The 110,422-nt window shown below is 44.2% G+C and carries 121 protein-coding genes and 3 tRNA genes (1 of these 124 cut by a window edge); 66 read left to right on the forward strand and 58 right to left on the reverse strand.

Annotation, left to right across the window (positions count from 1 at the left end):
• Positions 1–2,631 (forward strand): HYR-like domain-containing protein (locus ABHV44_RS06130; protein WP_459073787.1); only part of this gene is annotated, 2,631 nt, incomplete at its 5' end.
• A 365-nt stretch (positions 2,632–2,996) separates the two neighbouring features.
• Here ABHV44_RS06130 and ABHV44_RS06135 read toward each other — a convergent pair.
• Positions 2,997–3,539: a CopD family protein gene (locus tag ABHV44_RS06135; protein WP_459073788.1), complete on the reverse strand. Its 543-nt coding sequence runs from the start codon at positions 3,537–3,539 to the stop codon at positions 2,997–2,999.
• Between the two features lie 79 nt (positions 3,540–3,618).
• On the opposite strand from ABHV44_RS06135, the gene ABHV44_RS06140 reads away from it, so the two are divergent.
• Positions 3,619–4,134: an acyl-CoA thioesterase gene (locus ABHV44_RS06140; protein WP_459073789.1), complete on the forward strand. Its 516-nt coding sequence runs from the start codon at positions 3,619–3,621 to the stop codon at positions 4,132–4,134.
• Here ABHV44_RS06140 and ABHV44_RS06145 read toward each other — a convergent pair.
• Positions 4,103–5,128: a glycosyltransferase family 9 protein gene (locus tag ABHV44_RS06145; RefSeq protein ID WP_459073790.1), complete on the reverse strand. Its 1,026-nt coding sequence runs from the start codon at positions 5,126–5,128 to the stop codon at positions 4,103–4,105. The two genes, ABHV44_RS06140 and ABHV44_RS06145, sit on opposite strands and share 32 nt — an antisense overlap.
• A gap of 52 nt (positions 5,129–5,180) precedes the next feature.
• Here ABHV44_RS06145 and ABHV44_RS06150 point away from each other — a divergent pair, with 52 nt between their 5' ends.
• The 7 genes from ABHV44_RS06150 (at position 5,181) to ABHV44_RS06180 (ending at position 10,010) form a co-directional block, all read left to right on the forward strand.
• On the forward strand, positions 5,181–5,951 hold the full coding sequence (locus ABHV44_RS06150) for a TatD family hydrolase (protein WP_459073791.1): 771 nt from the start codon (positions 5,181–5,183) through the stop codon (positions 5,949–5,951).
• A 14-nt stretch (positions 5,952–5,965) separates the two neighbouring features.
• On the forward strand, positions 5,966–7,012 hold the full coding sequence (locus ABHV44_RS06155) for an asparaginase (RefSeq protein ID WP_459074021.1): 1,047 nt from the start codon (positions 5,966–5,968) through the stop codon (positions 7,010–7,012).
• A gap of 193 nt (positions 7,013–7,205) precedes the next feature.
• Positions 7,206–7,293: transfer RNA gene (locus tag ABHV44_RS06160), tRNA-Ser, on the forward strand.
• A gap of 85 nt (positions 7,294–7,378) precedes the next feature.
• Positions 7,379–8,290: a MotA/TolQ/ExbB proton channel family protein gene (locus tag ABHV44_RS06165; RefSeq protein WP_459073792.1), complete on the forward strand. Its 912-nt coding sequence runs from the start codon at positions 7,379–7,381 to the stop codon at positions 8,288–8,290.
• Between the two features lie 12 nt (positions 8,291–8,302).
• Complete coding sequence (locus ABHV44_RS06170) at positions 8,303–8,761, forward strand: hypothetical protein (RefSeq protein WP_459073793.1); 459 nt, start codon at positions 8,303–8,305, stop codon at positions 8,759–8,761.
• Between the two features lie 14 nt (positions 8,762–8,775).
• On the forward strand, positions 8,776–9,528 hold the full coding sequence (locus tag ABHV44_RS06175) for an ExbD/TolR family protein (RefSeq protein WP_459073794.1): 753 nt from the start codon (positions 8,776–8,778) through the stop codon (positions 9,526–9,528).
• Between the two features lie 14 nt (positions 9,529–9,542).
• Entirely contained in the window at positions 9,543–10,010 is a 468-nt protein-coding gene (locus ABHV44_RS06180; protein WP_459073795.1) for an ExbD/TolR family protein, read from the forward strand.
• Between the two features lie 68 nt (positions 10,011–10,078).
• Here the strand turns inward: ABHV44_RS06180 and ABHV44_RS06185 are convergent, their stop codons facing one another.
• The gene (locus tag ABHV44_RS06185; protein WP_459073796.1) at positions 10,079–11,026 is read right to left on the reverse strand and encodes an NAD(P)-dependent oxidoreductase; all 948 of its coding nucleotides are present in this window, start codon (positions 11,024–11,026) and stop codon (positions 10,079–10,081) included.
• A 12-nt stretch (positions 11,027–11,038) separates the two neighbouring features.
• A complete protein-coding gene (gene rfaD / locus ABHV44_RS06190) occupies positions 11,039–12,088 on the reverse strand; it encodes an ADP-glyceromanno-heptose 6-epimerase (protein ID WP_459073797.1) in 1,050 nt (349 codons plus the stop codon).
• A gap of 49 nt (positions 12,089–12,137) precedes the next feature.
• Between rfaD and ABHV44_RS06195 the strand changes: the two genes are divergently transcribed.
• From ABHV44_RS06195 to ABHV44_RS06205, 3 genes are read left to right on the forward strand one after another with little or no spacing between them, the layout of a single operon-like run.
• Positions 12,138–12,563, forward strand: a complete 426-nt coding sequence (locus tag ABHV44_RS06195; protein WP_459073798.1) for a 6-pyruvoyl trahydropterin synthase family protein — start codon at positions 12,138–12,140, stop codon at positions 12,561–12,563.
• Between the two features lie 10 nt (positions 12,564–12,573).
• Positions 12,574–13,179: a GTP cyclohydrolase I FolE gene (gene folE / locus ABHV44_RS06200; protein WP_459073799.1), complete on the forward strand. Its 606-nt coding sequence runs from the start codon at positions 12,574–12,576 to the stop codon at positions 13,177–13,179.
• Between the two features lie 13 nt (positions 13,180–13,192).
• Positions 13,193–13,909, forward strand: a complete 717-nt coding sequence (locus ABHV44_RS06205) for a Bax inhibitor-1/YccA family protein (RefSeq protein WP_459073800.1) — start codon at positions 13,193–13,195, stop codon at positions 13,907–13,909.
• 76 nt (positions 13,910–13,985) lie between these two features.
• On the opposite strand, the gene rocD is transcribed toward ABHV44_RS06205, so the two are convergent.
• Positions 13,986–15,275 (reverse strand): ornithine--oxo-acid transaminase, encoded by a 1,290-nt coding sequence (rocD, locus tag ABHV44_RS06210; RefSeq protein ID WP_459073801.1) that lies wholly within the window; start codon positions 15,273–15,275, stop codon positions 13,986–13,988.
• 268 nt (positions 15,276–15,543) lie between these two features.
• On the opposite strand from rocD, the gene ABHV44_RS06215 reads away from it, so the two are divergent.
• The 3 genes from ABHV44_RS06215 to ABHV44_RS06225 all read left to right on the forward strand — a co-directional run bounded on the left by ABHV44_RS06215 (position 15,544) and on the right by ABHV44_RS06225 (position 18,735).
• Positions 15,544–15,963, forward strand: coding sequence for a nucleoside-diphosphate kinase (locus tag ABHV44_RS06215; protein ID WP_459073802.1), 420 nt, complete (start codon positions 15,544–15,546; stop codon positions 15,961–15,963).
• Positions 15,964–16,110: 147 nt separating this feature from the next.
• The gene (locus ABHV44_RS06220) at positions 16,111–17,337 is read left to right on the forward strand and encodes an isocitrate dehydrogenase (NADP(+)) (protein ID WP_459073803.1); all 1,227 of its coding nucleotides are present in this window, start codon (positions 16,111–16,113) and stop codon (positions 17,335–17,337) included.
• Positions 17,338–17,409: 72 nt separating this feature from the next.
• Positions 17,410–18,735 (forward strand): MATE family efflux transporter, encoded by a 1,326-nt coding sequence (locus ABHV44_RS06225; protein WP_459073804.1) that lies wholly within the window; start codon positions 17,410–17,412, stop codon positions 18,733–18,735.
• Between the two features lie 205 nt (positions 18,736–18,940).
• On the opposite strand, the gene ABHV44_RS06230 is transcribed toward ABHV44_RS06225, so the two are convergent.
• Positions 18,941–19,093, reverse strand: a complete 153-nt coding sequence (locus ABHV44_RS06230) for a hypothetical protein (protein ID WP_459073805.1) — start codon at positions 19,091–19,093, stop codon at positions 18,941–18,943.
• A 14-nt stretch (positions 19,094–19,107) separates the two neighbouring features.
• Complete coding sequence (locus ABHV44_RS06235; protein WP_459073806.1) at positions 19,108–20,544, reverse strand: ATP-dependent DNA helicase; 1,437 nt, start codon at positions 20,542–20,544, stop codon at positions 19,108–19,110.
• 185 nt (positions 20,545–20,729) lie between these two features.
• Between ABHV44_RS06235 and ABHV44_RS06240 the strand changes: the two genes are divergently transcribed.
• From ABHV44_RS06240 to ABHV44_RS06260, 5 genes are read left to right on the forward strand one after another with little or no spacing between them, the layout of a single operon-like run.
• Entirely contained in the window at positions 20,730–21,602 is an 873-nt protein-coding gene (locus ABHV44_RS06240) for a hypothetical protein (RefSeq protein WP_459073807.1), read from the forward strand.
• Positions 21,565–22,449: a DUF3822 family protein gene (locus tag ABHV44_RS06245; RefSeq protein ID WP_459073808.1), complete on the forward strand. Its 885-nt coding sequence runs from the start codon at positions 21,565–21,567 to the stop codon at positions 22,447–22,449. Before ABHV44_RS06240 ends, ABHV44_RS06245 begins: the two co-directional genes overlap by 38 nt.
• A complete protein-coding gene (locus tag ABHV44_RS06250; RefSeq protein ID WP_459073809.1) occupies positions 22,437–22,982 on the forward strand; it encodes an RsmD family RNA methyltransferase in 546 nt (181 codons plus the stop codon). Before ABHV44_RS06245 ends, ABHV44_RS06250 begins: the two co-directional genes overlap by 13 nt.
• Positions 22,983–23,027: 45 nt before the next feature.
• Positions 23,028–23,492, forward strand: a complete 465-nt coding sequence (gene coaD / locus ABHV44_RS06255) for a pantetheine-phosphate adenylyltransferase (protein ID WP_459073810.1) — start codon at positions 23,028–23,030, stop codon at positions 23,490–23,492.
• Positions 23,485–25,014, forward strand: coding sequence for a TlpA family protein disulfide reductase (locus tag ABHV44_RS06260; protein ID WP_459073811.1), 1,530 nt, complete (start codon positions 23,485–23,487; stop codon positions 25,012–25,014). The genes coaD and ABHV44_RS06260 overlap by 8 nt, the downstream gene beginning before the upstream one ends.
• On the opposite strand, the gene ABHV44_RS06265 is transcribed toward ABHV44_RS06260, so the two are convergent.
• Positions 25,011–25,622: an NUDIX hydrolase gene (locus ABHV44_RS06265; protein ID WP_459073812.1), complete on the reverse strand. Its 612-nt coding sequence runs from the start codon at positions 25,620–25,622 to the stop codon at positions 25,011–25,013. The genes ABHV44_RS06260 and ABHV44_RS06265 overlap by 4 nt on opposite strands.
• A gap of 7 nt (positions 25,623–25,629) precedes the next feature.
• Here ABHV44_RS06265 and pyrE point away from each other — a divergent pair, with 7 nt between their 5' ends.
• Both pyrE and ABHV44_RS06275 read left to right on the forward strand, forming a co-directional pair.
• The gene (pyrE, locus tag ABHV44_RS06270) at positions 25,630–26,286 is read left to right on the forward strand and encodes an orotate phosphoribosyltransferase (protein ID WP_459073813.1); all 657 of its coding nucleotides are present in this window, start codon (positions 25,630–25,632) and stop codon (positions 26,284–26,286) included.
• A gap of 17 nt (positions 26,287–26,303) precedes the next feature.
• Entirely contained in the window at positions 26,304–26,705 is a 402-nt protein-coding gene (locus ABHV44_RS06275) for a hypothetical protein (RefSeq protein ID WP_459073814.1), read from the forward strand.
• Here ABHV44_RS06275 and ABHV44_RS06280 read toward each other — a convergent pair.
• The gene (locus tag ABHV44_RS06280) at positions 26,702–27,451 is read right to left on the reverse strand and encodes a biotin--[acetyl-CoA-carboxylase] ligase (RefSeq protein WP_459073815.1); all 750 of its coding nucleotides are present in this window, start codon (positions 27,449–27,451) and stop codon (positions 26,702–26,704) included. The two genes, ABHV44_RS06275 and ABHV44_RS06280, sit on opposite strands and share 4 nt — an antisense overlap.
• A gap of 86 nt (positions 27,452–27,537) precedes the next feature.
• On the opposite strand from ABHV44_RS06280, the gene rsfS reads away from it, so the two are divergent.
• From rsfS to ABHV44_RS06310, 6 genes are all read left to right on the forward strand, one after another.
• Positions 27,538–27,915, forward strand: a complete 378-nt coding sequence (rsfS, locus tag ABHV44_RS06285; RefSeq protein WP_459073816.1) for a ribosome silencing factor — start codon at positions 27,538–27,540, stop codon at positions 27,913–27,915.
• A gap of 49 nt (positions 27,916–27,964) precedes the next feature.
• Positions 27,965–30,124 carry an ATP-dependent zinc metalloprotease FtsH gene (gene ftsH / locus ABHV44_RS06290; protein WP_459073817.1) on the forward strand — a complete coding sequence of 720 codons (2,160 nt, stop codon included), beginning with the start codon at positions 27,965–27,967 and terminating at the stop codon, positions 30,122–30,124.
• Between the two features lie 15 nt (positions 30,125–30,139).
• A complete protein-coding gene (locus tag ABHV44_RS06295) occupies positions 30,140–30,349 on the forward strand; it encodes a hypothetical protein (protein ID WP_459073818.1) in 210 nt (69 codons plus the stop codon).
• The gene (locus tag ABHV44_RS06300) at positions 30,346–31,155 is read left to right on the forward strand and encodes a phosphatidate cytidylyltransferase (RefSeq protein WP_459073819.1); all 810 of its coding nucleotides are present in this window, start codon (positions 30,346–30,348) and stop codon (positions 31,153–31,155) included. Before ABHV44_RS06295 ends, ABHV44_RS06300 begins: the two co-directional genes overlap by 4 nt.
• A 66-nt stretch (positions 31,156–31,221) precedes the next feature.
• Positions 31,222–31,881 carry a phosphatidylserine decarboxylase family protein gene (locus ABHV44_RS06305; RefSeq protein WP_459073820.1) on the forward strand — a complete coding sequence of 220 codons (660 nt, stop codon included), beginning with the start codon at positions 31,222–31,224 and terminating at the stop codon, positions 31,879–31,881.
• 55 nt (positions 31,882–31,936) lie between these two features.
• Positions 31,937–32,470: a hypothetical protein gene (locus tag ABHV44_RS06310; RefSeq protein ID WP_459073821.1), complete on the forward strand. Its 534-nt coding sequence runs from the start codon at positions 31,937–31,939 to the stop codon at positions 32,468–32,470.
• Positions 32,471–32,546: 76 nt separating this feature from the next.
• Here the strand turns inward: ABHV44_RS06310 and ABHV44_RS06315 are convergent, their stop codons facing one another.
• From ABHV44_RS06315 to ABHV44_RS06355, 9 genes are all read right to left on the reverse strand, one after another.
• Entirely contained in the window at positions 32,547–34,328 is a 1,782-nt protein-coding gene (locus tag ABHV44_RS06315; protein WP_459073822.1) for an agmatine deiminase family protein, read from the reverse strand.
• An 88-nt stretch (positions 34,329–34,416) separates the two neighbouring features.
• On the reverse strand, positions 34,417–35,226 hold the full coding sequence (locus ABHV44_RS06320) for a hypothetical protein (protein ID WP_459073823.1): 810 nt from the start codon (positions 35,224–35,226) through the stop codon (positions 34,417–34,419).
• A gap of 75 nt (positions 35,227–35,301) precedes the next feature.
• Positions 35,302–35,946: an alpha/beta hydrolase gene (locus ABHV44_RS06325; RefSeq protein WP_459073824.1), complete on the reverse strand. Its 645-nt coding sequence runs from the start codon at positions 35,944–35,946 to the stop codon at positions 35,302–35,304.
• Entirely contained in the window at positions 35,947–36,612 is a 666-nt protein-coding gene (locus tag ABHV44_RS06330) for a hypothetical protein (RefSeq protein WP_459073825.1), read from the reverse strand.
• 9 nt (positions 36,613–36,621) lie between these two features.
• A complete protein-coding gene (locus ABHV44_RS06335; RefSeq protein ID WP_459073826.1) occupies positions 36,622–38,082 on the reverse strand; it encodes an MltF family protein in 1,461 nt (486 codons plus the stop codon).
• 87 nt (positions 38,083–38,169) lie between these two features.
• Positions 38,170–38,958: a hypothetical protein gene (locus ABHV44_RS06340; protein WP_459073827.1), complete on the reverse strand. Its 789-nt coding sequence runs from the start codon at positions 38,956–38,958 to the stop codon at positions 38,170–38,172.
• 80 nt (positions 38,959–39,038) lie between these two features.
• Positions 39,039–39,623 (reverse strand): acyl carrier protein phosphodiesterase, encoded by a 585-nt coding sequence (locus ABHV44_RS06345; protein WP_459073828.1) that lies wholly within the window; start codon positions 39,621–39,623, stop codon positions 39,039–39,041.
• 310 nt (positions 39,624–39,933) lie between these two features.
• Positions 39,934–40,224, reverse strand: coding sequence for a T9SS type A sorting domain-containing protein (locus ABHV44_RS06350; RefSeq protein WP_459073829.1), 291 nt, complete (start codon positions 40,222–40,224; stop codon positions 39,934–39,936).
• A 9-nt stretch (positions 40,225–40,233) separates the two neighbouring features.
• On the reverse strand, positions 40,234–41,556 hold the full coding sequence (locus ABHV44_RS06355) for a hypothetical protein (protein ID WP_459073830.1): 1,323 nt from the start codon (positions 41,554–41,556) through the stop codon (positions 40,234–40,236).
• Between the two features lie 235 nt (positions 41,557–41,791).
• Here ABHV44_RS06355 and ABHV44_RS06360 point away from each other — a divergent pair, with 235 nt between their 5' ends.
• The 5 genes from ABHV44_RS06360 (at position 41,792) to ABHV44_RS06380 (ending at position 46,199) form a co-directional block, all read left to right on the forward strand.
• Positions 41,792–42,859: a sensor histidine kinase gene (locus ABHV44_RS06360; protein WP_459073831.1), complete on the forward strand. Its 1,068-nt coding sequence runs from the start codon at positions 41,792–41,794 to the stop codon at positions 42,857–42,859.
• Positions 42,840–43,568: a LytR/AlgR family response regulator transcription factor gene (locus ABHV44_RS06365; RefSeq protein ID WP_459073832.1), complete on the forward strand. Its 729-nt coding sequence runs from the start codon at positions 42,840–42,842 to the stop codon at positions 43,566–43,568. The genes ABHV44_RS06360 and ABHV44_RS06365 overlap by 20 nt, the downstream gene beginning before the upstream one ends.
• A gap of 69 nt (positions 43,569–43,637) precedes the next feature.
• Complete coding sequence (locus ABHV44_RS06370; protein ID WP_459073833.1) at positions 43,638–44,924, forward strand: sensor histidine kinase; 1,287 nt, start codon at positions 43,638–43,640, stop codon at positions 44,922–44,924.
• Between the two features lies 1 nt (position 44,925).
• On the forward strand, positions 44,926–45,633 hold the full coding sequence (locus ABHV44_RS06375; protein ID WP_459073834.1) for a response regulator transcription factor: 708 nt from the start codon (positions 44,926–44,928) through the stop codon (positions 45,631–45,633).
• A 77-nt stretch (positions 45,634–45,710) separates the two neighbouring features.
• Positions 45,711–46,199: a Dps family protein gene (locus tag ABHV44_RS06380; RefSeq protein ID WP_459073835.1), complete on the forward strand. Its 489-nt coding sequence runs from the start codon at positions 45,711–45,713 to the stop codon at positions 46,197–46,199.
• 66 nt (positions 46,200–46,265) lie between these two features.
• Here ABHV44_RS06380 and ABHV44_RS06385 read toward each other — a convergent pair whose 3' ends face one another.
• Positions 46,266–46,532, reverse strand: coding sequence for a hypothetical protein (locus ABHV44_RS06385; RefSeq protein ID WP_459073836.1), 267 nt, complete (start codon positions 46,530–46,532; stop codon positions 46,266–46,268).
• A 208-nt stretch (positions 46,533–46,740) separates the two neighbouring features.
• A complete protein-coding gene (locus tag ABHV44_RS06390; RefSeq protein WP_459073837.1) occupies positions 46,741–47,211 on the reverse strand; it encodes a ferritin-like domain-containing protein in 471 nt (156 codons plus the stop codon).
• Positions 47,212–47,616: 405 nt separating this feature from the next.
• Between ABHV44_RS06390 and ABHV44_RS06395 the strand changes: the two genes are divergently transcribed.
• Both ABHV44_RS06395 and ABHV44_RS06400 read left to right on the forward strand, forming a co-directional pair.
• The gene (locus tag ABHV44_RS06395) at positions 47,617–47,937 is read left to right on the forward strand and encodes a hypothetical protein (RefSeq protein WP_459073838.1); all 321 of its coding nucleotides are present in this window, start codon (positions 47,617–47,619) and stop codon (positions 47,935–47,937) included.
• 61 nt (positions 47,938–47,998) lie between these two features.
• Positions 47,999–48,232 carry a hypothetical protein gene (locus ABHV44_RS06400; protein ID WP_459073839.1) on the forward strand — a complete coding sequence of 78 codons (234 nt, stop codon included), beginning with the start codon at positions 47,999–48,001 and terminating at the stop codon, positions 48,230–48,232.
• Positions 48,233–48,609: 377 nt separating this feature from the next.
• On the opposite strand, the gene ABHV44_RS06405 is transcribed toward ABHV44_RS06400, so the two are convergent.
• Genes ABHV44_RS06405 through ABHV44_RS06425 form a run of 5 tightly spaced genes read right to left on the reverse strand, consistent with a single transcriptional unit; the run spans position 48,610 to position 51,130 of the window.
• Positions 48,610–49,665 (reverse strand): AI-2E family transporter, encoded by a 1,056-nt coding sequence (locus tag ABHV44_RS06405; protein WP_459073840.1) that lies wholly within the window; start codon positions 49,663–49,665, stop codon positions 48,610–48,612.
• Positions 49,631–50,026, reverse strand: a complete 396-nt coding sequence (locus tag ABHV44_RS06410; protein WP_459073841.1) for a hypothetical protein — start codon at positions 50,024–50,026, stop codon at positions 49,631–49,633. The genes ABHV44_RS06405 and ABHV44_RS06410 overlap by 35 nt, the downstream gene beginning before the upstream one ends.
• A 12-nt stretch (positions 50,027–50,038) precedes the next feature.
• Positions 50,039–50,398, reverse strand: a complete 360-nt coding sequence (locus ABHV44_RS06415; protein WP_459073842.1) for a phage holin family protein — start codon at positions 50,396–50,398, stop codon at positions 50,039–50,041.
• Positions 50,395–50,754, reverse strand: coding sequence for an arsenate reductase family protein (locus ABHV44_RS06420; RefSeq protein WP_459073843.1), 360 nt, complete (start codon positions 50,752–50,754; stop codon positions 50,395–50,397). Before ABHV44_RS06420 ends, ABHV44_RS06415 begins: the two co-directional genes overlap by 4 nt.
• A 58-nt stretch (positions 50,755–50,812) precedes the next feature.
• The gene (locus tag ABHV44_RS06425) at positions 50,813–51,130 is read right to left on the reverse strand and encodes a hypothetical protein (protein ID WP_459073844.1); all 318 of its coding nucleotides are present in this window, start codon (positions 51,128–51,130) and stop codon (positions 50,813–50,815) included.
• 336 nt (positions 51,131–51,466) lie between these two features.
• On the opposite strand from ABHV44_RS06425, the gene ABHV44_RS06430 reads away from it, so the two are divergent.
• Positions 51,467–51,841: a response regulator transcription factor gene (locus tag ABHV44_RS06430; protein WP_459073845.1), complete on the forward strand. Its 375-nt coding sequence runs from the start codon at positions 51,467–51,469 to the stop codon at positions 51,839–51,841.
• A gap of 154 nt (positions 51,842–51,995) precedes the next feature.
• Here ABHV44_RS06430 and ABHV44_RS06435 read toward each other — a convergent pair whose 3' ends face one another.
• Positions 51,996–53,132, reverse strand: a complete 1,137-nt coding sequence (locus ABHV44_RS06435) for a baeRF7 domain-containing protein (RefSeq protein ID WP_459073846.1) — start codon at positions 53,130–53,132, stop codon at positions 51,996–51,998.
• A 512-nt stretch (positions 53,133–53,644) separates the two neighbouring features.
• On the opposite strand from ABHV44_RS06435, the gene ABHV44_RS06440 reads away from it, so the two are divergent.
• Entirely contained in the window at positions 53,645–55,075 is a 1,431-nt protein-coding gene (locus ABHV44_RS06440) for a sigma-54-dependent transcriptional regulator (RefSeq protein WP_459073847.1), read from the forward strand.
• On the opposite strand, the gene ABHV44_RS06445 is transcribed toward ABHV44_RS06440, so the two are convergent.
• From ABHV44_RS06445 to ABHV44_RS06455, 3 genes are all read right to left on the reverse strand, one after another.
• Positions 55,072–56,388, reverse strand: coding sequence for a DUF2254 domain-containing protein (locus ABHV44_RS06445; protein WP_459073848.1), 1,317 nt, complete (start codon positions 56,386–56,388; stop codon positions 55,072–55,074). The two genes, ABHV44_RS06440 and ABHV44_RS06445, sit on opposite strands and share 4 nt — an antisense overlap.
• Before the next feature lie 160 nt (positions 56,389–56,548).
• Positions 56,549–57,022: a hypothetical protein gene (locus tag ABHV44_RS06450; RefSeq protein ID WP_459073849.1), complete on the reverse strand. Its 474-nt coding sequence runs from the start codon at positions 57,020–57,022 to the stop codon at positions 56,549–56,551.
• Positions 57,023–57,044: 22 nt separating this feature from the next.
• A complete protein-coding gene (locus ABHV44_RS06455) occupies positions 57,045–57,206 on the reverse strand; it encodes a YqaE/Pmp3 family membrane protein (protein WP_459073850.1) in 162 nt (53 codons plus the stop codon).
• A 552-nt stretch (positions 57,207–57,758) separates the two neighbouring features.
• Between ABHV44_RS06455 and ABHV44_RS06460 the strand changes: the two genes are divergently transcribed.
• Both ABHV44_RS06460 and ABHV44_RS06465 read left to right on the forward strand, forming a co-directional pair.
• Positions 57,759–58,214, forward strand: a complete 456-nt coding sequence (locus tag ABHV44_RS06460; RefSeq protein ID WP_459073851.1) for a hypothetical protein — start codon at positions 57,759–57,761, stop codon at positions 58,212–58,214.
• A gap of 186 nt (positions 58,215–58,400) precedes the next feature.
• A complete protein-coding gene (locus ABHV44_RS06465; RefSeq protein ID WP_459073852.1) occupies positions 58,401–58,790 on the forward strand; it encodes a hypothetical protein in 390 nt (129 codons plus the stop codon).
• Between the two features lie 72 nt (positions 58,791–58,862).
• On the opposite strand, the gene ABHV44_RS06470 is transcribed toward ABHV44_RS06465, so the two are convergent.
• Positions 58,863–59,375 (reverse strand): DJ-1/PfpI family protein, encoded by a 513-nt coding sequence (locus ABHV44_RS06470; protein WP_459073853.1) that lies wholly within the window; start codon positions 59,373–59,375, stop codon positions 58,863–58,865.
• Positions 59,376–59,641: 266 nt separating this feature from the next.
• On the opposite strand from ABHV44_RS06470, the gene ABHV44_RS06475 reads away from it, so the two are divergent.
• The 3 genes from ABHV44_RS06475 to ABHV44_RS06485 are packed head-to-tail and all read left to right on the forward strand — an operon-like array spanning position 59,642 to position 60,769.
• On the forward strand, positions 59,642–60,073 hold the full coding sequence (locus tag ABHV44_RS06475; RefSeq protein ID WP_459073854.1) for a hypothetical protein: 432 nt from the start codon (positions 59,642–59,644) through the stop codon (positions 60,071–60,073).
• A gap of 19 nt (positions 60,074–60,092) precedes the next feature.
• A complete protein-coding gene (locus ABHV44_RS06480; protein ID WP_459073855.1) occupies positions 60,093–60,560 on the forward strand; it encodes a hypothetical protein in 468 nt (155 codons plus the stop codon).
• Between the two features lie 50 nt (positions 60,561–60,610).
• The gene (locus ABHV44_RS06485) at positions 60,611–60,769 is read left to right on the forward strand and encodes a lmo0937 family membrane protein (protein WP_459073856.1); all 159 of its coding nucleotides are present in this window, start codon (positions 60,611–60,613) and stop codon (positions 60,767–60,769) included.
• Here the strand turns inward: ABHV44_RS06485 and ABHV44_RS06490 are convergent.
• The 5 genes from ABHV44_RS06490 to ABHV44_RS06510 all read right to left on the reverse strand — a co-directional run bounded on the left by ABHV44_RS06490 (position 60,766) and on the right by ABHV44_RS06510 (position 66,252).
• On the reverse strand, positions 60,766–62,223 hold the full coding sequence (locus ABHV44_RS06490; RefSeq protein WP_459073857.1) for a two-component system sensor histidine kinase NtrB: 1,458 nt from the start codon (positions 62,221–62,223) through the stop codon (positions 60,766–60,768). The two genes, ABHV44_RS06485 and ABHV44_RS06490, sit on opposite strands and share 4 nt — an antisense overlap.
• A gap of 6 nt (positions 62,224–62,229) precedes the next feature.
• The gene (locus ABHV44_RS06495; protein WP_459073858.1) at positions 62,230–62,679 is read right to left on the reverse strand and encodes a response regulator; all 450 of its coding nucleotides are present in this window, start codon (positions 62,677–62,679) and stop codon (positions 62,230–62,232) included.
• On the reverse strand, positions 62,672–65,251 hold the full coding sequence (locus ABHV44_RS06500) for a PAS domain-containing protein (RefSeq protein WP_459073859.1): 2,580 nt from the start codon (positions 65,249–65,251) through the stop codon (positions 62,672–62,674). Before ABHV44_RS06500 ends, ABHV44_RS06495 begins: the two co-directional genes overlap by 8 nt.
• Before the next feature lie 113 nt (positions 65,252–65,364).
• Positions 65,365–65,790, reverse strand: coding sequence for a hypothetical protein (locus ABHV44_RS06505; RefSeq protein WP_459073860.1), 426 nt, complete (start codon positions 65,788–65,790; stop codon positions 65,365–65,367).
• Between the two features lie 33 nt (positions 65,791–65,823).
• The gene (locus ABHV44_RS06510; RefSeq protein WP_459073861.1) at positions 65,824–66,252 is read right to left on the reverse strand and encodes a lipocalin family protein; all 429 of its coding nucleotides are present in this window, start codon (positions 66,250–66,252) and stop codon (positions 65,824–65,826) included.
• Positions 66,253–66,806: 554 nt separating this feature from the next.
• Here ABHV44_RS06510 and ABHV44_RS06515 point away from each other — a divergent pair.
• The 4 genes from ABHV44_RS06515 to ABHV44_RS06530 are packed head-to-tail and all read left to right on the forward strand — an operon-like array spanning position 66,807 to position 69,075.
• Positions 66,807–67,331, forward strand: a complete 525-nt coding sequence (locus ABHV44_RS06515) for a Dps family protein (RefSeq protein ID WP_459073862.1) — start codon at positions 66,807–66,809, stop codon at positions 67,329–67,331.
• 37 nt (positions 67,332–67,368) lie between these two features.
• Entirely contained in the window at positions 67,369–68,316 is a 948-nt protein-coding gene (locus ABHV44_RS06520) for a mechanosensitive ion channel family protein (protein ID WP_459073863.1), read from the forward strand.
• A gap of 7 nt (positions 68,317–68,323) precedes the next feature.
• Positions 68,324–68,779, forward strand: a complete 456-nt coding sequence (locus ABHV44_RS06525; protein WP_459073864.1) for a hypothetical protein — start codon at positions 68,324–68,326, stop codon at positions 68,777–68,779.
• A 56-nt stretch (positions 68,780–68,835) separates the two neighbouring features.
• On the forward strand, positions 68,836–69,075 hold the full coding sequence (locus ABHV44_RS06530; protein WP_459073865.1) for a YtxH domain-containing protein: 240 nt from the start codon (positions 68,836–68,838) through the stop codon (positions 69,073–69,075).
• 345 nt (positions 69,076–69,420) lie between these two features.
• Here ABHV44_RS06530 and ABHV44_RS06535 read toward each other — a convergent pair.
• The 4 genes from ABHV44_RS06535 to ABHV44_RS06550 form a co-directional block, all read right to left on the reverse strand.
• Positions 69,421–69,506: transfer RNA gene (locus ABHV44_RS06535), tRNA-Leu, on the reverse strand.
• A gap of 66 nt (positions 69,507–69,572) precedes the next feature.
• Positions 69,573–69,645: transfer RNA gene (locus tag ABHV44_RS06540), tRNA-Gly, on the reverse strand.
• Positions 69,646–69,741: 96 nt separating this feature from the next.
• Complete coding sequence (locus tag ABHV44_RS06545) at positions 69,742–70,998, reverse strand: 3-deoxy-D-manno-octulosonic acid transferase (RefSeq protein WP_459073866.1); 1,257 nt, start codon at positions 70,996–70,998, stop codon at positions 69,742–69,744.
• A complete protein-coding gene (locus ABHV44_RS06550; protein ID WP_459073867.1) occupies positions 70,999–71,745 on the reverse strand; it encodes a hypothetical protein in 747 nt (248 codons plus the stop codon).
• A gap of 170 nt (positions 71,746–71,915) precedes the next feature.
• Here ABHV44_RS06550 and ABHV44_RS06555 point away from each other — a divergent pair, with 170 nt between their 5' ends.
• From ABHV44_RS06555 to ABHV44_RS06585, 7 genes are read left to right on the forward strand one after another with little or no spacing between them, the layout of a single operon-like run.
• The gene (locus ABHV44_RS06555) at positions 71,916–73,046 is read left to right on the forward strand and encodes a DegT/DnrJ/EryC1/StrS family aminotransferase (protein ID WP_459073868.1); all 1,131 of its coding nucleotides are present in this window, start codon (positions 71,916–71,918) and stop codon (positions 73,044–73,046) included.
• 7 nt (positions 73,047–73,053) lie between these two features.
• Positions 73,054–74,400, forward strand: a complete 1,347-nt coding sequence (locus ABHV44_RS06560; protein WP_459073869.1) for a UDP-glucose dehydrogenase family protein — start codon at positions 73,054–73,056, stop codon at positions 74,398–74,400.
• Positions 74,397–75,383: a UDP-glucuronic acid decarboxylase family protein gene (locus ABHV44_RS06565; protein ID WP_459073870.1), complete on the forward strand. Its 987-nt coding sequence runs from the start codon at positions 74,397–74,399 to the stop codon at positions 75,381–75,383. Before ABHV44_RS06560 ends, ABHV44_RS06565 begins: the two co-directional genes overlap by 4 nt.
• Positions 75,383–75,961: an acyltransferase gene (locus ABHV44_RS06570; protein ID WP_459073871.1), complete on the forward strand. Its 579-nt coding sequence runs from the start codon at positions 75,383–75,385 to the stop codon at positions 75,959–75,961. The genes ABHV44_RS06565 and ABHV44_RS06570 overlap by 1 nt, the downstream gene beginning before the upstream one ends.
• 13 nt (positions 75,962–75,974) lie before the next feature.
• Positions 75,975–77,273, forward strand: a complete 1,299-nt coding sequence (locus tag ABHV44_RS06575) for a nucleotide sugar dehydrogenase (protein ID WP_459073872.1) — start codon at positions 75,975–75,977, stop codon at positions 77,271–77,273.
• Between the two features lie 26 nt (positions 77,274–77,299).
• Positions 77,300–78,361 carry a dTDP-glucose 4,6-dehydratase gene (gene rfbB / locus ABHV44_RS06580; RefSeq protein WP_459073873.1) on the forward strand — a complete coding sequence of 354 codons (1,062 nt, stop codon included), beginning with the start codon at positions 77,300–77,302 and terminating at the stop codon, positions 78,359–78,361.
• Positions 78,362–78,391: 30 nt separating this feature from the next.
• Positions 78,392–79,138 carry a tyrosine-protein phosphatase gene (locus tag ABHV44_RS06585; RefSeq protein ID WP_459073874.1) on the forward strand — a complete coding sequence of 249 codons (747 nt, stop codon included), beginning with the start codon at positions 78,392–78,394 and terminating at the stop codon, positions 79,136–79,138.
• Positions 79,139–79,185: 47 nt separating this feature from the next.
• Here ABHV44_RS06585 and ABHV44_RS06590 read toward each other — a convergent pair whose 3' ends face one another.
• Both ABHV44_RS06590 and ABHV44_RS06595 read right to left on the reverse strand, forming a co-directional pair.
• On the reverse strand, positions 79,186–79,506 hold the full coding sequence (locus ABHV44_RS06590; protein ID WP_459073875.1) for a 2Fe-2S iron-sulfur cluster-binding protein: 321 nt from the start codon (positions 79,504–79,506) through the stop codon (positions 79,186–79,188).
• A gap of 10 nt (positions 79,507–79,516) precedes the next feature.
• On the reverse strand, positions 79,517–80,530 hold the full coding sequence (locus ABHV44_RS06595; RefSeq protein ID WP_459073876.1) for an NAD(P)/FAD-dependent oxidoreductase: 1,014 nt from the start codon (positions 80,528–80,530) through the stop codon (positions 79,517–79,519).
• A gap of 145 nt (positions 80,531–80,675) precedes the next feature.
• On the opposite strand from ABHV44_RS06595, the gene ABHV44_RS06600 reads away from it, so the two are divergent.
• Positions 80,676–81,947, forward strand: coding sequence for a T9SS type A sorting domain-containing protein (locus ABHV44_RS06600; protein ID WP_459073877.1), 1,272 nt, complete (start codon positions 80,676–80,678; stop codon positions 81,945–81,947).
• Positions 81,948–81,959: 12 nt separating this feature from the next.
• A complete protein-coding gene (locus ABHV44_RS06605; RefSeq protein ID WP_459073878.1) occupies positions 81,960–83,843 on the forward strand; it encodes a T9SS type A sorting domain-containing protein in 1,884 nt (627 codons plus the stop codon).
• Between the two features lie 56 nt (positions 83,844–83,899).
• Here ABHV44_RS06605 and ABHV44_RS06610 read toward each other — a convergent pair whose 3' ends face one another.
• The 4 genes from ABHV44_RS06610 to trmB all read right to left on the reverse strand — a co-directional run bounded on the left by ABHV44_RS06610 (position 83,900) and on the right by trmB (position 86,419).
• Complete coding sequence (locus ABHV44_RS06610; RefSeq protein ID WP_459073879.1) at positions 83,900–84,175, reverse strand: NifU family protein; 276 nt, start codon at positions 84,173–84,175, stop codon at positions 83,900–83,902.
• Position 84,176: 1 nt separating this feature from the next.
• Entirely contained in the window at positions 84,177–85,292 is a 1,116-nt protein-coding gene (locus tag ABHV44_RS06615; RefSeq protein WP_459073880.1) for an Mrp/NBP35 family ATP-binding protein, read from the reverse strand.
• Positions 85,293–85,370: 78 nt separating this feature from the next.
• Positions 85,371–85,718, reverse strand: coding sequence for an MGMT family protein (locus ABHV44_RS06620; protein ID WP_459073881.1), 348 nt, complete (start codon positions 85,716–85,718; stop codon positions 85,371–85,373).
• A complete protein-coding gene (trmB, locus tag ABHV44_RS06625; protein ID WP_459073882.1) occupies positions 85,718–86,419 on the reverse strand; it encodes a tRNA (guanosine(46)-N7)-methyltransferase TrmB in 702 nt (233 codons plus the stop codon). Before trmB ends, ABHV44_RS06620 begins: the two co-directional genes overlap by 1 nt.
• Positions 86,420–86,477: 58 nt before the next feature.
• On the opposite strand from trmB, the gene ABHV44_RS06630 reads away from it, so the two are divergent.
• A complete protein-coding gene (locus ABHV44_RS06630; RefSeq protein WP_459073883.1) occupies positions 86,478–87,542 on the forward strand; it encodes a glycosyltransferase in 1,065 nt (354 codons plus the stop codon).
• A gap of 22 nt (positions 87,543–87,564) precedes the next feature.
• Complete coding sequence (locus ABHV44_RS06635; protein ID WP_459073884.1) at positions 87,565–88,020, forward strand: nucleoside deaminase; 456 nt, start codon at positions 87,565–87,567, stop codon at positions 88,018–88,020.
• On the opposite strand, the gene ABHV44_RS06640 is transcribed toward ABHV44_RS06635, so the two are convergent.
• Complete coding sequence (locus ABHV44_RS06640) at positions 88,015–88,350, reverse strand: MerR family transcriptional regulator (RefSeq protein ID WP_459073885.1); 336 nt, start codon at positions 88,348–88,350, stop codon at positions 88,015–88,017. The two genes, ABHV44_RS06635 and ABHV44_RS06640, sit on opposite strands and share 6 nt — an antisense overlap.
• Positions 88,351–88,463: 113 nt before the next feature.
• On the reverse strand, positions 88,464–89,435 hold the full coding sequence (locus tag ABHV44_RS06645; protein ID WP_459073886.1) for a M23 family metallopeptidase: 972 nt from the start codon (positions 89,433–89,435) through the stop codon (positions 88,464–88,466).
• Between the two features lie 142 nt (positions 89,436–89,577).
• Here ABHV44_RS06645 and alaS point away from each other — a divergent pair, with 142 nt between their 5' ends.
• Positions 89,578–92,190 (forward strand): alanine--tRNA ligase, encoded by a 2,613-nt coding sequence (alaS, locus tag ABHV44_RS06650; RefSeq protein WP_459073887.1) that lies wholly within the window; start codon positions 89,578–89,580, stop codon positions 92,188–92,190.
• On the opposite strand, the gene ABHV44_RS06655 is transcribed toward alaS, so the two are convergent.
• From ABHV44_RS06655 to ABHV44_RS06705, 11 genes are all read right to left on the reverse strand, one after another.
• Positions 92,182–92,616 (reverse strand): DUF5684 domain-containing protein, encoded by a 435-nt coding sequence (locus tag ABHV44_RS06655; protein ID WP_459073888.1) that lies wholly within the window; start codon positions 92,614–92,616, stop codon positions 92,182–92,184. The genes alaS and ABHV44_RS06655 overlap by 9 nt on opposite strands.
• 152 nt (positions 92,617–92,768) lie before the next feature.
• Positions 92,769–93,941: a sigma-54-dependent transcriptional regulator gene (locus ABHV44_RS06660; protein WP_459073889.1), complete on the reverse strand. Its 1,173-nt coding sequence runs from the start codon at positions 93,939–93,941 to the stop codon at positions 92,769–92,771.
• Positions 93,942–94,000: 59 nt separating this feature from the next.
• Positions 94,001–94,927: a Ppx/GppA phosphatase family protein gene (locus ABHV44_RS06665; protein ID WP_459073890.1), complete on the reverse strand. Its 927-nt coding sequence runs from the start codon at positions 94,925–94,927 to the stop codon at positions 94,001–94,003.
• A 3-nt stretch (positions 94,928–94,930) separates the two neighbouring features.
• Entirely contained in the window at positions 94,931–96,298 is a 1,368-nt protein-coding gene (locus tag ABHV44_RS06670; protein ID WP_459073891.1) for an ABC transporter permease, read from the reverse strand.
• On the reverse strand, positions 96,291–97,223 hold the full coding sequence (locus tag ABHV44_RS06675; protein ID WP_459073892.1) for an ABC transporter ATP-binding protein: 933 nt from the start codon (positions 97,221–97,223) through the stop codon (positions 96,291–96,293). Before ABHV44_RS06675 ends, ABHV44_RS06670 begins: the two co-directional genes overlap by 8 nt.
• 379 nt (positions 97,224–97,602) lie before the next feature.
• Positions 97,603–98,733 (reverse strand): molecular chaperone DnaJ, encoded by a 1,131-nt coding sequence (gene dnaJ / locus ABHV44_RS06680; RefSeq protein WP_459073893.1) that lies wholly within the window; start codon positions 98,731–98,733, stop codon positions 97,603–97,605.
• 27 nt (positions 98,734–98,760) lie between these two features.
• Positions 98,761–99,351 (reverse strand): nucleotide exchange factor GrpE, encoded by a 591-nt coding sequence (gene grpE, locus ABHV44_RS06685; RefSeq protein ID WP_459073894.1) that lies wholly within the window; start codon positions 99,349–99,351, stop codon positions 98,761–98,763.
• Between the two features lie 138 nt (positions 99,352–99,489).
• A complete protein-coding gene (locus tag ABHV44_RS06690) occupies positions 99,490–100,038 on the reverse strand; it encodes a peroxiredoxin family protein (RefSeq protein ID WP_459073895.1) in 549 nt (182 codons plus the stop codon).
• A 77-nt stretch (positions 100,039–100,115) separates the two neighbouring features.
• Positions 100,116–101,423, reverse strand: coding sequence for a UDP-N-acetylglucosamine 1-carboxyvinyltransferase (gene murA, locus ABHV44_RS06695; protein ID WP_459073896.1), 1,308 nt, complete (start codon positions 101,421–101,423; stop codon positions 100,116–100,118).
• 289 nt (positions 101,424–101,712) lie between these two features.
• Positions 101,713–102,366: a DUF4290 domain-containing protein gene (locus tag ABHV44_RS06700; protein WP_459073897.1), complete on the reverse strand. Its 654-nt coding sequence runs from the start codon at positions 102,364–102,366 to the stop codon at positions 101,713–101,715.
• 166 nt (positions 102,367–102,532) lie between these two features.
• Complete coding sequence (locus ABHV44_RS06705) at positions 102,533–104,833, reverse strand: ATP-dependent helicase (protein ID WP_459073898.1); 2,301 nt, start codon at positions 104,831–104,833, stop codon at positions 102,533–102,535.
• 334 nt (positions 104,834–105,167) lie between these two features.
• On the opposite strand from ABHV44_RS06705, the gene rpsL reads away from it, so the two are divergent.
• The 8 genes in view from rpsL to rplB are tightly spaced (at most 30 nt apart) and all read left to right on the forward strand, a layout consistent with a single transcriptional unit that may run on beyond the window.
• Complete coding sequence (gene rpsL, locus ABHV44_RS06710; RefSeq protein ID WP_459073899.1) at positions 105,168–105,542, forward strand: 30S ribosomal protein S12; 375 nt, start codon at positions 105,168–105,170, stop codon at positions 105,540–105,542.
• Positions 105,543–105,562: 20 nt separating this feature from the next.
• Positions 105,563–106,030 (forward strand): 30S ribosomal protein S7, encoded by a 468-nt coding sequence (gene rpsG, locus ABHV44_RS06715; RefSeq protein ID WP_459073900.1) that lies wholly within the window; start codon positions 105,563–105,565, stop codon positions 106,028–106,030.
• 25 nt (positions 106,031–106,055) lie between these two features.
• The gene (fusA, locus tag ABHV44_RS06720; protein ID WP_459073901.1) at positions 106,056–108,164 is read left to right on the forward strand and encodes an elongation factor G; all 2,109 of its coding nucleotides are present in this window, start codon (positions 106,056–106,058) and stop codon (positions 108,162–108,164) included.
• Positions 108,165–108,176: 12 nt separating this feature from the next.
• The gene (gene rpsJ / locus ABHV44_RS06725) at positions 108,177–108,482 is read left to right on the forward strand and encodes a 30S ribosomal protein S10 (RefSeq protein ID WP_459073902.1); all 306 of its coding nucleotides are present in this window, start codon (positions 108,177–108,179) and stop codon (positions 108,480–108,482) included.
• Between the two features lie 30 nt (positions 108,483–108,512).
• Entirely contained in the window at positions 108,513–109,133 is a 621-nt protein-coding gene (gene rplC, locus ABHV44_RS06730; protein ID WP_459073903.1) for a 50S ribosomal protein L3, read from the forward strand.
• Position 109,134: 1 nt separating this feature from the next.
• Positions 109,135–109,764, forward strand: coding sequence for a 50S ribosomal protein L4 (rplD, locus tag ABHV44_RS06735; protein ID WP_459073904.1), 630 nt, complete (start codon positions 109,135–109,137; stop codon positions 109,762–109,764).
• A gap of 4 nt (positions 109,765–109,768) precedes the next feature.
• Positions 109,769–110,062 carry a 50S ribosomal protein L23 gene (gene rplW / locus ABHV44_RS06740; protein ID WP_459073905.1) on the forward strand — a complete coding sequence of 98 codons (294 nt, stop codon included), beginning with the start codon at positions 109,769–109,771 and terminating at the stop codon, positions 110,060–110,062.
• Positions 110,063–110,074: 12 nt separating this feature from the next.
• A protein-coding gene (gene rplB, locus ABHV44_RS06745; protein WP_459073906.1) for a 50S ribosomal protein L2 crosses the window boundary here: on the forward strand, positions 110,075–110,422 show its beginning. 477 nt of this gene lie beyond the right edge of the window; the window shows 348 of its 825 coding nt (coding positions 1–348); it begins with the start codon at positions 110,075–110,077; its stop codon lies off the right edge, out of view.

Below are 110,422 nucleotides of genomic sequence, written 5' to 3' on the forward strand. Positions count from 1 at the left end.
CCACAAGAATATGTGGTAACACGTACCTTCACAGCAACAGATGACTGTGGAAATGCAAGTACAGCAGTACAGGTAATCACAGTAGTTGACACAACTGCACCAGAGTTCACTTCAATACCTGAAGATGTAACTATCGAGTGCGATGCTGAAGTACCATCAATGATGGCTGAAGCTACTGACAACTGCGGTGAAGTAACTGTAACTTCTTCGGACGTTTCAGACGGTGATAACTGCGAAACAGTAATTATTCGCACATTCACTGCTACTGACGAATGCGGAAACGTAGCTACTGCTGAGCAAGTGATTACTATTGTTGACACAACTGCCCCAGTGGTAGAAGGTATCATCGAAATCGATATGCCATGTGACAACGTGGATACCACTCCTCAGATTACTGCTACAGACAACTGCAACGAAGTAAATATCACATTCGAAGATACTCCAGTATCAGGAGGATGCGCAGGACGTATCATTCGTGACTACGTAGTATCTGACGCATGTGGTAACATTACTGAGTTCCAGCAAATCATCACTCTCATTGACGAGACAGCGCCTGAGTTCACTCAGTTCCCAGAAGATGTAACTGTTAACTGCGATGAAATTCCATCGCTAGATAACATCGAAGTTGCATTCGAAGACAACTGTGCTGATTCTCTAGACCTCGTTTATGTTGGTGAAGAGATCGTAGGAGAAGGATGTGAATATCAGATTGTTCGCACCTGGACTCTTACAGATCCTTGCGAGAACGTAACAACTGCAGTTTGGACTATAACAGTAGTAGATGATGAAGCTCCAGTTATTGGTGGAGAAGACTTCGAAGAAACAGTGTCTTGCGATGCTGTAATCGAACTTCCACAGTACGATGCTTCTGACAACTGCGATGAAGATGTAGAACTCGAAATGAGCATGGAAACAATCGAAGGTGATTGCCCACAAAACTACACTGAGGTGTACACTTGGACGGCCACTGACGATTGCGGAAACTCTTCTCAACGTGTTGTAACTATCAACTACGTAGATGAGGAGGCTCCAGTGTTCGATTCAGTTCCTGGATCTAACGAAATCAGCTGTGAAGATGACTTGCCATCTGATATGGCAACAGCATCTGACAACTGTGGTGAAGTGACAGTGACTTTCAATGATGTAATCGTAGATGGTGACTGCCCTAACAACTACACTGTAGTTAGAACATGGACTGCAACTGACGAGTGTGGTAACTCATCAACAGCAACAACAGAGTACTACGTATACGACTTTACTGCACCGGTATTTGACGGTGAAGTAGAAGACGTTGAAGTACAATGCGCTGACGATGTGCCAGCTGTAGCGGATATTTCTGCGACAGACAACTGCGGAACTGCAACTGTAACTTCTTCTATCGAAGTGATCGAAGAAGATGAGTGCGGAAACGGAGTAAGCATAGTAACGCTTGTGGCTTCTGACGAATGTGGAAACACTTCTGAAATTAGCTACTCAGTAACAGTAAATGATACGACTGCACCAGAAATTGTTGGAGCTCCTGAGGATCTCGTTCTCGACTGTGAGGATGATGTGCCAGCAGCACCAGAGGTGACAGCTGTAGACAACTGTGATGGAGACGTAGAAGTAACTTACACTGAAGAGTTCATCGGAGAAGATGAGCCAGCAGAAGGTTCTACTAGCGATTGCATCGGTACTAACCCACAAGATGCTTCACCAGCTTGGTCACTGTGGTTGCAAGACCTTGAAAACGGTCTTGATTACTACACGCTCCAGGGCGGTGCGACAGCTAACTGGGTAACCTACCCTGATGGAAGTGCTCACTTGACAGGAACTGTACGTTCTACTCAGTTCCCAGCAAGAGCGTTTGTAATTGATGTATGGTTCGAAAATGGAATGGACTGGGATAGCTGGTCTACTCAACCGTTCCCAACTTCATACAAAGATGACGAAGGCTTCGCTGAAGATGACATGCTGTACGAAGATTGGACTTACTACATCATGAACTCTGATTCAGCTACGTTGACAGGTATCGATGCATACGCAGGTTCATTCTTGAACTTGTCTCACGCACCATCGAGCTTCTACTTCGGATTCCAGGAAGGTCAGGGAGCGAACAACCGCTCTGAGGCTTACGGAATCGGTGGATGGTTCTACTATGAAGGTACACTCGTTGGACCTGATTACCAAGGACCAGTAGACGGTGCAGGTGACTTTGCATTCGAGCTCGATTGCTGCCCACAATACGAAATCGTTCGTACCTGGACTGCAGTTGACTGCTCTGGAAACGTAACTACTGTTAGTCAAACTATCACATTCGAAGATCTTCCAGACGATCCTGGACAGAATCCAGAATTGGAAGACTCTGTGTACGATGCACAGAAAGGTGATATCGTGATTAACGGTCTTGCGCCAAACCCATCTAAGAACGTTTCATACCTAGAGTTTACATCCAAGTCAAATCAGCAAGTAACAATTGCGATTTCTGACATGGCAGGTAATCAGGTAGATGTTGTATTCGAAGGTAATGTTGAAGCTGGAGTGAAATACAGACAGCAACTCAACACTACTTACCTCGAAAGCGGCCTCTATCTCGTAAGACTTGTAGGCTCTACTGACGCAACGTATACTAAGTTGGTAGTAGGTAAATAAATGAGAGCAAGTCTCTATAAATAGTAAAAGCCCTCTCGGATTTCCGAGGGGGCTTTTTGTTTAAGTCTGCTTTAGTAGAGAACCTTTTCGGTTTCTTACTAAAGCAGACTTTTCATTTGTAGTGGTCGCCAAACAATCATTTTATCAGAGCGAGTAACTTTAATCCAAATAGAAGTTATGAATTGGAGTTAATGAGCAGTAGTGTTGGAAATATGGATATTTTCGATTGGGAAACCCTTAAAAGCTCAACCTTGAATAGGTTTAGAGCGACTCAGGATTTTTGGATAAGTAAAATAAAGGAGACTGGCGTTCTGAGCCAGGTTATTCTAAAAGTGAGCTGTTCGCACCCAAATAAATTTAACGCTTTAATCGCCTTGCCGTGTGCGGAACCGTTTGTACCACTTGATTGCTATGGTAAGGGCAATAGCTACACCGAGAATTCCAAAAACTCCATAGAGCCAGTCGAGAGCATCTCTTTTGACAATGATGAACACAATTGCGATCAAAATCACGGTAGAAACTTCGTTCATAAAACGCATTCTCATAGCACTCACAGATTCTGAGTTCTTGTGAAGTTTTACGAGTAGTTTTTGTCCGTAGAGTTGATAAATAACTAGAAGTACCACAAAGCCCAACTTCACCTGCATATATGGTTGTAAAATGAGAGAGGTGTTGATAAAGAGCATCCAAATACCGAATGTAAGTGTGAGGATTGCAGATGGCCACGTAATAATATACCACAAGCGCCTCTCCATGATCTTATATTGATCAATCAATATTTTTTTGACTTCAGCTGGCTTCGAATTGGCCTCAGCGTGATAGACGAATAACCTGAAGATATAGAACAACCCAGCAAACCAGGTGACTACAAAGATGATGTGAAGCGCTTTGACAGTGGTGTAATCCATGCGGGCAAAATTAGAAATAATAGTGCTGCAGACTCTTTTCTCTATAAGCCTGCCTATCTTTGCCACAAATTATTTTACCATGAAGAAAGTTCGCAAGCCGAGTGAAACCTATGCCATTACTTCAAAACTTGTGTTGCCTAACGACACGAACACATTGAATAACCTAATGGGTGGTCAACTGCTGAACTGGATGGACGTAACTGCAGCTATCTCTGCCCATCGCCATTGCCGCAGGGTTGTAGTCACCGCTTCAGTGAATCACGTTTCTTTCGATTCGCCCATAAGACTTGGGGACATTGTGACGATTGAAGCAAAAGTTTCTCGCGCATTCACTTCTTCTATGGAAATCTATCTGGATGTTTTTGTAGAAAACCATGTGACAGGGAAACAGAAAAAGTGCAACGAAGCCATCTACACATTTGTAGCAGTGGATCAAATGGGAGCTCCCATCTTTGTTCCACAGCTTGAGCCGGAAACTGACCTGGAGAAAGAGCGTTACGATGGAGCTCTTCGAAGAAAACAACTCGCACTCATTCTTGCTGGTAAAATGAAACCCGATGAAGCTACTGAGCTGAGGGCACTTTTCGAGCAGTAAACAATTTTTTTACTGCACCGATTATTTCAGTGTTTGGGATTTGAGTGATACAGCGGGTATCTACTCCGTACTTACAGCGATTCCCCAATTTGGAGCAAGGCCTTTTTGTGAGGTGCTTTGGCTCGAGTAAAATGGATTGAGGGTCTGGCAGGTAAGGATACATACCAAATTCTGGAACGGTGCACCCCCAAATAGATACGATCTTTCTCTTGAATGCTGCTCCGATATGCATCAACCCTGTGTCGCCAGCCACCAATACCTCAGACCTGGAGACGATGAAGGCAGATTGGTTGATTGAGTATTTTCCGCAAGCATTGATTACATCTGATCTTTTTACAGACTCCACGATCTGGTTGCCCATTTCCTCATCTTCCTTTCCTCCGAGTAACACTACCGGCATTTCTAATTTAGCCAGGATTTCGCTGATCTTTTCAGCAGGCATTTTTTTGCCAATGTGAGCAGCGCCAATGGCAAATGCAACAAACCCTTCTTTTACGTCAACTTCCCAGCCGCCAAAATCTACGTGGTCTTTCTGTTTGTCTAAAAAATAGTCCAGCCCTTCGAGATCATTCTCTATGCCGAAAGCCTTCACTGTGTCGAGGTAGCGATCGACAATGTGCTTTTTAGGAAGTTTATTGACGCCCCAGTTCACCAGCATCCATTTTTTAAAATTTAGCTTGTCGATGGTGAAGCTTAAAGCAGGCAGCTGTTTCTTGATCAGAGCAGTTCTTATGTTTTTGTGCAGGTCGATTACATAGTCAAAAGCTTCTTCCTTTAATCTGGGCATCACCTCTGTTATGTCTTTTTCCATTGTGTGAAGATGATCTATGTACGGATTGTGAGCGAGTACCGACTGAAACCTGCTTTTGGTCAGATAGTGAAGTTCAACTTCACCATCGAGCTGGGTTTTTACCATTCTAACAACCGGAGTTGTCAGCACGATATCGCCAATCGAGCTAAAGCGAATGATCAAGACCTTTGTTGGATGTGCCATGCGGATGCAAATTAAACGAAATCGATCGATATTGAATCCTTACTTTTGCTTCATGAAAATTACGGATACGCACGCGCATCTTTATCTTAAAGACTTTGAAGAGGATCTCAGCGAAGTGATGAATCGAGCAGTTGAAGCCGAGGTCGATCGTGTTTATTTACCCAACATCGACAGCAGCACTATTCCACTGATGAAAAAGGCCGTGAATGAGTTTCCCGATGCTCTTTATCCAATGATGGGCCTACACCCGGGATCTGTTGATGAGAACTACGAGTCTGAACTTGAGGTGATCGAGAAGGAGTTGCGAGCTGGGAAATATTATGCAGTTGGTGAAATTGGTATTGACCTCTACTGGGAGAAAAAGTTTATCAATGAACAGCAGGATGCATTTAAGCGTCAGATAGACTGGGCTAAAGAGCTCGGTTTGCCTATCGTTATCCACTGCCGTGAAGCGTTTGATGTGATTTTCGAAGTGCTTGATGAAAAGAATGACGACAAGCTTTTCGGTATTTTTCACTGCTTTACAGGAACTGAAGAGCAGGCCAGGAGAATAATCGATTACGGAGGCTTCGTGCTGGGGATTGGCGGCATCGTAACTTTCAAAAATGCCGGTCTTGACAAAGTAGTAGAAAAGCTCAGTCTTGACGATCTTGTTGTTGAAACCGATGCGCCTTACCTGGCACCGGCTCCCAATCGTGGGAAAAGAAATGAATCAGCTTACACGCGATTCGTAGCTCAAAAAATTGCCGATTTACATCAAGTGTCTTTGGAGAAAGTTGCGGAAGTCACATCCAGAAATGCACAAAGAATTTTTCATTCATAAATTGAACAATCGTGATTGAACATCCCGGATCGAGCGTACTCATTATCTACACAGGTGGAACCATTGGAATGATGGAAAACCCGGCCACCGGTGCGTTGGCACCTTTCGACTTTCCCCATTTGTTGGATTATATGCCCGAGCTGAGGAGGTTCCAAATGGAAATTGATGTTCGATCTTTCGAAAACCCTATTGACTCGTCAGATGTCAATCCGGAGACCTGGGTAAGCATCGCTGAGATTATTGAAAAAACCTACCATCACTACGATGGATTCGTTGTGCTACACGGCACAGATACTATAGCTTATACAGCATCTGCACTTTCCTACATGCTCTGTAACTTGGCGAAGCCGGTAGTTGTCACAGGTTCGCAACTGCCAATCGGTAAGCTGCGCACTGATGGAAAAGAAAACCTCATTACCGCAATAGAAATTGCTGCGGCAGTTCGTGAAGGTGAGCCCGTCCTTCAGGAGGTTGGTATCTTTTTCGAAGGACAACTCTTTAGAGGGAATCGCTCCAGAAAGTATAGCACCGAGGATTTTGATGCGATAGAGTCGCCCAATTATCCAAAGCTAGCCGAAGTGGGGATCCACATATTTTACAACTTTAATGAGTTGTTTCGTCCCAAAGACATTCCCTTTGAGATCAAAAAGCGATTCGATGACTCAGTAGCAATCTTGAAGTTATTCCCGGGAATCCACGAAAAAGTGATTCGGAGCATGGTTGAAATACCGGGTTTGAAAGGTATAATTTTAGAAACTTTTGGATCGGGGAACGCACCCTCATCACCGCTATTTTTGTCGCTTATTAAAGAAGCAGTGGAGAAAGGAGTTATCGTAGTAAACGTTACTCAGTGCAACAATGGTTTTGTGGAACAGGGCAGGTACGAAACTAGCCACGGGCTTAGAGATGCGGGAGTTACGCCAGGAGCGGATATGACTACAGAAGCAGCCATCACAAAGTTGATGTTTTTGTTAGGGCAGGATCTTTCTACAGAACAGGTGAAAGAGCAGATGATGCTTTCCGTTGCAGGAGAGCTCACTGCCTATTCTTCGCTCGATTAAACCGGTTAACAATTTGCTAAAGGTGATTTTTTAGGTCTCCACTATTTTTTAGTAATTTGCCCGGCATTATTAAAATTGGCGCGCTTTGAAGCGTTACTTTTACGCATTAATTTTGGCCCCGCGGATGTGAAATATCTTCACATTTGTATCGTCAATGTTAACAACAAAAGAGAGAGCCTTTAGAGAAGGAACTGGAGAGATGGCCGAGTGGCTTAAGGCGCACGCCTGGAAAGCGTGTTTCCCGCAAGGGATCGAGGGTTCGAATCCCTCTCTCTCCGCCATAGACACAAATAAAAAAGAGTCTGTAAATAGTAAGTATAATTAATTAAAGACCGAATTCGTAAGTAAAACCAACTCAGTAAAATCATGAAAAAACTATTTGCTTTTGTTGCTATTTTTAGCATGATCAACCTCGGAGCAGTCAACTTTGCATCTGCTCAAGCCGAGACAGAAACACAGCAAGAGGCTCAAGCTGGAGGTGAGGAGTCAATGGAGGAAGGTATGTCTGGTGAGGCAAATGCCAATGATTCAGCAGCCACCGAAATGGATAACACTCAACAGCCACAAGTAGAAGGAGAAGAAACAGTAGAAAACGCTGAAGAAGGCGCTGAAATGGAAACTGAAACTCAGGTAACTGGTTTTAGCCAAACAGTGAAGCGTTACTTCATTGAAGGTGATCCAACCTTCATGTCATTCGTATTAATCTGTTTGATTCTTGGTCTCGCACTTTGTATCGAGAGAATCATCTACCTCAACATGGCCACAACCAACACTCGTAAGCTCCTCGGGAAAATCGAAGAAGCTCTTGATCGCGGAGGATTGGACGCTGCCAAAGAAGTATGCAGAAACACTCCTGGACCAGTTGCTTCAATTTTCTATCAGGGACTTGAGCACTCAGATGAAGATCTCAATCAGGTAGAAAAATCAATCGAAGCGTACGGTGGTGTTCAAATGGGACTTCTCGAAAAGGGACTTTCATGGATTTCACTTTTCATCGCAATTGCGCCAATGCTCGGGTTCATGGGTACAGTATTCGGTATGATCGTGGCCTTTGACCAAATTGCAGAAGCAAACACCGTAAACGCTGCACTTGTGGCCGGAGGTATTAAGCTCGCCTTGATTACAACCGTTTCTGGTTTGATCGTGGCCATTATCCTCCAAATCTTCTACAACTACATTCTTGCAAAAATCGACAGTATCGTGCTCGATATGGAGGATGCATCAATCGAATTGATCGATATGTTGTACAGAAGAAATGTTCAGAATAAGAACGCATAAACCAAAAGCATTATGCAGAATAAAGGACTCAAAATAGCACTCACCGTGCTGAGACTGCTGATTGCAGTTTTGGGAATCATCTTTTGCGCCATCATTGTCGCAAACTCAGATTCTGAAGACAGTGTGGTGCAGGCAATGGATAACTTCGGATCAGCGCTCGATGGAGCATTCTGGCTGGTGCTGATTGTAGGAATACTTGGTGCGGGAGCTGCCATTTTATTTGGACTCTTTCACTTTCTTGCAGACATCAAACATAAAATAGGTTCGCTCGTTGGTATTGTACTTTTCGCTGCAATACTTCTCTTGAGCTACTATGTTTTTGCTTCTGACGAAGTAAGCCCAGTTTTCCCGGAAGGGACTACATCTGATGTTTCGCAATTTACTGGTGGAGGGCTAATCGCTCTTTACATCACAGGCGGACTGGCAGTGCTGGCAATCATTTTTGCCGAAGTTAGCAGGTTGTTTAAATAATAAAAGAGCAAATTATGTCAAGAAGGAAATTACCAGAGGTTGATGCAGGCTCCATGGCAGATATTGCCTTCCTCCTGCTGATCTTCTTCCTGGTTACCACCACAATGGACTCTGACGAAGGTATTTTGCGTCAGCTTCCGCCACCGGTGCCAGAAGATCAGGAGCCACCTGATGTGAAACAAAGAAACGTTTACGTTGTACTTGTGAATGCTCAGGATAGACTTCTTGTGGAAGACGAGCCGATGGATATCGCAAATCTGAAAGACGGTGCGAAAGAATTTTTGATTGCCAATGGCGTGTTTCGCGACCTTGGGGGTAAAGAAAACTTTCCAATTCGCACCTGGGTGAGACGAGGTGACGTTCAGGCGAAAATTGACGAGTACGAAGCGTACATTGCTAGTGCCGAAGACGAAACGCAAAAGGACAACTACAGAAAGGCCCTTGAGAAATGGCAGGATAAAATGACAGCCATCGAAATTGCCGGAGAGTACAAAGAGCTCCCTGGATCAGCCCTTATCTCGATGCAAAATGACAAGGGAACGACTTACGATACCTACATTCAGGTGCAGAATGAGCTCGAGTCTGCTGTCAATGAGCTTAGAGATGAGCTTTCGATGAGACTGTTTGGAATTACCTACAGCCAACTCGAAGAAAAGGCCAAAAGCACCGAGTCTGGATCTGAATGGGAAAAGAGACTTTACGCTGTGCGTACGGTTCACCCTCAAAGGATTTCAGAAGCTGAACCTCGTAATGTTGGATCATACTAAACGAATTTTCAGACATGGCTAAATTCAAGAATAAAGAAAAGAAAGAAGTAGGTGCCGTATCAACGGCCTCACTTCCTGACATCGTTTTCATGCTGCTTTTCTTCTTCATGGTTGTAACTGTGATGAGGGAGCAGGAGCTGAAAGTGAAAATTGAAAGACCATACGCTTCTGAGCTTACTCGTCTTGAGAAAAAGCACCTTGTGGATTACATAAACATTGGTCCCCCAATGAACCCAGAGGTGTACGGTTCTGAGCCGAGAATGCAGTTGGATGATGACTTTGCGACTGTAGAGGACATCCCAGCCTGGATCGAGCAAAACAGAGAAAAAGTTTTGGAGCAAGAGGTTCCTAAAATGACCACTTCTCTGAAAGTTGATGAAGGCACAAAGATGGGAATTATCTCTGCGGTAAAACAGAAGCTAAGAGAGTCGAATGCGTTGAAGATTAACTATTCGACCCGTAAAAGAGATCGGACCGAATAAGTCTTACTTACGAATAATTAAAAAGCCGGTAGTCATGCTGAACATGTTTCAGTATCTATCCGGCTTTTTTATTGCCCAAATTCCGAGAGTATTTTTTCTGCAAGAACGGTAGAAAGCCTCTTGTGCGACTCATGAGTCCAGCCTGCTACATGCGGAGAAAGAACTACTTTGTCTGATTCGATCAGCTCACGAAAAGCGTCAGGCAGGTCTTTAGATTGCAATCGCTCGAATGAGAACTTTTCATATTCCAAAACATCAAGACACGCGCCTAGCACCTTGCCTGACTTTAGGCCGTCCACCAGGGTATCGGTCTTCACACATTTGCCCCTGGCCATGTTTAAAAGGTAAATAGGTCTATGACAATTTTCTAGAAAATCCTCATCGAAGTAGTAGTGCGTTTCCTCCGTGAGCGGTACGTGAAAACTTATGACCTCAGCTTGTTCCCAAATCTGTTCCAGGCTCACGGGGCTGGCAATTGAAGACTCTTGCGGAGGGGCGTATTTGTCGTAAGCCAGCACCGTGCAGCCAAAGCCCGAAAGCTTTTGGGCAAAGGCCTTTCCGTTGTTTCCAAAGCCGATAATCCCAACGGTCTTGCCGCCAAGTTCAACTCCGCGATTTTCTTCTCTTTTCCAGATACCCTGTCTTACTTCCTCATCGCCCTTTTTGAGATTGTTGAAGAGAGACAAGATCATCCCAATAGCGTGTTCCCCAACTGCATCGCGATTTCCTTCGGGAGCATTGAAACAGGTAATTCCTCTTTTTTCTGCAAAGCTGATATCGATATTTTCCATGCCCGCACCGCTGCGCGCGATGAACTTTAGATTCGTTGCTCTGGAGAGTAAATGTTCATCCATTCGAATCCGACTCCGGATCACAACTCCAAAGTACTGATCAATGCAGTCGAGAACTTCTTGTCTGCTGAGCGAGTAGGCCAGGTGGCATTCGAATCCGTTTTCCTCTAGCCGCTCCTGCAATGCGGGATGGACGCTGTCGATGAAGAGTACTTTTTTAGCCAAAATCAATTCGGTTTAGTAGTACTTGTGCGGAGCAAGATAATTTTGAACGTAGTCTTTCACGCCTTCTTCAAGTGAGTAAAAGTCTTTATTGTAGCCAATGGATCGCAACTTGCTCATGTCGGCCTCCGTGAAGTATTGATACTTGTCGCGGATGTCTTCAGGAGTGTCTACAAACTGAATGTTCGGCTCTTTTTCCAGAGCCTCGAAAGTTGAAAGTGCGAGGTCCTTAAAAGTTCTTGCTGTTCCTGTCCCGAGGTTGTAGAGTCCCGAGTTCTTTCTGTGATGCATCAGGAAGTAGCACACTTCCACCACGTCTTTCACATAAACGAAATCTCGCTTCTGCTCTCCATCGCGATAGTCTTCACGGTGAGATCGAAAGAGCTTCATCTTTCCGGTTTCTTTGATCTGATTGAAGGCATGGAAAATGACAGAAGCCATTCTGCCCTTGTGATACTCGTTAGGCCCGTAAACGTTGAAAAACTTCAATCCAGCCCAAAAGTAGGGCTGCTTTTCCTGAGCCAGTGCCCATTTGTCAAAATCGTTTTTGGATCTGCCGTAAGGGTTTAGTGGTTCGAGCTTTTCTACCAGGTCGTGATCGTCTTTGTAGCCGTGCTCTCCCAAACCGTAGGTCGCTCCGGAGCTCGCATAAACCAGTGGCAGGCCAAATTCAATACACAGGTTCCAGATTTGTTTACTATAGTTTAGGTTGAGTTCGTCAAAAATGGACTCGTCAAATTCCGTGGTGTCGGTGCGCGCCCCAAGGTGAAATATGAACTGCACCTGATCCTCGTTTTCGCGAAGCCATTTAAAAAAATCTTTCCGATCGACTTTCTGAGTGAACTTTTTGCCTTCAAAATTTTTGTTCTTCTCAGGTGAGGAAAAATCATCGACCAAAACGATGTCATTGAAGTTTTCTTCGTTGAGTTTTCCAACCAAACAACTGGGAATAAACCCGGCAGCACCTGTAACTACTATCATAAGGATGTGTGTTTTGATCAGCTCGTTTTCTTTGTAAAAAGGCTGATTTACTAGTGGCTGACAAAGATAGTCAAATCGCGCCATGCACATGAATTGGTTATATTTGCCGGCCCCAAAAGACATTTAAAAAAGCATGAGCAAAATAGTATATATCACACGGAGAGAGCGATTTAATGCAGCTCATAAACTCTGGAACGACAAGTGGTCGAAGGAGGAGAATTTGAAGGTTTTTGGCAAGTGTGCCAATCCAAACTGGCATGGTCACAACTACGAGCTTTTTGTGACGGTCAAAGGAACCCCTGGCAAAGACACGGGCTACTGTGCGGACCTGAAAGACTTGAGTGACGTAATTAACGAGAAAGTAGTTGATAAGCTCGATCACAAGAATCTCAATCTGGATGTGCCTTTTATGAAGGACACAATGACTTCTACAGAAAATCTGGTGATTGCCATCTGGGAGGAGCTCGAAGTATCGATAAATAGATTAGGGTGCACCTTGCATTCGGTGAAACTCTACGAAACAGAAAATAATTCTGCCGAATACTTTGGTGGAGAATAATCAACCTGACATGAGTGAATTTGAAAAACTAGAGGCTTACGACCAAAAAGTTACGGACAAATTGGCGGAGGCTTATTCGGAGATAATTTCAGACCTTGGAGAAGACGTCAACCGCGAGGGACTGGCTAAAACTCCTGAGCGCGTTGCTAAAGCAATGCAATTTCTTACAAAAGGCTACGCTGAAGACCCATCTGATATTCTGCGTTCTGCAATGTTTAAGGAAGAGTATCAGCAAATGGTGCTGGTAAAAGATATAGAGCTGTACTCACTTTGCGAACATCACATGTTGCCATTTTTTGGAAAAGCGCACATAGCTTACATCCCAAATGGACATATTGTCGGATTGAGCAAATTGCCACGACTTGTTGATGCTTTTGCACGTAGATTGCAGGTGCAGGAGCGAATGACAGTACAGATCCGAGATGCTATTGACGAAGTTCTTAAACCCGCTGGAGTGGCTGTTGTGATTGAAGCACAGCACATGTGCATGCAAATGAGAGGAGTGGAAAAACAAAACTCCATTACCACAACATCGGCCTTCAAAGGTGAGTTTACAGAGCAGCGAACTAGAGAAGAATTTATTAGCTTAGTGTTCGGATCTAGAATTAAAGTTTAAATAAGAAAACAAAATGAGAGATATTATAGACAGAGATCAGGAAGTAACCATTGAAGAAGGATCGATGGCGAAGGCTTTTATGGCCAACGTTTTTTCTTACATGGTTTTGGCGCTCGCCATTTCTGGAGTGATGGCCTGGTGGTTTGGAACCACTGAGATGATCGAATACATCATTGGCCCGCAAGGAGGTTTCACAGCTTTGGGATGGGTGACTTTGTTATCGCCTTTTGCCTTTATCCTGGCGATGAATTTTGGCCTTCAGAAATTTTCAGTTCCAGTTTTGATGTTGATTTTTATCGCATTTGCTACCATGCTGGGAATCAGTTTGAGCACAATCTTTTTGAGATATGATTTGGGTGTGATCTACCTCACTTTTGGAATTACGGCCGGAACTTTCGGAACTATGGCAGTGCTGGGTTACACGACTAGTACTGACCTCACCAAGTTTGGCTCTATTCTTTACATGGCACTCATCGGACTAATCATTGCCATGGTAGTAAACTGGTTTGTAGGGAGTGATGCAATTGATTACTTAATTTCTTGCATCGGAGTGTTGATCTTCACAGGTCTCACTGCTTACGATACACAGAAACTCAAAAGAATTGGAGCGGGAGTGGAGTACGGCTCGGACATGTCGTCAAAGCTGGCGATTATGGGAGCTACAACGCTCTACCTCGATTTTGTGAACCTCTTTCTTTTCTTGCTAAGAATAATTGGCGGAAGAGATTAATTAGAAGACGACAAAATAAAAAGGCGGATTTCCCTCGGGAAATCCGCCTTTTTTGTTTTTGTAAGTATTCGACAAGTTATTTCTTCTCGAATTCCAAAATTGTTTTTCTGATAATCGAAATGCAGTCCATCAATTGCTCTTTGTTCATCACCAATGGTGGAGCAAAACGGATGATATTTCCGTGGGTTGGTTTTGCCAAGAGTCCATTGTCGCGGAGCTTAATGCAAATGTCCCAGGCCGTTGAGCTTTCTTCATCATCGTTGATGAGGATCGCATTCAGAAGACCTTTTCCTCGAACGCCATTTACCAAATCGCTTTCGTCTACGATTTTCTGCACTTCGCTTCTGAAGAGCTCTCCAAGTTCGCGGGCATTTTGAGCAAGACGTTCATCCTTTATCACCTCCAGTGCTGCAATAGCAACTCTTCCTGCAAGTGGGTTTCCTCCAAATGTAGATCCGTGAGTTCCGGGAGTAATAACCTCCATCACCCAGTCGTCACCAAGGACAGCGGATACTGGATAAACTCCGCCAGAAAGTGCTTTTCCGAGGATTAGTAGGTCGGGACGAGTGTAAGTCTCTTGTTGCTCGCAATCACCCTGGCAAGTGCAGTTTCCACAGCAAGCCAAAAGGCTACCTGTACGGGCAATTCCTGTCTGAACCTCGTCTGCAATAAAAAGCACCTCTTTCTCTTTGCAAAGCGCTGCTGCTTTTTTGATGTAATCGTCATCCGGAGTGTTTACACCAGCCTCACCCTGAATTGGCTCAACCATAAAGCCTGCAACTTTTTCGTCCTCAAGTGCTACTCGCAAAGCTTCGATGTCGTTGTAAGGGATGCGAATAAATCCTGGCGTGTAAGGACCAAAGTTTTTCTTGGCCGTTGGGTCGCTACTGAAAGAAATGATGGTCGTTGTTCTCCCGTGGAAGTTGTCCTCGCAAACAACAATTTTGCTTTCGTTCTCTTCAATTCCTTTTTTCTCGTGGGCCCATTTGCGGCAGATTTTGAGAGCGGTTTCTACCGCCTCAGCACCCGAGTTCATCGGGAGTACCTTGTCAAAATCAAAGTATTTTGTGATGAACTGTTCGAACTGACCGAGCACACTGCTGTAAAAAGCACGGCTGGTAAGTGTCAGTTTTTCACCTTGCTCTTTGAGAGCTCCAATAATGTGTGGATGGCAATGGCCCTGATTGACGGCTGAGTAGGCTGAAAGAAAATCGTAGTATTTTTTCCCTTCTAGGTCCCACACATACACGCCATCACCGCGGTCGAGCACTACCGGAAGCGGGTGATAGTTGTGCGCTCCGTATTTGTTTTCCAGTTCCATGGCCTCTTTCGAGGTGAGCTTTTGCTCTGCTGATACTTCAGACATGTCAATTTCGTTTTTTCGAGATTTCTAATAAGTCCATTGCTGTCGGAGTTTCCGGCTATTTGCAATGAGAGCAGACGAATATACGCCTTTAGGATAAAAGCTAAAAGGTCGGAATAATGTTGACGGCAGGCAAGTTTGAAAGCCAGTATTTTAGCCTCAGGTTAATCTAATGTGAAATGTGCAGAGGTGCTTTTCTCACTCGCACTTTTCTGAAAGAAATCACTACTTTCGCAGCCCATTTGAAATATTCTTAAAAAAACAAACAGAAATGGCTGGAAATAGAACATTCACAATGATTAAGCCTGACGCGACAGATGCCGGGCACACAGGAAAAATCATCGACAAAATCATCGATGGTGGGTTCACCATCAAAGCAATGAAATGGACGAAATTGAGCAAAGCAGAAGCCGAGCAGTTTTATGCAGTTCACAAAGAGCGTCCTTTCTTCAACGACCTGACAACTTACATGTCTTCAGGGCCAATCGTTGCAGCCATTTTGGAAAAAGATAACGCAGTGGAAGACTTCCGTACGTTGATCGGAAGCACAGATCCAAAAGACGCGGCTGAAGGAACTATCCGAAAAATGTTTGCAACCTCTATCGAAGCAAATGCAGTGCACGGATCAGACAGCGATGAAAATGCCGATATCGAAGGCGGCTTTTTCTTCTCTCAGCGCGAACGCGTTTAAAGAATTTGAAAATTGAAGAGCACCACAAAAGGTGCTTTTCTTTTTTTATCCCGGCACCCTCTGACTGCCGGTTGCTTTCTCGCAGTCGATCAGTTATTTTTGCGTGCCTTTTCAATAGTTAGTTATTAATCGATATAAACATCAGCAATGAGCAAGATCAAAGTTGAAAACCCAGTAGTAGAGCTGGATGGTGACGAGATGACAAGAATCATCTGGAAGTTTATCAAAGACAAACTGATCCACCCTTATCTCGAATTGGATATAAAATATTACGACCTCAGCATTCAAAAGCGCGATGAAACTGAGGATCAAATTACTGTAGATGCCGCAAAGGCTATTCAGAAATACAATGTGGGAATTAAATGTGCTACCATCACTCCAGATGAAGCACGCGTAGAAGAATTCGACCTCAAGAAAATGTGGCTTTCGCCAAACGGTACTATTCGTAACATCGTTGGTGGAACAGTTTTCAGAGAGCCAATTCTTTGCAAAAATGTTCCTCGTTTGGTGCCCAACTGGACTGCTCCAATTTGCATTGGACGTCACGCACATGCCGACCAGTATAAAGCGACAGACAAGGTAATCAAAGGAAAAGGAACACTCAAAATGACTTTCACTCCAGAAGATGGTGGTGAAACTGAAGAGTGGACGGTTTACAATTTCCAGGGAGATGGAGTTGCAATGAGCATGTACAATACCGATGAAAGTATCTACGGTTTTGCTCGCTCTTGCTTCAACCAGGCACTCGCCAAAGGATGGCCACTTTACCTTTCAACAAAAAATACCATCCTCAAAAAGTACGATGGTCGCTTCAAGGATATCTTCGAAGAAGTTTATGTGAACGAATTTAAAGATCGTATGGATGAAGCCGGTCTCACTTATGAGCACCGCCTAATCGATGACATGGTAGCAGCTGCCTTGAAATGGCACGGTGAGTTCGTTTGGGCTTGCAAAAACTACGATGGTGACGTACAGTCAGACACTGTAGCTCAAGGATTCGGTTCACTCGGATTGATGACTTCAACCCTCGTTACTCCCGATGGAAAAACCATGGAGGCCGAAGCTGCTCACGGAACTGTGACCCGCCACTACCGCAGACATCAGGCCGGAGAGAAAACTTCTACCAACCCAATTGCATCCATCTTTGCGTGGACTCGTGGATTGGATTTTAGAGGGAAACTCGATGACAACGAAGAGTTGCGCAAATTTGCCAAAACACTTGAAGATGTTTGTGTAGACACCGTGGAAAGCGGCAAAATGACTAAAGATTTGGCACTTTGCATTCACGGAAAAGACATGACACCAGAGCACTACCTCACCACTGAGGAGTTCCTCGATGCACTAGATTCAGAACTCAAGCGCAGAATGGCGTAGAGAATCTATAAAATGATTGAATAAATTGCGGCTCTCCTGATCGTTTTGGGAGAGCCGCTTTTTTTTTATGGCATGAAACGAGTATCTCTCAAGGAAATAAATCGACTGGCTTTCCCTGCAATTATTGCTGGTATTGCAGAACCGGTGATCGGACTGGCAGATACAGCCATCATTGGGAACTTTCCGCAAGACACTGAAGCTTCGCTCGCAGCTGTCGGTCTGGGATCTTCTTTCTTCCTCACCATGCTTTGGATCATGGCGCAAACCAAAAGCGCCATCTCAGCGATTATCTCAAAGTATTTTGGATCCGATCGAATTGGCGAAGTGAAAACACTCGTGCCGCAGTCGATTGCCTTGAACATCCTAATCGGCCTGATCACCTTCGGGGTGACGAGCTTCTTCGCATTTGAGATTTTTAGTCTCTACAATGCCGAAGGAAAAGTGCTGGAGTACAGCGTTTCGTACTACTCAATCCGGTCGATTGGCTTTCCTTTCACGCTAGCCACATTTGCCATCTTCGGAATTTTTCGGGGTATACAAAATACACTCTGGGCCATGTGGATCAGCATTTCCGGAGCAGCGCTAAACATTGTTTTGGACATCCTGCTCGTGTACGGAGTGGAGGGCTACATTGAACCGCTGGGAGTGGACGGAGCCGCTTATGCCACACTTTGTGCTCAGATGCTGATGTTCGTACTGGCCCTGGTCACGATGTACTGGAAAACCTCTTTTCGCCTTTCGCCCTGGCTGCCAAAGCATCCCGAACTTGGTAATTTGTTTGGAATGAGCGCCAACCTGGCTGTGAGAACCATCAGTCTCAATGTGGCTTTCTTCGCGGCAAATGCTTTTGCTACGCTCTACGGAAACCAATTTATCGCAGCACATTCCATCGCCATTCAGATTTGGCTTTTTTCTTCCTTCCTGCTCGATGGTTACGCCAATGCAGGAAATGCAATTTCGGGGCGTTTGCTTGGTGGAAAGCGCTGGCACGCACTAAAGAACTTGTCAAAGGATTTGGTAAAAATCAGTCTTTTCATTTCCGTTGGGCTGTCACTCTGCTACCTGGCGCTTTATCCTTTTATGGGAGATTTTTTCACGGTCGACAAGTCTGTGTCTTCCATCTTTGACGAAATCTTTTGGCTTGTCATCATCATGCAGCCGATAAACGCCATTGCCTTCACTTTTGACGGAATTTTTAAAGGGCTCGGAGAAACAAATTTTCTCAGAAATGTACTTATGATCAGTACTTTTTTGGCTTTTCTCCCGCTGGTCACACTTTTTCATTTTTTCGACTGGAAGCTTTACGGAATCTGGGCAGCATTTGGCGGATGGATGATCGTCAGATCGGCTCTGCCCATTCGCTACTTTGCTCAAAAGTACGGATCGAGAGTGCCGTAGGTACGACCGTCATTTTTCTTTAACACAAATTCTTCGCGTTGTTGTAGAGAGGAACCCAGCGGGTTCCAATGTTTGTAGCCATGAGAATGTGAAATGAAACCCGACCCCGGAGTGGGTCGAATTTTTTACTTGGCGAACGCATCCCGTGAAGGGAAGAGGTGCGACCCCTCTGGAGTCGAATAATCATTATTGACCAACCTTAGAGCTATAAATATTCGATGCCTCTGGCATCGTAGTCGAGCGTTGCTGAATCATCATCCAACACTTCAATCACAGCTCCAGAGGAGCGACAAATTGGTAGCGGTGTGAGCCGGTATTCCAGGAAAGTCCCAGCGGGACGACATTGTGGTTTCTGCATTTCATGCTGAGCATTTATTCCCCAAAAAAAGCCTTGTCAAAATTCAAGAGATAAAGTTTTTCTGAAGCTCTGGTCACGGCAGTGTAAAGCCAGCGGAGGTATTCCTTTCCCATCATCTCCTCGTTTACAAAACCCTGGTCTACAAAAACCACTGGCCATTGCCCACCCTGTGCTTTGTGGCAGGTGATGGCATAAGAGAATTTAACCTGAAGTGCGTTGTAAAAAGGATCTTCCATTACCGCTTTGTGGATTTTTTCGCGTGCCCCGAGCTCCACGTAATCCTCTGCTACATCGTGGTAAAAAGCTTTCATTCTCTCTTGAGGCATGTGAGCACCCTCAGTTGATATGGTGTCGATTAGAATCTTGGCTTCTAGCGGTGGCATGTCGGGATAATCGATGAGTTCGATCTCTACTTCGGCAAACTGAAAGTCGTAGAGCTCTTCGAATTTTATGATCTTCTTGATCTCTGCAATGTCGCCATTGGCGATAAAACTGGCCATTTTCGATTGCTCATCGTCCAGCCAGAAATAGTTGTTTCGAACCACCATCAACATGTCGCCAACGGCTAGGTCTTCTTCTCGCCAAAGTAGTCGGTTTCTGATTTGCTGATTGAACAAGTTGGCTCTTTTATTGGATCTGGTGATAACCATCGTGCCCCGATCGCCAAACTCGTTGTAGGCGGTTTGCAATTCTTCTTCAAGTTCGTCTCCCGCTAGCCGGACTATATCTGAAAACCCACCGACTTTTAGGTGAGGAAACTCATTGGGATTGTTTCTGATTGCATCGCGCAGGTAGGTGGCGTTTTCCAAAATTCCAGAGTCGTGCGATTGACGCAAAACTTCGGTGAGTTCGATTTGCGCAGCGGTTACCGAGAAGCTGTTCTTAAGGTACTCAAGATTGAGTGCCGGACTTTCATCAATTCCCACTGGAGGCAACTGAGCCGTGTCGCCAATAAGAATCAGACGGCAGTTTTTTCCTGAAAAAACGTAGCTCATCAAATCGTCCAGCAAATCGCGATAAGTTAGCGAGGAACCATCGGCCAGGCCACCAGAAGAGCTAATCATCGAAGCCTCGTCAACAAAGAAGACAGTGTTGGTGTGCAGGTTAGGAGCTTTTTCGAAACTCACAACTCCGCCTCGCCCAGTTTTTTTACGGTAGATCTTTTTGTGGATGGTGAGAGCCAGGTGTCCTGAGTAGTTGGCCATTACTTTAGCAGCCCTTCCTGTGGGAGCGAGCAACACAGATTTGTATTTGATGTTTTCGAGTGCTTTGGTGATGGCGCCCACAACGGTCGTCTTACCTGTTCCCGCATAGCCCCTTACCAGAAGCAGGCAATTTGGCCGTTGGGAGAAAGTAAATTTGCTCACTGCTCTCAACAGCCTTTCCTGATCGGCTGTGGGTGTGTAGGGGAAATTCTCAAGGAGATCTTTATGAAATGAATTCTCGCTCATAATCGGCCTCGAAGTTAGACAGGATATTTTTTGATCAAATTAACGGAATCGTAACACACGGAGCACAGTCGGAATTCCGTTCTTTGCAGACCTTATTGGGCGCTACTTTCCTCGCATTTTTTCGTTTGAAAAAAATTGTAGATTTGTAGCCATTGTAAAAATAAAAGTCACGTAACCTCAACAGCATGCAGAATTTCTTTAAAGTCTCTGGAAAGTACGTCATCTCTGTACTTCTTCTGGTTTTAGGATCAACTTTTTTGTACAAATATGCCTCAGCAGGAGAGATAGATTCTCAGCCTGTAGACATGCTTTTTGGAGCGCTGTTTTTGCTCTTTGCCGGAATCCTTTCTCTGCCTTTTGTAATGTCGAAATTACCATTAGCATTGACCAAGGTTTTGCTGGTAGTGTGCATCGTGGGTGCTGGTTACCTCGCTTATAGAAATGTTTTCGTAATCGAAGAAGAAATTGAATTCAGAGCGAAAAAAGAACAAATCGAATCGCGCACCATTCAGAGAATGAAAGACATTCGTACAGCTCAGGAAGAGTTCGAAAAAAACTACGGTACGTACACAGACAACTTCGATACGCTGATTTCTTTTATCAAAAACCCAATTATCCCAATCGTCTACAGAAATGGAGATGTTAGTGCCAACGATTCACTGATGGATTTGGACAAAAGAGAGCGACTCAAGTTTATCATAGGCATGAGCAAACTTGAAGAAATGGGAATGACCGAAGAAGAAGCTGTTGCCAAAGGTTACGAAGTGCGCGATACAACTTACGCTTCGCTCTACGAAAAGCAATTTGCTAAAGGACCTCGTTCGGAAAAAGGATTGCCTCCAGTATCGCTGGACAGCTTGCCTTACAGCCCGGCCTCAGGTGAAAGATTTATTATGCTCACTGACAAGATCATGGATGGTGGAGTTGAGCGTTCAACAATCCTGGTGAAAGATCCTAAGCCATACGGCAAGCCAGGCACCGAAAAAATCCCAAAGGATACGCTCATGTTTGGAGATCTTGATGATGCAAACACAAGTGGTAACTGGGGAAGCAGATAATCAACTGGAATATCAAGACGATCTGATCGATTCTGTCGCTACGAGCGATTGCCATCTGGCTATGCGGCTGGATACTGACGGGTTTCAGTATGCTGTATTCGACTCGCACAGCGATCAATGTGTATTTCTCAAAAAAGTACCTAGAGACAGTGAGCAGGAAATTGACTTGCTTGTATTCTTCGAGGCTCAACTTGCAGATGAGGCTCTGCTGAGTAAAGACTACGGAAGTGTTTCGTTGGCTTTTGCTGGAGGTCCGGCATTGGCAGTACCTGCAGGGTTCACCGAAGAGCAAAACGCTCAAAAATTACTTGAGCTTCACTTAGGACATGCACCGTCAGAAGTTGCAGAAGAAAAAGTCGAAGTTGCCGGATTGAGCTGGCTCTACGAATTCCCTGGTGAGATAGTGAAAGCAGCAAAGAGCAGTTTTCCCAATGTGAAAGTCTCACACAATAGCGCCTGGATGGTGCAAAGCATGTTGAGAAAAAGTAAGTGGGCCAAAGGGAGACAGGTGTTTGTGGATCTTTCAGATACCTTTTTCGATCTGTATATCTTGAGCGATGGCAAACTGGAGTTTTACAACGCGTTCTCTGCCCACAGCGAAACGGATGTTTTCTACCACCTGGCCAACACCTTGCAAAAACTGGGACTGAAAGCCGAAGAGGAGAAAATTCTGATTTCGGGTCCTGTGGACGTGGGTGGCGACACGATGAAACTATTCAGGAAGTATCTCAAAAACACTGATCTCAACTTTGGAATGGACTTCTACAAGCTGGCCAAAGGATTGGGAGGTGCTAAAAAGCAGTATTTTGTAAGTCTCCTAAATCAATACGTAGTATGCGCGTCATAGCCGGAAAATTTCGTGGCCACCGTATAACGCCACCGAGCAGAATTGATGCCCGGCCTACAACCGACTACGCGCGGGAAGGACTTTTCAATGTGCTCAATAACAGAGTGTATTTTCAAGAAATAAAGGTGCTTGATCTTTTTGCCGGTACCGGAGCCGTGTCCTACGAGTTTTACTCTAGAGGAGTGGAAGATATTCTGTCGGTAGACAAGGCTCCTTTGAGCTACACGTTTATCAGCAAAATGGTTGCTAAACTAGAGATGAAGGGTCTCAAGCCCCTCAGAGCTGATGTGTTCGAATTCTTGAAAAAGCATCGGGAGAAGTACGATATCATTTTTGCCGATCCTCCTTACACGCTGGAGAATATTGAAGAAATACACCAGCTTGTAATGGAAAATAATTTACTCGAACCAGATGGTGATTTCATTCTGGAGCACAGCGAACACAAGGACTTTTCACACCTCTCTGGTTTCACTGAAAGGCGCAGGTACGGAAACGTGAATTTTAGCTTCTTTTCTCCCGGGGACGAAAAATAGCAAGCTCACTTTATTAACTTCGTTGCAAACCAAAAGGAAACGGTCATGAAAAGGATTGCAGTTTTTCCAGGGTCTTTTGATCCCATTACTAAAGGTCACGAAGATGTGGTGCTCAGAGCGAAAGATCTTTTTGATGAAATCGTAGTGGCCGTTGGTCAGAACTCATCCAAGAGTTCTATGTTTCCGCTCGAAAAGCGCACCCAATGGATCGAGGATACTTTTAAAGACTATGCTCACATCCGCACCGAAACCTACACTGGATTGACGATCGAATACTGCAAATCCATCGGAGCACAGTTTTTACTCCGGGGAATTCGAAACACAAACGATTTTAACTACGAGCAGTCAATCGCACAAATGAACCGCTCACTAAATCGCGATGTTGAAACCATTCTCCTCTTCACGGCACCAGAGCTTTCTGCAATAAATTCCACCATCGTTCGTGATATTGTGAAAAATAATGGGGATGTGGCTCAATTTCTGCCAGAGGGAATCAATGTTTATGAATAAGCTCAGTTTACTCTTTCTTTCGCTTTTGCTGTCTGTTGGTGTCACTGCCCAGCAAACCATTATCTCTGGATCGGTGCCCTCTGACCCCGAAGGAGAGGTCACCTTGTTTAAGGTAGAAGACATCGTTAGCAACCACAAAACAGTGGTGAAAACTGAATACGTTGACGCCAAGGGCAACTTCCAATTCCGCATCTTTCCAGAAGAAATAGAGCAGTACATTTTGCGAGTTGGCGAGCGTAATGCTCAAATTTTCGCAGAGCCTGAAAGAGTTTATCAAATCACAATACCAGCTTTTCCAGAGGACAAGCCGAGGAGATTTTATGTAGCACACAACACAGTAGATCCAATTTTCGAAAAGCTTCCGGCTAATGATATCAATGCGCTGATCGCCAACTTCAATCTGAGATACGAGAAGTTCTACAGTGATCACTATCCGGAAATTGCCAGGTCGAGTGGAGGAGGCCATTCGGCTTACAAAAATGCTCAGCGAAAAAAGCTGAAGGATACTTCGATGATTACCGAGGACGACACGTTGAAGCAAGGGGCAACAGCGGAGGAGTACTACAAGTTGGTGTTGAACTTTGAAAGTGAACTTGACTCCGTTTACTCCTCAGTGGACAATGATTTTTTCGAATCTTATGTTGATTACGCGGTTGGGAAGATGAAGCTGAGCGCAGGATTGCAAAAGGATCCTGCTTACGAAGAATACCTTCAGGGAAAAGATGTTTTGCTGGATCATCCGGAGTACCTCAATTTTTTCAACGCTTTTCACGGTGATGCCTTCCGCGACATCACCAGCCGAAAAGAGGGATTGGCTCTCAAATCAGCACTTAATAATGCCGATGGAAGAGAAGCTGTATTTAGTGCTCTTGACAGTGTTTATCCTTATGCGCCAACTTCGGCAGAGAAAGACTTGCTCATAATTACGCAGGTTCAGCGCGTTTTTGAAGAGGGCTTTTACTCCAAGAACGCACTGTTGACATTGCTTGGGGAAGTGAGCGAAAATGTGGAGGATGAGCAGCTTTCGGAAATCGCGACTAACCTGAAAAGTCAACTTGCACGGAATATGGCAGGTTACCAGTTGGAGAGCTTCAAACTCCTCAACGCCAACAATGAAATGGTAACACTCGATGATTTCGAAGGTCAGTTTGTGTATATCAGCTTTTTTGCGACCTGGAACAAAAGTAGTTTGCGGGAGCTCTCGATGATTAAAAACCTGGAGAAGGAATACGGCAGGGAAGTGGCTTTTCTGAGTATTTCAATGGACCGCAATTACCCAGACTACAAAAAGTTTATGCAAAGCCATATGGACTACGACTGGCAGTTTCTCTACGGATCCGGTGACAAATTGCTTCAGGAAAAAATGGGTGTGTACTCACTGCCGCATTTCATCATGGTCGACCCCAATGGCAAGCGAATGTTTAGCTACACAAAAATGCCAAGTGAGGGAATTGAAAAAATCTTTTACAGGATTAAGCACGAGGCGAACAAAGGAGAACAGATTCAGTTTTGGGACGACTAAATCACTTTTTCAACCACATCCAGAATATTCGGGAAAACGTTTTTTCGCACTTCGCTCAGATCTTTGGGGTCAATCCAGCGAATGTCTGTGATGTCTTCTTCGGTCTGAGGAACCAGATTTTCGGAACTGCTGCTGTGCATCAAATACCAATGTGATGGCTTAATTGCTTTTTTGCCCTTGTACTTATAAACGTGATAGGTAGTTGTGATTTTTTCAATCAACTTCACATCCTCCAGGCCACACTCTTCTTTTACTTCTCTAAGCGCACCATCGCGAATAGTTTCTTTTCTTTCGAGTTTTCCTTTTGGCAAATCCCAGGAGCCTCTTCTAAAAATGAAAAGAATTTCACCTTTTTCATTTTTGACCAATCCACCAGCTGCTTCGATGACCTTAAAATAGCTTTTAAAGTCCTTCCACAAGTGATCTAGATCAGGGTGGTAAAGATTGAATTTTTTGATGTCTGGGAAATTTTTTAAAAGCTTAAACAAAAGCTTTATGTCGCTCTTATCGAAGTATTTAAAGGTCATTTCCCGATCAGCTTCCAGTCCCGATTTAATCGGAGCCGAAGAGAGAAAGACGGGGCGGTTTTGAATAAAAACTTTATACATTTGCAGTATGCAAGCCAATGAAGAAATCGGCCTCAAAGTAGCAGAATTTCTGCTTCAAATCAAAGCGATTGAGCTAAAGCCGAACAATCCGTACACCTGGGCTTCCGGCTGGAAGTCACCGATCTACTGCGATAACAGAAAAACGCTATCGTATCCTCAGATCCGAACGTACATTCGTCAGCAGTTCACTGAGACAATTATCGATGAATTTGGTAAACCTGATGTAATTGCCGGTGTGGCAACAGGCGGGATTGCCATGGGCGCACTGGTGGCTCAGGAACTCGGAGTTCCATTTGCCTACGTGCGTGCAGCAGCCAAAGATCATGGGCTTGGAAATCGCATTGAAGGATTGATTGAGTCAGGTCAATCTGTAGTGGTTGTAGAAGATCTTGTTTCAACTGGCAAAAGCAGTCTGAGTGCTGTTGAAGCTCTCGAAGAAGCCGGTGCCAAAATCAAGGGCATGGTAGCCATTTTCACTTACGGCTTCCGTGTATCTGAAGACAACTTTGAAAAGGCCAATTGCCGATTGATCACTTTGACGGACTACAACAATCTGATCAAGCAAGCTTTGAAACTCGACTACATTACTGACGAACAAGTGGAGACACTACAGGAATGGCGAAAAGAGCCTTCAAAATGGCAGCCAGCACTTATCGATAAATAAAATTACACCAGAGATTAATGGCCAGGATAGAAAGTAAGAAAGTGGAGGTGAATGCTTCTGCTTCAGAGGTATTCGAGTTTTTGAAAGACCTAAACAACTTAGAGGAGCTTTTGCCCGAGGGCAAGATTTCCGATTGGCAATCGACTTCTGAGAAGTGCTCTTTTAAAGTCCAAAACGCTTACAAAATAACTCTTGAGCAGGACAAAGAAGAAAAGCCACATTTTCTTCAGCTCAAATCCGGTGAAGACGGACCACTGCCATTTGTGTTAGAAATTTATCTGAAAGGAGAAGGCGACAAAATCGAAGCGCAGCAAATCTGCGATGCCAAAATGAATCCGTTCCTGAAAATGATGGCAGAAAAACCATTGAAGAACCTCTTCGATCACATTGCAGATAAGCTTTCCGAAAAATTCAGCTAAGGTAAATAAACTACCTCACCATTGTTGCAGAGTATTTCCTCGCCCTCGAGCGACTCTAAGATCAATTTTCCTTCTGGAGCAACTCCGCGAATGATTGCCTGTATCTCGCTTCCTCGATAGCTAAATTTTCTGGTTTTGTTGAGTCCGAAGAGATGTTCTCTGTAATCCGATCTCAGTCTTTTGAAATTTCCATTCCTCAGGAGATCGTAGCGAAGCTCAACGTGTTTGAGCAAAGAATCACAGACAACATCCACAGGTATGAGTCTGTTCGACTCTAAAGCCAATGAGGTGGCACCCCTCTCTTCAAAACCAGTCTGAAGAACGTTGATGCCCACACCGACAATCGAAGATTCAATAATTCTGTTGTTGAGTGTGTTTTCGATGAGGATGCCGGCTATTTTTTTGCCATTCACCAGAATGTCGTTGGGCCACTTGATGTGTACTTCCGCTGTTTCACAAAACGATTTCACGGTATCGAAGACGCCAAGGGCAACTGCTTTGTTGAGCAGTGCATTTCTGTCTAGCTCCAAAAAATCTGGTTTAAGAATGATTGAGAGCAGAAGGTTTTTTCCGCTTTCAGCTTCCCAGCTTTTACCGCGTTGTCCGCGGCCCGAAGTCTGAAATTCGGACAATATTACAGTGCCCTCTCCCGGATTGGCATCTCTAAGCAATTTGGCAGCAAAGTTGTTCGTAGAGTCTATCGACTGAAAGGTGTATTTTTCACGTTTTTTAAAGTGTCTGCCCATCGGTTGAAACTTAGTAAACACGGGGATTTGCCACCCTCAAATTTTGGCTAAAAATATTACTTTTGTACGGAACATAAATACAGCGAATGCCCAACAAAAACGAAGAAATCCAAAGAAATAAATTATTACATACAATCATTGATGGAATTCAGGAAGTCAAAGGCCACGAAATCGTGTGTCTCAACCTGACAGAAGTTCCACACGCAGCAGCCGACTACTTTGTAATTTGTCACGGTAACTCAGATACGCAAGTAGACGCAATCGCAAGAGCAGTGGAGCGCGAAACGATGGATGAACTTCGCGAAAGACCGTGGCACAAAGAAGGTCAGAACAACTCAGAGTGGGTTTTGCTGGACTATTTTAATGTAGTAGTTCATATCTTTCACAAAGAAGCTCGCAAGTTTTACGAGCTCGAAGATATGTGGGCAGATGCAGAAGTGCAGAGGATCGAAAACCGCGCGTGAACACGTCCCGGCCGGGACGGTTATCAAATCAACTTAGAAAACAGGATAGATGTCAGAAAACAATAATAAGAGAGACCAAAAGGGACCTCAGGGTTCGGGTAAAAAGCCCAACAAAAACCCTAAAGGAAAGTTTAATTTCTACTGGATTTACGCAATCATCGGAATTGTGCTGATCGCTCTTAACCTCTTTAGCTTTAGCGGAGGAAATGTAGAAATTACATACCGCGACTTCAAAGATATGGTGGAGCAGGGCTACGTGAAAAAAGTCGTGATTCAGGATGGAGAGCGAGTCGCAGTAACCCTCAACCAGGCCGGTCTGGATGCCAAAACAAAAGAACTCGAAGACAAGTCGCTGATCAACAGCGTAGATAAAAATGGACCACACTACTATTTCATCACTCCTTACGGAAAAGACTCTTTTTCCGATTACATGGAGAAAATTGCCGAAGAAAAGAATGTAGAGGTGAAGCGCGCTCAGAGCAACGAATGGGGTGCGCAACTTTTGCAGTGGCTAATTTTTATAGGAATCATGATTGCCATTTGGGTGCTCATCATGAGACGCCTCGGTGGCGGTGGAGGTGGCGGAGGCCAGCTCTTCAACATCGGGAAATCAAAAGCTCAACTATTTGAAAAAGGAAAGGGAACAGATGTCAACTTCAAAGACGTAGCTGGTCTCGAAGGAGCTAAAGAAGAAGTTCAGGAAATTGTAGACTTCCTCAAGAACCCTAAGAAATACACCGACCTTGGTGCGAAAATTCCTAAAGGAGCACTGCTGGTAGGACCTCCGGGAACAGGTAAAACCCTTTTGGCAAAAGCCGTTGCCGGTGAAGCTCAGGTTCCATTCTTTAGTCTCTCAGGTTCCGACTTTGTGGAGATGTTTGTAGGTGTGGGTGCCTCTCGTGTGAGAGACCTTTTCCGCCAGGCCAAAGAAAAAGCTCCTTCGATCGTCTTCATTGACGAGATTGATGCCATTGGTAGAGCGCGTGGAAAGAACGTGAACATGGGATCTAATGATGAGCGTGAAAACACACTCAACCAGCTCCTCACAGAGATGGACGGTTTTGGAACCAACAGCGGTGTAATTATTCTGGCAGCAACTAACCGCGCAGATATTCTCGATAAGGCACTGATGCGTGCTGGTCGTTTCGACAGGCAGATTTATGTGGACATGCCGGACCTCAACGAGCGTAAGCAAATCTTCCAGGTGCACCTGAAGCCAATTAAAGTTGACGAGTCGATCGACATTGAGTTTTTGGCAAAGCAAACACCAGGATTTAGTGGTGCGGATATCGCAAACATTTGTAACGAAGCTGCGCTGATTGCCGCAAGAAAAAATAAAGAAAAGGTCGATAGAAACGATTTCCTCGATGCAGTTGACAGGATCATCGGAGGTTTGGAGAAGAAAAACAAAATCATTTCTAAGAAGGAGAAAGAAGCCATCGCCTACCACGAGTCGGGTCACGCTACTGTGAGTTGGCTCCTTGAGCACGCTTCGCCTTTGGTGAAAGTGACCATTGTTCCGCGTGGACAATCGCTGGGTGCCGCGTGGTATTTGCCGGAAGAGCGCCAGATCACAACCACAGAGCAAATTTTTGACGAAATGTGCGCTGCCCTCGGTGGTCGTGCGGCTGAAGAAATAATCTTCGGGAAAATTTCTACTGGTGCGCTGAGCGACCTCGAAAAAGTCACCAAGCAGGCTTATGCCATGGTTTCCATTTACGGAATGAACAAGAAAATCGGTAACAGAAGCTACTACGACTCCCGGGGAGAGAATCAATTCACGAAGCCGTACAGTGACGAGACTGCGAAAATCATTGATGAAGAGGTAAGCCGAATTATCGAAACAGCTTACGAAAGAGCCAAAGAACTTCTCGAAGACAACAGAGATAAGCTCACTCTGTTGGCCAAAAAGCTTCTCGAAAAAGAGGTGATCTTTAAAGACGACCTTGAAGAGATCTTTGGAAAGAGAAAGTGGAAAGGCAGCGATGATCAGGATAATTCTATCAGCAGCGATGCTCTTAGACCGGATGACAAGCAGGTTCTTCGCCATAAGCAAGAGGAGGATGCCGATAAGTCTGGCGAGGAAAAAACAGATGACAGTGAGAGTGAAAAGCCGAAGTCGCAGAAGAGTAGCGAAAACGGTAAGTCAGGTGAAGACAGCTCAAAGGAAGAACCTTCTGAAGCTAGTTCTGACACAAGCAAGAATTAACCGATTTTTGGAGTCGTGGATAAGGATTGGATGAAAATCTACAGCGATGCTTTAGAGCATACAGTAATGCTCGTGAAGCTGAAACTTGAGGAGAACAACATCCCTACAATTATCCTTAACAAGCGCGACTCCTCTTACAATGCATTTGGCGAAGTAGAGCTTTACATCCGCAGAGAAGATTCTGTAAAAGCACGTCATCTCATAAATGATAACTTCGAAGAGTGAGTGAACTGCAGAAACGTACGGTCACAGGATTGTTTTTCGTTCTCATTCTGATCTTTTCAATAATTGGGTCGGAATGGACGCTCAGTGGTGTCTTCTATATTTTTACCATCATTGGGCTCGGTGAGTTTTTCACGATGTTCGGCAAGAAGTCAAAAAGAAAACCTTTCTCAGGAGTCGGCCTTTTGCTGGGAACGGTTGTTTACTGGTTTCTGGTGATCAACGCAATGGGCCAGCAGTTCGAAAATTGGTGGATATGGCTTATTCCAATTCTAGTTGCAGCCGGATTAACAGCTCTTTTCTCAAAAAATGAAATGCCCGGAATCGACCTTGGTCTCACGCTCCTGGGAGTTGCATTTGTCTCTTTGCCTTATGCGCTGCTGAGCAATATTTCTCTTATAGAAGGTTACTACAACTACGAAGTGGTTCTCGGGTTTTTTATCATGCTTTGGACCAACGACACTGGGGCCTATCTGGTCGGCAGAAAGCTTGGAAGGCACAAGTTGTTCGAGCGCATTTCACCGAAAAAATCCTGGGAAGGCTTTTTTGGAGGTGTCGCATTTTGCTTTATTGCAGCAGGTGTTATCGCTCAGTTTTTTGAGTCACTCGCACTTTCCGAATGGCTGATTGTAGCGGCTATCGTTTCAGTTTTTTCTAACCTTGGAGACCTCTTTGAGTCAATGCTCAAGCGGAATTGTGGGGTGAAAGATTCGGGCAAGATATTTCCAGGTCATGGTGGAGTTCTCGACAGATTAGACGGATTGATTTTTGCCATTCCGATGGTTTATTTTTATCTGATGATAAAATAGGATATTCGTATAACTTTGCCGCCAACTTCATCGGTAGCAGAATTCCGGTGAGTGAACCTGATCGTTATGAAAATTCACAAAGAAGGATCGAAAATCATCCTTTTCACATTTATACTTTTAGCAGCAATAAACTTGCTTGTGTTTTGGCTCACAGATGGAAGTAAAATCTGGTTGAGTACAGCTTTGGTAGCGACCTTCATTATGTTTTTGTTGGTCGTTCAGTTTTTTAGAGTCCCCAAAAGAAGACCTGGCGGAGAAGAAACCGATGTCCTTGCACCAGCCGATGGAAAGGTTGTAGCTATTGAAGAAGTCTACGAAAATGAGTGCCTGAAGGACAAAAGAATTCAGGTTTCCATTTTCATGTCTCCACTGAATGTGCACGTGAACTACAATCCCATTTCAGGAACAGTGAAGTACGTGAAGTATCATCCCGGGCTTTTCCTGGTAGCCTGGCACCCAAAGTCGTCTACCGACAACGAGAGGACAACAATCGTAGTGGAAAACTCCAAAGGACAACAAGTGCTTTTCAGGCAAATTGCCGGAGCTGTGGCCCGCAGAATTGTGCATTACATGAAAGAAGGAATGCAGGTGAAACGAGCCAACGAATTTGGGTTTATCAAATTTGGAAGTCGTGTGGATGTTTTGCTCCCGGTAGATTCAGAAATCGTAGCTAAAATTGGTGACAAAACCCGCGGTTCTGAAACCATTATAGCTCGTTTGAAGTAAACACATTCTCCTTAGAAACTCGAAAAAAAACAACCACCTTAATAACCTCTACTCGATGAAAAGAATATTCCTCCCATTGTTTCTGGCTCTTTTGTTTTTGAGCTCTTGCGAATCTGAACAAGAAAAGAAAGACAGAGAGCTAGCCCAAAAAATTGACGATAACATTGAACTTTCCGGAAATCAGTTTGGAGAGTTTAAAGTGATATTGAAAGGTTCACTTATCGACACGATCATTACTGTAGAAGGAAATGAAAGCTTTGATGTGAAGTACGACAACAAGACTGGACAGATTGATGGGAAAATGGCAAGTGCCGATGGAGCCATTGCCGTGGAATTCGGCTTCAAGGGCACAGATCTCGGTTATCGCTCTGTGAACAACAAAGAAAATTATGCTCGCATCGATTTCGATGTGGCAGGACACAGCCTTTCAGATACTCCCATAGACAAGGCGAAAGTGGCCGTTAGGAGAGCACAACCTGGAAACTTTGCCGTTGGTTCTTACACGGGACTAGTTAATTTGGATGGCAAATCTCACACTTTGAGAATCGAATTTGAAACAGCTCTTGAAGCAATTCCTGAAGAGAGCTAGGCAAAGAAACTTTAATGAAAAGCCCGGACATGCTTCTGCATCGTCCGGGCTTTTCATTTGCAATCTTTTTTGGTGATTACTTCACCATAATTCGTTGAGTGATTTTTGTGTTGCCAGCTTCAAGTACGAGCAGGTAGGCTCCAGATCTCAGCTCAGCAGCATTGAAAAAGTACTTGCTTTCACCTACCGGAAATTCTCCCTGGTGAATGTCCATTACCTTCTTGCCAACAACATCGTATAGCGCGAGAGTTCCCTTAGAGCCTTTCTCAAAATTCACAGGAATGCACGTGATAGCTCCGGCAGGGTTTGGAAAGGCCGGGGCAAACTCCGCGATATTTGTTTCGTGAACGTTGATCGTTTCACCAGTCACCTCGAAGCTCCAATAGCCTTCAGGCGCAGTCATTGGTCGGGTCAAAACCTTTCCTGAGTTCGATTCACCTTCGATGTAGTAGTAAACAGTGGTTCCCTGAGCCTGAGCCGGAATTGCTGCAGACCAATTGTTTTCATCAACAATGGCATTCATCTGAACCTCGGTGTAATCACCTTCGAGATCCGTTTTGTAAAAAAGTCTTGCGTCTGCAACACCACTTCTGTGGTCAACATAGGCATTCACCTCATAGTCGTTCTCATCGTCATCCGTGTCATCTAGCGGTTGGTGGCTAATGAGCAGTGGATCAGCAACTCCAATTTCTTTGGTGATGCAATGAATGGCTCCACTCAGCGCGATGATCGCCTCTGGCTGGTCGTCACAATCGATTCCAACGATATTGTAACCGGGCATTTGTTCTTCCCAAATTCTGAGGGCCGTTGTGTCGTATTCGGTGCGGTAGGTAGGTACTATAACTGTTTCGTTTACGAAAACAGCGTTTGTGTAAGTTCTATAGTAGCCAGATGGATTATCATCGGGATAGAGTCCGCTAGGGCTGTCGGGCATTGGGATGCGCACAACCTCGTAAGGAGTTCCATACACCGAATTGAAGTTGTTTAGAACGTACTCAATGTTGGCGTTGATCTGTGGTCCATCAGCTACACCCTCAGGATACTCACCGACAAGCAAGGTTTCTTCATCCAGCAGTTTCATATGCATGTCGATGTGGTGAATGTTATCGTAAAGGAGCTTTTCCATTTTCACGTAGCGCTCAACTCCCATAAAATCCATCATGAGGTTGTCAATGTCTTCCTCATCTTTTGGAGTCACGTTGTACGGATTGTCAGGTTCATTTTCCTCCAGAACCAACTCAGATGAGAAGGAGGTTCCAAATCCATCACTCATAAAGTTTCCTCCAGTGCTCACAAAATCAGTTGGAGCAGCGGTGGTCGTGTAGAGTGGAATGCCTTTGAAAGCGGCCACTGCAGCGGGCGAAGCATCGTCAAGCGGACGAGGCCGGTTGTAAATCCAATCCACCAGTAACAGGCTATCGACTCCATTGGCATAAACGGTATTAGCACCGTAGTCTCTGATCCAGATACTGTTGAAGCCCGGATTGATCATGGAAATGTTGTCCATGTTGTCGAGAGGTCCACCTGCAGCGCTTCCCATTAAAAAGGACTCTGTTTCTGCGGCATTGTCGGTGATTATCAGAACTTCACATTCAGGCTGGGTGGCTCTTGTGATTTGCTTCAAAATTCCCGGGAAACCAGTCCATGTGATAGTAAGCGTCTGGATTTCTTCCCATTCGGCCATTGTTCTGAGAGATGAAAAATCCGGAGGGGTTTCAATTCCCGCTGAGCCACCGCGTTCGAAATTTCCTGATTCGAGGATGTGTCTTTCCTCATCAGTAAGAGTCCTTGGCAAAATTTCCTGTGCCGACATCTGCAGAGAAAAGCAGACTAGCAAGAGTGCGTAGAGTTGTTTCATTTCAAAATTTTAGGTTTGGCCCGAAAATACTCTAAAATCGTGTTCAGAGCAACTCACTGGCTTCTAAAACGGAGTTCGTTTTGGAAAGCTATATCTGATATGAGAAGCCAACAGAGTAATGATTTACAAAAAGATTAAAGTCGAAAATAAAATATGGCGAGAAAGAGGTGTTCAAATTGCCGAAGACAGTGTATCGTCCACGTGAGAAATGAGCTCCCACTCCATAATTGTGAAGAATCACGCTATTTTCAGAAGATGGATCGATTGAAAAGCCATAAGAACCATTTAGGCCAAGGTCGAAGTTATCGTGTTTGAAAACAAGTTCTGAAGTGAGTGATAAGTTGGTCAGAAAATTATTGGGTGCTTCATCTGAAATCGTGGCGTAACCGTCACTGCCTTCGAGTTCTTTTCCGCGAATTTCGTTTTTAAATCTCGCGAATTCTCCACCTTCGCCCCAGGCTGTAGCACGGATTCCGAGAACTCTCCAGTCGAATAGATCGAAAAGAGGAATGTTCAAGTTTGCCTCTCCAGATAAACCGCCTCCGAAGAAGGACTTTTCACCCTGTAGATCTCTTACTAGTTGCACGTTATAACTTCCGGCATAGCCAAAAGCACCATAGGCCAGATTGAAATTCTTAAAGGTGTGTGCACGATGAAATCGAGCTCCTCCAAAAATGATGTCTTCATTTGTGAAATAACCGTAACCATCGTTGTGCGAAAGATAAGCGGAAACGTAGCTTGCTGATGTGTCTTTGTCGTGATAGGCGGGTTTCGGCTGATACCTGGTTGCTTCAGCAGTGTTGGCAATTCCGTAACTCAACGTGCAGCTATTTAAAGAGGCCATTAGAAAAGGTGCGGCAGATATGATCCATAGCCAGTGAAATACTGTCTTTTTCATAAAGAGTACGTTTTAGTTAATCCCTAAAAATAGCCAAAATACAGGAACAGCCCAGATAGCTCTTGCAAGTGCTTTTCAGCGACCTAGAGAAATTGTAGTCAACGCGTCCCGATCAATTTCGTGTTTGCCATCAAATCGTTTCAGGTCGTACCGTATTCCTCCTTCATCCAATAATTGCTGCACCTGACGAATGTCTTTTTCCTCAATAAACGGATCTCGAGTGCCCATCACCAACAACAAATTGAGCTCATTGAGTTTGTCACCGTGAACACCGAGGTCGAGGTCTGGAGGAAATGAGGCAGCCCAAAGCACGAGCTGCTCAATTTGCACATCACTTTTTACGGCCCAACGGCAGGCAGTTGCACCACCCTGAGAAAAGGCCAGCACTTTGATTTTCGCATCTGGATGCTTTTCAGATAGCTTTGTGATCAATCGATTGAGGTAGTTGATGTTATCCTCGATGTCAGCTTCACGATCGTCTTTTGTCATCCAGGATGCTACGACTCTTCCCGAAAAACCTTCCTGATAAAAACGATGCATGCCCTCAGCGGCCACAACTAGAGTGTCTTCAGAGTCGAGTGGTTCAAATTTTCTGATAAAGTAGCCCGGGTGCTGGGCGTAGCCGTGCAAAATGATCCAAATAGTCTTCACTTCACTTTTTGGCTCGGACAGCGAAAAGTAACGGGCTGTTTTCTCAACAGTGAGATGATGTTGATTCATTTAATAACTGATGTTTACCTGGGTCGTGTCAAATGCCGGGCAAAATACAGAATCTATTCTGGATGAATCGTAGCTCAGTTTGCTGATTTGATAGCTGTAGTAGATCGTCCTGTCGCCCAAAAGCTGGCAGGTGAAAGACGTGTCTACTGTCTGTCCGGTGAGGGTTACAGTTTGGTTGTTGCAGCAGGCACAGGTCGGGAAACTCGCATTCAGGTTGCTGTAGGAAATCTCGTCTTCGAACGTCTCTGGGGCAGTATTTTGAATACTGACCTGCAGCCATGCGCGCGAATCAAGGTTGACCGTCAGATTGTAGGGATTGTCTGGGTTAAAGTCATCCGGGTTGATAGTGAAGTCCCTTGAAAAATAATTTGGTTGATCAACTTCCAGCAAAAACTCTACAGTGTTTTTTCTCTGAAAAGTGAAACTGAAAGTCCCGTTCTGTCCGGTTACAATTTCACCGATTTGATCGAAAGCTCCCGAAACCACACCGCCATCCAGTGTTTGCTGACTCAATTGCACGGTGGCTCCCTGCACTGGTGATTGAGTAGAAGCGCGAACAACTTGTCCTTCCACAGTGAGTTCAACCTCGTTAGCCTGTTCTTTGCAAGACATAAAAAAGAGGAGAAGTAAGGAGGGAATGATGAACTTAAGTCGTGATAAAATCATGACCTAAAATTAATCCAAACTTTTGTAATGATTGTAATTGGCGAGGATGTGTTTTACGTAATCGTAAGGTTCTTTCCCCCGGCAATAGCCGTATTTTACGTAGTCCTTTTTGTAAACCAGCGGATCAGACTTGAGTAGGATACACTCCGCTACATTGCCAAACCACACTTTGTCGTTGAGTCCACGCTGACGGGCAATCGCCTGAGCATCCAGGACGTGACCGGGTCCTACATTGTACGATGCCAAAATGAACTTAATTCGCTCGTCCTTGTCTGTTATCCGATCTTCCCAAAAGGCATCGAGGTATTGAATATACTTCACCCCAGCTTCAATATTACTGAAACCGGTGTGGGTAGTGTCGATTCCGAATCTTCTTGCTGTTGCCGGCATCAGCTGCATTAACCCAAAGGCTCCAACCCAGCTCCTTGCCTGTGGGTTAAATCTCGATTCACGGTAAATCATGGCAGCCAACAAACGCCAGTCCCAGCCTATCTTTTTACTCTCTAACTTGAGCTTTTCATCGTAATGAGAAATCTGTTTTCCGCTCAGTGATGAGAATTCACTCGTAGCACGAAGCTTTTGAGATTTCGTCATCTTGAAATACTTGCGATAAGTGTAGGCCAGTTGGCGTTGATTTTCCGGAGCGTCAATCCATTTATTCAAAGTTTTGAGAAGGTCTGGCGCATTTGGTCTCACTGCCCATGCTATTTCCTGAGGAAAACTGATTGCCGTTTTGATGTGCAGATTGTCAAAGTAAGTTTGATTCAATTCTGCAATATTTTCATCAGAAACAGTGCGGGGCACTTCGCCATCAGAAACAAGTCGGATGAGCTGCTCAGGGTAAATTGCTCCGCTCACTTCTACGATGTCGATGTCTTTTCCGATTTCATTTTCGAGACTCTGTAGTCGTGAGTAATAAGATGAAAATTTGTGAACGTAAACTTCTTTCCCGCCCAGATCGATTGGGTTTTTGACAATTACGCTGTCTTGCGCTTCGTCACTCATGCTCAGATAGTCGTGAGGAACGTGCTGAACGAGCACCTGTCTTGTTTGAGTGAGTGGAGATGTAAATGAGATAAATTCTTTTCGGGGAGCGGTCACGGTGAGGTTGCATGCGATGAGGTCACCCTCTCCTTCATTGAGCATGCGAAACATGTCGTTGAGGTCTTCAATCACTTTAACTTCTAGGTCCACTCCGAGATGTTTGGCAAACGAACGAATCAGTTCGTAGTCGTAGCCCATCGGCTGGCCGCGATACACGTAGTAGCTCGTGGAACTGTTTTCGGTAAGCAAAACAATTTTTCCGCGTTCGAGGATACGCTCCAGATCGATGTCGGCCAGCTCTTCAGCCTTAGCCACTTCGGTAGAGGTGTTTGAGTTGTCGGCTTTTGGGTCTTTATTTTCACAAGCTACAGCAAAAATGAAAAGTGTGACCAGCGCCAACGCGATATGCCAGTTTTTAATCTTCAAGCCAAATATTGTCTCAGATTACCTTAAGTAAACGAAAAAAATGGAAATGGGTTCAGTTTTCTTTTTAACAACCTCCTGATGAACGCCCTATTTGTGGACGAATTTGTCGGTTGAACTGTCGTAACTCATGTAGTACTCACCTTCAGGAAAGGCGCTCATGTCAACAGTTTTGGACTTTCCTCTCTTCACGATTTGCCCGTAGGCATTGTAAAGTTCAAAACTTGTTTCTTCTGAAAAAGATACTTCGCTGTTTTTCTTGTCGTAGCTAAAACTAACGGCCTTTCTGGTAGAGTTGAACTCTTCAACAGGGGAGGTTCTTACGTCTCCATCGCTGGATTTTTGCACCACACGAACTTTGTTTTTCCCGGAAACAGGTGTGAACTGAAATGAATATTCGTTGGTTCCCGATTTTCCTTCGCCCATAACTTCGCCAATGTCTACCCATTTGTTCCATTTAAATTGCTGAATCACAAAAGGAAGTCGGCCTTTTTCGTTTTTAGTTGTCCATTCGAGCGATCCGTCACGGCTTGCTTCAATGTTCACTGTCTCGAAAGAAGGTTTAGGAATCAGCGCGTCTTCGTTGAGCACTTTTGGCTCACAACCATCTTTATATTTAATGGTGACCACCAGATCCTGACCGATTTTGAAATTGTAGATGGAAAGATCGATTTCGAATGCCTGGGAATTAACTTCATCTGAAGTAACTTCTCCGTTCACCAAAACTTCGTAAACACAAAATCCCACGCCAGACTCGGCAATACTGTTGACTACGTAAAGATTCTCCTTCTGATAAGTACCTTCTAAAACGATGGTGCCAGCCCATGCGCTAAAAGTCGTAAAGAGAGCGAGAACCAGGGATGTGAGAAGTTTTTTCATCGGTGTTTCGTATTTCCTAATCTTCAAAGATAGATTTTTTTCAGGATTGATTTCAAGTTCGGTAGTTGTGAAAATGCGAATTATTTCTCCCTCAGGTCTTCTGCTACAGCCTGTTGGATCTTCGGAAAGAACTCCAAAAAGTCGGATTCGTAGAGGTCGTAGTTTTGGCGCAGCTCCTCACCGGCAAGGTGAAGATTGTTTTCAGCTTCTATTCGCGATGACATTCCATTTAGGCTGCGCTCAATGCCTTCGATTTTGCTGTAGTTCAGCAGCCAGTTGGATTTTGACATGTAATGAAGTAGCATTTTCATGTTCTCTGGGAAGAACTTCTTGTAGCTGTTCAAGACCGAGTAGGTCTTTTCGGTGTAAGCCTCGAGTTTTTCATTTGAAAAGTCGCTCCAGTTTGCAGCCAAAAAATGGTCGTAGAACATGTCGGTGATTACCGGGCTCCAAAGGCCAAAGTCGGAGCGGAGTCGTTTTCGTGTCTTCAAAGCAGAAGGGTGATGATCCGAAAAATCATCTATAAAGCGATGGAGCAAAACCCCGCGGGCAATGGCAGGAGGAAAGTCTTCGAACTTGTTTCCCTTCACGGCATCGCCAATAAAGTTGCCAACCAAAAGATCCGGGTCATCACCAGAGAGAAACAAATGCGCGAGGTAATTCATGGGGTAAAGGTACGGACTCAATGATCAATTAAGAATGGCTCAATTATGAATTGGTGCCTGATTTTTTCTCACAGAGCGTGGGAGGATTCGCGGAGCCCACGGAGAAATTCTGCTTAAATGAAAAAGTCCCGGAGGGCCGACACTATGGTGGCAACGTGTTGTATTGCCACTGCGCAAGTCAGTCCCAGCGGGACGACATTATGGTTCCATTGATCAAAAAAGCAAACCTAATTCTTGACAACCCTCACCGAGTCAAACCACTTTTTCTTTCTCGACTTCGCTCGATAACCGGCCAACACACAGGTCATCATCAATTTTTCACTACCCTCACCGAATCAAACCACTTCTTCCCATCCGTCCAGTGCAAAATGTAAACTCCGCTTTGCAAGCTGGAAACATCCAGTTGCATGGAAGAAGAGAAGGTGCTTGCATCGACTTCTTTTCTCAGCACTTCTCTGCCGTCTGTGCTCATCAGCCTAAATTCACCTGAGTTTGGTGGAGAGTAGTTTTTTGGAAAATCAAATTCTACTGTTACCCGATCTCTTGCGGGGTTAGGATAAACCGACATCACGTTTTCAAGTCCGACAGTGATTTCTTCCACATTCACATCCTAGCATCCGGGCTCCAGGCAGCCGTATTCGTCTGTGCGGAAAAGCCAAAGTTGTTCGATACCGGGAAATGGATCCTCAAAGGCATTTTCAACAAAACCACAGCCGATGTAACCACCGTCTGGTGCGGGCTTTAGGTAACGAATAAAATGATCTGCTTCCTGAGAGTCATAGTAAATGTATTTGCGACTCCAAAGGCTGTCCATTTCATAGCTTAAGTTTAATAGGTAACCTTGTTGGTAAGGTGTGGTTGATGTACGATAGTAGCCATACATCATGTATGTGCTATCTTCATCAACCGGAAAAAAACCATTAACCTGTTGGTAATTGTAATTCACTCCATATCTTTTGAGCTGTACCTCTTCAAAACCGTTCTCTGTTTCCTCGTAAATGATGGTGGTGTAGGTTCCACGATCACCACCAATATCTTCAATATATGGATCGTTGGATATCAATCCTCCGACAAGAATTCTGTCCTCCTCTTTTATTAAATGCACTGTGCGGAACTCGCCTTCTCCGCCAACGCCACCAAACTCCTCTATTTTTAGAAGGTTGCCTTCATCATCTAACTTCATTAAATAGTACTGAAGGTCTCCACCTGGAACGTCAGCATTAGGAAACCTTTGAGACCCCAGAGCCCAGATAAACCCATCGTTAAAATTGTACACCTTGTGAATGTCAAAAAGATCAGGGTATTCTTTGTACCAAAGAGAATCACCTGTTTCGGGGTCGATGGCAGTTATGAACCCTCTGTCATCTTCAATAGTGGTTGAAGAATCGGGCTGCGTGTAACCTGCCAATATGTAATGCTCATTAAATTGAATTCCTTTTTGAAATATATAATGTTGACCGTTGGAATTTCCACCGCTAAATTCGGTAAGTTGTATGTTACCTAGGATGTCTAAGTCTTGATTGAAGTGGTATAAACTATAATTCGAATTTTGTCCGATGTCACTTCCAGAAACTCTATGGTAAATAAGAGAAACAATCTCGTTGTTCGTGTTCTTGAAAGTGCCATAAAAATGGTCCCATCCATTGACGGCAAAGATTCCATCATCGGAAGTTGGATAAAGTGTTGAATCGAGTAGGTTCCCCCCGTAGTCATATCTCAAAAACATTAAGCGCCACGGATTATCACAAGTGAAGCAAAAAGCTCCTTCAGCAAGAATGGAAATGTGATTGTCCTCAAGATACATGGCAGAAGGAGCCAATGGCCCAACACCTTCAACATCTATTGATGGATTAACAAACACTTGATTCCAGGTTTCTTGCGCATACAGGAAGTAAGGCAAACAAGTCATTAATATTGTAAGGAGTTGTTTCATAGTAATCGATGTTCGAAGTGGCATGCTAAGTTAAAAATTGAAGTCGAACTAATTTGTTTTGACGGTCAAATGAAGAAAGCGGTTTGATTGGTGGAAATCTAGGGTTTAACCGAGATGATCGTACAAACAGTTTCATCAAGTCTGTTTTATTTCTTTCATCTCTACCACCACTCATCAAATTTCCATCGCCCAAAATCTCAGGACATCCTATCTTAGACCCATGCGAGAAAAGCGGATGAAAAGGAGGAAGTATCTCTACTGGCCGGCCCAAGTGTTTGGCTGGTTGCTGTTTGTGCTGGTGGTATTGTTTAGGGCGTTTCTCACCCCCGGTGAGCTCAACCGCGAAGCTGTGATCTCCGCTGGCCTAATCTTCGTTTTCGGGATTCTGATTTCACACACCTTTAGACTCGTGCTTCACAAACTGCAGTGGGAGCGCAAAGGAGTGCTTTTCCTGTTTCCCCGAGTCATCCTCAGTGCGGTGCTGATGGGAACAATTTTGATCTTGCTCTACGGCAGCATCTCCGATCTGTTTTTGCCTACCATTGCTCCGATTCTGGATTTTGACGACCTTGAGTTGCTGGTCTACATCTCCAACTTCTCGTTTCCGTTTTTGATGTGGCTAACTATTTATTTTACGGTAAAGGCATTTGAGAATTTTAAGCGCGAGGAAATTGAAAAGCTCGAATTGAAAGCCGCCAATTCGGAAATGGAACTCAATAGTTTTAAAGCGCAAATGAATCCCCACTTTATGTTTAACAGCATGAACAGTATTCGCGCGCTGATTGACGACCAACCGGCAGATGCCAAAGAAGCGATAACCTTGCTGAGCAGTATGCTTCGCAACACACTGCTGCTGGGGCGAAAGAGCACTGTGGCTTTGAGTGAAGAACTCGATGTCGTCCAGAAATATTTGTCTATCGAGCAAATTCGTTTCGAAGAGAGGTTGAAGGTGGAAGTGGAAGTGGAGCCGGGAGTTCTTGAGCTTCAGGTGCCTCCGCTGATGATTCAGACGATTGTAGAAAATGCGGTGAAGCACGGTATTTCGAGACAAAAATTTGGCGGTGTGGTTTCTATAAAGGCCTGGCGAAAAAATGGTGAACTGAAGATCGAGGTGGCCAACAGCGGCAAATTGAAAAAGCAAAAAGGTGAAAGTGGCTTTGGGATAGCAAATACTAAAAAACGTCTGGAGTTGTTATTTGGCGACAAAGCGACTTTTGAACTCAACGAGGTGGAGGACAAAGTAGTGGCCCTATTGACGATTCCTATTCAAACATCTAAGCATCATGAAGACAGTAATAGTTGACGATGAAAGGCTGGCTCGCAGAGAGCTGACCAGCCAGCTAAAGGCTTTTGCGGAAGTGGAGATTGCCGGAGAGGCTAGCAATGGCGAAGAGGCCATTGAGCTGATCGATAAGGTGAAGCCGGACCTGATTTTCCTCGATATTCAGATGCCAGACATGACGGGCTTTGAAGTGCTGGAAAGACTTCCGGAAGTTCCGCAAGTCATTTTTGTGACGGCATTTGACGAGTACGCACTCAAAGCTTTTGAGGTGAATGCGCTCGATTACGTGCTGAAGCCCGTGGAGGAAGAACGGCTCGAAGAATCTCTGGAAAAAGTGAAGTCGCGGATGACTAGCCAAAAACCGGATGCTCAGCAACCTGAGAATCGGGAAGTGCTCCAACTTGAGAACCAGATTTTTTTGAAAGACGGTGAAAAGTGTTGGTTTGTCACTTTGAAGGACATCCGAAAGTTTGAGTCAGAAGGAAACTACGTCCGCGTGTTTTTTGGGGACAACAAGCCACTTGTGCTCAAGTCGCTCAACGCCCTTGAAGAGCGCCTCGATCCGAAAGTCTTTTTCCGGGCCAATCGCAAGTTTATCATCAACCTGCGCTGGGTAGAAGATATCGAAAACTGGTTCAACGGTGGGTTGCGCGTTCAACTTCGCGATGGCACACACGTGGAAGTTTCTCGCAGGCAGTCGTCAAAATTCAAAGATTTACTCAGTTTGTAAGGTTCTGGCTGTTAATGATCTGTTAACCGCGAATTCTCACAGCCTACGCTTTGCTATTTTTGATGTGAAATGAGCAGAAGAACAATTTACATTGTCATTGTCCTGGCCGTGATTTCGCTAATCGGAATTGTAGTCACCCAAATTTATTGGGTCAACAAAGCCTACAACCTTCAGCAAAAGCAGTTCAACGACCGAGTGGTCATCGCCATGACTTCGGTGGTGGATCAGATCATGACGATCAATAAGGACTCGGCAGGGGTGGAGCCGGTGCAGCAGGTGAGCAACAACTACTACGTTGCCAACATCAATGATACGCTTCATCCTTATCTCCTCGAATCGCTACTTAAGCAGAGCTTTGCCAGCAGCAACCTCAAGCAAGATTTTGAATACGGGATTTATGATTGCTTCACCGACTCCATAGTTTTTGGCAGCAAGGTCAATTTTGATTCTCCCGACAACGAAGTAAAACCCGAAGATGTAAGCTTTAAAAAACGCTTTGACAAGGACGGACACTACTTTGGTGTCTACTTTCCCGGCAAGTCGGCCTTCATTTTGTCACAGCTCGACTTCTGGGTTTTTTCGAGCGTAATGATTTTGATGGTAGTGATTTTCTTTTCCTACGCCATCGTGATTATGCTACGGCAAAAGCGACTTAGTGAGGTGAAAACTGATTTCATCAACAACATGACCCACGAGCTGAAAACACCCATCTCCACAATTTCGTTGAGCAGCGAGGTACTGATGAAGAAAGACATCGTGAACGATCCCGATCGGCTGAATCAGTATGCACGGATCATCCACAGTGAAAACAACAGGCTAAAAACGCAAGTCGATAAAGTCTTGCAAATTGCCACTCTCAGCCCTGAGAAAGTCAACATCAAATCCGAAGAGCTCGATTTGCACGAAATCCTTCAATCGGCAGTAGAAACTTTTCGCGTGTCGCTACAGGATGGACAGGGCAAAATCACAACTGAGCTGAACGCGCAAAACAGCACCATCCTTGGCGATCGGGTTCACATCACCAACATCATTTACAACCTGCTCGACAATGCCCAAAAGTACACCGAGCAAACTCCAGAAATAGAGGTGAGGACCGAAAATGAAAACGGCTTTGTCAAAATTGCCATTTCAGACAACGGAGTGGGAATCGACAAGAATCAGCAGCCTTTGATTTTTGATAAATTTTACCGCGTTCCTAAAGGAAATCTGCACGATGTGAAAGGCTTTGGTCTGGGATTGTTTTATGTGAAGACGATCGTGACAGCACACAAGGGAAAAATCCGTGTGGAAAGTGAACCTGGGAAGGGAAGTACATTCACAGTATTACTAAAGAACAAGCAAAAATCAAGCGATTGACATGACGAAAAAAGACCCTTTGAAAATCTTGCTCGTGGAAGACGACTTTAACCTGGGGTTTGTGATTCAGGACAACCTGAAGTCTGAAGGTTATGTGGTTCACCTGATGAAAGACGGCAAAGAAGGGCTTCAGCAATTCAATCGCGAAAACTACGATCTGTGTCTTCTCGATGTGATGCTTCCCAAGAAGGATGGTTTCAGCCTGGCTGAAGACATTCGCAAAATCGATGACGAAGTTCCTATCGTTTTTCTCACTGCGAAATCCATGACAGAGGACAAGGTGACGGGGTTCAAAACCGGTGCAGACGACTACATCACCAAGCCATTTAGCAACGAGGAGTTTTTGCTTAGAATAAAGGCCATCTTGAAGCGCACAGGCAAGTTGACTTCAGCGAATGGCAATGGAAACGTTTTTCAAATTGGCAGTTTCACTTTCGACTACGATGACTTTAAACTCCGGAATGAAGAGAGTGTAACTAAACTCACCAAAAAGGAAGCAGATATCCTTAAATTGCTATGCGAACACAAAGGAAAAACCCTGGAACGTGAGCTCGTTGCCAACCTGGTGTGGGGAGACGACAGCTATTTTGTCGGCCGAAGCATGGATGTGTTTATCACTCGCTTGCGCAAGTATTTGAGCGCTGATGAAAATGTGTCGATCAACAATGTTCACGGTGTGGGGTTTAAACTAGTAATCGAGGGGGAATAGCCCCTCTCGCTTAAACAAAATCCAATTCTTTTCCCCGGGAAAGAATCAATAACAAATAGCTTAAAAACATTAGCAAAATGGCAAAGGAAAAAGCATTCACAAAACTTGGTTTCACCAGCGAAGAAGTAGAGTCACTTGTGTCCAGATTGAACGAGTTACTGGCGAATTACGGTGTGTTCTATCAGAAAGTGAGAAATTTTCACTGGAACATAACTGGCCCCGATTTTTTTGAACTTCACGAAAAATTTGAAGAAGAGTATCTGGAGTCTGCAACAATTGTAGATAGTCTTGCAGAGCGCATTCGCGTTTTCGGATCGTTCCCCTACAGTACTTACGCACAATTCCTGCAACACGCAGAAATCAAAGAAATTGAAGAAAGAATTTCTAGTGATGAAATGGTGAAAGCGTTGATCAAAGATTATGAGATTTTACTCTCCTGCATGGTTGATGCTATGGACGAGGCTCTGGAAATTGGAGACATTGGAACTCAAAAAATGATGCAGGACCTCACAGAAACTTTGGAGAAAAAGCATTGGATGTACTCAGCCTGGGTGCAAAAAGATTAGCCCAGAAAGAAAAATCGAATCTCCCGAAAACCCAGATGAGCAGTTGCCGTCTGGGTTTTTCTTCTTTTACCACTTTTCGGGAATGATGTCTTCTGCGGCTATTTGGTCGTCCGACAGTTCTTCTACCTGATCGATTCGCTCGAGCATGTCGTGATTTACTTTCACAAGATAAATCGCCTCCTTGGTTTTAACTTCGAGTGCGTCAAAGTAGTCGCCTTGTGCGGTCTTTAATGCGATGAGATCGCTATCGCCAAACCCCGCAGGATACTGGCGCTTAATCATCGAAAAGTGACGATCGCTCAGCGAGTTGAAATCCTTGATAATCCGTTTCATAACCCTCGTGTTTTTGAGATTCTACATTTGGGTCAATCATTCACATTGGTTTATCAGGTCGAGAAGGACAGAAAGGTAATGAAAAATTAGTGAGTTTCGCAGTTCAATTGATTGATTAACAATCAAAAAAAAGAGCCCTGCTGTCGCAGAGCTCTCACTCATAAATTAGTCTTGCCGGACCATTCAGTCCAAATGGGAGGATTTAGGTTTATGAGTTTTCTTCAGCTGATTTTTTCTGATAGGTTAGCATCAACTCTTCGAGCGAGTTGATAGCCTCTTTTATTTTAAAAATATGATCATCTAAAATTTTGTTAGTGCTAAGAGGGAATTCGATTTTTTCTCTAGCTTCCTGATAATCCTTGAGCGCGTTCTCCTCACCGCGAATACACTCATGAGCCAAGGATCTGTCTACGTTGTCGCTCAGTGGAACCTTCATATTGATCCACATTCTGTGAGCTCCGGACGCTAAGCTAGATCCCTTGTCGATTTCGCCATCTAGCGCCTTAATTTCGCCTTTCAAATCGTGGCCAAATTGATAGCGCTGCGCCACATGATTTTCCATGAATCGTTTCAGATTTGGATCATATGCTTTTTCCGCGGCTTCTTTGTATCCTTTTTCCGCATCGTAATTCTTTGTGATCAATTCGTTTAACAGAGAAATTCTTTCTTTATCGTCCATAGTAATTTCATTTTTCAGATTCGTATGAGAAAGAGACAAAATCGTTCCAGATCGGCCTGAATGCTCTTGATTCCTGCTGCTGGCGTATTTTGGAGCGTTGTCATAAAGTTGAGTATTTTCAATTTGTAGAGAATGGCTGGAGGAATGGGGAAAAAATTCTATCCTCTTCCACTGGATTAATTTCTGAATGGAGGGCAATGGACCTAATTCACCAGGTGGATTTCAGGTTGATCTGTTGCCAGTCTCTGATGGCACGAAATTGTTAGGTAAAACTGTCCATTCAAACTTACTGAGAGAACTTGAAGCAGTGCTGGAGTTTTCCGAGAGGAAGATCAACTGGTTTTAGTTTTCTTAATTCAAGACTTGAATGCACTATTTTTTAACTTAGACCTTTTTGAAATCCAAATGAATCAATCAGCAAAAGAATTAAAGTCTTATTTGTCGAAGCTTTCGGTACCCGAAGACGGGGAAATGGTTTTAGCTGCACTTTATTATGTTCACAACGAAATGGGGCGTGAAACCATTGCCGCATCGGAGCTCAACAAACTACTGGGTGAAGCGAATCTTGCATTTAAAGACATACATCGAATTTTGCATGAGCTCAAAGAAGCAACTCCCTCACTGGCCGAAGAAGTGAGTCAAAGTGGAGAATTTCCTCCAGAGGATGTACGTTACCGAATTACCGATGAAGGTTCGATTAGAGCCCGGCAAACTATAAAGAATTAATTGAAGTCGAATTGAAACACTGGCCCGAAAGGCCGTAGAATAGAATAAAACCTAGAAGATAATGGCAACTAGTTTTAAAAAGAATTTAATCGCATTTTTCAAAGAGCACGACCCAAACGCAATCACAGTAGTTCCCAAAATTGTGAAGTCGTTTTCTCACCGACAAAAGGAAGTTTATGACTACCTGAGCGATCGCTATGGCGTGGAGATCGATTATGATATAGACGAACCTAAAGTGATTGATAACACTGGAGGACCAGTTCCAGAGGCCGATCAGGGAGCAGAGCCCGTTTAGCCATTTGGCCTCGATAGAAAAAATCTTATAATAAAAAAGCCCTGACAATGCTGTGCATGTCAGGGCTTTAGTTTTTATAGGTAGAGTGGGTTTCAATCAATAAACAAGTTACTCATTGAGGGCAAGCCAAGATGGCTGCTTGTGAGTGAGTAAATCAGAACAAGGATCAAGAATATCACGATTACCGGAATAAGCTTGATCAGGTAATTTGTGTTTTTCTTATTTCTATCGTTCATCACTTTGACTTTTAATCATTTGAGGATTCTATTGAAAAAGTCAGGCCAAGACTGAAAATTGGTGTGTTGCAGAGCTTATTGGAGGTGTACCTGTCGAATGAATTTCTGGAAAAAGGGATTTTTTTCCCCAATTCTTAAATGTCACTCTTTTTCTCCCAGAAGTGTAGCCACGCTGCTAAAAGTTCTGCTGTGTTCGAAAGCAATTTTAATTATTGCCAAAACAGGCACGGCAATGATCATACCTGGTATGCCAGCTAAATAACCTGCCATCACAAGGCCCAGGATGATGATCAATGGGTTTAGATGTACCGTGTTTCCAAGTATTCGAGGCGTGATGAGGTTGCCCTCGAGAAATTGCACAAGAGAGTAGAGCCCGACCACCGCTACTGGGTAAATCAAAGAGTCTTTTGTGATGAACGCCACAAATATTGGAATTAATGCACCTATCACTACTCCGACATATGGGATGACAGTTAGCAGCGCTGAAAAAACACCCAGTAGAATGGCATAATCGATACCGATGATTAATAAGCCAGTAGTGTTCAATGCGGCAATGATTAGAATTACGATACTCATTCCTTTCAGGTAATCGCGCACTGAGTCTTTAATATCGTCAACCAGACCGAGGTAATCACGCTTGCGACCTTTTCGGTTTTGGTGTTCAATAAAAACTCTCAACCTGTTGCGGCTGTAGAGAATAAAGAAAGTGTAAACCGGAACCATCACCAAAAAGGTGAAGAACTGAGACACTGTGCTAAAAGTGCCTTGCAAGATTCCACTACTTGTCTGCAAAATTCCTGAAAGATTGTCCTGGATTTGGGTCATCGGGTCATCCAGTGAAATTCCAAGTGAATTTTCAATGCTTTGAAGCCATTCGCTAATTAGCTGGGTAGATTTCACACTGAGTTTGGGCAAGTCGCTAGCAAAGTTTTTAAACTGCCAGTAGAAGAAAGTACCAAATCCCAGAACTATTACCGAAAGTACGATGAGCACAGTGAAAATGCTAAAGAACCTGTTGAATCCAATACCTTCGAGACGCTGACAACTGGGGAGCAAGGCCAACGACAGGATTAGAGCAAACAAGAAAGGCATGAAAATCTGACCAAAAAAATAGGCGCCTGTAAATAGCAGTGCCGTGATGACCAGAATTTTATAGGTCAGGTCAATCGGTTCTTGAATCGTTCTTTTCGTTGTCATCAGGGGAAACTTTTGAAGAGACTTTTTTGATTAAGGACCAAATTTCATCCTTTATCTTAGGGCTGATCATGAGTAAAAGGCGATCGGCCAGGGAGTAAAAAATACTTTTGAAAAACCCGGGGCTTTTGTGCATGCCTAGTAAACGAAACGCTAAAGCGCGCAAACCTCCAGATATCATCTGAGTGAATGGATTGGCCGACATCGATGGACTGGAAATCATGTTTCCAACCGTATCGCTCGACATCATGTCTTTTACTGTCTCGCTCATCCGCATGCGCACTCTCAAGGACTCATTCTTCAATTCTTCCTTCCTCCTGTAGAGGGTCGTGATGCTTGTGACTTTGGTTTTGTTTTCAAACATGGTCATCGAAGTTTAAGGATGGATAAGCGTTTTGATAACGTGGTTGATAAACGGAACTCGCAATAATGGTTTTCTGAAAACAAAAAGAATCAACAACAAAACAGCGTATCCACCGGTCACCCAGGCAAAGCCAATCCATAGACTGTTATAAATTGAACCGAGATAAAAGGCAAGCCCGAAACTAGCGAACATCACAACGAGATAAGTCAGGAGCGATAGAACTGAGCCAGCCAAAATTCTTCCGGCATACTTGGCTGCTCTCTCGGTGGCTTCGAGTTGAATCAATTCTTTTTGAATGTCAACGTACTCTTTGCCCTGATTCAGCAAGTCTTCAGTGAAAGCTTTAAACTCTTCTCTTTCCGCTTTTTTCATAACTTCAAAATATCGGTAGGCGTATTAATGACTATGGCCTTGTCCCCTCTTATGGCGATTGGCACATTCATAATCTCAGGATGGCTTTTAATCATTTTAATCACGTCTTCCTCATCTTCCGGAAAGCCATTATAATTATCCTTAAAGTCTGGGTGTTCAGTGTTAATCAGCTTCTTGAGGTCGGTTTTTAACTTTCTTGCGAGAGTCAGCAACTCTGTTCCGGTCACTTTGTCGCCTCTTATGTCGATATCATTGACAGCTATGCCTTTACCCTTGGCGTAGGCAAGTGTCTGAGTGCCATCTCTTGAGCTGGCGTCATAAAATAGCGTAATTTCTTTATCTGATGTGTTCAACATGAATGGTTTTTCTGTGGGGTTAAATTACAAATTGTTTATAGGTTGAGTATGCTTCGGACTAATTGTCTTCTGCATCGATCTCTACAGCTCGCATAAAATTAGTCAACTCACTATCACCGTAAGTCCCGAAGGGCACAGTAACAAGACCTTTCGTGTCTTCTCCACACTCTACCACATAGAGGATAGACATGTCATCCGGATTTGACGTTCCCTCAAATCTGTGAAATGCTTCGATTTCCACGTTGTTCTTATCGAACTTTTCCTGTGTTTCGAGACACATCAGCTTGCCGTCAGACATTTTGAAATTCTTGTCAAAGCCTTGTTCCGAGAGAGCTTTGGTTGCTTCGCTCAGTGTTTTAAATTTATTCAGTTCCATTTGATATTTTGTTTAATTCCAGAATTATCGAGTTAAAAAGTAACAATCAAAACCGAAAAGTTTGCCATCGTCAGAAACCAAAACCTTGGTTCCAATTCCGCTGTGTTTAAATCTTCAACTTTTCTTTACGATTTTCACAGTATTTGCTCAGTAGGAGTTGAAACTTTTGTTCCACTACTGGTTCCAAATGCATTTCAATTTCTAAGCGCCTGAGGAATTGAAGGTTTAGAGAAAAATACAAATTACACTTTTGAAATTTGAAATGCCAAGTGAACATGGGACGGGAAGTGAATCCATTAAAGTGTGTAAAAAAATCTACGAAAGGTGATGGGCTCAATGATGACAGCAACACGTAAGGCATTAATAATAGATGACGAGCAGGATATCTGTTTACTTCTGGCAGCGGTGCTCAAGAAGAATGGATTTATTACTGATTTTTCGAATACTCTGGAAGAGGCCTCAGATAAAATAGTTCCCTTCGACCCTCAGCTCATTATTCTGGACCTCAATCTACCCGATGGAAATGGTTTTAGCCTTATTCCTGAAATAAAAGAAAAGCTACCGAATGTGAAGATTGTTGTTTGTAGCGCTTATGACGGACCTAAAGAAAAAAATCGCGCCAGGCGAGAAGGAGCTGATGCATTCGTAGGTAAGCCACTGGAGAGATCGGTTTTGCAAGATACTATTGAGAATCTCAGTAGCCGTGCCTAAACCAATTATTCCATATCCAAAGCTGCTGACCAACTACCTATCAATTTTCCACATTCCTCGCTAAAGTCATTCAAGAAGATTTACGCCTCAAAAAGAAAAAAGGCCACTCCATCCGGAGTAGCCTTTACGAAGCTTGTTATGTTTGTTTTTGAGATTAATATCTCAGCACTGCCAGAGCTGGATTGTCAGTTCCCAGTAATTTTAGGTATTGCTCGTCAATTAGCTGAACCTTTCCGCTGTTCTCTACAGTTGAAATGGCCGCCAGATTTAACAGGTCAGTTGAGCCTTCTTCAAAGTTATCGCTGAGGGCCACTTCTCCGGTTTTTGCGTCAAAGTTTCCCCACTGTTCCTGACCGTTTTTGATGTAGAGTTTTTCTATGTTTCCATCCTGTGCATTAAAGAAGATGGACTTGATATCATCAGTAACTCGATCTTTCGATCGCAACTCGCCAATTTCTTCGCGCGCTTTTTCGTAACTGGATTCATATCGATCCTTCACCACGTCCCAGGCTTCTTCGTGCAACTCGAATAAATCTTTGTGCTCGTAGTTTCCTGAAAGATGGTCGTCAATTAGATGCTGATAATTGTTTTTCTCTTTAAAAATCGGGTAGAGGTAATCTACACACGCTACCATGAGAGGAGCATCAGAATATTTTAAGATTTTATCCAGCTCATCCGAGAGTTTTCGGAAATAGCGTTCAATGTCCTGACGATCTTGATCATCAGGCGCACCATGGCCGTGGTAAATTGTTTGACCAGATGAATGGTGCTGCAGTGAGCTTGTGTCTTTCAACTCTTCTTGAAAAACAATGGACTCTGCATCCAAATCGGTCGTGTCGATCTCGGCAATACTATATTTTGTAGCCTCATAGAGTTTTACATTGTCCTTCGTGAGGTTCAGGATGAAAAACTCACCATTTCCTGAAAGCATTGGGCTGAGCGATCGAAGGTAAAAATGATCAGAGATGTACTCAAAAGCTTCAAATTTTATGGGAAGTTCAAAGTATTTCATGAAGTCGGCTGTTGCAAACACAGCTAATCCTTCAGACTGGTTCTCCCAGAATTCTTTGTTATCCTGTAGGCTTGCTAGTTGTTCGAGAATTTTTTCGACAATTTCGCGATCCGTGCCTCTTTTCTCTAGTCTCTCTTCTACGTTTTTAACGGCATTTTTATAACCTATGCGGTTCTTCTCGTAATTGCCTGCTACTTCCATCGGCACGAAAATGCTAACCGAAGTTTCTGCTTTATTTTTATGTAGGTTTTTGAAATCGTGTTCACTAAATAGATACATAATGCTTTTCGGTTTTAGGGATTCTGAGTCTATAATCGAAAAAACTGTGCCTCTGTAGTTCGAAGTTCCTTGCGTCAATGCTAAGTCGCAGTTATTCAGCGCGATGAGACGAGTTGTTACCGCTTTTGTACTTATTTAAACTTCATGGTTTGGGGACTATTTTGCACTTTATTCTGTGCTCATTACCCAATAATTCTCAGTTGGGGTAGGGCATGTCACCATGCAGAATGTAGCTAATTGATCTGGTGCACAACGCAGCAGGACGAACTACAGTTTCTCTTGCAATTGATTGTGGTAAAACTCTGTAAAATGTAGAACATTATTCCCGTTTGATGGTTTGAAAAGGTAAATCGTCTGTTTGATGAAAGCGGGAATAAAAGAAGTTTACCGTATTTAAAGAACAGTAAATCAAAGAACTACAGACTCGTTCCGGGTTGAGGTAAATTTGAGTGGGTTCGGGGTTTGTAGAGAATGAGCAACAATAAATTGCTTAAAACTTATCTCTTAAGGAAATGAAGAAAGTACTGATCATAGATGATGACGTAGATATCTGCATGCTGCTCAATAGATACTTGAGCAAAAATGGCTTTCATGTCGAAGAAGCCTTTCGCGGTGAAAATGGCCTGAAAATGTTGGTCAAAGAGAAGTTTGATGTGGTGTTATGTGACTTTAGACTTCCTGATTTCAATGGCCTCGATCTCATCAAAGAAATCCGCAAACACCGTCCCGAAACACAGGTAATTGTGATCACAGGCTACTCAGATGTGAAGGTTGCTGTGAAAACGCTAAAGTCAGGAGCTTTTGATTACGTGACAAAACCCATTCAACCGGAAGAAATTCTGCTCACCATCAAAAGTGCCATGGAGATGTCTCCTGGTGCAACCGCAGCACCCGCAGCCTCGGGCAAATCTGGTGCGTCCAAGAAAAAATCGGGTAAGTCGGGTGGCAAAGGTCAGACAGACTCGAAGCGTCAGAAGTATGGCGAATACTACTACGTGAAAGGTACTAGTTCGAAAGCCACGCAAATCCACCAGTCTATTGAGCTGATCGCCCCTACAGATATGTCGGTGATTATTCTCGGTGAGACTGGTACGGGTAAGGAAGTGGCTGCGAGAACTATCCACGCCAAAAGCAAAAGATCTGATAAGCCATTTGTAGCTATCGACTGTGGCGCCCTTCCAAAAGAATTGGCCGGAAGCGAGCTATTTGGTCACGTGAAAGGTGCTTTTACAGGCGCTGTTCAGGATAAGCCGGGTAGCTTTGAACTGGCCAATGGTGGAACACTCTTCCTCGATGAGATAGGAAACCTCTCTTACGAAAATCAAATAAAATTGCTCCGAGTACTTCAGGAGCGAGTGATCAAGAAAGTTGGAGGAACCAAGGACATTGAAATCGATGTTCGTGTCCTGGTGGCAACCAATGAAAACCTGAAAAATGCAGTCTCTGGAGGAACATTTAGAGAAGATCTTTTCTACAGGCTCAACGAGTTTAGAATTGAACTACCTCCGCTCAGAGAGCGCAAGAGTGACCTGATGGATTTTGCGCACTACTTTTTGGAGCTAGCCAATGCAGCTTTAGATAAGGAAGTGGAAGGTTTTGACGACAAAGTGGTAGAGAAAATGCAAAACTACTACTGGCATGGTAACCTCAGAGAACTCAAAAATGTGGTGAAACGCGCTACACTCTTGAGTTCAGGAGATGAAATTGATTTGACCTGCCTTCCTGATGAAATTATTCACCCTTCTTTTATCGCTTTCAAGAATGACGAGTCGGAGGATGAGATTACCGATTTGAAATCGGTAGCGGAAAGAGCTGAAAAACGAGCAATTTTGGAAGTGTTGAAGAAAACCGGCTACAATAAAACCAAGACTGCTGAGATTTTGAAGGTCGACAGGAAAACGCTTTACAATAAAATCAATGCCTACGATATCGACCTGGGCTAAATCTTTTCAAGCTTTCTTTCATCAAGCAGTTCGTTGAGTCGACCGATCATTCTGTTGATTCGCTCTCTGCTTTGATCTGTGCTGATGGTTTTCTTCATCTCAACGATTAGGCTTTCAGAAAACCGCGTTAAGGTAGCTGTGTATGCCTTTGAGTGCTGGTCGGTGTAGGCGAGATTTTTAAGACCTTCCAGTAAATTCAGCATGACCAAAGAATCAGACTGACCATATTGCCTAATTGGAGTGAGGTTCAGAAAGAGCAGTTCGTCCAGGGTTAGCGATCTGTACATCACTCTGAGTTTGCCATTCTCGTCAACTTCAAACTCCCGTTCGGGAATCGACAATTTTTCGAGCAGAAGCATAAAAAGTAAGTCGGTGCACTTCACTGCGGTGCCCGGGTCGTTTATCCCCGGGCTGAGCGCTTTCACAGCCACCTCCGAAATTTGTTTCATGCCGAAAGTGTAGTGTGATCCCACGTATTCCTCAATGTAAAAAGTGAAACAGTTTTTTATGCGTTCGCAAAGTTCCTGCTCGTTTGATAGATCTCTGTTGACTCTCAAAAACGGATAATTCTTCACGGTGAAAAATCCGATGTCTACTGTGATCTCTGCAACCAGGTCGTGTTCTTGCAGAATGCTTATGAGCTGCTTCTTGTCTATGTTTTTGAAGTACCCCGGCAAGTTTGCCCTTAATGTAAACCAACCATCGGTTTCAGGAAAAGAGGGCTGACTTTTTAACGCGCTGTATTTCTTTTGCCGGGCATGCATTCCTTTCCGAGTTTCTTTAAAAATGCTCTCTACAATTTTATCTACCTGAATTGAAACCGAAATTGAGTGGATGAAATAGACAAAAAAAGCAAAGCTGAGGAGCATAAAAAGCATGGCGAAGAAAACTCCCCAGGAAGGCACGCTCTGTTCACTAAGCTTGATGACCAAAAGAATGGAGTAGGTAAGAGACCCAACGTAAAAACCGAGAACAACCTGATGGTTTTTTCTCGTGATCAGGCCGGGTAGAACCCGGGGCGAAAGGGTAGAAGAAGCTGTGTTGAGCACAAGCATGACCATCGTAAAGCTAAAAACGATTAGCGAAATGAGTCCACCGATAATGGACCCTAGAATCAGACGGGAATCTGCGATGTTTGAAACGAGGAGTGGTTTTGCAATATTCGCCAGTTGATGACTGAGCTCAGTGTCCTCAAAAGCCCTGATGGTAAAGAAAAAGACGAAGAACAGGAATGAAATCATCGTTGGCAAAAAGGCGATGCTTTTCACCGTTTTCTGATATACCCGCTTAATCGAGCTTCTGAGTTTTTTCATTTTAGCCAATTAATTGTAGTCCGTACCAGCAAAAACCTGCCTGGCGGTGAAAATTAGTGATTTTCGATAACTGAGAGCGCCTTTGGAATTTGGCGCAAAAAAAAGACCCCGAACTCAAATGTCCGGAGTCTTTCCGCTTTTCAGTTTGAGATTATCATGTTTAGACTTCCGTCATAAACAAAAGTTTCTTTGGCTTTTTCAGCTCTTCGCCTTCTGTGTCGATAAACAAGTAGCGAACCTCTCCCTGACGGAGAAGCTTAATAGAGAAAAACTCCTCTGTGAGCGTTTCCACAAAAAATACTTCCTGAATATCGGAGTGAGAAAAATTGCTTGCCATAAAAGCTGTTTTTACACCTTTGGGAAGTGCAGTAAAACTCGCTTTGGTGATGGTTTCTTCAAATTCTCCAACAGGAGTGAAAAAGGTTCTTTTAATTACTTCTCCATCCGTAGCTTCAACCATGATGTAAGTTTCTTCAAAATTGACATCCGTAATTTCGTAATTGTCATCCAGTCGGGTTTCTACATCTGCTCTCACCTTTTTATCCAGCATCTTCCGGTTCTCAGGTTTTTCAGACTGGGCAAAGGTGATGGAAGTAATAATCAGGGCAAATAATATTGTAGTTAATTTTTTCATTTCAATTTTAGATTTTTGATTTTCAATTTTTCTTAGTCAGCACCCAGATAGAATAAATAACTCCTGGAATCCAACCCAAAAGGGTTAAGATTATGCTGATTAGTAATTTTCCACTCACTCCAAACCTCAGAGCAACGGGCACTGGAGGAAGGAGAATTACCAAAATAATTTCAATTAGATTCATTCATGGTTGGTTGGAATATCTGTGCCATGGCACTGAATTGCTCCCTCTTTTTTGTCAGTAAATGGATGTATGCCGCTTTGGGCTAGGCAGTAAGCAGGTTTTGTGAAGAGTTCTTCTATTAAAGATTTTCCTGGCTAGCATAACATGAAGTGTGGGGAAAAGTGCCCAATACTATCGCAGAATCTCAACGTCAATAAACGATGTCTTTTTTCAGGGTTGTTTTCATTGATTTGTAGATCAGTGATTTACCTTGCGTGTGCGTTTTGGATTGTCGATTGTGAAAGGGGATCTCAAACAAATGAAATCGTTGAATCACTAATTGCACTCTATGGAAAATATCTATACAGGAAACGAAAACGGAAGAATTGAACGACCTATTGAAAGAAGAAAATTTGAAAATCAATCGGCTTCGCGGGATGAAATGATCAGTGTTCTGCCTAAATGTCTAAATTTGTTTTCTTCAAAATTTGGGCAGTAATAAATGTTGAATTTCTTTGCTGCTCAAGTCGATTTGAACTAATTGAATTTCATCAACCAATCTCGTAAATAAGCATGTTCGTAAAAGAATTGAAAAACCTTTCAGAAGAAGATCAGAAAAAGGTTTTAGACGCTCCAATTTGGATTTCGCTTCACGCAGCTGTAAGCAAGGATGGAGAAATAGATCCGGCTGAAAAAAGTGAGGCCATTAAACAAGCGCACTTTCGCACGTATTCATCTCCTATCGACCTGCACACTTATTATAAAGCAGTTGACGAAAATTTCGCAGACCGCTTTGAAGAGTACAGCAAAATGTTGCCAGCAGATGAAGAGGAGGCAGAGAAATTTATCAGTGAAAAAGTTGAAGAGATCACTCAGATTATTTCGCATCTAGATAAAGGCGAGTTTGCTGAGCAGTTGCTCAAGGACTTGCAGGAATTTTATCGCTACGTGTTTAGATCGAACAGCAACGTGTTTCAGTACTTTGCATTCCCGCTGATCACTAATGCACTGAATAACAGAAAGAGCTAAAATCATTTAAGTATAATTTGAAGCCTCGGTGATACCGGGGCTTTTTTTGTGGTACAAGTTGCTCCGTTATGTAGATTTTCTGAAACGAAATGTCTCTTGTGAAAAGTGAAGGTCGTTGTGCGCCCTGACTTTTGATCCGATGGCGCGATTTTTCTATCGGTAGGGTGAACCAAAAGATAGAAGAAAATGATGACAGATGAAGAAAAGCAAGTGCATTTGAATAATGTGATAAAGCTATTAAGCGGCACGCAAAGACAGGTTCAGGGAATGGACTACAATCAATTTGCCCGGGAAGAGCAGGTTTATCAGGAAGTTTACGAAAACTTGCAGAATGCCGGACAGGCAGCACATATGCTCGAGCAGGAATCTGATGATCGTATCAGAGCAATTGGGCTCGAAGCTTTGGCGAATATGAGAAACGCCCGTTACAATAGCGAAGCAGAAATGGATCACAGTGTAGTATGGGGCTTTTTGCGCAGCGAGGATGTCGAGAACATGCTCGATGAGCTGGAAAAAGCTTCAGCAGAAATTGGTCGCTCTCAGGAACACATAGAGGACGACAAAAACAGAATTTAGTAAGAAAAGATATTTTAAAGGAAAAAATTCAGGCGGGAAACTCCCGCCTGTTTTATTTTTTGTGGTTTGTTTCTAGGACTTAGAAAGAAAGTCGACAAACTCATCGGAAAATGCTTTTTTGTCTTCCATGTCTTTGGCGAACATCACGCTCTGGCCTCTGACAAAACTCTTTGTGCTCTCGCTTTTCCCTGGTGAGTCCACAGATTCAAACACTCCAGCATCTTCCAAAATCTTTTCTCCACTTCCTATTGCAACAATGGGAGTGTGCGCCTCAAATTCCCGATTGATAAAAGCCTTGATTTCTTCATTCTCTGCCATTTGGCTGTGGTCAATAACTCCAGACACAATGACTACTCCATCATAGGTGGACTTGTCGGTGTGGCTGCTATCTACCTGTACTGGCTTGTTTCTCTTGGCATTTGATTCCGCATAGGGCTTAACCTCTAGGTTGCCACTCGAAACTACATCTACTCTCGCCCCTTCGTTTTTGGCGATGTCTCTTGTCAGTTCAAATTCGTCATTGTTGAATCCGTCTTCCAGTAGTATGGCCAACCTTTTCTTGGAGAGTTTTCCTTCTTTATTCATGGTTTAAAAATTTTTTGGGTTTTCGATTTTCACTTTAACCAAGAAAAACCCTGCCACCTTGTTCAGTTATTTGAAGGCCACTTTCGATCCGGCCCAGTAGCTCCTCTAACTCGTGACCATTGCTGGGCTTTTGTAGAAAACTGTCTACAATTCCTCCATCAACTTCATCATTCTCTCATTGGAGGATTCTCCCTTTTGCGGGAGATAAGCGGGTTTTAGAATTATGGAAAAGCTTTTGAAACAGAGTGGGAAAAAGAAAAGAGATTATGACAGTTGAAGAAAAGAAAGAAACCATTCGCCAACTTGATAAAATGATGTTGGACAGTGTAAATCTGATTTCAGAAGCAAAAGACCGCGCAGACGGTCAAATCGCAACTCGCTTTTTGTCAGACATGCTTGAGGACAGAAGTAAAATGCTCAAGAAACTGGATCAGATGGAAGTGAAGTTGAGATCTGAGATGCCTGACAATGAACAAGTGGGAGGTAGCGTGCAGGCGATGCTTTTGGATGACGAACTTAATGACAAAGAAATTCTAAGAGAAGTCCTCAATGGAAGTCGCGACTTACTTGAAGCGATGGAACAAGAAATGACTAAGCCGGTTGGTGACGAAATGAAATCAGTGCTACGAGAAAGTTCTCGCGAACTAATAAAGGACACTGAAAGAATGAAAAATATGATTGAGAAAAATGAAGTGTAAGAATAAAGACCAAAATGTTATGAAATTTTCAATGATTACCGTTTTTATCATGCTAGCCATTCCAGGCTTTCTCCAGGCTCAAAATCTGGATAATACCGAGGAAACGCTTGTTATAAATTATTTGCGCGATGCTAATCCCGGAGCCGAAGATGTAGATTGGATGAGGGTAGAAGGCACAGATAGAGTTCGAATAACATTTTCTGAAGACGGTGTAAAGCAATATGCGCTGGTGAATCAGGAAGCGGTTGAGTACGAGACAGGCTATTTGATTGACGAAGATGATTTGCCCGACCCTACTGATGGAGCTTTCAGAGACTCAAAGTATTCGGATTGGGACATTCATGGAATTTATGTCGCATCAACCCCTCGTCAAGGTGAGCTCTATCGCTTTGATGTTTCATCTGGCGAAGACACCCTTGTTACCCTTTACTACAACCAGCTTGGAGAGCGCATTTCTATAACTCACAATGTGAACCCTGCCCGATAGTAAAATCCTAAAGGACAGCTTTATAACTATTAATAAACAAAATCGCAATCATGAGAAATTTACTATGGTTAATTGCCATTATTCTGATAATAGGATGGCTAGTTGGATACGTTGGCTTTGCCGATGCAGTTGGATCATTTATCCACATTCTATTAGTGTTAGCTGTGATAGCTATTCTAATCCGATTGATCACCGGAAGAAAGGTCTAGATTTTTCCAGAGAAAGGAAGAGAGATGGTGAAAGCGGTTCCGTTTCCGGGATCGCTTTCAACATTTATTTGGGCATGGTGACTTTGAACAATGTTTTGAGTTGAGGTCATTCCCAGGCCCATTCCACTGTTCTTGCCCGTATAAAAAGGATCAAATAACTTTTCGACTTCTTCTTTTTTCATGCCGTGTCCATTGTCGGCAATACAAATGTTAAAAGCATCTTCGCTATTAAAAGTATTGACTTTCAGTTGAGGCGATTCCATGCCCTCCATTGCTTCAATGGCATTGGTGACAATGTTTATAAGAGCAATTTTCATTTTCTCCATGTCGAACTTCACTTTCCCTTTACACTCTTCGAAATTCGCAACAACATCTACTTCCAGCAACTTCAGTCGGTCGTCACTAAATTCGAGTGTGCTCTTCACAAGTTCATTTGGGTCGTGGGGCTGCAAGTCCAGTTCGCTCGGTTTCGCAGATTTTAGTAGCTCCGTTATCAAGTCGTTTATGCGGTGCGAATTTCTGCGAATGATGTCTGTGTAGATCGTCAAGTCTTCTATTCCCGCTTCGTCAAGGTCTTCCTTTAGCTGTTCGAGAGAGAGGTTGATGTTCGTGAGTGGGTTTCTCACTTCGTGGGCGATCATGCGCGCCATCTTTCCTGTCAGGCTGAGTTTTTCGGCAAGCCGAATGTCAGCCTCGGCTTTCCTCAATTCAGAAATGTCGTGGATTAGCCCCTGATAGCCTGTCATACTCTGCTTTCGATAGTTGAGCTCTGCCATAGAAATTGTGCAAGGGGCTTCAGAGCCATCGAGTTTCTTAATGGAGACAGGAAAGTTGTTGACAGCTTTTTTCTCATTCAGTTCTTTCAGGAAGTTGTCGTACTCTTCGTCCTTCACAAAAATGCTTTTGAGAGGAGTACTGTCAAGATGGTCTTCCTGTACTCCCGTCAACCGGGAGAAAGAGCTGTTTGCTTCGAGAAGTTTCAGGTTTTCATCAGCCAGAAAAATGGGATCGATTGACCTCGAAAAAAGCATTTGATAACGCTCTTGCTGCTCGAGAATGGTCTGTTTGTTTTCTGAATTTTCGAGCGCATATCGAATGGCCCGCTCAAGTGTATGGGCGTTGATTTCACCTTTTACCAGGTAGTCGACAGCACCGGCTTTCATCGACTTGAGGTCGATTTCCTGGTCGCCTTTTCCCGTGAGCATTATAATTGGTTTGGTACAACCTTGCGAGATTGCAGCTTCCAGAAGTTCGAGTCCGGTTTTTCGGCCTAACCTAAAGTCGACCAGGTAAAGGTCATGTTCGTTGTTGGCCAATTTTGGGAGTGCTTCGTCATAGCGACTCACCCATTCGAGATTGTACTTTTCTCCCATTTCCTCCAGGTAGTCCTGGGCGAGGAAATAGTCGTCCTCATCATCATCTACAAGTAGAAGTGTATAAGACGAATCAATCATAATTTTTTAATTTTTTGGAAGATCCACAACTCCAAACCAATACTCACCGATTTGACGGGTGACTTCTACAAGGTCCTTAAACATCACCGGCTTAGATATAAAAGAATTTACACCGAGGTCGTAGGTGTTCATTATGTCTTCTTCAGCTCGCGAAGTGGTTAAAATAACCACGGGAATTCTTTTAAATTTTGGATTCTTTTTGATTTCGCAAAGAGCCTCTCTTCCGTCCATTTTGGGCATGTTGAGGTCTAGCAAAATGAGCCCGGGTTTAGGGGCATTTGTTTCGTTGTATCCATCTCTTCTGTAGAGGTAGTCCATGAGTTGAACACCGTCATTAACAAAATTCAGATCGTGAGCCAGGTTATTTTCTTCCAGAGCTTCTTTCGTCAACATTCGATCGTCCGGATCGTCATCAGCCATTAGGATAACGATTCGTTTGTTCTTTTCTCTATTCATCTTTTAGTAATAAGCGATCGGGTAAAAATATATAAAATTCTGCTCCTTCCTCGGGCTTGCTCCGGGCTGTGAGGACCCCAGAATGATTTTCTACAATTTTTTTGCATACGGCCAGACCTATTCCTGTGCCTTTAAATTCGCTTTTGCCATGGAGTCGCTGAAAAATGGTGAAAATCTTGTCAACGTACTCCTGCTCGAAGCCAATTCCGTTATCCTTAATCACGATCTCGTGATATTTTTCTGAGTCAGCACTAAATTGGTTGTCGTGGCTAAAGACTTCGGAAGCGTCCACTTTGCGGTAGCTCACTTTTACTTCCGGTGGCGTTTCTTGTTTTGCAAACTTTATGGCGTTGCCGAGTAAATTTTGGAAAAGCTGTCTCATTTGAGTGCGGCTGCCGATAAAAGGTGGCAACTTATTTTCCTGAATAAGTTTTCCGTTTTTGGCACTGAGAGTAACGCTGAGGTCGTCCGACACTTCTTCGAAGATTTTTTGAAGATCGATCTTTTCTTCCCTTTGCTGGCCGCGGCTAACGCGACTAAAGGTCAGGAGATCGTCTATCAGAATCTGCATGCGTTCAGCTGCGTTCTGCATCCGGTCGACATATTCTTTGCCCGGGAGAGTATCGTCTTTGTCGTATTTGGAAAGAAGTCTATCGCCAAAGGCGCGGATTTTCCTCAGAGGCTCCTGCAAATCGTGGGATGCGACATAGGCAAATTGCTCCAGTTCCTCGTTCGATCTTTCCAGATCTTCCATCGCAGCGCTTATCCTCTTTGCAGAAAAAACTTCGTTGGTGTTGTCTCTGACAGTTCCTACAAAACCAGCGAAATTCCCATTTTCATCTTTTTTGACCTGAGCCAGCTCTTTGAGGTGTTTTATTTTGCCGTTGATTTTTATACGGTAATTCACCTGATAAGGCATTTCGCGCATCCTCGCTTCCCTAACGATATCTTGATTTTCCTTGAAATCTTCTTTTACGATGTGGCGGGTCATGTATTCGTAGGAAGGCTGGATTTCATCGTTTTCAAGTTCGTAAATCTTGTACATGCCTTCCGACCAGATCACTTCATTGGAGTTGGTGTCCCATTCGAAACTACCGATGCGCGCAATACTTTCGGCTGCTGCCATGAGCTGTGCCACCGAACTGAGTGCAGATTCGGCTTTCCTTCTTTCGGTAATGTCGATGATCGAGCCAGCCATTCGGATCGCTTTTCCTTTGCTGTCAAAGTTTACCTGAGCTGTAGCGTGAAACCATCTGTATTCACCGGATTTAGTTCTCAGGCGATACTCCACCTGATAGGACTTTTCTCCCTTGAGTGCCTGGTTGAGTAGTTCGAAAGTTCTTTTTCTGTCTTCAGGATGCAGGAGTTCCCTGAACAATTGAATGGTTGCCTGCACTTCATTAGGACTGTAGCCTAGCAGTTCGTAGAATTTAGGTGACCACCAGGTGGCGTCTTTATTCACGTCAGTCCAATCCCAAATTCCTGCACTACTCCCTCGCAGCACCAAGTCGTAGATTTCTCTCGACTCAGCAAGTGCACGCGTAATGTTGTGGAGCTCTGTAACATCCCTGCCTTCAGCAATCAGCAAGCTAACTTTGCCCTCTTCGTTGAACACAGGTTTTAGCGAGAAGTCGATTGTCGTTGTTTTTTCATTGCCTGGCCGAATGTGTAAATCACTTCTGAAGAACTCACCAGAACTGGCCGTTTTGATTGCTTTGCGAATGGTTTTTTTGCCTTGCTTGTCGAGTATGTTTCCGGTCATTTCTGCCAATGGCATTCCTTCTATCTCGTCTTTCTTCATCTTTAAAAATGCCAGAGCCGGTTTATTGGCGTCAATCATTTTTCCAGCAGCGTCAGTGAGTCCCACAAACTGAAAAGACTGATCGAAGAGTGCCTGGAATTTAAGGTTACTTTCCAAAAGTTGCTTCTCACTTTTAGTTCTCTTCTTCAGGTCGTAAGAAATTTTGAGGAATGCGACCACCACAATGATTAGTGTGATAAGTCCGAAAAGAACTGTTTGAAAAAGCACGTCAGAAGTAGAGTCTTCGAAATCTGCTATTCGCTGTTGCATCAAAGCTTTGTCGCGGTTTTCGAGATCTCTCAGATAGCCATTGATACGGATCGCTCTTTTGTTGGCTTCAGAAACCAGGTTGTTGATCAGAGATTCGCTGCTGTTTTGATCTTTGAGATGAAGAGCATCATCGAGATCTTGTTTTTGCTCGATCAAAAGCTCGTCTATTTTAAGGAGAGGTATTTTTTGAGTTGTGTCGCGTGCTGCGTTTTTTGCTTGCTCAATATTTTCTGCAACCCGACTCATTTTTGCGGCATAGTCTTCTCTAAATTCTTCCCTGCCGGATTCAAGATAGTTTTCGTGAGCCTCCAATCCAGCTTCAAAATGATCGGCCAGCTCACTTATCTTTTCCTGAAACTCTTCGCTTCTAGAAATCCATTCCACATCATTTATCGAATTATTGAGTTTCACGTAAGAAAAAATCGTGTATGCGATAATGAGTAGAAAGGCCACTACAAAAATGTAGTTTAACCTAAGTTGCTTTAGCTTCAGTGGTTTCAAATTGGATTGTGTTTAAACAAAAATGACAGAGGGAAGATTCCCTCTGTCAAATATATTAACCTGAATGGATTCTGTGTTACGCAGTGGGTGGATACCACGCAATACTTGAAAATCTACAAGGGCTTCAGGTGTAGTTCAATGTTGCCACCAGCTTCTTTGAGCCAAAGCTCTTTTTCTTTTAGACGAAGAATGTCATAGAGTCTGTCTGCATCATCGTCTTCAAAGTCGAGCTGCAACTGTTCCTTGCTATCTTCAAAAGACCAGGTCCCATCAGTTTCGTACTCAAAAGTGAGGTCGCCCAGGGTGTAAAGGGCAGCCAGTGAAGCATCACCATCATCAAGCATTTCAAGCTCATACTGATCGTACTGGTCTGTTACGTCTTCACCATCGTCCAGGGCTTGTTCAATTTGCCAGGTGTTGGAAATTCTAGCCTTTTTGCTTCTGAAACTAATTAGAGGTCCTTCTTCATACTTGGAACAAGAAGTGAAAAGTGTTGTCGCGAAAATCGCGAGCATTCCTATTGAAAATATTTTATTCATTGCGATTTTGTTTTAAAAATTAGCTTACTGTTTTTACTTCTCCTTTAGGTGGATTTCAGTTTCACCACCAATTTCTCTGAGCCAGAGCTCGTCCTGAGTGAGCCTCAAAATCTGGTAGGTGTTGTCCTGTTCATCATCCTCGAAGTCTAGAGATAGATTCTCTTCATCGTTTTGAAATTCCCAGGTTCCATTGGTAGATGTCTCCACTGTAACTCCTCCAAATTGATACTCTGCATCAAGCTCAGCATCACCGTCAGACGTTAGGTAAAGCTCGTACTGATCGTAATTCTCAGTAATTTCTTCACCATCCTCATACACCTTGTCGTATTCCCAGGTGTTGGCCACTCTTTCGTCTCTCGGTACCAGACTTACTCCGGGACCGTCTTCATATTTACTGCAAGAAGTAACAGTAAAAAATAAAAATGCGGCAATCACTGCCGCGGACATTTTAATGCGTTTCATAAAAATTAGATTTTGTTTTACAGCAGCTTTCGGACTATTACCGTACCGATCCAATGAGCGGTCAATTTTGAATAAACCTGCCAGAGGTCTAAAGCCTTTGGCAGACAGGTCGTTGCAAAAGTGCTTTTGCAAAGAATTAATCTAGAATCATTTCTAATTTTCAATTTGATGGAAGTGTTAAGTTGCCCATTTGCGTCCCCACACTTGAGGAGTATTTGAAACTTTTACCCGTAGCACCTGTTGTATTTCTGCTCTTTGATAATTATCGAAAATCCTTCCAAAGCTTTTTTTTAGTGGTTATTAATTTCCACAAAAACCTCAAGAAATGCGGTTTTTCCGCACATATCGAGAATAAAGTTCTACAACAAATTAGTGCTTTAAGTCTCTTCTGTTTTGGAGGTTTCAAATGATTACCTATTAAATGGTTGAAAATCAGGGAAAAACCATTGCCTATCAATCATTGTTGCCAGTAGTGGTACAGAAAATGAATTTCTAAAGGTGGAAGGATAGAGCATTAACTCTATATTTTTCAAATTGAATTATTTAAAGAAATTATGAAGTCAACTACAATATCAGATTTAAACGTAACTTCACTAGACAGAACTCAAATAAAACCTCAAACCGGAATTTCCGATGAGGAGAGAGAAAAAATAAGTGAGGGTCTGAAAAAGATTCTTGCGAATTCTTACGCTCTGATGCTGAAGACTCAAAATTATCACTGGAATGTAAGAGGGCATCTCTTTAAGCCAGTTCACGAGTTGACCGAAGCTCAGTATGAAGATCTATTTCAAGCGATTGATGTAATCGCAGAGAGAATAAGAGCGCTCGGAGTATTAGCTCCTGGTAGCTTTGAAAAATACTCAAACTTGAGTGTTTTAGATAAAAATAACGAAGAGTACTCCGGGGAAGAGATGATAGCAGATTTGGTGAAAGGTCACGAAACAGTAATTAAAATAACCCGTGACCTCATTCCTCTCGCAGCCGACACAGTAGATGAGGCAACTGTTGATATGCTGACAGAACGACTGGAGTTTCACGAGAAGAATTCTTGGATGCTTCGTAGCTTTTTAGAATCATAAGTTTTGGAAACGATTTTCTCAACCTGAAGTCGTATAGATGAATGAAATATTACAAACATTAAATGCAGAGAAGGCTTACAACTTGATAGCTGAGAAGCTCGATAGTTGGATGCAGACTGCAATTCAGCTGTTACCTAATTTTGTGGTGGCAGTGATCGTTCTTATCGTATTTTGGTTCAGTGCGAAGTTGATCAAGAAATTGACCGAGCGCATTATGCACCGCTTTTCTGATAACAAGGGGCTGATCAGCCTGATGTCAGCAACACTTTACATCGCGGTGATGGCAATTGGAACCTTTGTTGCTCTCAGTATTTTACAGCTCGATAAGGCTGTTACATCACTTCTAGCCGGTGCGGGTATTATTGGTTTGGCACTGGGTTTTGCCTTTCAGGACATCGCTTCAAATTTTGTTGCTGGAATTTTAATGGCTACCAGAAAGCCCTTCCGTGTTGGAGATATTCTTGACACGAACGAGCATTTTGGAACAGTTACAGAAATGAATTTAAGGGCTACCATAATTAAGGACTTTCAAGGCCAGGAGATCATTATCCCGAACAAGGAGGTTTACCAAAAGCCCATAAAGAACTATTCGCGTTACTCAAAACGTAGGATTGATTTGGCCGTGGGAATCTCTTACGGAGAGAACTTGCAGAAAGTGAAGGATGTGGTGTTGGAAGCTATTAATAGCATTGACATGGTAGACAAATCGAAACCAGTTGATTTTGCTTACAACGGTTTTGGCGACAGTTCAATCAATTTCGATATTTATTACTGGGTGTCGCAACCGAACCAAATGAACTACAATATGGCGGTAAGTGCCGGAGTGATGGCTATCAAGAAAGCCTTTGATGAAAACGATATTACAATTCCATTCCCAATACGAACTTTGGACTTTGGAATTAAAGGAGGTGAAAAGTTTCACCAATCAGTGAATCAAATAGAATTTTTGAAAACAATAAACTCAAATCAAAACCCTAAAAATTAGATTAAAGATGAAACGCGAAATCAGAAACATCCTTACAGTTAGCGCCTTTTCTCTAGCACTTGTTATTTCAGGTTGCAACGGAAATTCTGAAAACAACTCTGCAGAGTCTGAAATGAATGAGACCATGGAGCAAACAGAGGCCAAATTCGAAGAACAAAAGCAGAAGACGATCTCAATGCTTGAGGAAAAAAAGGCTGAAATAAACGAAGAGCTTGAAGATGCAAAAATGAAAGCAAACGAAAGCTCTTCGGAAGTAAGTGAAGAGCTCGAAGCTCAAATGAACGACCTGGAAGAATGGAGCGGAAAGCTAGATGATAAGATCGATGAACTCCGCGGAGCCAATCAGTCAAACTGGGAAAAGCTTAAAGAAGAAGCTGATGACTGGGGCACAAAAGTTGATAATCAACTAGAGGAGTTTTCGACTGATGTTGAAGATTTTTTCAAGGGTGACGAAAGAAAATAGCCAGAATAAATTGAACAAGAAAACTTTTAATAACAGCAAAAAATAGGAGGATTATTATGAACGATACGTCAAAAGTATTAGTAGCAACAATTAGCGGAGTGGCACTAGGAATAGCAGCAGGTCTGCTAATCGCCCCACAAAGCGGAAAAGAGACACGCGATCAACTTGGAGAACAAGTAAAAAAGGCCAAAAAAGATATTGATGGTCTGATCGCTAAAACGAAATCTGCAACTGCCGAGGCAACCAAAGAAGCCAAGGCTGCAGCTAACAACATTAAAAGCGCAGCAGCGAAGTAATATAGCTGTTTGCTAGGTTGAGAAGACGGCACTTTCCATAATGGAGGGTGCCGTTTTTTTTTTGCTCATAAATTGAGTTAGTGAAAAGATAGTTTTACACTTTCGCTGCAGCTTCAGTGCACAAGTGGAGTGTGAGTAATGAGACCCTTCTTCGCTGAAGCTTGTGCCTCCGCTAAAGCTTTGGCGACACGCGGACGAAGGCTGAAAGAAAAACAGTGTGGTGTGTCTCGCTCTAAATTGGAATGTGAAAAGAGAGTGTGAGTTGGAGTGTGAGTAATGAAGGAAAATCAGTTTAGGCAAGTGTAATTCGCTCTTGCTCCATACTCTTGCTCTAAACTGATTTTGTACCCGGGACGGGACTTGAACCCGTACGGCCATTGCTGGCCATTGGATTTTAAGTCCAACGTGTCTACCAATTCCACCACCCGGGCAAATGAGTTGAAAAACAACAAACCCCGATCCCGCTTCACGGGTCGGGGTTCAGTCATTTAACTTAGAGCGAGAAACGGGATTCGAACCCGCGACCCCGACCTTGGCAAGGTCGTGCTCTACCAGCTGAGCTATTCTCGCATTTTTTAGGTGAGGCAAGGCCTCTGTACTTTAAAGAACATTTCGTTTAGGGCTGACAAATGTAAATAATTCTGTAAATCAATCAACTTTTTTCCGTCACACTTTTTGCTTGCTCCCAACGATCTGATTATCCGAAAGGTAAGCTACAATTTTTTCTGTAGCTCCTTTGTGGCGCAGCACATAGTTTCCACTAATTTCACCCATTTTTTCGCGTTCGGTTGAATTCTGCACTAGTTTTTTGAGTGCATGGACTATCCCTTCCGGGCTTTTAACCGATCGCGCTGCTCCCAGTTTTATTAGATCTTTTGCCTCCTGAAACTTGTCGAAGTTTGGACCAAACAGTACCGGCATTCCAAAGGTAGCAGCCTCAAGGATGTTGTGAATTCCTTTTCCAAACCCTCCGCCCACGACTGCAATTTTTCCGTATTGGTAGAGCTGTGAAAGCATGCCCATGTTATCGATTATCAAAACCCGCGACTGACCCACCTGATCGAGTGTAGCTCTGGAAAAGCGTATCGATTCATCGAACTGGGCTTCAATGTCTCTGATGTGTCCTTCGTGAATCTCGTGTGGTGCAATAATCAGTTTTACGCGGCTGTCACTTGTCTTCAAAAATCTGGCAAGAGCGGCCTCTTCTTGTGGCCAGGAGCTGCCCGCAATAATGACCAGGCTGTTTTCAGCGAATAGCTCAACCATCGGCACAGGTCTGATGTTTTGTGCGACCTGAGCGACTCTGTCAAATCGTGTGTCACCAGTTACGGTGGAATTGTCGAGGCCGATATCCGAGAGAAGGTCTGCCGTGGTTTGGTTCTGAACGAAAAAGTGGTTAACGGCTCTAAGCGTTTGTCTGAACCAGCCGCCATACCATTTAAAAAACCGCTGCTCAGGACGAAGGATCGTGCTCACACTAATCAATGGGATGTTGCGGTGTTGAAGCTCGAGCATGTAGTTGGGCCAAAACTCATATTTTACAAAAACAGCAGCTTTCGGCTTTACAAGATCCAGAAATTTCTTCGCTTTCAGCCTGGTATCTTCAGGGAGGTAGAAAATGAAGTCTGCGTTTTCGTAGTCTTTTCTGATTTCGTAGCCAGAAGGAGAGAAGAATGTCAGCAAGATTCTCTCGTCTGGATATTCCTTTTTTATCCGCTCTATAATCGGCCGTGCTTGTTCGAATTCTCCGAGGCTGGCGCAATGCACCCAAACCACCTGATGATCCGCCACCTTCGATTCCTCCAATTTCTTAAAAAGACCTCTCCGTCCAAGGGTCCACTTGAAGGCCTTTCGATTGAGGGGTGACGAAAGCCGGATGAAATTCGCGTAACTGCCTACAGATAAATTATAGAGCCAACGCATTTAATAGAGGTAATAATCCTTTGGAGCTCGCTTGCGCAAATGAATGATCCATCCAGCGCGAACACCAAAGAGTTGATCCATTCTTTTTTCAGTGTCAAACTCCTGAGTATCGAAGTTGAATCCACGTTGGCTTTGAGTGAACCCCTGGTAAGCTTCAAGACCGACATAAAAGTTTGCCAGGCGCGAACTACTCATATAATAATATCCGAGAAACTGAGTGAGGGCAAGGCCGTTGGTCATTCTGTCGTAGCCTTTTTCGTAATCACCGTCCAGCTGGTTGATTTCATTAACCTGATTCTCGAGTCGAATTCTGTGTTGCAATAATCCGATGCCACCTTTTACTAACAAACCAGAATTTGGATTGGGGCCCAAAAAGTTGAAGAGGTAACCTCCGCTCAGAGTGACAGTGAATCCGCGACCCTCTACCAGTACTTCTGAAATCTGGCCCTGGTTGTCGAGAATCTCTCCGTTTTCGGTGTAGAGGTTTTGCATGAGTCCCGGTTCTGTGACCCGAGCTCCAAACATGAAACTAAAATCTACCCCGTAATAAAAATTATGGGCGTCCTTGATGTTGAAGCTGCCGCCAATATTCGAGAATTCCCCGAATCGATCAGCCATATCGCCACCCGGCCATTGATAGGAGTAGTGCACCGAAAGGTGAGGAGCAAAAACTGTTGTGTCCTTGATTTGAGCAAAGCCACTAGTGAAAAAGAGCGTGGCTACGAGAACTAAAATCGATCTAACCATGGGGCGAAGATAGTAGAATTAATACAGAAATAAGGTGTGGATTGAACGACTATTGCCGCTGAAAATTGCAGCTCTAAGAGAGTGATTTGGATGGTTTAACAAACTTGTTAAAGGGCTTTCCAATGGGCAAATTTGCCTATATTCGCCCTCCAAAAATAGACAGATATTTTATGAGGAAAATCCAGATGGTAGATCTGCTAGCGCAGTATGAAAACATCAAAGATGAAGTGGATCACGCAATTACGGACGTGGTTCGTTCTTCGGCCTACATCAATGGTCCGGAAGTAAAAGACTTTCAAAGCGAGCTCGAGACTTACCTCGATGTGAAGCACGTGATTCCATGTGCTAACGGTACTGATGCCTTGCAAATCTGCATGATGGCACTGGACCTAAAGCCAGGTGATGAAGTGATAACAGCTAGTTTCACTTATGTAGCCACAGCCGAAGTCATCGCCTTGCTAAAACTCAAGCCGGTGCTTGTCGATGTAGATCCCGATACCTTCAATATCGACCCTGAGGCAGTGGAAGCTGCCATTACCGATAAGACAAAAGCCATTGTTCCGGTGCATCTTTTTGGCCAGTGTGCCGATATGGACCGCATCATGGAAATTTCTAAAAAGCACAACCTGCACGTGGTAGAGGATGCTGCTCAGGCAATTGGCGCCAAATACACTTTCAAAGACGGTACTACAAGGTCAGCTGGCACAATGGGTGATTTTGGTGGTACATCGTTTTTCCCTTCCAAAAATCTTGGTTGCTACGGTGACGGAGGAGCGCTCTTCACCAATGATGACAAGCTTGCGGAAAAAGCACGAATGATTGCCAACCACGGCCAGTCAGAAAGATATTATCACGATAGGGTAGGAGTGAACTCTCGCCTGGATTCCATTCAGGCAGCAATTCTTAGAATAAAGCTGAGAAAACTCAACGAATACAACGAGAACAGGAGAAAAGCGGCTGATTACTACGATCAGGCATTTGCCGATGTAGACCTGATTGAAACACCATTGAGATCGGAAAGGTCGACTCACGTTTTTCATCAATATACTCTGAAAACAAAAGGCATCGACCGTTTTGCACTTCAGGAATTTCTCAAAGACAGAGATATTCCTGCCATGGTTTATTACCCGGTGGCGCTCCACATGCAAAAAGCGTATAAGGATGATCGCTACGGTAAAGGAGCTTTTCCTGTAACCGAAGAACTCTGCGAAAGTGTAATTTCGCTGCCCATGCACTCAGAATTAACTAAAGACCAACAAGATTACATAATCCAGGGCGTTCTGGATTTTTACAAAAAATAATTGAGCGATGAATATTGCTGTTGTAGGTACAGGCTATGTAGGATTGGTTACCGGAACTTGCTTTGCAGAAACGGGAAACAACGTGGTTTGTGTCGATATCGATGAAGATAAAGTAAAGAGAATGAAAGCCGGTGAAGTGCCGATCTACGAGCCTCACCTCGATGTGCTTTTCGAAAGAAATATCAAACAAAACCGACTGTCTTTCACTACTGTGCTGGAAGAGGCCGTGAAGGATGCTCAAATCATTTTTCTGGCTCTGCCAACTCCTCCGGGAGAAGACGGATCTGCGGATCTGTCCTACGTGTTAGGTGTGGCTGAAGAGCTCGGTAGCATGATAGAAGACTACAAGGTGATCGTTGACAAAAGCACTGTGCCAGTTGGAACTGCAGAACTTGTTGATGAAGCAGTGGCTAAAAATGCCACCGTGCAGTTCGATGTTGTTTCTAACCCAGAATTTTTGCGTGAAGGATTTGCTGTGGATGATTTTCTGAAGCCGGATCGTGTGGTGATTGGAACCACTTCGGCTCGTGCGAGAAATATTATGGAAGAGCTTTACAAGCCTTTCACCCGTCAGGGCAATCCGATCATTTTCATGGATGAAAAATCTGCAGAGCTCACAAAGTATGCGGCAAACGCGTTTTTGGCAACCAAAATAACTTTCATGAACGAAGTGGCCAACTTCTGCGAGAAGGTTGGAGCCGATGTAGACAAGGTGAGAATCGGAATAGGGACCGATACCAGAATCGGAAAAAGATTTTTGTTTCCTGGAATTGGCTACGGTGGTAGCTGTTTTCCAAAAGACGTTCAGGCGCTGCACAAATCAGGTCATGAGTTTGGTTACGAATTCCAAATTCTAAACTCTGTACTTCGTGTGAATGACGAGCAAAAAACGATTCTTTTCCCTTCGATCGAAGGTTATTTCAGAGGAAATCTCCAGGGTAAAACGATTGCACTTTGGGGGCTCGCCTTCAAGCCGGACACTGACGATATTCGCGAAGCTCCGGCTCTCTACATGATTGAGAAGCTCACCGCAGCAGGAGCGAAAGTAAAAGCTTATGATCCGGAGGCTATGGAAAATGTCCGCAGCCAAATCGGTGATAAAATAGAATACGCTTCTTCACAATACGAAGCACTTGACGGTGCTGATGCTCTCCTGATTTGCACAGAGTGGCCGGTTTTTAGAAACCCCGACTTTGACAAGGTTGCAGGTAAGCTTGCAAACAAGGCTATTTTCGATGGTAGAAATCTTTACGAAATTGAAAAAATGAAGTCGCTCGGTTTCTACTACAAGAGCATCGGAAGAGAAACAGTGGCCGAAGTTTCGGCTAAAGAATCGTCAACCAGCGCGTCATGAAAAAAGTGCTCATCACGGGAGCAGCAGGGTTTTTAGGTAGTCACCTTTGTGATCGGTTTATCTCTGAAGGATTTTATGTGATCGGGATGGATAACCTGATTACCGGAGATCTCAAAAACCTGGAACATCTGATGCCCCACGAAAATTTTGAGTTCAACCACCACGATGTTACCAAATACGTGCACGTGCCGGGAGAGCTTGACTATGTTCTCCATTTTGCCTCACCGGCAAGCCCGATCGATTATCTCAAGATTCCGATTCAAACTTTAAAAGTTGGGTCGCTGGGAACTCACAACTGCCTCGGTCTGGCAAAGGAAAAGAACGCAAGGATTATTGTAGCATCGACTTCAGAAGTTTACGGAGACCCGACCGTACATCCGCAGAGTGAGAGCTACTGGGGAAATGTGAATCCAGTCGGGCCACGTGGTGTCTACGATGAAGCCAAGCGTTTTCAGGAGGCAATGACGATGGCTTATCACACCTACCACGGGTTGGAAACGCGGATCGTACGAATTTTCAATACTTACGGCCCGCGAATGAGGCTCAACGATGGGCGCGTTTTACCGGCATTTATCGGTCAGGCGCTGAGAGGTGAAGATCTCACGGTTTTTGGCGATGGATCACAAACGCGCTCCTTCTGCTACGTTGATGATTTGGTTGACGGCATTTACAAATTGCTTTTCAGTGACTGTGTAGATCCGGTAAATGTGGGTAACCCAGATGAGATCAGCATTGCCGACTTTGCTGAAGAAATCATCAAGTTGACCGGTACCGATCAGAAAGTGGTATACAAGGATCTTCCAGTTGATGATCCAAAGCAGCGCCAGCCAGACATTACCAAAGCAAGAAAATTGCTCGGTTGGGAGCCGAAAGTGTCCAGAGCTGAAGGACTTCGGATAACTTACGACTACTTCAAGGGCCTACCTGAAGAAGAGCTCTACAAAAAAGAACATAAGAATTTCGATAACTACATTCGCAGCTGATGGACTACTTTGCTCATGAAACGGCCGTGTTGGACGAAGGCTGCACCATTGGTGAGGGCACTAAGATCTGGCATTTTTCGCACATCATGAAAGACAGTGTGTTAGGTGAAAACTGCAACATCGGACAAAATGTGGTGGTGTCTCCAGGAGTGAAGCTCGGCAAAAATGTAAAGGTTCAAAACAATGTGTCCATCTACACTGGAGTGGAGTGCGAAGACGATGTGTTTCTCGGCCCCTCTTGCGTTTTTACAAATGTGATTAATCCTAGAAGCGCAGTGAATCGCAGAGGTCAGTACGACAAAACGGTGGTGCGCAAAGGTGCGAGTATCGGTGCCAACGCTACGATAGTTTGTGGAAATGACATCGGTAAATTTGCATTTATTGGTGCTGGAGCTGTCGTTACCAAAGAAATTCCTGACTACTCGCTTTGGGTTGGAAATCCCGCAAAGCACATCGGCTGGATGAGCGAGTACGGACACAGACTCCATTTTAACGAAGACAATGAAGCCACTTGCGAAGAAAGTGGTGAGAAATATATTTTGAAAGACAATGCCGTTTCTAAAATCGGCAAGGATTAAGTTTTAGATTCCAATGATTTACGATCAACTAATAAATAAAGAGGCGAAACTGGCGGTAATCGGGCTGGGTTATGTTGGGTTGCCAATAGCACTCGAATTTGCCAAAGAAATCCAGGTAATTGGTTTCGACATCAATGAGAAGCGTGTGGACATGATGCGCAATAACATTGACCCCTCTCACGAGCTTGAGTCGTCTGATTTTGAAGGCAAAGACATAGAGTTCACCAGCTCGCTTGACAAACTCGCGGAGGCCAGCTTCTACATCATTGCGGTTCCAACGCCTATCAACGCCAGCAATCTTCCTGATCTCGGGCCGGTGCTGGCAGCGTCACGATCTGTTGGTAAAGTGCTGAGCAAAGGAGATTATGTGGTTTACGAATCTACTGTCTATCCGGGCTGCACTGAAGACGATTGTATTCCGGTTTTGGAAAAACATTCCGGGCTCAAAAAGATTGAAGATTTCAAAGTCGGTTACTCTCCCGAGCGTATTAATCCGGGTGATAAAGTGAACACGATCCGCTCGATCAAGAAAGTGGTTTCTGGTATTGATGATGAGTCGCTTGAGCAGGTAGCCAAGGTTTATGAACTTGTTATAGATGCCGGTGTTCATCGCGCGCCTAATCTCAAAGTGGCCGAGGCTTCAAAGATTATTGAGAACACCCAACGCGACATGAACATCGCCCTGATCAACGAATTGTCGATCATTTTCAATCGTATTGGAATAAATACGTATGATGTTTTGGACGCTGCAGGGACCAAGTGGAACTTCCTCAAATTCACTCCCGGGTTAGTGGGAGGGCACTGTATTGGTGTTGATCCTTACTACCTTACCTACAAAGCAAAAAAACTTGGTTATCACTCCAAGGTGATCAATTCAGGCCGATACGTGAATGACTCGATGGGCTTTTACGTAGGAAAGCAAACGGTTAAAAAGATTCTTGAGCGCAACAAAAATGTGCTCGATGCACACGTTTTGGTGATGGGAGCGACTTTCAAGGAGAACGTTTCAGACATCAGAAATTCTAAAGTTCTGGATGTGGTTCGCGAGCTCGATTCTTTCAGCGTGAAAGTAGACTTGGTCGATCCTCATGCAGATCCAGAAGAACTGCACCAAGAATATGGTTACAACCTCATAAAAGAGCCAGCAAAGAATAAGTACGATGCGGTTATCGTGGCGGTCAATCACAAGGATTATTTGGATCTTGACGAAGAGTACTTCGAATCACTCATGAACGATGATGAAGGGGTGCTCGTGGATGTGAAAGGAATTTACCGCGATAAGATAAAGCGCCTGGTTTACTGGGGATTGTAAGAACACAGAAAAAATTAGAACTCACCATGCAAAAAGCTCAGAACATTTTAGTTACCGGAGGTGCAGGATTCATCGGCTCACACCTCGTGAGACATCTTGTTGAACGCTATCCGAGCTACACGATTGTAAACCTCGATAAGCTTACTTATGCGGGCAACCTGGCAAATTTGCAAGACGTTGAATCCGCAGCGAACTATCACTTTGAGAAAGCCGATATCTGCGATAGTGAAGCGGTCCAGGGTATTTTCGAGAAGCATTCCATCGATGCAGTGATTCATTTGGCTGCCGAAAGTCATGTCGACCGTTCTATCTCAGATCCGAAGTCTTTTGTGGAAACCAACGTGGAGGGTACGCTAACCTTGTTGAACGCAGCTCGAAGTTACTGGGGAGAAAACCCTTCCGGCAAACTGTTTTATCATGTCAGCACTGATGAGGTTTACGGGGCACTGGGTGACACCGGTTTTTTCACAGAAGAAACTTCATATGACCCTCGAAGTCCCTATTCGGCATCTAAAGCTGCGAGTGACCACCTGGTGAGGGCGTACTATCACACCTTCGGTCTGCCTGTGGTTATTTCTAACTGCTCTAATAATTACGGTCCTTACCAGTTTCCAGAAAAATTGATCCCGTTGATGATTCACAACATCCGTGAAGAAAAGGACTTGCCAGTTTATGGAAAAGGAGAAAATGTTCGCGACTGGCTCTGGGTAGGTGATCACGTTTCCGCTATTGATACAATTTTCCACAAAGGAAATGTGGGCGAAACCTACAACATCGGTGGAGATAACGAATGGAAAAACATCGACCTTGTGCGTCTGTTGTGTGACAAAATGGATGAACAGCTCGGTCGTCCCGAAGGAAAATCTCGCGCTTTAATTAAGTTCGTTAAGGATCGCGCAGGCCACGACCTTCGCTATGCCATCGATGCTTCGAAAATCAAAAAAGAACTGGGCTGGAAGCCTCTGGTCACTTTCGAAAAAGGATTGGCAATGACAGTCGATTGGTATCTCAAAAACGAGAGCTGGCTGAGAAACGTAACTAGTGGAGACTATCTCAACTACTACGAAGAACAATATCAAAAACGATAATCGTTAGGACAAAATAATCAGGAGCTCCGCATGGGTTTTTTAAAAAGGCTTTTTGGAAAAGAGCAACTCGAAGAGCCGCTGGACTTTTCAGCGGTTAAGGCGGATATGCACTCTCATCTTATTCCAGGCATTGACGATGGAGCTCCAGATCTCGAAACAAGTATTTCTCTGATCAAAGGTCTGACGAAACTTGGGTTTCAAAAAATCATCACAACTCCTCACGTGATGAGTGACCTCTACAAAAACGACAGTGAAACCATCTTGCGTGGTCGCGATCAGGTGATAGATGAACTGCGCAAACGAAACATGAATGTTGGATTTGAAGCCGCGGCCGAGTACTACCTGGACGATCATTTTGAGAAACTCATCGAAAAGAAGGACATCCTTTCTTTCGGAGACAACTACGTTCTTTTCGAGCTCTCGTTCCTTTCGGAGCCTGCATCCTTGATGAGAGCCGCCTTTGATCTTCAAATGGCGGGTTACAAACCTGTCTTGGCTCATCCAGAGCGCTACAACTACTGGCATTCAAATCCCGAGAAATATATTGAACTTTCGGAAAAAGGGCTTTTGCTTCAATTAAACCTCAATTCATTGGCGGGGCTTTACAATCCGAAAGTCAAAAAAATTGCCGAGTACATGATTGATCATGAAGTAGTCGATTTTGTGGGTACTGATTGCCACAATGGCCACCATCTGGACGCTACCTTTCATGCCAGCAGAGTGCCGCATCTTCACAAGTTGATAGAGTCAAAAAAAGTGCTGAACCACACGCTTTAGAGCAATGCGGAAAAGCACTTTTGATTTCTTGAGATAGTATAACTTTTCTAAACCTCTGCCAGCCTCACTTTCAAACCATCCAGGTCTTCAGTGATTTTTATCTGGCAACCCAGTCGGCTGTTGTCCTCCACGCCAAAGGCCTGATCGAGCATGTCTTCCTCGTCATCGCTAGGCTCGTGGAGCTCATGATCTGATTCCACGTACATGTGGCAGGATGCGCACATGGCCATGCCTCCACACGTGCCTTCGACAGGTAATTCGTACGACTTGCACAGCTCCATCATGTTCATGTTCATGTCGGTTGGAGCATCCAGTTCGTGAGCTTCGCCTTCACGATCGATCACCGTTACTTTTATCGTGTCCTTCATTTTTTACTGATTAAAATCCCTGAACACCATTTACAGTGGTGTATTTCAACACTGGGTCTTTCTTGTCAGGGTTAACGATTTTGTAAGCAGACTGAACCATGAGCGTAGCTTCGTGGAACCCGCAAAGGATCAGCTTCAGCTTGCCAGGGTAGGTGTTGATGTCGCCAATGGCAAATATCCCGGGCACGTTGGTGCTGTAGTCGAACGTGTTCACCTCAATAGCGTTTTTGTCGATGTTGAGGTTCCAATCTGCAATTGGTCCTAGTTTAGGAGCAAGGCCAAAAAGAGGAATCCAGTGATCGGTTTCTTTCACGATATCTCCATCTTCTCCTTTCTGCTTTATCACCAGCGAGTCAACTTTGCCGTCTCCGTTTATTCCAGTTACTTCAGCATTGGTGATTAGATTGATTTTGCCTTCTTCGGCCATATCCATCACTTTCTGAACGCTGTCGGGATGTCCGCGGAAAGAACCTCTACGGTGAACGAGAGAAACTTCTGAAGCAACGCCATTGGCAAGGTAAATGGACCAGTCGAGAGCTGAGTCGCCTCCTCCGGAAATTACAACTCGTTTGTTGCGATATACTTCAGGGTCTTTAATGATGTATTCAACTCCTTTGTCTTCATAATCATCGAGGTTGTCGATAGGTGGTTTGCGAGGCTCAAAGCAGCCAAGTCCACCCGCGATTGCAATCACTGGTGCTCTGTGCACAGTGCCGCGGTTGGTTGTCACAATGAATTTGCCTTCATCGTCTTTTTCAATGGTTTCGGCTCTTTCACCGAGAGTGAATCCAGGTTTGAAAGGCTCGGCCTGTTTCATGAGGTTGTCTACCAGATCGCCTGCCAGCACCTCTGGAAATGCCGGAATATCGTAAATCGGTTTTTTCGGATAAATTTCACTGCACTGTCCACCAGGTTGAGGAAGCGCATCGATAAGGTGGCATTTTAATTTTAAGAGTCCCGCTTCAAAAACGGTGAAAAGTCCACAAGGTCCTGCTCCAATGATCAGGATATCGGTTTCTATCATTCCTTCAAAATTTTGTTGCAAAAATAATTGATTTTTAGGATCTGATAATCCTTCATCAAACCCTAAAACAACCAGCTTTCACCAATGTTTCGGATTTGTCAGAATCAACTATTGTTGGTACTTTCAGGGGCTAAATACATACACTATGAAATCATTTCTTCGACTAACCTTTCTATTTGCTTTTACTTCAATTTTTTCAACAGCCTTTTCGCAATGCGATGGTAACCGATACCTCAACCTCGTTTTTACGGATGTGGAAGTAACCGAGGCAATTCCTTTCGGAAACAATGTTACCTACCAGGGAATTGAGCAGGAACTGTTGCTCGATGTTTATCAACCAGTGGGCGATGATCTCGAAGAGAGGCCACTTCTTATTATGGTTCACGGAGGTAGCTTTGTGGGTGGAAACCGCGATGGACAGGACGTTGTTCCGCTCTGTATGGATTTTGCCAAAATGGGGTACACCGTGGCTTCTATCGATTACCGCCTCGGAATCACTCTTTCTTTCGACAACCTCGAGGGAGTTCTTACTGAAGCCGTTCTTCGTGGCGTTCATGACTTTAAGGCTGCAGTTAGGTTCTTCAGAAAGACTTATCAGGAAGATGGAAATCCATACAACATCGATCAGGATCGGATTGTTGCTGCAGGTGTTTCTGCTGGAGGGTTCATCACTTTGCATCATGCCTACATGGACGAGGAAAGTGAAATCCCAGATGTGGTAGACTTCAACCAGCCGGGTCTTGGTGGAGGAATAGATGGTGAAAGTGGAAATCCGGACTACTCTTCTGACGTAATCGGAGTGGTAAATATCGCTGGAGCACTCAAAGACACAACCTGGATGGAACCTGAGGACGAGCCTGTTTGCAACTTTCACGGAACCAACGATCAGACGGTCCCTTTTTCTAGTGACTCACTATACTTTTTGAATCAGTTTTTTGTGACAGAAGTGGATGGTAGCGAAGCTGTCGATGCTAAAGCAGAAGAACTGGGAATTGCCCACTGCTTCGAAATTTATCAGGGTGCCGGCCACGTGCCACACGCATCAAATGCACTGGCATACGACACTACTCGATCAATAATGAGTAACTTTCTCGGAAGTCTGGTTTGCCCGGAAATTTCCCTGGACTGTGATTACCGGGAGTTGGAAGTTTCGGTAAACGAAATAGCGGCCAGTCAAATTCAACTGGAGGTTTACCCCAACCCGACTAAAGACGAAATATTTTTGAGATGGGGTGAAAGAGCCAAAGCGCTGAATTACGATATTTATGATGCACGTGGAGTAAGAGTGAAGAGCGCAAAGCTTAACCCAACAGGAGATGAAGTCAGGATAAACGTGAACTCACTTGCCGATGGATTTTACGTGCTGCATTTTAGAACCGAAAACACCTCAATTCAAAAAACTTTCTTGAAAAACTAAAATCTCAACAGGATGAACCGATTTTTACTTACACTATTAGCACTGACCCTGGGAATGATGAGCTCATTCTCACAGTCAGCTTATGAATATTCTGACTTTGCAACGCTGGATGATACGTTTCTGGTAAGTGTTGCCGACCCAACTGAATTTCAGTCTCTAGATCTTAGTATCTCTGGTGAAGGCGTAACGTGGGATTATTCCAATCTAGAGCCTCAGGTTCAGGAAACGAGAATGTTTCTCAATCCAGATGACGCTGGATACTTTGCACCATTCTACGCCAACTGTCTTCTTGAAGGAGGAGACTTTTTGGGATGCGAGGAGGAATGGAATGAACTGACGAATATGGCTTTGCCTCAGTCTATCCCTGCGCTGGACAATGAACAGGTGGATACCGAAAACCCAATTTTCCACTACAATAAAGTGGACTCCTATTTTATTGAAACGATAGCTGGAATCACTTTCAACACAGAAGACGGAGGTCAGGTTCCTTACACCGTAACTTACGACACTCCTGATACTCTCTATCGTTTCCCGATAGAATATGGAGACGTCAATCAAAGCAGTCGTCAGTTCGAAGTCGACCTTTCGCCTCTGGGCTTCAACGCCCAGCTGGTAAACAATCAGGTTCGAGAGAATGAGGTCTCGTCTTACGGGACTTTAATCACTCCGTTTGGTACTTTCGAAAACACCATTTTGATGGAGTCTGAAGTTGTTGCCAACGACACCATTTTTTTCCAGGGGTTTCCAATTCCAACACCGCGCGAATTTCTGGAGTACCGTTGGTTCCATCCCGATCATGGATTGCCTTTGCTTACTGTGGTTGTAGATGTTTTTCCCGAGGATCAATCAACTGTAATAAGCTCGATCGAATATCTCGATATCGTGCAGTGCCTCACTCCTGAAGCAAGTTTCACGGCATCATCACAAAACCCGCAGATTCCTCTTGGCGAGGAAGACATTGAGGTGCAGTTCAATTTTACAGGTGGAAATGCCGATCAGGTGACCTGGGATTTTGATGACGGTCAGACAGGCGAGGGCTTCAATGTGGCTCACCTTTTCACAGAGCCTGGAGTTTACCAGGTGACAGTTACTGCTTGTAACACGGCCTGCGAACCGCTTGAATGTGATGAAGAAACTATCACGATCAACGTTTCTGAGGAGCTGCCACTTGCTGCAGAATTTTTCATAGATCCGTCAGAAAGCGGTTGCACGGGAAATGCAGTTACTTTTTCCGATCAGTCTACCGGAGATCCGGAAACATGGCTTTGGGATTTTGGCGATGGCTCAACTTCAGAAGCTCAGAATCCTTTTCACATTTATAACGAGCCAGGTGATTATACTGTGACTCTAACCGTCACTGACGATACAGGTGAAAGCGAGCAGTCTCAGGAATACACTGTCTTGCAAGGTCCGGAAGTGGAGCTGGGAGGGCCTTACGAAATTCCAGAAGGAGGTTCAATCATTTTGGACGCTGGACCAGGGTTCGTCTCCTATTCGTGGAACACTGGTGAGGAAACTCAAACGATCGAAATATCTGCGGATGACATCGATGGAGAGCAACAGTTTTCAGTTTATGTGACTGCCGAAAATGGCTGCGTGGCAAATGATGTGACTGTTATTAGCGTAATCACTGATATTGAAGACTTGCAGGAAGAGAAGTTTTCACCGAAAGTCTATCCAAACCCAACTTCTGGAAAATTTACGATCGAAGGAGTGGGAGCACAAGTTTGTGAGGTGAAAGTTATGACCTTGTCAGGAAGGATCGTTTTTGATAGAACGATTGAGCCAGAGACTGGAACTTTGAAAGTCGAAAATGCTGACTTTGCAAGCGGTCTTTATTTGCTGAAAGTTGTGGAAGGCTCACGAATGGCCATAAAAAAGCTCATCGTGGAATAATTCCAGATGAGCTTTAAAAGAGTTTATTAACTGCCCGTTCTTGAGAGCGGGCAGTATTATTTTCCAAAAGGAGTTGCTGTCTCTGGGTCAGGCATATTCACAGCTTCTACGCTTGTGATTTGAGGTGCATTTTTCTTAATCGCTTCTTCCACACCTGCCTTCATGGTCATCATGCTCATGGAGCAGCTGCTGCAAGCTCCGTGAAGCTCTACCAAAGCGCGATTGTCTTCGGTGATCTCAACCAGGGTGATGTCGCCACCATCGGCCTTGAGATAAGGGCGCAAGTCCCTAAGTGAATTTTCAACGCGTTCTTTCAGATCTTTTTCTGACATGTTATTTTGGGTATTGCATGGAAACCTTCACCGCTTTGGTTGGATCCTGGTTTTCATTTCTGTTCTTAACCTCTTTTTCAAAGTTATCAATGATTTGATCAAAAACCTGAGCAGACGATGTGTTTTCCTGAAGTACAGCTGGGCGGCCTACATCCCCAGCTTCGCGAATGCTTTGAATGATCGGCACTTCACCGAGGAATGGAACATTTGTGTCTTCCGCCAGATTTCGCACTCCTTCCTTCCCAAACAAGTAGTGCTTTTCACCGCTGCCGTCAGGTGAGCTGAAGTACGACATGTTTTCAATCAGTCCGACTACTGGTACATTGATAGAGTCCAGTCGGAACATGCTAACTCCTTTTTTGGCATCTGCCAGAGCTACTTCCTGTGGTGTGCTAACGATAACCGCACCGGTGAGTGGCACAACCTGCACCAGCGAAAGGTGGATGTCTCCGGTTCCCGGAGGCAGGTCAACGATCATGTAGTCGAGCGGTCCCCACCAGGCATCGGTAAACATTTGGTTGAGTGCTTTACTGGCCATTGGCCCGCGCCAAACGATGGCTTCTGTTGGATCGGCAAAAAATCCGATCGAAAGCATCTTCACTCCGTAGTTCTCCAATGGCTCTATGTACTGCTTACCTTCCTTCTCAATGGTTTTTGGTTTTTCGTAAACCAGGTCAAACATCATCGGCATTGAAGGACCGTAGATATCGGCATCAATTAATCCCACTGAGTGGCCTTTTTTGGCTAGACCTGCAGCGAGGTTTGCGGCAACAGTAGATTTTCCAACTCCACCTTTACCTGAAGCCACTGCAATAATATTTTTAACTCCGGGAAGTACTTTTCGGGTGTCGGCAGATTTGCCCTCTTTGTCGAGTGCTTTCACCTCAGTCTCCACTGTCCACTCGTCACCGAGCACTCTGTGGATGGCAAACTCGCAAGCCTCTTCCATGCGTTTTCTGGAGTGCATGGCCGGGTTGCTCACCTGAACAACCAATTTGATGGTTTGTCCTTCAACCTCAATGCTTTCTACGAGGTTGAGCTCTACAATATCTTTTTTCAGGTCGGGCTCGATTACGTTGCCCAACGCTTCTTTTACCGCTTCTTTGGATATGCTCATATTGCTTGCAAATTTAAGGCATTCTCGCCTTATGCCATAGCTCTTTTCGTGGCGATTTGTTCACTCACTAAAGTAGCGCTACAGCGCGAGTTCAACCGTAGGATCCCAGAAATGTTTTTCGAACTCGACTACCTTGTCATCTTTGACTTTTATTCCTTCTGCCTCAAGCCGATCGGCCATTTCAAACGGAGTAGGGAAGTGGCTTTTGCCAGTGAGTATTCCCTGTCGATTTACAACTCTGTGAGCGGGGACAGGTTCGGGATGAGAGAAACTGGCGTTCATGGCCCAGCCTACCATTCGCGAGGACCTGGCAGAGCCGAGATATTTGGCAATGGCACCGTAGGAAGTCACTCGTCCTTCGGGGATGAGTTTGGCAACTTCAAACACGTCTTTAAAGAAATTCTGTGTCCTTTCGCTGTAGGCCATCAGAGTTTAAATTTGATGTATTTGATCGGAATGCCCTCACCCAGCCACTTTTGCTCATAGAAAGTGCGGATCGAAAGGATATCCTGCATTTCTTGATCCAGGGTGCTCAGGAATCCTTCGTAAATGTTGTCGTTGTGAATCAGTAACTCCAGCCCTTCTTCTTCCACTACTTCCAATGTGTAGTCGTAAAAAAGCCTGCTGTCTGTTTTCACGTTGATGATTCCCCCGGGCTTCACAAATTTGCGGTAGCGCTCCAGGAATTTGGGTGAAGAAAGTCTCTTTGATCCTTTGTCGTCCTTGGGTTGTGGATCGCTAAAAGTCAGCCAAATCTCATCCACCTCATTCTTCTCAAAGAACCGGTCGATAAATTCGATTTTGGTTCTGAGAAAAGCCACGTTTTCGATGTTTTGCTCTTCGACTGTTTTGGCTCCTCTCCAAATGCGTGCACCTTTGATGTCGACACCGATAAAGTTTCTTTCGGGGAATCTCTTCGCCAGACCTACGGTGTATTCTCCTTTGCCACAGCCCAACTCGAGAGTGATAGGGTTTTCGTTTCCAAAGACCTCCGATTTCCACTTTCCTTTTTTCGGGTGGTCGTTGTCGATGAACGCCTTCACTTCCGGTTCGATCACGTGATCAAACGTTTTGTTTTCAGCGAATTTTCTAAGCTTGTCTTTTCCCATGGCTTCTTTTCTCAGCATGCAAATTTAGCCAATTGAAGATTTTCTTAATGGCACGTTTATCTGCTAAGTTTGTCGTGTGAAAAGGGAAAGCAAAAAAGTTTTGGTAGCTCCTCTCAACTGGGGACTTGGTCATGCCACACGGTGCGTGCCGATCATCAACTGCCTCGTGAATTTAGAGCTAGAGGTGATTCTCGCTGCCAGTGGACGCTCTGCCGACTTTTTGCGAATCACCTTTCCGGATTTGGAGTTGATTGACTTTCCGGACTACGGAATGACGCACCCAGTAAAGGGAAGCTTTGCCTGGCATTTAATCAAGAAGAGCGGTGCTGTTTTTAGATCTATCAGGGAAGAAAATGAAGTACTCAAAAAGATGGTGAAAGAACACCAAATCGATGCAGTGATCAGCGACAATCGCTATGGGCTTCATCACCCTGAAATTCCCACTGTGTTGATTACCCACCAATTAAACATCCAGGCTCCGCTGCCACTTCGCGGTTGGCTCAGAAAAATTGTGAGAGGCTTTGTAAAGAATTTCAATGAATGCTGGGTGCCCGATTTTGAGGGATCTCCAAATTTGTCGGGCAAGCTTTCGCATGGAAAAGGTATTCCCGAAAACGTTCGATTTGTCGGACCACTGAGTAGGTTTTCTGATAGCGAGTCTGAGCAGAAAGAGGAAGAAGCTCCGATCGATTACCTCGCTTTGATTTCTGGCCCTGAGCCGCAAAGGACACATTTCGAAAAAGAGGTTTTCAAAGAGTTTCTTGGGCTGGAAGGTAAAAGAGTTTTGATTTGTGGAAAACCAGATAGTGAGGGAAAGTCGAAAGAGTCAGGCATTGAGCAAATCAACTACCTCGGTGGCCTTGAGTTGGAATCGTTTCTGCGAAGGTCGAAGGTGATCACTTGCCGACCGGGTTATTCTACTTTAATGGACTTGTTTGCTTTAGGTAAAGGAGCGGTTTTGATTCCAACGCCAGGTCAAACGGAGCAGAAATATTTGGCAAAGCACTGGTCGAAATTTTGCGAAGTTCAGGATCAGAAGTCGATGGATTTAAAAAAGGCAACTGAGGTGAGGCCATTTCCCAAACAGGAAATTCCATCTTTGCAAAAGCAGATTGAAAACTGGTTGGAGAGGGCATTTTAAAAAAAATTAAAGTAGGAGAAAGATGCTGGAAAAACCCACAGATGAGCATTTCATGAAAATGGCTTTGAAAGAAGCCGAAGCGGCACTGGCAATGGACGAAATCCCTGTTGGCGCTGTCATAACTATCGGAGGGCAAATCATCGCCCGTGCTCACAACTACACCGAGCGACTTCACGATTTTACAGCCCATGCTGAGATGCAAGCGTTCACCGCAGCCTCCGAATTTCTAAATGGAAAGTACCTCGACAAATGCACGCTTTACGTTACACTCGAACCTTGCGTGATGTGTGCCGGAGCGGCTTTCTGGACGCGAGTTGGACGAATTGTCTTTGGAGCTCACGATGAAAAAAGAGGTTTCCTAACTGCCGCGGGTAAAGATGTACTTCACCCAAAAACAAAGTGGAGTGGAGGATTGATGGAAGAAGAATGCAGGACCTTGATACTGGATTTCTTCAAAAAGAAAAGAGACGGGCTATAAATTCTCTTTCAGGTCAATTAGGAAAGCTTTAATCGACTTCAGCCTCTTCACAATCTCAGCTTGTTCGATCGTTTCTTCTTTGTTGTCGCGGAGTTTTTTGCGAGCACCTTCCAGGGTGAATCCGCGTTCTTTAACCAGGTGAAAAATTACATGAAAATTCTCCAGGTCTTTCGGTGTGAAGAGCCTGTTGCCTTTCTTGTTCTTTTTCGGTTTGATGATGTCAAACTCTTTTTCCCAAAATCGTATCAGCGAAGTGTTGACATCAAAAACCTCAGCCACCTCACTGATGGAGTAGTATCTTTTCTCGACTTCTTTCTCTTTGTAGGGCATGAGTTGCTCGTGGCTTTTGAACTAACAAATATCAAAAAAATAGGGCCTCCTTTTAGAAGACCCTGTTTTTTGAAAATTATTTTGTAGTTCGAAAACTGATTTTCAACAAATCTTTAATCCAGCGACTGATTCGCTTCAGAGGCCTTCTTCAGCAGCTTTTCGTACTGCTCAGGAGTGAGATCGTTGAAGAAATAGTAGCCTGGATTTACACGCTCACCGTCTTTGCGCACTTCGTAGTGCAGGTGAGAACCGACTGATGTTCCGGTGTTGCCGACAAGTCCGATCACCTGTCCGCGTTTTACTTTTTGACCTCTTCTCACTTTTGGTTCACTCATGTGTGCGTAAAGCGTTTCATAGCCGTAGCCATGGCGAATGATCACGTGTTTTCCAAACCCGGTTCTGTCGTACTGTACATCTTCTACAACTCCATCACCTGTGGCGTAAATCTCTGTTCCTGTTCCGGCTGAAAAGTCGAGCCCGTAGTGCATTTTTGGGATTTTGTAAATCGGGTGAATTCTTCGGCCGTAGCCCGATGCCACTCTTCGAAGATCTTCGTTCCGCACAGGCTGAATTGCCGGAATCGAAGAAAGCATTTCTGTTTTCTTCTGAGCCATCTCAAAAACTTCCTCAAGCGATTTCGATTGAGCTACTAGCTGTCGCTGAAGTTTTGAAATGCGCTTTTTCGTTTCTACAATTTCGTCACTGTTGTCGTAACCTTTGAGTTTTTTGTATCTGTCAACCCCACCAATACCAGGCTTTCGAAGGTGTGCCGGATAGCGATCTGCCCCAAAAATATTTCGGTAAACGTCATCGTCTTTTTGTCGAAGGTCGGTTGCGAAGCTGTTGAGCGTATCGAGCTCTGCATTCATTACCTCGATTTGATTGTTCAAAAACTGGACTTCTCTGCGGAGAGCCACTTCTTTTGGACTTTCGAAAAGAGCATTGAATGCGGTAATGGAAATTGTCGAAATCAGAGCGAAGACTGCCAGGTACTTTAATGCGATTAGCAAGCGGTCTTTAAAAGTGCGCTCTACCTTGTCGTAAGTAAGTGTATGTGGGTTGTACTTATACTTCGCTTTCGCCATATTTTAAAGGTTATACCTTCGAATTTCGAAGGGGTAAAATTATCCAAAATCAGCTACATTTGCAATCGCCCGAACCGGGCCACTACTATTTAACGGATTTTAACCTAAACAGGTTTACGAAACGCAAAACGCTCTCAATTCCATGACATCCAGAGATATCAGAAAGACTTTCTTAGATTTTTTCGAATCAAAAGGACACTCGATTGTTCCTTCGGCTCCGATGGTAATTAAAGACGATCCAACACTGATGTTCACCAATGCCGGAATGAATCAGTTTAAGGATGTAATTCTAGGTAACGTAGAGCCTAAAAGTCAGCGTGTTGTCGATTCTCAGAAATGTCTTCGCGTTTCTGGAAAACACAACGATCTCGAAGAGGTGGGAGTGGACACCTATCACCACACCATGTTTGAGATGTTGGGAAATTGGAGCTTTGGAGACTACTTCAAAAAAGAAGCAATTGAATGGGCGTGGGAACTACTGACGGATGTTTACAAAATCGATAAAGATCGCTTGTACGTCACCGTTTTCGAGGGGGATGATTTCGATGGGTTGCCGAGAGATGAGGAGGCGGAAAAGATATGGCTCGACATTGTTCCAAAAGACCGCATACTCTCAGGAGATAAAAAGGACAACTTTTGGGAAATGGGCGATACGGGACCTTGTGGACCAGCATCGGAGATTCATGTGGATTTGCGCAGCGATGAGGAAAGAAAAAAAGTTGATGCAAAAACACTGGTGAACCAGGATCATCCGCAGGTGATCGAAATTTGGAACCTGGTTTTCATGGAAAAGAGCCGGAAGGCTGATGGCTCATTGGTGAACCTTCCGGCAAAACACATCGATACCGGGATGGGTTTTGAGCGCCTGGCTGTTGCTCTTCAGGATAAAAAATCGAACTACGACACTGATATCTTTACTCCGCTCATCGAGGCGATTGAAAAAATCTCATCGAAAAAATACGGCCGTTCGGATAGTAAACAAGATGTGGCTTTCAGAGTAATCAGTGATCACGTGAGGGCAGTTGCTTTTGCAGTTGCAGATGGCCAAATGCCTTCGAACACTGGAGCGGGTTATGTAATTCGTAGGATCTTGCGAAGAGCAATCCGCTATGGCTACAGCTACCTGGGAATGAAAGAGCCGTTTATCTACAAGTTGGTTGACGTCCTTGAACGTCAAATGGGAGAGTTTTTCCCAGAGCTGAATTCACAGAAAAAACTGGTTGAAAAAGCAATTAAGGAAGAGGAGGAGAGTTTTCTCCGCACACTCGACAAAGGAATTGATCGTCTCGAGCAACTCATCGCTTCAACTAGAGGTAAGCAGCTCGATGGAAAAGCGGTTTTCGAACTTTACGATACTTATGGGTTTCCGGTAGACCTCACAGCTCTGATTGCAGCTGAATCGGGAATGGAAATCGATCAGAAAGCGTTTGAAAAACACCTGGAAGAGCAAAAAGATCGTTCTCGTGCGGCAACGAAGATTGAGGCTGGCGACTGGGTAGTGGTTCGACCGGATGAAAAAGAAGACTTCGTTGGCTACGACCAGCTTTCATCAGAAGTGAATATAACGCGCTACAGGGAAGTGAAAGCGAAAAAGAAAACGAGCTACCAGCTGGTTTTCGATCGCACTCCTTTTTACGCTGAAGGAGGTGGTCAGATTGGCGATGCTGGAGTTATCCAAAATGAAAAAGAGACGATCCGAATTGTCGACACTAAGAAGGAAAATAACCTGATTATTCATTTTGCTGAAAAGCTTCCGAAAAATCCCGAAGCTACATTTCAGGCTACAGTAGATCGTCAACGTAGAAATGAAACGGCAAGGAATCACACAGCTACACACCTGCTTCACCAGGCACTTAGAGAAGTCCTCGGTGATCACGTGGAGCAGAAAGGTTCTTTGGTTCACCCTGACTACCTGAGATTCGACTTCTCTCACTTTTCTAAGGTGACAGATGAGGAGCTGGATAAAGTTGAGCAATTGGTAAATCGCAGAATTCGTGAGAATCACGATAAAGATGAGTATCGCGCAGTACCCATAGAAGAGGCGAAGGAAATGGGCGCGATGATGCTTTTTGGAGAAAAATACGGTGACCTTGTTCGAGTGATTGGCTTTGGCGAGTCAAGAGAACTCTGTGGAGGTACACACCTTCCAGCAACCGGAAACATCGGCTTCTTCAAAATCACTAATGAAACTTCTGTGGCTTCAGGAATCCGAAGAGTGGAGGCCGTTACTGGAGAACGCGCTGATGAATTTGTGAAAGATCACGAGAAGACATTGAATGAACTCAAGCAGATGATCAAAGGTAGCAACGATCTTCCAAAAGCCGTTAGCGATCTGATTTCGAAGAATGAGGAGCTTACTAAAACGATCGAAAAGCTAAACAGGGAGAAAGCGAAGAATCTGAAAGGTGAGTTGCAAAATGAATTCGAAGAGCTGTCTGGGGTGAAGTTCTTGTCGAAGAAAATCGACCTATCTCCGGCAGACGTAAAAGATTTGGTGTTTCAGTTGAAAAACGAGCGTCAGGAAAACCTCTTTGTAATTTTTGGAACGGAGCAAGATGGAAAGGCGCTGCTCACTTGTGGGATTTCGGAGAACCTTGTAAAAGAAAAAGGCCTGCACGCGGGCAACATTGTCCGCGAGCTGGCCAAAGAGATTCAGGGAGGTGGAGGTGGCCAACCATTTTTTGCCACTGCCGGAGGTAAAAATCCGGAAGGGTTGGCCTCCGCCCTGAGTAAAGCTAAACAGTATTTAAGCTAGTTGTTGCGAGTGTCTTAATTTCAAGTCTTCGATCGGCTTTCCGTAAACAGGGCCTTCGTATTCTTCTTCGTACGACAACCCGAGGTTGAACATGTAGAAGATGTTGAAAAGCACTACAAGGAAGTAGTCGACTTTCTGAAACTTACCGAAGCTTTGTGCAACTTCGATCAAAAGCTTGAAACCAAAGAAAACATTGAATACCGGAATCAGGAAGTACAAAATGTGCTTGTCCGGGCGGCCTACCATTCTTAGAGCAGCAATCAAATCGTAAATTGGAATAAATGCTGCTAGTGCTGGTTGATCAGCTTTTGCGAACAACTTCCACTTGGCAACTACTCCAATTAGAAGCATGAAAATGATGAGAAGAACCCCGCCTGGTCCTACGGTATTTATAAATGCGTTGTAAATGTTACTTAAAGTCTCCATGGCAAAATAATTTTAAAGGTTTGTATCGGCTTAGAAGTCAGTATCTTTTGATTCTACTAATAAGACGAGGCCAAATTATTTGGGTTGCCTGTGGAAATGTAACCTTGACTTTGAGCTTGCGTAAAGAAAGGGTTTTATCCGGGTAAAAAGATCTAAGTCAAAGACGGCTGAGCGTAAGCGTTGACGTCCTCTGCATCGATTTTCTTGGGGCACAAAATGATGAGTCTTTCAATCACATTTCTGAACTCACGAATATTACCTGTCCACTTGCCTTTTTGAAGCTCCTCAATAGCCTTTTTAGAAATTTCTTTTGGGGCAATGCCATACTCTTTGCAAATCTGATCAATAAAAAAATCGGCTAATAAGGGGATATCTTCTTTTCTTTCCCTCAAGGCCGGAACCTGAATCAAAATCACGCTCAGGCGGTGGTAGAGGTCTTCGCGGAAGTTTCCTTCTTCGATTTCTTTCTTTACGTTTTTGTTTGTAGCAGCCACTACTCGCACATCCACTTTGATGTCTTTGTCGCCTCCAACACGGCTGATCTTGTTTTCCTGCAAAGCACGAAGCACCTTGGCCTGAGCCGGCAAACTCATGTCGCCTATTTCGTCCAGAAAAAGAGTTCCGCCATTCGCTTGCTCAAACTTGCCTTTGCGCTGTTTTACTGCAGAAGTAAAAGCGCCTTTTTCGTGTCCAAAAAGTTCACTTTCGATAAGCTCTGATGGAATGGCTGCGCAGTTGACTTCGATAAACGGACTTTTTGCACGGCTACTTTTTTCGTGAAGCTGGCGCGCAACGAGTTCTTTTCCGGTTCCGTTTTCTCCAGTGATCATCACACGGGCATCGGTGGGAGCAACTGTTTCGATCATTTCTTTGATCTTCATGATTGGCTCAGATTCGCCAATAATGCTCGATGAAAATTTCTTATTTACTTTCTGCCGTAACACCTTGGTTTCCTCAATAAGTGAAGATTGATCCAGTGCATTGCGGAGAGTAACCAAAATGCGATTGAGGTCGAGTGGTTTTTGGATGAAATCAAAAGCGCCTTTTTTCAATGCTTCCACGGCAGTTTCCACTGTTCCGTGTCCGGAGATCATGATGACAGGACTTTCAACATCCTTTTCCTTGAGTTTCTCGAGTACTTCGATGCCGTCCATTTTTGGCATTTTAATGTCGCAGAAAATGCAATCATACTTCGTTTTTGTTGCCTTTGTGATGGCCGATGGCCCGTCTTCGGCATCGTCTACTTTGTAGTCTTCGTATTCGAGAATTTCCTTTAGCGAACTGCGAATAGCCGCTTCGTCATCTATGATCAGTATTTTGGACATGTCCTTCTTTTGTTTGGTGATTTTGACAGCTCGTTTGTCAAAATTTATTCCAAAGATATTTATTCATACATCAATTCCGAGAGTGCACCTTCCTTTAGGGCAAAGGCCGAATGACGCAGGTTTTTGATTTTCAGTTTTCTCAATAAAAATCGAATGATGATCAGTGAAAAAACAATCATCTCAGCTCGCATGGTAACCAGGCCGGGGAAATGGAGGCGCTCTTCGGTGGTTGTGGGTAAGAGCGTTTTGTAAAGCCAGTTGAAATCTTCTAGTGGGATAGCGTGGTGTTCGGACATCACATTCACTTCAGCGTTTGGGTTTTCTCGTGCCTCAATCATTTCAACCACCGAGTCGAAAGAACCAGATGAACCGATCATCGAGTGGATATCAATTTCTCTGCATGCCTCGAAGAGAGGAGAAAGTTCGCTGTTGAGAGTGTTTTCCAGGTTTTGGATATCCTTTTGGCTCGTAGGATCCGAAGGTTTTAGGCGCTCCAGCAATCGACTAACTCCGAGGTCGAAGCTCTGTTTCCAAAGCACTCTTTCTTCCGTTGCCAAGATAAGTTCGGTGCTACCTCCGCCAATATCAACGATGAGATCGACTTTGTCGCTGAGCCAATCGGTTTGTACCACTCCTTTATGAATAAGCTCAGCTTCGCGATTCCCATCAATCACTTCTACTGAAATTCCGGTTGAGTCTTTCACGGCTTCAACAAACTCCTGCCCATTGGAAGAACTGCGAATGGCCGATGTCGCGAAAGCGTGATGCTTCTCAACTGACCATTCTTTCATGGTCTGAAGGTGGCTTTCCATCGCTTTGATTCCACGTTGAAAAGCAGCGTCAACGATCTTTGATTCGTTCATGCCGCCTTCACCGAGCTTCACGGCAATTTTGGTGTTGAAAACGTGCTTCCAGTCGCTACCGGTTTTTTCGGCAATTAGCAAATTGAAAGTGTTGGTGCCGAGATCAATAATCGCAAATCGCATCGGCTAACTTTTAAACCTTAGCCAGCGCCAAAGCTCTTTGTAAGAAGCCTTTTTGCCGTACATTAAAATGCCGGTACGATAGATTTTGCCAGCAATCCAAACAATCAGAATAAACGTTCCAATTAATACCAGTGCTGAAAGCAACACCAGCCACATGCCACCTGCAGGGCCCATGGCCACTTGAAGCATCATTACAATGGGAGAGGTAAATGGAATTACTGCGAAAATTTGTCCAATGGACCCCTCTGGATTGGTTAGCATAAATTCGGCAACGATGAATCCGAAAACCAAAGGAATGCTCACCGGTAGCATAAATTGTTGTGTGTCGGTCTCGCTGTCCACTGCCGCGCCAACTGCCGCGAAAAGTGATCCATAGAGCAAGAACCCACCAATGAAGTAGAAAATAAAAGAACCGATCATCAACGGCCAGTTGATTCGGAAAAGAACCTGGAAAACCGGGTTCTGCGCCAACACTGCGTAAAGATCTTGTTGATCGCCTCCCACCTGAGCCATTTGCTGCTGGTCGAGCACGGCAGAAGGACTCACGTAGCCAGCGTTGAAAATGATTTGAACAACAATAAAAATCACTCCTGAGAGAACAACCCACAAGAGGAACTGAGTGAGTCCCACAAGTCCGATCCCTACGATTTTGCCCATCATTAATTGAAAAGGCTTCACTGAGGACACGATGACTTCTACAATTCGATTCGTCTTTTCTTCAATCACTCCGCGCATCACCTGCACTCCGTAAAGGAAGATGAAGAAGTAGATGATCACCGCGAAGGCAAAACCTACTACTGCACGTTCCTGCTTCAGCGAATCCTTTTTGTCGCTTGCTATGTCCTGGTCAACAAGCGTTACTTTTTGGTTGATCGACTTGTACTGTTCGTAGGTGAGGTTGATTTCGTTGTTTTTCTGCTTTCTCAAAATTCGGACTTCCTCGAGCGCTCCTTCTAACTCGTTTTCAATCTGTCTTTTTACAGAGACACTTGGCAACTTTTTGTGCACGAGCTCTGCCTTGCCTGTATTGAAGGTCATTTCATTCGTTTGCAGAATGAGTGTGTACTCGCTTTCAATAAATTCCTCATCTGAAATGGGTTCGTCCGTGAAGAAGTAGTGAATCTGTTCGGAATCATCGAAAAATCGCGGAGTGGCTTTCATGGCTTTGCCATCGGAGTCTTCACCCACTACAATTCCAAACTCATCGGTCACCAACACATTGTGAGTGGTGTCGTCTGACATAGCCAAAAAGATGGCTCCCACCATGAGTCCGGCAAAGAGCAGCGGACCCAGGAAGGTCATAACGACAAAAGACTTTTTCTTGACCCGCGTGAGGTATTCTCGCTTGATGATCAGTCCTGTTTTACTCATGGCTTTGTTCCTCCATTTTTTCGTTTACAGCTGCGATAAAAACTTCGTTCATTGTTGGGATCAACTCTTCCACGCCTTTGATTTCAACTGCTGGAATCAATGCCTGAAGCAAGTTGTTCAAAGTGTTGTCTCCAAGGAGCTTCACTTTGCAAACGTGGTTGAGATCGTCTTCAGAATCTTTTTCGATCAGCTCGAAGTTGGTCCAGAGCGCGTTGGTGAAGTCGAGCATGTTTCCTGTGAAAGTAATTCGGAAAATGTCTTTTGAGTATTTCTTCCGAATGTCGGCAACGGTGCCGCCAAGTATCTTTTTAGACTTGTTGATGAGGGCGATTTCTTCGCAAATTTCTTCCACAGAGCCCATGTTGTGGGTAGAAAGAATGATGGTTGTACCCTCATCGCGGAGTCGCATCAATTCGTCTTTTACCAGGTTGGTGTTGATGGGGTCGAAACCGCTAAACGGTTCATCGAGGATCAACAACTTTGGGTTGTGCATCACAGTTGTGATAAACTGGATTTTTTGAGCCATCCCTTTACTGAGCTCTTCCACTTTTTTGTTCCACCACTCGAGGATTTGAAATTTTTCGAACCAGTCTTTGAGAATGCGTTTGGCTTCCGCTTTTGACATTCCTTTGAGTTGAGCGAGGTAGATGGCCTGTTCCCCGGCTTTCATTTTTCGGTAGAGTCCACGCTCTTCGGGGAGGTAGCCAATTTGCTCTACGTGACGAGCTTTTAGTGGCTCTCCATCGAGAAAAATCTGACCGCTGTCGGGAGCGGTAATCTGGTTGACAATTCTGATGAGGGAAGTTTTTCCGGCACCGTTAGGGCCGAGTAGTCCGAAGATCGATTGTTTGGGCACTTCAATGCTCACGTCTGTGAGCGCCCGATGACCCGAGTAGGACTTGCTGACATCTTTTACACTTAGCATCTGGCAAGATTTGATTTGCACACAAATCTAACAATCCAACCGCTGATGCAGCAAAACTATTGTCGAACAGAAAATTTTAGTGATGAGTGGTTTGTGACGGATTGCAAATCCGATCATTTAGCAGCGCAGGATTGCAAATCGCTGCGCAGCGGATGATAACATTGAGAGCATAAAAAAACCTCCCCAATCTTGCGATCGAGGGAGGTCTTTCAAAATTTATTATTCAAGCTTTTGGACGTTGTCAGTTAAATAGTAAATGACGATGGTGAAAAGTTTGCTATCAAGGCTTGTGCAGTTTTGGAAATAAGGAGTGTACTACTGTACATGACTATTTTCAAAACAATCATAACGCAGATAGCGGGTTTTTCAACGAGTCAGTTTAGCTGAACATCTCCTTCACCTTCTGAAAGAAAGTTTTATCCTTTCTCGATGGCTGAGGAACGAAATTTTCTGAATCTCTCAGACCTTCCAAAATGGCTTTTTCTTTTTCGTTGAGGTCTTGTGGTGTCCACACGTTGATGTTCACCAGCAAGTCTCCATTGCCGTAGCTCTGAACGCTTGGCAAACCTTTTCCGCGCAGCCTCACAATCTTTCCGCTTTGCGTTCCCGGTTCGATCTTGATTTTCGCTTTGCTTTCTACTAAAGGAACTTCTACCGTATTTCCGAGAGCTGCATCGAGGAAGTTGACGTAAAGGTCGTAGTGCAGGTTTTTGCCATCGCGCTTCAGCACCTCGTGCTCTTTTTCTTCGATCACAACGAGCAAATCTCCGGGCTCACCGCCAAACGGTCCCTCGTTACCTTTTCCACGGATGTTGAGCTGCATGCCGCCTTCCACTCCGGCTGGAATGTCGATCGACATGGTTTGCTCTTCGCGCTTCAGTCCGTTTTCGTCTGCATCTTTTGGCTTGCTTTTTACGGATTTTCCGGTACCGTGACAAGTCGGGCAAGTCGATGTCGTTTGCATCTGCCCGAGTATCGTGTTGGTCACTCGCGAAACCTGTCCCATACCTTTACAAGTGGAGCAGGTGTCGTATTCCACACCTTCGGCCTGAACGAGCTTGTAAACTTTAATTTTCTTGGTAACGCCTTTTGCTATTTCTTCGAGCGTAAGCTTCACTTTGATGCGAAGATTAGTTCCTCGGGTTCTGCGAGAGCGGCCTCCACCGCCTCCAAAGCCTCCACCGAAGCCTCCGCCTCCGCCAAAGGCTCCTCCGAAGATGTCGCCAAACTGGCTGAAGATGTCGTCCATGTTCATGCCCTGGCCACCGCCAAAGCCACCCGCTCCGCCCATTCCCTGATGGCCGAATCGGTCGTAGCGCTGACGCTTTTCAGGATTGCTCAAAACATCATAGGCCTCTGCAGCTTCTTTAAACTTTTTCTCCGCATCGGCATCATCCGCGTTTTTGTCGGGGTGATACTTCAGTGCCAGTTTGCGGTAAGCTTTCTTGATCTCGCCATCTGATGCGCTCTTTGAAATTCCTAAAACTTCGTAATAGTCTCTTTTCGCCATGTCTGTTGTTGTCGCTCCGTTTCTATTTTATTTTCCTACTACCACTTTGGCGTATCTCAAAACACGATCGTTGAGGTAGTAGCCTTTCTCCACTACGTCCACCACTTTTCCTTTTAGGTCTTCCGATGGTGCTTCGATGTTGGTGATTGCCTCGTGCAGGTCGGTGTCAAAAGGTTCTCCCTGGCTGTTCATTGGTTTCAGGCCTTTTGCTTCGAGTGCACGCAAAAGCTTGTTGTGGATGAGGTGATAGCCTTCTTTCAACGACTCAACGTCTTCAATTTCTTCGTTGGCCTTGATGGCTCTTTCAAAATCATCAACGATTGGCAAGAGCTCCTGGAGCACATCGCCACTTGCGTTTTTGATTAGGTCGAGACGCTCTTTGTTGTTTCGTTTGCGGAAGTTGTCAAACTCGGCATGCAAACGCATGTACTTATCTTGCCAGGCGGCAACCTCAAGCTTCAGTTCGTCTTCTTTGCTCATCTGGTTTTCTTCCTGATCAGCATTTTCGTTTTCTCCCTGAGATTGCGCGTCCTGCTCTTCACGTTTTGTTTGCTCTTGAGCAGCTTCCTCTTCCTGAGTATATTTTTCTTCTGTATCGTTCGCCTTTTCGTTCTTCATTTTTCTCTTGAATGGATTTCGCATGCGGGTCTTCAAAGTTTTTGCCAGTTGTGAAATTCAGTCAAACTGGCATAAAAAGAAAAATCCTGTGCCGAAGCTTCAGCACAGGAGTCTTATTGGGGTGATGTTTTGTCAGAATTATTTGAAAGAGGCCACGTGTTTATCGATGGCAACGTGGAGCTGCATTCCTCTTAAATTTTTCGCGATAATGATTCCGTTTTCATCGATCAGAAAACTCATCGGAATGGAGTTCACTCCATACATCGCAGCAGCTTCGTTTTCCCAGCCTTTGAGGTCACTTACGTGGTAAGGCCAGTTGAGCTTGTCTCTCTCAATGGCAGATTTCCAGCGGTCTTTCTGCTTGTCGAGCGAAACGCTGAAGATTTCAAAACCATCAGCCGATTTGAAATCTGCTTTTTGATATTTGTTATAAGCAGCCACAACGTTTGGATTCTCTCTTCGGCAAGGCCCACACCATGAAGCCCAAAAGTCGATGAGCACGATGTTTCCTTTTAAATCGGACAATTTGTAAGTCTTTCCGTCAGGTCCTTCCATTTCGATGTCAGGTGCTTTGTCACCAACTGAGGTTCCAAGTTTTGGATCGCCTTCAGAAACTGAATTGGAGAGTGTAAAGCTCATCACTACGAGAGCTAAAAGTGCTGCGAGAGTTGTTTTTGCTACTTTCATAAAATTCAAAATTCTTTAATGAGCTAAGGTACAAAATTTAACCTGCTCAAAAATCAATTATTGTACCACAAACAAACTTATTCCACACGGGTGATGTCTGCTCCGAGTGCGCGCAATCTCTTGTCGATGTTTTGATAACCGCGATCGATCTGTTGAATGTTGTGAATCGTTGATCTGCCTTCGGCACTGAGAGCGGCAATGAGAAGCGAAACACCTGCACGAATGTCAGGTGAAGTCATTGTCACTCCGCGCAGTGGAGTTTTTCTCTCTAGTCCAATCACCGAAGCGCGGTGAGGGTCGCAGAGAATGATTTGCGCTCCCATGTCGATGAGCTTGTCGACAAAGAAGAGGCGGCTCTCGAACATCTTTTGGTGAATCAGTACGCTACCTTTGGCTTGTGTGGCTGTAACCAGCGCGATACTCAAAAGGTCGGGCGTGAATCCGGGCCAGGGTGCATCGCTGATATTCATGATGGAACCATCGATGAAAGTTTCAATTTCGTAAATGTCCTGAGCGGGGATATAAATATCATCGCCTTTGCGCTCCAGTTTGATTCCCATTTTTCGGAACACGGTAGGGATCACACCGAGGTTATCCCAGGATACGTCTTTAATAGTGAGCTCCGACTGTGTCATGGCCGCCATCCCGATGAAAGATCCGATTTCGATCATGTCTGGCAAGATGCGGTGCTCCGTGCCTCCGAGTGATTCCACACCTTCGATGGTGAGCAAATTTGATCCAACTCCGGAAATTTTTCCGCCCATGCGGTTGATCATTTTGCAAAGCTGCTGGAGGTAAGGTTCGCAAGCTGCGTTGTAGATCGTTGTGGTTCCTTCGGCCATGGCTGCGGCCATCACGATATTTGCCGTTCCGGTAACCGATGCTTCGTCCAAAAGCATGTAGGCGCCTTTGAGCTTTTTGCCTTCGGCTTTGAAAAACTTGTTCTTGGGATCGTAAGTAAATTCGGCTCCGAGCTTTTCAAATCCGATAAAATGAGTGTCGAGTCTTCTGCGGCCGATTTTGTCGCCACCGGGTTTTGGGATGTAGCCTTTTCCAAATCGCGCCAAAAGTGGTCCAACGAGCATGATTGATCCGCGGAGGGAGCTGCCTTTTTCTCTAAAAGTCTCGGAGTGCAGGTAGCTAAGGTCGATGTCGTTTGCCTGAAAAGTGTAAGTGTCTTCACCTTTTTTCTGCACTGAGACTCCCAGGTCGCCCAGAATGTCGATTAGCTTGTTGACATCCACAATGTCGGGGATGTTGGAAATCGTGACTTTTTCCGGTGTGAGGAGCACTGCGCAAAGAATTTGCAGCACTTCGTTTTTTGCTCCCTGCGGCACAACTTCACCGCTGAGTTTATTTCCTCCATTGATTACAAAAGATCCCATATTTTTTTGGTTTGCCGTGTTTTCTGAATTCTAACTTGTTGGCCAGTTCAACTGATGATGTAACTAGCTGCTGTGGTTGAGGATTTAGTTGATTAAGGTAATTTAGGACCGTTCCCAATTGCCTCTTCACTCAAGTGCCGCTTAATATTCTGGGAAGTAGGAGTAACTACATTTCCAAAAGACAGACACATAAATCCACTTTCCACAAGTATCCTAAAAAAAGAAATCCCCTGAGGTTCTCAGAGGATAACTTATCGACAAATAAAACTGAATTTTATTTTAAGGAGGATTAGTTTCTGCGTTTTCCACCGCCTTTTTTACCACCCTTTTTCTTCTTCGTTTTGTTCGATGACTGCTGCTGACTCGGAGGGGCAGCGTTCACCAATTCCACCGAAGGCTCAATTTTTAGAACACCGCCAGAAAGACTGTTGAGCTGATCTTTGATCAACTGGTCTTCCACCGATTTTCTCGTCCAGGTGGTGTAGTGCTTTTTCATGAGGTTTGCCAGGATAAGAGCGAGGGTGTCGCGTTTGTCTCCGGGCTCCATATCGGCCGCCTGTTTAATCAGCGCAGGAATGGTTTTCCCATAGTGGCCATATCTTACCTCTCCATCTGGATAAGGAATTGGTTCTGGCTTTTTATTGAGTTCCTCAACATCCGGCTTTGGAAATGGTCCTTCTACATCAAGCTGAAAACGCGAGATGATGTGAAGGTGATCCCAAAGTTTGTGCGTGAAATCGTCAATGTCTCTGAGGTAAGGAAAGAGCTGTCCCATCACGCTGATGATCGCTCTTACGATTTTGTTGCGCTCCTCAGCATCTTTTGTGTTGATGGCGTAATCCACCATCTTCTGAATATTGCGACCGTATTCGGGAATTACCAAATCGGGACGTTGGCTGTTGTATTCGAGGTCTAATGCGCTTCCTTCTCTTTCGTTATCCATAATTTCTTGTTGATCTTCTTTTTATAAGGTATATCGGACAAAACGTTCCGGAGACTTCCGGATTGCTGAACGAATTCAGAACGAGGAATTGTTCTGTTGTGCAAATATACAAATCGCACCTTACTGATAGTCATTTCAGCGTAATCCAATAAAGTAATTGAATCGCTCAGTTCAGAATCTGCAGTTTTGCGAATTTCAAAAGCAGTTGTTTTTGCCCCGTAGCCGGGAAAAAGACAGTTGCCTTTTTATTTGGCGGCTCGCCTTCGATTTTTAAAACTTTCCCTTTTCCAAATCGCTGGTGCTTCACCTGCATGCCCACCTGTAGTTCGCTGACATCGCTGGCTGAAAAATCGGGATCATCGCCTGGGCTAGAAGTTATCTTTTTGAGGTTGGTTTTCTTTTTAAACGCTGAATTCGACTTCGAGCTGCTTCCTCCAGTACGCATAAAATTTCTGCGCTCCTGTTCAAAGTTAAACCCGCTCGCTGAGCGCTTTTGTTCTTTCTGCTCTGGCATGTCGAGGTATTGCTCCTCAATGTCTTCGATAAAGCGACTCGGTTCGCACTGCATGAGGTTTCCCCACTTAAATCGCGTGAGTGCATAAGAAAGTGTGGCTTGTTTTTCGGCTCTAGTGAGAGCTACGTAAAAAAGCCTGCGTTCTTCTTCGAGTTCCGATCGCGAGTTGAGGGCCAACTGAGACGGGAAGAGATTCTCTTCCAACCCCACAATGTTCACGTAGGGAAATTCCAATCCTTTGGCTGCGTGAATTGTCATCAGGGTGATTTTGTCATTGTCCTCATCATCTTTGTCGGCATCGGTGAGGAGGGCAACATCGATCAAAAAGTCGCTGAGCGTATTCACTTTGTCTGGATTCTCCGGATCTTCTTGCTCGCTGAACTCTTTCATACCTGCCAGGAGTTCCTGCAAGTTGTCGTAGCGATTTACTCCTTCGGGACTCTTGTCCGCATGAAGTTCGTGCATAATTCCCGATTCGTAGGCAATGCTCTGCCCCAGGTCGTAAGCATTCTCAGTATTGAGCTGAGTGGAAAAACTCTTAATCTTGGTTGCGAAGTTGTCGAGCTTTGACTGCGTTCCCTTGTTGAAGCCGGCCGGATATTTCCCCGGATTGATAATGACATCCCAAATACTTACTTCGTGTTCGCTGGCGGTTACAACCAACTTTTCCAGAGTGGTTTTTCCAATTCCACGAGCAGGATAGTTTATTACGCGTTTCAGGGCTTCCTCATCGTTGGGGTTGGCCGTGAGTCGGTAGTAGGCGAGGAGGTCTTTGATCTCTTTTCGCTGGTAGAATGAAAGGCCCCCGTAGATTTTATAAGGGAGATTGAGTTTTCTGAGAGCCTCCTCAAAAGCACGCGACTGAGCATTGGTTCGATACAAAATGGCAAAATCGCTGTTATGCGCCTGATGGTTGTTCTTAATGTCGAAAATTTGCTGTGCCACAAAATAACCTTCATCGTTGTCGGTCATTGAGCAGTGGACCTTGATTTTTATCCCGTCTGGGTTTTCAGTCCATACGTTCTTTTGAATCTGGTCTTTATTCTTAGAGATAATGCTATTGGCTGCATTTACAATCACTTGGGTGGAGCGATAGTTCTGTTCCAGCTTAAACATGCTGAAGTCAGGGTAATCCTTTTTAAAATTCAGAATGTTTTGAATGTTGGCTCCCCGGAAAGAGTAGATACTTTGGGCATCGTCACCCACTACACAAACATTTTCGTGAACTGCTCCGAGCTTCTTTACAATAAGATACTGAGCGAAGTTGGTGTCCTGATACTCGTCTACTAAAATGTATCTGAATTTGTGTTGATACTTTAATAAGGTATCCGGAAAGTCGCGAAGTAGGACGTTGGTGTTAAACAGCAGATCGTCAAAGTCCATCGCTCCAGCTCTGAAGCACCGCATTACATAAGCCTGGTAAATGGCGGAGATGTGAGGTCGCCCGCTAAGCTTGTCTTCATTGATCAGTTCAGGATTTTCTGCGTATGCCTTATAAGAGATCAGATTGTTCTTAGCCGATGAAATTCTGCCGTAGACCACTCCAGGCTTGTAGACTTTTTCATCCAGCTTCATTTCCTTGATGATCGACTTCAGCAGGCTCTTGGTGTCCTGTGTGTCGTAAATAGTGAAGTTACTCGGGTAATTGAGTTTGTCCGATTCAATGCGCAGGATTCTTGCGAAGATGGAGTGAAAGGTTCCCATCCAGATATTTCTGGCTTCGCTATCGCCAACAATTTTCCCGATCCGCGCTTTCATTTCTTTTGCAGCCTTGTTTGTAAAAGTTAAGGCCAAAATATTGAACGGATCTACACCCCGGTTAATAAGGTGTGCTATACGATAGGTTAAAACACGAGTTTTTCCCGAACCTGCTCCGGCAATGACCATCATAGGGCCATCAGTATTTTCTACTGCTTCTCGTTGCGCTTTGTTGAGTTCTTCTAAATAATTCACGCGCCAAAATTATTGATTTTATTCAGCACATAGCAGGCAGAGTTGAGCGAGTTTTAAAGACCATAAAATCAGGTTGCTCATATTGTTTAAGGAGTTGAAAAACAGGATTGTATCAATTCGCTCGAATACTTAACAATCAAATTTTTCACATTGGATGTGAATTGCTATCTTTGCGCGCCTTTTCAGAGCTGTCAACAAGACGCTGTTCGTAACGGCAAATAAATTTATGGTAGCTATTGGATTGTAAAGGAAAACATTTACATTTGCACCCCCAAAATTTTGAGATGGCGGGGTTACACGTTATAGAATATTGAATTTTAAGTAGCAACAACGTATGCCGACAATATCGCAACTAGTTAGAAAAGGGAGGACGACAAAGCCTCAAACAAGCAAGTCAGTAGCGCTTGAGTCTTGCCCGCAAAAAAGAGGTGTTTGTGTGCGAGTTTACACCACCACTCCTAAGAAACCAAACTCGGCCATGAGAAAAGTGGCAAGGGTGCGTCTCACTAACGGAAAAGAAGTGAACGCTTATATCGGTGGTGAAGGTCACAACTTGCAAGAGCACTCTATTGTACTGGTTCGCGGTGGAAGGGTGAAAGACCTTCCGGGTGTACGCTACCACATTGTTCGCGGTGCGTTGGATACTGCAGGTGTAGACGGAAGAACTCAAAGAAGATCGAAATACGGAACTAAGCGTCCAAAGAAATAATTATAGATCGCTGATAAGTCATGAGAAGAAAACAAGCAAAAAAAGCGATAGTTCTACCAGATCCTCGATTCCACGAGGTGATAGTAACGAAGTTTGTAAATAACTTGATGATTCAAGGTAAAAAGAGCCTTGCATTTAAAATATTCTACGAAGCTATCGACAGAGTTAGCGACAAGACTGGTGAAGAAGGTCTTGAAGTATGGAGAAAAGCATTGAGTAATGTGACTCCAGCTGTTGAGGTTCGAAGCAGACGTGTAGGTGGAGCTACTTTTCAAATCCCACAACCAATTCGTGATGAGCGTAAAACCTCAATGGGGATGAAGTGGCTGATTAGCTTCTCTAGAAAGAGAAATGAAAAGACAATGGCTGAAAAGCTAGCTGCTGAGATCATGGCTGCAGCAAAAGAAGAAGGAGCGACTTTTAAGAAAAAAGAAGAAACTCACAGAATGGCAGAAGCGAACAAAGCATTCTCCCATTTCAGATTTTAAGAATTGAGATAAGGAATCCGAAGACATGGCAAAAAGAGATTTAAAATATACGCGTAACATTGGGATTTCGGCTCACATTGATGCCGGAAAAACTACGACTACTGAGCGTATTCTATATTACACCGGAATCAGTCACAAAATTGGTGAGGTGCACGATGGTGCCGCTACCATGGACTGGATGGAGCAAGAGCAAGAGCGTGGTATTACTATTACCTCTGCTGCAACTACAACTTTCTGGAACTACAAGGATCAGCAGTATCGAATGAACATTATCGACACCCCTGGACACGTGGATTTCACGGTTGAGGTTGAGCGCTCTTTGCGTGTTCTCGATGGTGCTGTTGCACTCTACTGTGCAGTTGGTGGTGTAGAGCCACAGTCAGAAACTGTATGGCGTCAGATGGACAAATACGGTGTGCCTCGTATCGGTTTTGTGAACAAGATGGACCGTCAGGGTGCAGACTTCTTTGCAGTTGTTGCCGATGTGAAAGAAAGACTTAAAGCCAATGCAGTGCCGTTGCAAGTGCCAATCGGTTCTGAGGATGACTTCCGCGGAGTTGTTGATTTGATTAACAACCGTGCGATCATTTGGAACGAAGAGGACTTCGGAATGACTTTCGAAGAAATCGATATTCCTGAAGATTTGAAAGAAACAGCAGAAGAGTGGAGAACAAAACTTGTTGAGGCCGCTGCCGAGCAAGACGAAGCTCTTTTGGAGAAATATTTTGAAGATCCAGAATCTATCACTGAGGACGAAATGGTAGCAGCGATTCGTAAAGCGACCATGAACCTCGACATCATTCCTATGATGTGTGGATCTGCCTTTAAAAATAAAGGTGTTCAGACTTTGCTTAATGCTGTTATGGAATTCCTTCCTTCTCCTTTGGATGTACCAGCGGTAGAAGGAATCAATCCTAACACAGAGGAAATGGAAACGAGAAAGCCATCTAACGATGAGCCTTTCGCAGCACTTGCATTTAAAATTGCAACCGATCCTTTCGTAGGTCGTCTGTGCTTCTTCCGTTCATACTCTGGAGTTCTTGATGCAGGTTCTTATGTATACAATACGAGAACAAGCAAAAAAGAGCGTATCTCACGTATCTTCCAGATGCACTCAAACAAGCAAAACTCTATTGATAGAATCGAAGCTGGTGATATTGGTGCAGGTGTTGGGTTTAAAGATATTCGTACAGGAGATACTCTTTGCAACGAGAAGCACCCAATTGTGCTCGAGTCAATGACTTTCCCGGAGCCGGTTATCGGTGTTGCGGTTGAGCCTAAAACTCAGGCCGACCTTGATAAAATGGGTGTTGCACTTGGTAAGCTTGCAGAAGAGGATCCAACCTTTACTGTTAGAACAGACGAAGAATCAGGTCAGACTGTAATTTCTGGAATGGGTGAGCTTCACCTCGAAATTATCATCGACCGTTTGAAGAGAGAGTTCAACGTAGAATGTAACCAGGGAGCTCCTCAGGTTTCTTACAAAGAGACAATTCAGGGTTCTACTTCTCACAGAGAAATTTACAAGAAGCAATCTGGTGGTCGTGGTAAGTTTGCCGATATCGTTGTAGAGATCGGTCCAAACAATGACGAAGAAAATCCTGGATTGAAATTCATTAACAGCATTAAAGGTGGTAACATTCCTAAAGAATTTATCCCTTCTGTTGAGAAAGGCTTCAAAGAAGCGATGAAGAATGGTGTGCTTGCAGGTTACCCTGTAGATTCACTTCAGGTAGAGTTGAAAGACGGATCTTTCCACGCAGTGGATTCCGATCAGCTTTCATTCGAGCTTGCAGCGAAGATGGCATACAGAGCCGCACTTCCTAAATGTAAGCCAGTGTTGCTAGAGCCAATGATGAAATTGGAAGTGACAACACCAGAAGAGAACATGGGTGATGTGATTGGTGACCTGAACAAGCGAAGAGGCCTTATGGAAGGTTCGACAGAGCGCTCAGGAGCGACCATCATCAATGCCAAAGTGCCATTGTCAGAGATGTTTGGATACGTTACGGACCTCCGTACGATCACATCAGGACGTGCCACTTCATCAATGGAGTTCTCTCACTACGATCCAGCACCGAACAACGTTGCTGAAGAAGTGATAGCAAAAGTGAAAGGTAAAGCAACTGCTTAATAGCATATACAAATGGCTCAGAAAATTAGAATAAAGCTAAAATCCTACGATCACAACTTGGTTGACAAGTCAGCCGAAAAGATCGTGAAGACTGTAAAAACGACAGGAGCAGTAATCAGCGGACCAATTCCGTTGCCTACAAACAAAAGGGTTTATACCGTTTTGAGATCTCCACACGTAAATAAGAAAGCGCGTGAGCAATTCGAGCTTAGCTCTTACAAAAGACTACTCGATATTTACAGCTCTTCATCTAAGACAGTTGATGCGCTTATGCGTCTTGAACTGCCAAGTGGTGTCGAGGTAGAAATTAAAGTTTAATTAATCATCCACAGTTAAGTATCTATTCCCATGCCAGGATTAATAGGAAAGAAAATAGGTATGACTAGCATCTACGATGCCTCTGGGAAAAACATCCCATGCACTATTATAGAAGTTGGTCCTTGTGTTGTAACGCAAGTTAAAACAGAAGAAAAGGATGGCTATAAAGCAGTTCAGATTGCTTTTGGTGACAAGAGGGAGAAAAATACTCCTAAATCGTTGCAAGGTCATTTTAAGAAAGCGGGAACTACGCCTAAGCGCAAGCTCGTTGAAGTTGACTCTTTTGCTGAAGAAGTGAAATTGGGTCAGGAAGTTAAATTGGAAGACGTTTTCAAGGAAGGCGAATTTGTCGATGTAATCGGCACGTCCAAAGGAAAAGGTTTCCAGGGGGTAGTAAAACGCCATGGCTTTGCCGGTGTTGGAGACGCGACCCACGGTCAGCACAACCGAATGCGCGCACCGGGATCTATCGGTGGAGCATCGTATCCGGCTCGTGTATTCAAAGGAATGAGAATGGCCGGACAAACAGGTAACCAACGTGTCACTGTAGAGAATCTTCCTATTGAGAGGATCATGGCAGAGGAAGGAATGATGATTGTGCGCGGTGCGATTCCGGGTCACAGAGGTTCAACCGTAATAATCAAGAATTAAGATGGAATTAGCAGTATTCAATACAGAAGGGAATAAGACCTCCAAAAAGGTCAGCCTCAGTAAAGAAGTGTTCGGCATTGAGCCCAACGACCACGCTATTTACCTCGATGTGAAACGCTATTTGGCTGCGCAGCGTCAAGGCACGCACAAAGCGAAAGAACGTTCTGAAGTTGCGGGAAGTACGCGCAAAATCAAGAAGCAAAAAGGAACAGGTACAGCTCGTGCCGGGGATATTAAAAACCCACTTTTTAGAGGTGGAGGTCGAGTATTCGGACCGCGCCCTAGAAAGTATGAGTTGAAACTGAATAAGAAAGTGAAGCAGCTTGCGAGAAAATCTGCACTTAGCTACAAAGCCAAGGAAAACCAGATTACTGTTCTCGATAAGCTTGAGTTTTCAGCTCCAAAAACATCTCAGTATGCAGGTGTTTTGAAAAGCCTGAAGTCAGACACAGGACGCTCATTGGTTGTGTTGCCGGCAAAAGATGACAATGTTTACTTGTCTTCACGCAACCTCAAAGGTCACAACGTGATTTTGGCTGAAAGCCTGAGCACATACGATATCATGAATTGTACAAACCTGATTCTGCTCGCAGATTCAGTGAAAATAATAGAGGACACTCTAAACAAGTAAAGCGATGGATCAAATTCTTATAAAACCATTGATCACTGAGAAAATGACCGATGAGTCTGAGCTGAGAAACCGCTTCGGATTTATTGTGAACGCAAATGCCAATAAGATCGAGATCAGAAAGGCAGTAGAGAGTGCGTATAGCGTGAGTGTTCTCTCAGTGCGAACCATGAATTACGATGGTAAAGCAAAGACCCGATTCACAAAAGCGGGCATGATTAGCGGAAGAACAAAGTCTTACAAGAAAGCGATTGTGCAACTTCAAGACGGAGACACAATTGATTTCTACGAAAATATCTAAGGATAGCAAAAGATGGCACTAAGAAAGTTAAAACCGACCACACCAGGTCAGAGAAATAAAGTTCTCAGCTCTTTTGATGAGATCACTGCCAGCGAGCCACAAAAATCGCTTCTCGCTCCGATTAAAAAATCGGGTGGAAGAAATAACAGTGGTAAAATGACAATGCGCTACAGAGGTGGTGGCCACAAAAGACGCTACAGAATCATCGATTTCGCCAGAGACAAGCAGGACGTTTCTGCCAAGGTGATGACCATCGAATATGATCCAAACCGCTCAGCACGCATCTGCTTGCTAGAGTACGAGGATGGAGAAAAAAGATACATCATCGCACCGGAAGGGATTCAGGTTGGAGATACTGTG

Source organism: Halocola ammonii (genome assembly GCF_049334165.1).
In the GTDB taxonomy this organism is placed as follows: domain Bacteria; phylum Bacteroidota; class Bacteroidia; order Flavobacteriales_D; family Sanyastnellaceae; genus JBEGHD01.

Coding starts and splice junctions, on each gene's coding strand:
- ABHV44_RS06455 (WP_459073850.1), bottom strand. CDS start 57,206: ATGAATCTAATTGAAATTATTTTGGTAATTCTCCTTCCTCCAGTGCCC.
- ABHV44_RS06275 (WP_459073814.1), top strand. CDS start 26,304: ATGGCCAGGATAGAAAGTAAGAAAGTGGAGGTGAATGCTTCTGCTTCA.
- ABHV44_RS06565 (WP_459073870.1), top strand. CDS start 74,397: ATGAAAAAAGTGCTCATCACGGGAGCAGCAGGGTTTTTAGGTAGTCAC.
- folE (WP_459073799.1), top strand. CDS start 12,574: ATGAGTGAATTTGAAAAACTAGAGGCTTACGACCAAAAAGTTACGGAC.
- rsfS (WP_459073816.1), top strand. CDS start 27,538: ATGCCCAACAAAAACGAAGAAATCCAAAGAAATAAATTATTACATACA.
- ABHV44_RS06700 (WP_459073897.1), bottom strand. CDS start 102,366: ATGGATAACGAAAGAGAAGGAAGCGCATTAGACCTCGAATACAACAGC.
- rpsL (WP_459073899.1), top strand. CDS start 105,168: ATGCCGACAATATCGCAACTAGTTAGAAAAGGGAGGACGACAAAGCCT.
- rpsG (WP_459073900.1), top strand. CDS start 105,563: ATGAGAAGAAAACAAGCAAAAAAAGCGATAGTTCTACCAGATCCTCGA.
- ABHV44_RS06670 (WP_459073891.1), bottom strand. CDS start 96,298: ATGAGTAAAACAGGACTGATCATCAAGCGAGAATACCTCACGCGGGTC.
- ABHV44_RS06220 (WP_459073803.1), top strand. CDS start 16,111: ATGAGCAAGATCAAAGTTGAAAACCCAGTAGTAGAGCTGGATGGTGAC.
- ABHV44_RS06525 (WP_459073864.1), top strand. CDS start 68,324: ATGAAACGCGAAATCAGAAACATCCTTACAGTTAGCGCCTTTTCTCTA.
- ABHV44_RS06460 (WP_459073851.1), top strand. CDS start 57,759: ATGTTCGTAAAAGAATTGAAAAACCTTTCAGAAGAAGATCAGAAAAAG.
- ABHV44_RS06605 (WP_459073878.1), top strand. CDS start 81,960: ATGAACCGATTTTTACTTACACTATTAGCACTGACCCTGGGAATGATG.
- ABHV44_RS06480 (WP_459073855.1), top strand. CDS start 60,093: ATGAAATTTTCAATGATTACCGTTTTTATCATGCTAGCCATTCCAGGC.
- ABHV44_RS06400 (WP_459073839.1), top strand. CDS start 47,999: ATGGCAACTAGTTTTAAAAAGAATTTAATCGCATTTTTCAAAGAGCAC.
- ABHV44_RS06445 (WP_459073848.1), bottom strand. CDS start 56,388: ATGAAAAAACTCAGAAGCTCGATTAAGCGGGTATATCAGAAAACGGTG.
- coaD (WP_459073810.1), top strand. CDS start 23,028: ATGAAAAGGATTGCAGTTTTTCCAGGGTCTTTTGATCCCATTACTAAA.
- ABHV44_RS06240 (WP_459073807.1), top strand. CDS start 20,730: ATGCAGAATTTCTTTAAAGTCTCTGGAAAGTACGTCATCTCTGTACTT.
- ABHV44_RS06230 (WP_459073805.1), bottom strand. CDS start 19,093: ATGCAGAAACCACAATGTCGTCCCGCTGGGACTTTCCTGGAATACCGG.
- ABHV44_RS06485 (WP_459073856.1), top strand. CDS start 60,611: ATGAGAAATTTACTATGGTTAATTGCCATTATTCTGATAATAGGATGG.
- ABHV44_RS06505 (WP_459073860.1), bottom strand. CDS start 65,790: ATGAATAAAATATTTTCAATAGGAATGCTCGCGATTTTCGCGACAACA.
- ABHV44_RS06365 (WP_459073832.1), top strand. CDS start 42,840: ATGAAGACAGTAATAGTTGACGATGAAAGGCTGGCTCGCAGAGAGCTG.
- ABHV44_RS06140 (WP_459073789.1), top strand. CDS start 3,619: ATGAAGAAAGTTCGCAAGCCGAGTGAAACCTATGCCATTACTTCAAAA.
- ABHV44_RS06410 (WP_459073841.1), bottom strand. CDS start 50,026: ATGTTTGAAAACAAAACCAAAGTCACAAGCATCACGACCCTCTACAGG.
- ABHV44_RS06440 (WP_459073847.1), top strand. CDS start 53,645: ATGAAGAAAGTACTGATCATAGATGATGACGTAGATATCTGCATGCTG.
- ABHV44_RS06560 (WP_459073869.1), top strand. CDS start 73,054: ATGAATATTGCTGTTGTAGGTACAGGCTATGTAGGATTGGTTACCGGA.
- ABHV44_RS06490 (WP_459073857.1), bottom strand. CDS start 62,223: ATGATTGATTCGTCTTATACACTTCTACTTGTAGATGATGATGAGGAC.
- rplC (WP_459073903.1), top strand. CDS start 108,513: ATGCCAGGATTAATAGGAAAGAAAATAGGTATGACTAGCATCTACGAT.
- ABHV44_RS06555 (WP_459073868.1), top strand. CDS start 71,916: ATGAGGAAAATCCAGATGGTAGATCTGCTAGCGCAGTATGAAAACATC.
- ABHV44_RS06430 (WP_459073845.1), top strand. CDS start 51,467: ATGATGACAGCAACACGTAAGGCATTAATAATAGATGACGAGCAGGAT.
- ABHV44_RS06310 (WP_459073821.1), top strand. CDS start 31,937: ATGAAAAGAATATTCCTCCCATTGTTTCTGGCTCTTTTGTTTTTGAGC.
- rplD (WP_459073904.1), top strand. CDS start 109,135: ATGGAATTAGCAGTATTCAATACAGAAGGGAATAAGACCTCCAAAAAG.
- rfbB (WP_459073873.1), top strand. CDS start 77,300: ATGCAAAAAGCTCAGAACATTTTAGTTACCGGAGGTGCAGGATTCATC.
- ABHV44_RS06520 (WP_459073863.1), top strand. CDS start 67,369: ATGAATGAAATATTACAAACATTAAATGCAGAGAAGGCTTACAACTTG.
- ABHV44_RS06135 (WP_459073788.1), bottom strand. CDS start 3,539: ATGGATTACACCACTGTCAAAGCGCTTCACATCATCTTTGTAGTCACC.
- ABHV44_RS06465 (WP_459073852.1), top strand. CDS start 58,401: ATGATGACAGATGAAGAAAAGCAAGTGCATTTGAATAATGTGATAAAG.
- ABHV44_RS06215 (WP_459073802.1), top strand. CDS start 15,544: ATGGCTGGAAATAGAACATTCACAATGATTAAGCCTGACGCGACAGAT.
- ABHV44_RS06615 (WP_459073880.1), bottom strand. CDS start 85,292: ATGAGCATATCCAAAGAAGCGGTAAAAGAAGCGTTGGGCAACGTAATC.
- ABHV44_RS06655 (WP_459073888.1), bottom strand. CDS start 92,616: ATGGAGACTTTAAGTAACATTTACAACGCATTTATAAATACCGTAGGA.
- ABHV44_RS06235 (WP_459073806.1), bottom strand. CDS start 20,544: ATGAGCGAGAATTCATTTCATAAAGATCTCCTTGAGAATTTCCCCTAC.
- ABHV44_RS06635 (WP_459073884.1), top strand. CDS start 87,565: ATGCTGGAAAAACCCACAGATGAGCATTTCATGAAAATGGCTTTGAAA.
- ABHV44_RS06145 (WP_459073790.1), bottom strand. CDS start 5,128: ATGGCACATCCAACAAAGGTCTTGATCATTCGCTTTAGCTCGATTGGC.
- ABHV44_RS06475 (WP_459073854.1), top strand. CDS start 59,642: ATGACAGTTGAAGAAAAGAAAGAAACCATTCGCCAACTTGATAAAATG.
- fusA (WP_459073901.1), top strand. CDS start 106,056: ATGGCAAAAAGAGATTTAAAATATACGCGTAACATTGGGATTTCGGCT.
- ABHV44_RS06265 (WP_459073812.1), bottom strand. CDS start 25,622: ATGTATAAAGTTTTTATTCAAAACCGCCCCGTCTTTCTCTCTTCGGCT.
- ABHV44_RS06420 (WP_459073843.1), bottom strand. CDS start 50,754: ATGTTGAACACATCAGATAAAGAAATTACGCTATTTTATGACGCCAGC.
- rplW (WP_459073905.1), top strand. CDS start 109,769: ATGGATCAAATTCTTATAAAACCATTGATCACTGAGAAAATGACCGAT.
- ABHV44_RS06330 (WP_459073825.1), bottom strand. CDS start 36,612: ATGATTTTATCACGACTTAAGTTCATCATTCCCTCCTTACTTCTCCTC.
- ABHV44_RS06515 (WP_459073862.1), top strand. CDS start 66,807: ATGAAGTCAACTACAATATCAGATTTAAACGTAACTTCACTAGACAGA.
- ABHV44_RS06435 (WP_459073846.1), bottom strand. CDS start 53,132: ATGTATCTATTTAGTGAACACGATTTCAAAAACCTACATAAAAATAAA.
- ABHV44_RS06345 (WP_459073828.1), bottom strand. CDS start 39,623: ATGAATTACCTCGCGCATTTGTTTCTCTCTGGTGATGACCCGGATCTT.
- dnaJ (WP_459073893.1), bottom strand. CDS start 98,733: ATGGCGAAAAGAGACTATTACGAAGTTTTAGGAATTTCAAAGAGCGCA.
- ABHV44_RS06530 (WP_459073865.1), top strand. CDS start 68,836: ATGAACGATACGTCAAAAGTATTAGTAGCAACAATTAGCGGAGTGGCA.
- pyrE (WP_459073813.1), top strand. CDS start 25,630: ATGCAAGCCAATGAAGAAATCGGCCTCAAAGTAGCAGAATTTCTGCTT.
- ABHV44_RS06175 (WP_459073794.1), top strand. CDS start 8,776: ATGTCAAGAAGGAAATTACCAGAGGTTGATGCAGGCTCCATGGCAGAT.
- ABHV44_RS06325 (WP_459073824.1), bottom strand. CDS start 35,946: ATGAATCAACATCATCTCACTGTTGAGAAAACAGCCCGTTACTTTTCG.
- ftsH (WP_459073817.1), top strand. CDS start 27,965: ATGTCAGAAAACAATAATAAGAGAGACCAAAAGGGACCTCAGGGTTCG.
- ABHV44_RS06195 (WP_459073798.1), top strand. CDS start 12,138: ATGAGCAAAATAGTATATATCACACGGAGAGAGCGATTTAATGCAGCT.
- ABHV44_RS06675 (WP_459073892.1), bottom strand. CDS start 97,223: ATGCTAAGTGTAAAAGATGTCAGCAAGTCCTACTCGGGTCATCGGGCG.
- ABHV44_RS06645 (WP_459073886.1), bottom strand. CDS start 89,435: ATGGCGAAAGCGAAGTATAAGTACAACCCACATACACTTACTTACGAC.
- ABHV44_RS06390 (WP_459073837.1), bottom strand. CDS start 47,211: ATGGACGATAAAGAAAGAATTTCTCTGTTAAACGAATTGATCACAAAG.
- ABHV44_RS06150 (WP_459073791.1), top strand. CDS start 5,181: ATGAAAATTACGGATACGCACGCGCATCTTTATCTTAAAGACTTTGAA.
- ABHV44_RS06360 (WP_459073831.1), top strand. CDS start 41,792: ATGAAAAGGAGGAAGTATCTCTACTGGCCGGCCCAAGTGTTTGGCTGG.
- ABHV44_RS06450 (WP_459073849.1), bottom strand. CDS start 57,022: ATGAAAAAATTAACTACAATATTATTTGCCCTGATTATTACTTCCATC.
- ABHV44_RS06590 (WP_459073875.1), bottom strand. CDS start 79,506: ATGAAGGACACGATAAAAGTAACGGTGATCGATCGTGAAGGCGAAGCT.
- ABHV44_RS06245 (WP_459073808.1), top strand. CDS start 21,565: ATGATGCAAACACAAGTGGTAACTGGGGAAGCAGATAATCAACTGGAA.
- ABHV44_RS06595 (WP_459073876.1), bottom strand. CDS start 80,530: ATGATAGAAACCGATATCCTGATCATTGGAGCAGGACCTTGTGGACTT.
- ABHV44_RS06180 (WP_459073795.1), top strand. CDS start 9,543: ATGGCTAAATTCAAGAATAAAGAAAAGAAAGAAGTAGGTGCCGTATCA.
- ABHV44_RS06370 (WP_459073833.1), top strand. CDS start 43,638: ATGAGCAGAAGAACAATTTACATTGTCATTGTCCTGGCCGTGATTTCG.
- ABHV44_RS06250 (WP_459073809.1), top strand. CDS start 22,437: ATGCGCGTCATAGCCGGAAAATTTCGTGGCCACCGTATAACGCCACCG.
- ABHV44_RS06495 (WP_459073858.1), bottom strand. CDS start 62,679: ATGAATAGAGAAAAGAACAAACGAATCGTTATCCTAATGGCTGATGAC.
- trmB (WP_459073882.1), bottom strand. CDS start 86,419: ATGCTGAGAAAAGAAGCCATGGGAAAAGACAAGCTTAGAAAATTCGCT.
- ABHV44_RS06395 (WP_459073838.1), top strand. CDS start 47,617: ATGAATCAATCAGCAAAAGAATTAAAGTCTTATTTGTCGAAGCTTTCG.
- ABHV44_RS06305 (WP_459073820.1), top strand. CDS start 31,222: ATGAAAATTCACAAAGAAGGATCGAAAATCATCCTTTTCACATTTATA.
- ABHV44_RS06260 (WP_459073811.1), top strand. CDS start 23,485: ATGAATAAGCTCAGTTTACTCTTTCTTTCGCTTTTGCTGTCTGTTGGT.
- murA (WP_459073896.1), bottom strand. CDS start 101,423: ATGGGATCTTTTGTAATCAATGGAGGAAATAAACTCAGCGGTGAAGTT.
- ABHV44_RS06545 (WP_459073866.1), bottom strand. CDS start 70,998: ATGCGTTGGCTCTATAATTTATCTGTAGGCAGTTACGCGAATTTCATC.
- ABHV44_RS06320 (WP_459073823.1), bottom strand. CDS start 35,226: ATGAAAAAGACAGTATTTCACTGGCTATGGATCATATCTGCCGCACCT.
- ABHV44_RS06380 (WP_459073835.1), top strand. CDS start 45,711: ATGGCAAAGGAAAAAGCATTCACAAAACTTGGTTTCACCAGCGAAGAA.
- ABHV44_RS06665 (WP_459073890.1), bottom strand. CDS start 94,927: ATGCGATTTGCGATTATTGATCTCGGCACCAACACTTTCAATTTGCTA.
- rpsJ (WP_459073902.1), top strand. CDS start 108,177: ATGGCTCAGAAAATTAGAATAAAGCTAAAATCCTACGATCACAACTTG.
- ABHV44_RS06385 (WP_459073836.1), bottom strand. CDS start 46,532: ATGAAACGGATTATCAAGGATTTCAACTCGCTGAGCGATCGTCACTTT.
- alaS (WP_459073887.1), top strand. CDS start 89,578: ATGACATCCAGAGATATCAGAAAGACTTTCTTAGATTTTTTCGAATCA.
- ABHV44_RS06280 (WP_459073815.1), bottom strand. CDS start 27,451: ATGGGCAGACACTTTAAAAAACGTGAAAAATACACCTTTCAGTCGATA.
- ABHV44_RS06375 (WP_459073834.1), top strand. CDS start 44,926: ATGACGAAAAAAGACCCTTTGAAAATCTTGCTCGTGGAAGACGACTTT.
- ABHV44_RS06575 (WP_459073872.1), top strand. CDS start 75,975: ATGATTTACGATCAACTAATAAATAAAGAGGCGAAACTGGCGGTAATC.
- ABHV44_RS06550 (WP_459073867.1), bottom strand. CDS start 71,745: ATGGTTAGATCGATTTTAGTTCTCGTAGCCACGCTCTTTTTCACTAGT.
- ABHV44_RS06405 (WP_459073840.1), bottom strand. CDS start 49,665: ATGACAACGAAAAGAACGATTCAAGAACCGATTGACCTGACCTATAAA.
- rocD (WP_459073801.1), bottom strand. CDS start 15,275: ATGTCTGAAGTATCAGCAGAGCAAAAGCTCACCTCGAAAGAGGCCATG.
- ABHV44_RS06170 (WP_459073793.1), top strand. CDS start 8,303: ATGCAGAATAAAGGACTCAAAATAGCACTCACCGTGCTGAGACTGCTG.
- ABHV44_RS06340 (WP_459073827.1), bottom strand. CDS start 38,958: ATGAAAAAACTTCTCACATCCCTGGTTCTCGCTCTCTTTACGACTTTT.
- ABHV44_RS06315 (WP_459073822.1), bottom strand. CDS start 34,328: ATGAAACAACTCTACGCACTCTTGCTAGTCTGCTTTTCTCTGCAGATG.
- ABHV44_RS06205 (WP_459073800.1), top strand. CDS start 13,193: ATGAGAGATATTATAGACAGAGATCAGGAAGTAACCATTGAAGAAGGA.
- ABHV44_RS06660 (WP_459073889.1), bottom strand. CDS start 93,941: ATGTCCAAAATACTGATCATAGATGACGAAGCGGCTATTCGCAGTTCG.
- ABHV44_RS06165 (WP_459073792.1), top strand. CDS start 7,379: ATGAAAAAACTATTTGCTTTTGTTGCTATTTTTAGCATGATCAACCTC.
- rfaD (WP_459073797.1), bottom strand. CDS start 12,088: ATGGCGCGATTTGACTATCTTTGTCAGCCACTAGTAAATCAGCCTTTT.
- ABHV44_RS06600 (WP_459073877.1), top strand. CDS start 80,676: ATGAAATCATTTCTTCGACTAACCTTTCTATTTGCTTTTACTTCAATT.
- ABHV44_RS06415 (WP_459073842.1), bottom strand. CDS start 50,398: ATGAAAAAAGCGGAAAGAGAAGAGTTTAAAGCTTTCACTGAAGACTTG.
- ABHV44_RS06510 (WP_459073861.1), bottom strand. CDS start 66,252: ATGAAACGCATTAAAATGTCCGCGGCAGTGATTGCCGCATTTTTATTT.
- ABHV44_RS06570 (WP_459073871.1), top strand. CDS start 75,383: ATGGACTACTTTGCTCATGAAACGGCCGTGTTGGACGAAGGCTGCACC.
- ABHV44_RS06225 (WP_459073804.1), top strand. CDS start 17,410: ATGAAACGAGTATCTCTCAAGGAAATAAATCGACTGGCTTTCCCTGCA.
- ABHV44_RS06585 (WP_459073874.1), top strand. CDS start 78,392: ATGGGTTTTTTAAAAAGGCTTTTTGGAAAAGAGCAACTCGAAGAGCCG.
- ABHV44_RS06470 (WP_459073853.1), bottom strand. CDS start 59,375: ATGAATAAAGAAGGAAAACTCTCCAAGAAAAGGTTGGCCATACTACTG.
- ABHV44_RS06355 (WP_459073830.1), bottom strand. CDS start 41,556: ATGAAACAACTCCTTACAATATTAATGACTTGTTTGCCTTACTTCCTG.
- ABHV44_RS06640 (WP_459073885.1), bottom strand. CDS start 88,350: ATGCCCTACAAAGAGAAAGAAGTCGAGAAAAGATACTACTCCATCAGT.
- grpE (WP_459073894.1), bottom strand. CDS start 99,351: ATGAAGAACGAAAAGGCGAACGATACAGAAGAAAAATATACTCAGGAA.
- ABHV44_RS06425 (WP_459073844.1), bottom strand. CDS start 51,130: ATGGAACTGAATAAATTTAAAACACTGAGCGAAGCAACCAAAGCTCTC.
- ABHV44_RS06620 (WP_459073881.1), bottom strand. CDS start 85,718: ATGGCCTACAGCGAAAGGACACAGAATTTCTTTAAAGACGTGTTTGAA.
- ABHV44_RS06610 (WP_459073879.1), bottom strand. CDS start 84,175: ATGTCAGAAAAAGATCTGAAAGAACGCGTTGAAAATTCACTTAGGGAC.
- ABHV44_RS06690 (WP_459073895.1), bottom strand. CDS start 100,038: ATGAAAGTAGCAAAAACAACTCTCGCAGCACTTTTAGCTCTCGTAGTG.